The sequence below is a fragment of the Butyrivibrio sp. INlla21 genome, from assembly GCF_900116875.1.
Lineage (GTDB): Bacteria > Bacillota > Clostridia > Lachnospirales > Lachnospiraceae > Butyrivibrio.
This window is the reverse complement of the sequence record NZ_FPCC01000004.1, coordinates 57,672-173,014: the sequence shown is the minus strand read 5'-3', so window position 1 is coordinate 173,014 and position 115,343 is coordinate 57,672. Positions and strand designations below refer to the sequence as shown.

Genomic DNA, 115,343 nt, shown 5'->3' with positions numbered 1-115,343 from the left:
ATGGAATCACACAGATCGTTGATAACGGTTACGGCAACATCGGACTTATCATTCCTTCAACAGGAACATCATTCGAAGTTGGTGCAACAGCAATCTTCAAGGGATGCAAACATCCCAATGCAGCTAAGCTTTGGATCGAGTATGCTCTTAGCCCTGAGTGCGTAGAGCTTGCAGCAGAGAACGGTTCTTATCAGTTCCTTGTACTCGATAACGCTAAGCAGCCTGAAGTAGCAGCTCAGTTCGGTCTTGATCCCGAGAACGTTATGAAGTATGACTTTGACGATGCCAAGGAGAATACTCCTAAGTACATCGAGGAAGTTATGAATGCACTCGGAAGTGCTGCAGACGATCGTTTCCAGACTGAATAATCATTAAATGCTAATGTGGGGCGGGTTTGGCTATAATCCGCCCCACATATATTCTGTAGTATTTTTACAAGGAGGACATAAATAATGGCAAAAAGTCAAAGTGCCAGCCTTGACAGGAAGAAGCTCATGGCGGATCCCATTATGGTGACCACCATTGCGCTTTTGATTGTTTTTTTGACTGTATTTATCTTATATCCGCTCGCAATCTTGCTGGTGGACAGCTTTGTTTCAGAGACAGGCTTTACTCTTGATACATTTAAGCGTGTTCTTGCGCTTCCAAACTTTAGACGAGCTATTACAAATACACTAAAGGTAGGTTTTCTTGTAGGTATAGCATCAGCTCTCATAGGTCTTTTGTTTGCTTATGTTGAGGTGTATGTAAAGCTTCGCACAAGATTCATGGAGGGGCTTTTCAGAGTCGTATCCATGCTTCCTGTTGTATCACCACCATTTGTTCTTTCATTATCGATGATCATGCTTTTTGGTAAAGCCGGTATCATCACTCGTTTCCTTTTGAAAATATATGACAACAGTGTATACGGATTCTGGGGAATTGCTATCGTTCAGACACTTACCTTTTTCCCTGTCTGCTACATGATGCTCAAAGGTCTTCTTAAGAATATCGATCCTTCTTTGGAAGAAGCTGCAAGAGATATGGGAGCGTCAAGATTTAAGGTATTCAATACAGTTACACTCCCCCTTATTCTTCCGGGACTTGGAAATGCTTTTCTTGTAACTTTTATTGAATCCATCGCAGACTTTGCAAACCCCATGATCATCGGTGGATCATACGATACTCTTGCAACAACTATCTATCTTCAGATAACAGGTGCTTATGACAAGCAGGGCGCGGCTGCAATGGCTGTAGTTCTTCTTGGAATCACACTTCTTATGTTTGTTGTTCAGAAGTATTATCTTGAAGCAAAGAGTACAGCAACTCTTTCAGGAAAAGCATCAAGAGAGCGTATGCTCATTACAGATAAGAGTGTTACGATTCCTCTTACTATTCTGTGCAGTGCGCTTGCTATATTTGTTATCCTCATGTACATCTGTGTTCCTTTCGGAGCAATGTTCCGTACCTGGGGCTACGATTTCCATCTTACATTTAAGTGGTTCGGACAGGTATTTAAGAAGTACAAGGGATTTAAGGCGTTTAAGGACAGCTTCATTTTGTCACTTATATCTGCGCCTATTACAGCTCTTTTGTCCATGATAATTTCTTATCTTGTAGTAAAGAGAAAGTTTAAGGCAAAGGGATTTATTGAAGCGGTTTCCATGCTTGCCATGGCGGTTCCCGGAACAGTTCTCGGTATCGGATATATCAGAGGCTTCTCCGGTGGACTTTTTGGAAGCGGAATCCTTCAGGGCTTGTACGGAACAGGAGCAATCCTGGTTATCGTCTTCATTGTTCGAAGCCTTCCAACAGGTACCAGAAGCGGTATCTCAGCTCTTCGTCAGATTGATAAGAGCATCGAGGAATCCGCTTATGATATGGGCGCTGACAGCTTTAAGGTATTTATGACGGTGACACTTCCTCTTATCAAGGACAGCTTCCTTAGTGGCTTTGTTACCTCATTTGTACGTAGTATCACAGCGATCAGTGCAATCATCCTTTTGGTTACACCTTCGTATCTGCTCATTACAGTACAGATCAATGAGTTTGCTGAGAAGGGTGCATACGGAATTGCCTGCGCATTTGCGTCAATTCTTATTCTCATAACCTACGGTGCGGTGCTCATCATGAATCTGCTTATGAAATACTTTGGAACCAGCCGCAGAGTACAGACAAACGATTAACGAAAGAGGTGTAAATAATGGCTAAAGAGAAAAAGGGTGTTCGCCTTGAACACATTTCAAAAATTTATAAAGATCCTAAGACAGGAAAAGATTTTTATGCGGTAAAGGATGCCAATCTTGAGATTGAGCCCGGTAGCTTCGTTACATTGCTCGGTCCTTCCGGATGCGGTAAGACAACAACGCTTCGTATGATCGCGGGCTTTGAGAGTCCCGACGAAGGTGAGATCTATTTGGGAAATGAGCCCATCAATGCTCTTACTCCCAATAAGCGTGATACGGCGATGGTATTCCAGAGCTATGCGCTTCTTCCTCACTACAACATCTTTGATAACGTAGCTTACGGACTTAAGCTTCGCAAGATGGACAAAGAGACTATTAAGCGCAAGGTTACCGATATTCTCGGACTTGTAGGACTTGAGGGCATGGAAAACCGTATGACCAATCAGCTTTCGGGTGGTCAGCAGCAGAGAGTTGCTCTTGCAAGAGCGCTTGTAATCGAGCCCGGAGTTCTTTTGTTCGATGAGCCTTTATCAAACCTTGATGCCAAGCTCAGAGTATCGATGCGTACCGAGATAAGAAGAATCCAGCAGGAAGCAGGAATAACAGCTATCTATGTAACACACGATCAGAGTGAGGCCATGGCGATCTCAGACAAGGTTATCATAATGAACGGCGGTAATGTTGAGCAGATCTCAACTCCTCAGGAAGCATATTATTATCCGAATAATAAGTTCGTTGCGGACTTTATCGGTGAGGCTAATTTCCTAAAGGGTGTTGTAGCGGCTCAGGATAAGGTTGAGATCGCAGGATCACAGATCAGCTGCGCAACAGGTAATTTAACGATAAATTCTGATTGTAATGTTGTACTCAGACCCGAAGGTGCTATACTTGGAGATAGTGGAGTGCTTAAAGGAAGCGTTAAGTATTCATGCTTCATGGGAGCATATCAGGATTACCATATCCTTGTCGGTGATACTCTTCTTAAGATTCAGGAATACAATCCTAAGAATAAGAAGATATACAATGTGGGAGATGAGGTATTCCTTAGCTTTGAGGATAATACTCTCTACGCACTTTAATATTAAGAACGGAGCATTATTATATGAATGCATGGTCACTTATTGAATTTTTGGAAAGCTCCAATGATATTGCGGTTGCAATAAGACTCGTTGTGGCGACATTCTTCGGCAGCCTTATCGGTTGGGAGAGAATTGTCAAAAGACACAGCGCCGGAATCAAGACTTTTGCTCTAGTGAGTTTGGGCTCCGCTGTCGCAACAGCACTTAATGTTTATCTTGCACAGTTGCCGGGACTTAACGCCGATGTGAGCCGTATACCTGCCGGTGTTGTAAGCGGTATAGGCTTTCTCGGAGCAGGAACGATCCTTGTCACCGGAAGACAGCAGATCAAGGGACTTACGACCGCTGCTTCATTGTGGGTTACATCCTGTATGGGAATGGCTATCGGAGGAGGCTATCTGATAATCGGAGTTGTATGCTTTGCTCTCGTTATGATCGCCAATGTCATCCTTCTTCATCTTAGTCATCGAGTAGAGGATAACAGCAAGTACATGAGCGTTTATGTTGAAGTTAATAAAACGAAAGGCGTCAACAAGCTTATCCAAACCTTATCGTCTGAAAATTGCAAGATAAGCAGTATGACCAAGAGCAAAGAAAAGACTCTTCAGTCATCGGACGCAGCTATCATTGTGGATATTGATTTTGACAGAAGACGTTCACATAAGGAAGTATTGGACTTATTAAATGCTCAGGAATTTGTTAATTATGTGGAAGAAATCTGACATTTTGTAAAGAAATCTAAAAATAGACTGATTAAAGAACTGCCAACGAAAAAACCTCGTTGGCAGCTTTTTTTATCTTGACATTTTTTTACAAATATATTAACATTACCAAAGTGACAATTATTTATTATCATGAAAAAAGTTGAAGGGGACAATTAAATGACGATTCTAGCATTTTTGGCAGTTCTTCCTGCCGCAGTTTTATTGTACGTTATCTACAAGGCAGACAATGTTGAGAAAGAGCCTATCGGGCTTATGGCATTGGTGTTTTTCTTGGGAGTTCTTTCCACGATTTCAGCAATGATCTTGGAAACGATCGGTACATATGTACTTGATCTGGCATTTATGAATATGGGTGGACCGAGAAATCTTATTTACACATTTCTTATGACTTTCCTTGTTGTCGGTGTTGCCGAAGAGGGCGGTAAATATTTCGTATTAAAGAAGATGACATGGAAAAATAAGGAATTCAATTTCTCATTTGACGGTATCGTTTATTCGGTGTGTGCATCATTGGGATTTGCAACACTTGAGAATATACTTTATGTTCTTCCCGGCGGTCTTGGTGTCGGAGTTGTAAGAGCTATTTTATCAGTACCCGGACACTGTATCTTCGGTGTGTTCATGGGTGTTTATTACGGACTTGCCAAGGGCAATGAGCTCAGAGGAAATATGGAAGGCATGAAGATGAATCTTCGCAAGGCTTTCTGGATTCCCGTAGCAATCCACGGTTTCTATGATTTCTGTCTTATGGCTGAAATGGAGATCTTGCTTCTTGCATTCTTGGGACTTGAGATATTCATGGTAGTTCGTGCGATTAAGATGATCAAGCTTATGTCCAAGACAGACATGCCTCTTATTCCCGGTGTCACTGCAGAGGAAGCTATCAATATAAGAAACATGCAGGCAATGCAGCAGGCTATGCCTCAGGGAATGGCCTTCCAGCAGGGTATGGGAATGCCCCAGGGAATGGCAATGCAGCAGGGCATGCAGATGACTCAGGGAATGGCTCAGAACATGCAGCAGCCCTATGCTCAGATGAATCAGAATATGGCAGGAAACTTCCGGCAGCCTTACACAAATATGAATCAGAACGTTCAGCAGCCTTACAATCAGATGCAGAACGGTTACGGATATACACCTGTTCAGAACGCACAGCCTATGCAGAATGATGCATTCGCCGCTCAGCCCGTTCAGAATGCACAGCCTGTTCAAAATGAGCAGCCGCTTCAGAATGTTCAGGAGATAGTTAATACAAATACTCAGAACACGGTTAATAATCAGACAGAGGAACTCTTCAACCAGGATCCCGCTATCATGATCCAAAATGAGCCTTTAACTGACGGACTTTCCAATCCGGCTCCCGTGTTTACGGCAGATGAGCTTTCTTGATAAATTATAATTTGATTAAAGACATTAAGATTGTACTAGGATTCTTAAAAATGTCCGATTTTTTCTAACATGGCTATAACCTATAATGACATTGTCGAAAAACGACAATGTCATTTTTTATTTCCAAATTTTATGGGAGGTTATGGTATGAAGAAAAAAATTATCGCAACTATTTTAGCTGCAGCAACTGTTCTTTCTATGACAGCATGCGGCGTTTCAGCTCCTGAAGCTCCTGCGGCACCTGCAGCTACAGATGCAACAGCAGCAGCGGCAGAGACACCTGCGGCAGATGCAACAGCAGCTGAGGCAGTAACACCTGCAGCAGACGCTATCACACTTGTTATGGCAGAGGTTAATAACCTTGATACCATCGTTGGTATGACAGATGCCAAGTTTAAGGAAGAAGTAGAGAAGAGATCAAACGGATCTATCATTATTGATCTTCAGCCCGGCGGAGTTCTCGGTGATGAGGCAGCTGTGCTTGATTCAATGCTTGGTGGCGGCGGAACAATCGATATGTCCAGAATTTCCGCTTTCGCTCTTACACCTTACGGCGGAGAGAAGTCAATGCTTCTTTCACTTCCTTACACATTCGTAAACCGTGAGCATTTCTGGAATTTTGCCAATTCAGATCTTGCACAGGAATTCCTTCTTGAGCCCTCAGAAAAAGGCAGAGGCATCAGAGGTCTTTTCTATGGTGAGGAAGGTTTCCGTCATTTCTTCACAAGAGAGCCAATTACAGGTATCGAGTCATTCAAGGGCATGAAGCTTCGTGTTTCTACAGACCCTGTTATGACAGGTCTTGTTGAGGGTCTTGGCGCATCTGCTACACCTATTGATTTCAACGAGCTTTATCAGTCACTTCAGACAGGTGTTGTTGACGGTGCTGAGCAGCCTATCGCTAACTACAAGTCAAAGGCATTCCCTGAAGTTGCTCCCAACATGATCCTTGACGGACATACACTTGGTGCTATCCAGGTTGTTATCACAGACGATGCTTGGAACAAGCTTACACCTGAGCAGCAGGAAATCATTACAGAGGCAGGTAAGGCAGCTTCTGAGTACAACCGTTCAATCTCTGAAGAGAAGGAGAAAGAGGTACTTGAGCAGCTTAAGGCTGACGGTGTAAACATCGTTGAAGTTGAGGATATTACTCCTTGGCAGGAAGCAGTTAAGCCTGTTATCGAAGAGAATACAAAGGGACAGGAAGATCTTTACAAGAAGATCTGCGATATGAAGTAATCTTTTTTTCAAGATTAAATTACAGTTTTAATTAAGCAATAAATTACAAGGCACAGAGAGTCTTACTTCCTGTGCCTTGTTTAGAAAAGAGGCATTTTATGGAAGGCATTTTTAAACAGATTGATAAGATCAAGCCTTTATACGATATGACATATAAGGTTATGCTTTTTATCTGCAAGCTTCTACTTGTTGCAGATATCCTTATCACTAGCATAGCAGTTGCATGTAGATATATACCTTTTGTTACCGCTCCTGCATGGTGTGAAGAGATAGTGCTTACACTTATGGCGTATATGGCAGTATTATCAGCTGCGCTTGCTATCAGACGCGGTGCACATATCCGTATGACAGCTTTAGACTCATATTTACCCAAGGTTGTAATTAAGGCGCTTGATATACTAAATGATATTTTTGTTTTTGGGCTTGCGCTGGTAATGATCACTGTGGGATGGAAATATGCACTCAAATTAGGAAGCATGGGATCATATACAAGTGTGCCTTTCCTTTCAAGATTTTGGCTTTATTTCCCGATTCCCGTTGCGGGCGTGGCAATGGTGGTCTTCGAAATAGAAGCGTTCTACAACCATATTAAGAGCATAGTTATTAAGGAGGAGAATAAGTAATGGCAATAAACACAACAGCTATTGCAATATTGCTTGTGAGCTTTCTCGTTATGATTTTGCTCAGATTTCAGATTGCGTATGCAGTAGCACTTTCATCTATTTTCTGTTTGTTATATCAGGGATTCCCGCTTACAACAGTTTGTCAGCAGATGGTTAAGGGAATCAGTTCTTTTAGTTTGATGGCGGTACCGTTCTTCATCACCATGGGTTGCATAATGGGTAGCGGAGGAATATCCGAGAAACTCATTGCTCTTGCCAATTCCTGTGTTGGATGGATGACAGGCGGAATGGCGATGGTTAATATCGTTGCTTCATATTTCTTTGGAGGAATTTCCGGATCTGCGGCTGCAGATACAGCATCACTTGGAACAATCCTTATCCCTATGATGGTAGAAGAGGGGTATGATGACGATTTCTCCACAGCCGTTACCATCACATCATCATGTGAGGGACTTCTTGTTCCTCCCAGTCACAACATGGTTATTTATGCCATGAGTGCAGGCGGTATATCTGTAGGAAGTCTTTTCCTTGCAGGATATATTCCGGGAGCACTTCTTGCTATCTCTCTTATGGTTGGATCATATATCATATCCAAGAAGAGACATTATCCCAAGGGAGAAGCATTTAACATAAAGAGTTTTATTAAACAGCTCGGAGTATCTATCTGGGCTCTTGCAGCAATCGTTATTGTTGTAGTGGGAGTTGTAGGCGGTGCATTCACAGCTACAGAGTCTGCAGCTATTGCAGTTATCTATAGCCTTATAGTCAGTGTATTCATTTATAAGGGACTTGACCTTAAGGGAATATGGAAGACTCTTGAGCAGTGTATTGATACACTTGCCATTGTGCTTATTCTTATTTCAACTTCAAGTATCTTTGGCTTTTGCCTGACAACACTTCATGTACCTGATCTTGCTGCAAACGCTATTATCGGACTTACACGTAATCCGATACTTATCGCACTTCTTCTTAACCTGATACTTCTTGTACTCGGATGCATTATGGATATGGCTCCCATCATCCTGATAGCTACACCTATCCTTCTTCCGATAGCACAGTCTATCGGTATCAATCCGATTCAGTTTGGTATCATGATCATCCTTAACTGCGGTATCGGACTTCTTACACCTCCTGTAGGAGCTGTATTATTCATCGGTTCCGCTGTAGGTAAGGTTAAGATGGAGAAAGTGGTAAAGGCAACACTTCCTTTCTATTTATGCATGATCATTGTACTTTTGCTTCTCACATTTATACCTGAGATCAGCATGTTCTTACCTAACCTGTTTGCTAAATAAAAGGATTATTGTATGGAATACAGATATATTTCAGATGTAAAGCCAAAGGATCTTATGTTTATAGCGATGCTCAGAACCTATCGTTCATTCATCGGAGTTATCAATGTTGTGTTTACGGTGGCTATGATAATGCTGACTGTTCATTTTTGGAGTCAGACCGGAGGCTTTATAAGAACCCTCATGCTCATCGGTTGTTTTCTTTTTCCTGTTATTCAACCTCTCGCTATTTACGGAAGAAGTGTAAAGCAGCTCGAGAATCTGCCCGGAAGAGTAGAGCTTATGTTTGATGATAACGGTGTTCATGTTGACAGTGAAGGCAAACACGAGGATATCAAATGGAATAAGATATCCAATGCCATCAAGCAGACCAATATGATCGTTGTTATGTCTGATGCGACCCACGGATATATGCTCACCAACAGGATTCTCGGTGATGAGAAAGAAGAGTTCTACGAATTCTTGTGCAAAAAGATTCGCAAATAAAAAGAAAAATAGAAATTTATCGAAGGCAGCGATATAATACTTTAATAGTAACTATACGCTGCCTTCTTTTAAAAATATGAAAAAATTAAAAGCCTTTTGGAAAAAGATCACCATAAAAAACAAAATAACTCTCTTTACGGGAACTGTTTTTCTTACCATATTGGTCGCCATTGTTTTTGATGCCATATTGATAAGACTTTTTGTTATAGACGTCAATGATATCATGGAAGACAATTCAAAAGGCGGAGAGATAGTTGCGGTTCTTGATAAGGAGAAAGATTGTTTCAATGCATATATAGACAACAATTCTTTGGAGAACAGAGAAGCTCTTTTGAATTCTTTCAGTGAGACGGCTAAGGCAATAAACGAGATCCCGCTTGATTACGACAGACTCGGAGAGAATAGGTATGCTCAGCTCTTTTCTCTAAGAACTTGTTATGATGTGTATTGTTCATCCAGAGATGAGTTAGTTAATGAGGAACTTCAAAGTCATGACTACGTAAGCAGACTTTATTCCGTTTACACAATGCAGGACTACCTTCTTGGCTATGCCCAAAAGTTTGTCGATCTTACTCTAAAAGACGGAAACGCCAAGTACAGAGAACTTATCCCGACCGTTTTTGCCGTTCCTCTTATCGCGGTCACTCTAAGTATCTTGCTTTTCTCGATTGTCCTTGAGATATCCAGGATGATGAACAAAGCGATCACTGAGCCTGTACTTAAGCTTGCGAATGCTTCAAGAAGGATCGCGGCAAACGACTTTTTTATCGATGATGTCCAAGCCGATAACGAGGATGAACTTGGGGAACTCGTAGTTGCTTTTAACAAGATGAAATATGCGACGGGAGAGTATATTGAGGCGCTTGAGCAAAGAAGGGAAGCACTTGACAAACTTCATGCGCAGGAAGTTGAAACTCTTGAAGCCGAGAAGCAGCTTGATGCGATGAATCTCGAGCTTTTAAAGAATCAGATCAATCCACATTTTCTTTTTAATACATTGAACGTTATCGGCGGAATGGCCAATCTAGAGGGTGCATCAACATCCGAGCAGATGATAAAGGCTCTTTCGTCGCTGTTTAGATATAACCTCAAGAACCAGGCTAAGGAGGTTCTTTTGTCACAGGAACTTAAGGTTTCGGAAGACTATATGTATCTTCAGAAGATGAGATTCGGTGACAGAGTTAAGTACGTTGTTAATTGTGAAGTCGATGCGGACAATGTTATGGTTCCGACTTTTACATTACAACCGATAATTGAAAACAGTATCATTCACGGAATATCTCCTAAGGTTGAGGGTGGATGCGTATCTGTCGATGTTTCCAAGGTCGATGATAATCTTGTTATTGTGATCAAGGATACCGGAAAAGGTATGGACAGCGAAACTCTTAAAAAGCTTCATGAATCACTTGAAGGAAAAGAGAATGGCGGTGTCGGAATCGGAATCGGAAATATCTACAGAAGAATTAAGGGCATGTACGCGGAAGGCGATATGAAGATTGACAGCACAGAAGGTGAGGGAACGACTATAACAATTACACTTCCTTATCTTACGGGCGATACTGACTAAATCAAGGAGAGTAGCTGATGTACAGAGTACTTATTGCAGATGATGAGCCTATCGAAAGACAGGTTATTTCAAAAAAAATAAAAGGTTTTTTTCCGGATCAGGTAGAGATTTTTTTGGCGGAAAACGGTGTTGAGGCTGTTGAGGAGTTTAAGAAAAATAAGTGCCGGATAGCACTTCTTGATATTGCGATGCCCGGAAAGAGCGGACTTGAAGCAGCAGAAGAGATAAGAGAGTTTGATCGTGATTGCAGTATCATTTTTCTTACGGCATTTGATGAATTCAGTTATGCGAAAAAAGCTATTGAAGTAAAGGCACTTGATTATCTTCTTAAGCCGGGATCCGATGAGGATCTTATCGGTGCTTTTGAGGAGGCATTCAGCGTTGCCGATAAGAACAGCGAAAAAGATACAATTTGCGACAATGATAAAGATATGGCATCAACGCTTTTTGATTTTGATGAGGGTGATGTTGACAGTAAAAAATCAAGCATAATCGTCAGAGAGGCTAAGAATTATATCGACGAACATTACAAGGAAGATATCTCACTTCAGGATGTGGCCGGAGTTTTGGGATATTCCGATGTTTATTTTTGCAAGCTCTTTAAGCAGAATTTCGGAAAGAGCTTTATCGTATATCTCAATGAATTTAGGATAAGCAAGGCAAAAGAGTTTCTTGCCAATCCCGCGATCAACATTAAAGATATCAGTTCAGAAGCGGGATATCGCGATGCCAATTATTTTACCAGGGTCTTTAAGAGGATGACGGGAAAGACTCCCAGCGAGTACAGAAACGGAGTATTGGGCTCATGAAAAAGAGATGGATAATCGCATCGACCATATTGTTTGCGGCAGCTGTTGCCGTCGTGGGCATTTGGTTTTTCAATAACAGAAAAAAGACTGAGAAAGCTCCCGAGTATGTTTTAATGTATGCCGAAAACCAGTCCGCGAATTATCCCACTACGCTTGGCGGAGAAAAGTTCGCAGATCTTGTTTATGAGCGCACGAACGGAAGGATCAAGATTCAGATAAAATACGGAGCGGAGCTTGGAAGTGAGGCAGAGGCCATCAATCAGATGAAGTACGGCGGAATAGCTTTTGCCAGAGTTTCTGTATCACAGCTTGCCGAGAAAATTCCGGAGATGAATGTACTTCTTTTACCATATCTGTATGATGATTCGGCGCATATGTGGAGAGTTCTTGAAGGTGAGATCGGTGATGAGTTCCTTAAGAAAACAGAGAACTATAACCTGGTAGGTCTTTCCTGGTATGATGCGGGTGCAAGAAATTTCTACAGTGCAGACAAGCCGATCACTTCGGTTGAAGACTGCGCCGGAATGAATATAAGAGTTCAGGAATCCGCGATAATGGCGGACATGATCTCTGCGCTCGGAGCAAATCCGATCAAGGTTGTATATTCTGATGTTTATTCCGCGCTTGAGCAGGGGATAGTTGACGCCGCTGAGAATAACTGGCCTTCATATGAATCGATGAATCATTATAAAGTCGCGAAGTACTATACTATCGATGAGCACGTGAGAGTTCCCGAGATGCAGATCTGTTCGGAGTATGTCTGGAACATGTTTTCTGATTCCGATAAAGAGATAATAACGGAGTGTGCCAAAGAGTCTGCTCAATATGAGAGAAAGCTCTGGATTCAAAGAGAAGAACGCTCCAAGAAAAAAGCTATCGACAGCGGAACACAGGTAACGACGCTGTCGCCTGAAGAAAAGAAAAAATTCAGAGACGCAATGAGCGATGTGTATGTAAAGTATTGCGGTGATGAAATGGATCTTATCAATAAGATAATTGATTATTGATAGGAGTTTTGGGAGGATGCTATGCCTAAGGGGGCCAATCAAAAGCTTAAGTTATATTATTTAGCCAAGATCATGGTAGAAAAGACGGATGATGAACATTTTCTTACCATGCCTGAGATAAGGGAACTGCTTGAAGTCTACGGTGTTACTGCAGACAGAAAGAGTTTGTACGATGATATGGAAGCACTCAGAGTTCTTGGTATTGATGTTATAGGAGAGCAAGAGGGAAGACATTTTTATTATCATGTCGGCTCCAAGCACTTTGAGCTTGCTGAGCTTAAGCTTTTAGTTGATTCGATACAATCTTCCAAATTTATTACAGAAAAGAAATCTTCCGAGCTGATAAAAAAGGTTACGGCTCTCGGCAGTGAGTTTGAGGCTATGCAGCTTAGAAGGCAGGTTGTGGTGCAGGGCAGGATCAAGACCATGAACGAGAGTATCTATTACGTGGTCGATGAGATTCACAATGCTATCGCTCACAACAAGAAGATCAGATTCGAATATCTTCAGTGGAATCTTGAAAAGAAGATGGTTCCAAGGAAAGACGGTATGTATGAGATAAGTCCCTGGGCTCTAACTTTTGACGATGAGAATTATTATCTTATAGGTTATGATTCCGCTGCATCCAAGATAAAGCATTACAGAGTCGATAAGATGAGAAATATAGTTCATCTTGAAGAAAAAAGAGAAGGCAAGGAAGCCTTTAACGCCTTGGATATGGCAGCTTATTCACGCATGAACTTCGGCATGTTCGGAGGCGAAGAGACAGCTGTAAAGCTTATGTTTAAAAATGAGATGGTCGGAATTCTTCTTGATAGATTCGGAAAAGATATAACGATAAGAAAGAGTAAAGAAGATGGTTACAGCGAGACAATCGTTAACGTCGCTTTGAGCGATCAGTTTTTTGGATGGATATTTGCACTTGGTAACGGCGTAAAAATAACTGCGCCAAAAGAAGTGACGCAGAGATTTGCCGATGAACTTAAAGACAGGCTCAAGAACCTGTATATCGATTAAAGATTTTTCCCAGGATTCCGGTTATTGCCGTAAAAGCAAAGGTTACGGCTTCAAGGAAAAGATATGATTTGTTTCCTGAAAAATATAATGCGAGAGCTGTAATTATACTGATACCGATTATTATATAAGATTTAAGCATGAATTTTTTGCTATCCGATTCTTCAACCGGTTTGTTTGGGTGATCTACGGGACCGGTGCTCAGGATAACAAGAACCGATATAGCGTATATTATCAGAGAAACCGGTGGCTGTGCGGTGATTTTTTTTACCAAAAAAAGACATGCTACAAGCAATAAACACGAGAATATATAACACGCTTTAAAGGTTTTAAGATGAAGACCTCCCGTGTATGAGCGCATCATAAGAAAAAAGAAAGAGAAGAAGAGCGCTTGCGGGATTGCATGCATAAAGGCTGCAATGACAAGAACGGATGCAAAGCAAAAAGCTGTTTCGAGTAAAGATTCGAAACCATATTTGTATATCTCGTAGTTTTCTTTTTCTATCACGTTCTTTTTAAGTATATAGTCAGTTAGTTTCTTGGACAGATATTCCATTTTTCTATTGATCCTTGTGATTCGGACAACCCGTACTTTCGAATTTGCTCTGTGCTACCGCGATGTTACACACTTTATCGCGGATTTCTTTTTGCTTTTTCTCACTTATCTTTAATTCGACTTCTTCATTTCCAACGTGCATTATTACATACGAATAGCTGATTCTTTTTACGTACTTATAATTTACGAGGAAAGACTGATGTATTCTGAGGAAAAAGAAGCGATTGCTCTCGATGCTTTTTTCTATGTCATTTATTTTGCCGTAAAATTGCCTAACAGAACCGTCGCTTAAATGGATATGTACGAGTCTGCTTGAGCTTTCAAAATAAACGATGTTTTTGAACGGAACTTTAATAAGCTCTCTTTTATAGATATATTGGAAGAAGCCTTCGTTTTCTTCGAGCTTTCCGAGAGCTTGATTAAAATACAATTTGAATTTTTCCAGATTGACGGGTTTGGACAGAAACCGGAATGGTTCAACTTCAAAGAGTTCTTTTAGGTAATTTTCATAACCCGATATGTAGATAAGGATCACATCCTTACTGAACTTACGTATGTTGCGGGCGGTTGAAATACCATCCATATTTTCCATCTCGATATCAAGGAAGATGATATCGTAGCCTTTTCCTTCTTCAAAACTTTTTACCAGTGGAAGACCATCATAGAAAATATCGATATCGGCGCGTATGCCGCTGTTTAGGCATTCATTGTTAACATGAGATTCCAACCATCCGGCCAGTTTAACGTCGTCGTCGCATATGGCTATTTTTAACATATCCTATCTCCTTCAAGCTGTTATCATTATGTAATGGTTAATTTTGTAGGATGGGTATGTGTTTACAAAAGGCACTTAAACGTTTTCTGTGCCTTCCTTCGTAGTATATCATATTTTGGCAAGCTTTTGAAAACACGTGTTGCATAATGGGGTGAGAAAATGTTTTAATGGAGGTTAGATGGGCTGTATAGAAAATATATAGGTGGTGGGGATATGACAGATCAAATAATGCTAATACCGGAATTTTTTGTTCCATTTCTTTATGCTTATGTCTTTAGTAAGCTGATGACACTGTTTCTTGGAAAAAAGAATAACAGAATCATTGCCGGAAGGATTGGCTGGGGCTGTTTCATCGTATATCAGATATTAACCAATCATTTTATTAATTTTATAAATCCCTGGATAATGATCAGTATCAATATTTTTATTCTTTTCCTGATCGGAATAATTGAAAGGGGCGCTTCCCTTATGCGGAGTGCATTCTTTGCAATTATTGTCTGCGTTATAAATATGCTTATGGAAGTTGCAGGCATATTAATTATGACTTTTATCGGCGTTGATAGTAGTATTACCAATATAACGGGCGGTTATATGGCTTCGGTATTATTGCTTATTATGGATATTGTTTTGAGCAGGACCAAGAGAGAAAAGAGACATAATGACATTCCGTTAAAAATCTATTCTATAATCCTAATTATTCCGATTGTAACCATTATTCTAATGAACTGGCTGTTTATGATCGCATCAATTCAGACAGCTTATGCCAATATAGCTATCATTTCGGGATGTTTTTTTCTGCTTATGAATTACATAATATTTGAGGTTTATGACAGGATCAGCCTTGATGCAGAGCTTAAATCGGAGAACAGGCTATACTGCAAGCAGCTTGAGCTTTGCTCTGCCCAAGCAAGCGATCAGGAAAATTTCTATGCAGAGATCAGAAGAACCAAGCATGATATGAAAAACCATCTTACGGGACTATTTGAGATGATCAAGCAAGGACATAACAAAGAGGCTTGCGAATACATAGAAAGGCTCCTTAAAGACGGTATACATGTCAATGCGGAGGAGATATCACGAAGCGGAAATATTATCATAGATTCTCTTATCAATCATAAATATAAAATAGCAAAGGAAAACGGGATTAAATTTGATGCTACCGTTTTTGTCCCTTCCAAGCTTGAATTTAGAAGCGATCATCTTGTCATCATACTTGGAAATCTTTTGGAAAATGCGTTGGAAGCATGCTATAAGGTGGCTAAGGGGTTAAGATATATCAACGTTGAAGTGTCGTATGAAAAGGGTATTCTTCATATTTGCATAAAAAACAGCTGCATAAGTGAGAAAAGAAGAGGAAGTGACGGGGCTTATTTTACGACCAAAGAAGATAAGGAAAACCACGGAATAGGCTTATCCTCAGTAAGGAAGGCAGTTAAGTATTACGACGGTGAAGTGAAGATAAAAGACAATATTGAAGATTTCACTGTAGTCGCAATTCTATATGGAATTCATTAAAAATTACATAAAAATCCGTATTTTTTACAACATGAAAATATGGCCTCCGAAAACGTTTATAATGGGTTTTAGCTCGAGCGAAGGAGGTACATATGGCGGGTTACAAAGATGTCTTCGAGAGGATCGAGGTCAAGTATCTTTTGGATGACATGCAATATGTAGCGCTGAGAAAACGACTTGAAGGTATGGCGAGGGTAGATAGTTATGGGAAGACTTCAATTCTGAATATCTATTTTGATACTCCGGATTTTACTCTTGTCGAGAATTCTCTTGATAAGCCTATCTACAAGGAAAAGCTCAGATTGCGTTCATATGGCGTGGCCGCAGACGACACCAATGCTTTTATTGAGATCAAGAAAAAGTATAAGGGCGTTGTCTACAAAAGAAGGATCTCAATGCCTTATTCGGAAGCAATTGATTATCTTGTGAAAGGTAAAGAGCTTGAAAATCAATCGCAGATATCTGCTGAGATTGATTATATGAAGAAGCACTATGGGGAATTAGTGCCTGCGATGGCGATCTCTTATGACAGGATCGCAATGGAGGGGATTCATGATCCGGATCTTCGGATCACATTTGATACTAACATCAGATGGAGAACGGACAAATTATCGTTAAAAGAGGGGAATGTGGGCAAGGATATTCTGGAGCCCGGGCAGCATCTTATGGAACTTAAGATCGCTGGAGCGATGTCCGTAGAACTTGCAAGGATTTTGGATGAGCTAAATATTCGAAAGACTTCATTTTCTAAGTATGGAAGAGGTTATATCGATTACATGAGCGGCAACGAGCCCAGATTTGTGGCTATGAGCACCGCCGTATAAAAACTGAATATCGGCAATACTATAATAAAAGACAGAAGGTAAAAAACAATGACAGCAGACTATATATTTGGGTCCATTATGACAAACGGGATGGTTACGGGGGTTACCTTCCTGGTTTCTACTTTTGCATCACTTGCTATCGGTATTTTTATAGCATTTATGTATACACTAAGAAACAGCTATTCAAAGAGCTTTTTTGTTACGTTATCGCTGATACCTGCGATCGTGCAGATCATTATCATGCTTGTTAACGGTAACCTTGGAGTCGGAGTGGCTGTGGCCGGAGCATTCTCTCTGGTTAAGTTTCGTTCGGCACCGGGAGCCGGCAAAGAGATAACAAGTATTTTCCTTGCTATGGCATCGGGCCTTGCGACAGGTATGGGATACATTGGTATTGCCGTTATCTTTGTTGTGATACTTTCACTTGTGAGTGTGATTCTCAACAGTCTCCATATTGGAGAGAACGAGAAGCTGCTTAAAATCACAATTCCGGAAGGATTGGATTTTGAAGGTATTTTTGATGATATACTTGCAAAGTACACAACCAAGTCTGAATTACAGGAGGTTCGTACCTACGGAATGGGAAGTTTATATAGACTGAGCTACAAGATCATCATGCAGTCAGGTGCATCAACCAAGAGCATGATAGATGAGATGCGCGTAAGAAACGGCAATCTCGAGATCAGCTGTTCCCGTACCGTGGCTATTAAAACCGAGGAACTGTAATAGTAGGAGGTGATCTTGCAATGAGGAAAAAGAAAGTATTGGCTAAGGGGCTGGAGAGACTATCCAGGCTGGCAGTTAGAAAAACTGTGGAAACTCGGTGCATGATGTATGGCCATCAGCCACTTGTACCTAAAGGAATGAAAAGTTTCCTATCATCAAAATAATAACAATGAACAATAAACATATACGTTTCGGCGCCTTGCCATATGCAGGGCGCCGAAATGCTTTTTTATAACAAAAAAGAATGTCGTAAGACATTCCTTGGACATTCCTTAGACATTCTTTTTTAGATTGCTTTTTCTTTTTTCTTTTCTTTTTTTTCTTCGTTAATCTTTTCTATAAGTCTATCAATTTCAGCCTGTGAAAGCCTAACGTAGTCATTATTAACTTCTGACATTAGAATACCTCCTATTACAAGACACCCCTTTAAAAACATTTATACCATATTTCGGTTCAAATTTATATAAAATTTATAAAATCCATAAAAAGTTCATAATTAATTATTGTAAACGCTTACATTCCTTGATATAACTATTAATGAGCTTAATATCCATGGCATCTGGATGTAAATATTTACATTTTATGGAGGTTCGATATATGGAACAATTAAAATACGATATTTTGGAAAAGTCGGGTTATAAAGGATATGTTTTAAAAGATGCGCCGATCAAGGTGCTTCAGTTTGGCGAAGGCAATTTTCTGAGGGCTTTTGTGGACTGGTTCTTTGACATAAGTAATGAAAAAGCGGGCTTTAACGGTAAAGTTATGCTTGTTCAGCCTATAGCACAGGGGCTTACAGATATAATAAATAAGCAAGAAGGGCTCTATACCTTATATCTCAGAGGAAGTGAGAATGGCAAGAAGATAGACAATAAGCGCGTTATTTCCGCTGTGAAATCCTGCGTCAATCCGTACGATCCCAAGGATTTTCAGAAGATGCTTGATGTTGCGACCGGCGATGACCTTGATATTATCGTTTCAAATACCACCGAAGCCGGTATTTCTTTTGACCCTTCATGTAAACTTGATGACATTCCCGCAAACAGTTTTCCGGGAAAGCTCACTCAGGTTCTTTATGCTCGTTTTAAGGCCGCTAAGAAAGGTGTTGTCGTTCTGTCCTGCGAGCTTATAGATAATAACGGAAAAGAGCTTTTGAAGTGTGTCAACGAATATATTGATCTTTGGGGACTTAGTGATGATTTCAAGAAATGGGTGAATGAGAGCAATATCTTTTGCTCAACTCTTGTCGACAGGATTGTTCCCGGCAGGATCAGGGATGAAGCGGAGATTGCAAGGCTTGAAGATGAAAACGGATATCACGATGAGCTTATCGATGTCGGCGAGATATTCGGTGTTTGGATAATTGAGGGGCCCAAAGAGCTTGAGGACAGGCTTCCGTTTAAGAGAGCGGGGGTTAATGTACATGTTGTTCCCGATGTTATGCCATATAAGCATCGCAAGGTAAGGATACTTAACGGGGCACATACAGGCTTTGTTCTTGGTGCTTATCTTGCCGGAGAAGACATTGTCAGAGATTGCATGAACAACAAGATAATCGCAGGGTTTATGAACAAGATGCTTGAAGAAGAGGTAATACCGACGCTGACGGATCATCTTGATGAGAAGGATCTTAATGAATTTGCGGCTGCGGTAAAAGATAGGTTTAACAATCCTTTTGTTAACCATGAGCTTATGTCCATTTCACTTAATTCGACAAGTAAGTGGAAGGCAAGAAATATGCCGTCGTTTCTCGGCTTTATAGAAAAGAACGGTAAGCTTCCTGTTTGTCTTACTATGTCGCTTGCTGCTTACATTGCTTTTTATTCAAGTAATATCAAGGGGCTTAATGACAAGGGACTTGTCTGCGAAAGACCATCCGGAAATGAGTATGTTGTAAGCGATGACAGGTGGGTTCTTGAGTTTTATAATGACAAAAAAGATGCATCGGAAGAGGAACTTGTAAGAGCTGTCCTTGGGAATACAAGGATGTGGGACATGGATTTAAATGAGATAGACGGACTTACGGATTTAGTTGTTGATAATCTCAAAACCATAAAAAGAGAAGGCGCTTTAAAAGCCTATGAATCCTGCCTTTGAGTAAGTTGTGAAATATTATTGAACAATGTGCACCTTTTGTTGCAAAACGAAATAAAAGATATTATCATTCGTCTTAGACATATATGTTATTGCATATTAGGGAGGGAATATTATGAAAAAAAAGATCATGGCAGCTATTATGATAGCTACAATGACATTAGGACTTGCGGCATGCGGTTCATCCAAAGAGAACGCGCAGAGCACATCAAGTAATGCTGATCAGACGGGGGCTGAGACAGCCGATGCCGGAGCTTCTGCCGGCGATAATGCTTCAGAAGAGAAGGCACAGATTTCAACAGTAACACCGGGTAAGCTTACAGTAGCTACATCACCCGATTTTGCACCTTATGAATTTTATGCGATCAACGAAGATGGCACACCCGAGCTTGCCGGATTCGATATTGCACTTGCAGGTTATATCGCAGATTATCTCGGACTTGAGCTTGAGATTGTTCCCGTTGAGTTTGACGGAGTTCTTATGGAGGTTCAGACCAAGTCGGTTGATATCGGAATCTCAGGGCTTTCACCCGATCCCAAGCGTGAAGCCATCATGGACTTCTCAGAGCTTTATTATATGGGAGGTCAGTCTTTTGTAACGACAAAGGCCAATAAAGATAAATTTAAGAAGCTTGACGATACCAATAAATCCAATCTTGAGATCGGAGCACAGACAGGTTCCATTCAGGTTGATCTTGCCAATATTTACAGCTCATCTGCTGACATTGTTCAGCTTTCAAAGGTGACGGATATAATTGCGGAGCTTATAGCAGGTAAGCTTGACGGAGCATATATAGAGACTCCCGTTGCAGAGAGTTATGCCAAGAACTATCCCGATCTTTGCATCGCACTTGAGGTTCCTTATGAAGGAGCGGAGGGCGCAGCTGTAGGAGTTGTCAAAGGTAATGAAGAACTCCTTAAGGGTGTCAACGAAGCTATTGCAAAAGCACTTAAAGACGGTACAATGGATGAGTTTGTCGCAACAGCAAACGAGAAGGCTTCAGGCGAGATTCATGAAGGACTTCTTGATAACTGATCTTTCTTAAAACAATAAGAAGCTTACATGTAAATAAGTGTTTTTAATTCATAAAGTAAGAGCATTGGAGGGCTTTGTATACTCCAATGCTCTTTTATGCCGTAATTGACGATGTGTATCGGCGATGGATATAATGGAAATAACGTTAATTAAGCAATAGTTGGAGATTATTACTTATGGATAATTTTGTACAGATTGAGAATTTCGGAAGGATAGCTCCTTACTCGCAGCTCTTTGTTCAGGGCGTGATAGTAACGGTTATGCTCTCTGTTTTTACCGTGGCGATCGGATTTGTTTTGGCTATAATCTTATCAGCCATGAGAATGTCTAATTTCTGTCCTTTCGCTTTTTTGGGACTTGATAAGGAAGGACATCAAAAAGAAAGGGGATTCGGAGTTGCTTTGAGTAAATTCAATCCTTTATCTTTTATAGCAACAGCCTATGTTGAGATCTTAAGATCGACTCCTGTAATCGTGCAGGTTGCCATAATCTATTACGGTGTATTCGGAGCCCTTATTGAGCTTCCGAGTTTTACTTTCTTTGGATTTATCAAATTTGAAAGATTTTTCCCCGGCGTGGTGGCTCTCGGAATGAACTCCGGAGCATATCTTTGCGAGATCATGAGATCGGGAATCCAGTCTATAGACGGCGGACAGACTGAGGCGGCAAGGAGCCTTGGAATGAGCTGGTTACAGAATATGAGATATATCATAATGCCTCAGGCAATAAAGAATATCTTGCCTGCGATCGCCAATGAGTTCGTTGTTATCATAAAAGAGTCGGCTATTACTTATACAATAGGTGTTCAGGACATTATGTCGGCTGTTAACGCGGTTCGAGGAGCGACATTTATAATTATCGAGCCTTTGCTTGTGGCTACGGCGATCTATTTCTGCTTATGTTTCCCTACAAGCAAACTTATAGCACACTTTGAGAGGAGGATGAGCCGTGGAGACAAGAGATAAGATCATTCAGGTTACTGATTTGGAAAAACACTACAATTTCGGCGCCATCAAGGCTCTCGACGGTGTGACTGCCGAGATAGACAAGGGAGACGTTGTGGTTGTCATCGGTCCTTCGGGAAGCGGTAAGTCTACATTTCTTAGGTCTCTCAATCTTCTTGAGGAGCCTACGGGCGGTGCTATCATTTTCAATGACGTTGATATTACCAAGAAGAAATATAGGGACGAAAGCGGCAAGTGGGTCAAGGTCAACATGGATATTCACAGGCAGAAGATGGGAATGGTTTTCCAGCATTTCAATCTTTTCCCTCACAAGACCATCATGGACAACATGATACTTGCTCCCGTTAAGGTCAAAAAAGTTCCGGTAGAGGAAGCAAAAACCAAGGCTCTTGCCCTTCTTAAGAGAGTGGGTCTTGAGGACAGAGCGGATGCGTATCCCATTCAGCTCTCAGGCGGTCAGAAGCAGCGTATTGCGATCGTGCGCGCTCTTATGATGGAACCTGAGGTTATGCTTTTTGATGAGCCCACATCGGCTCTGGATCCCGAGATGGTAGGCGAGGTTCTTGATGTTATGAAACAGCTCGCTACAGAAGGCATGACAATGGTTGTTGTCACTCATGAGATGGGCTTTGCCCGCGAGGTCGGCAATAAGATCCTGTTTATGGCGGACGGTAAGCTTCTTGAACAGGGAACTCCGGAAGAAATCTTCGGTGCTCCCAAGCATCCGAGATTACAGGAGTTTTTGAGTAAGGTATTGTAAGAAAAACGCGCATTTTCGGGGCAATTGACATTGACCGAAATATTGCGATATATTATAATGACTTGTGTATTACTATGCCCAAAAATAAGGGAGGGTACCTACTTATGGTATGCAGTATGACTGGTTTTGGCAGGAGTGAAGTCACAGAAGGTCAGCGAAAGTATATTGTTGAGCTTAAATCTGTAAATAATCGTTATCTTGATATTAATATCAAGATGCCCAAGAAGTTCAATGCATTTGAGTCTGCAATACGTTCAGAATTAAAAGGATATATGAAACGCGGAAAGGTTGATGTGTTCATCAGCTATGAGGATTTTTCGGAGTCCGATTCCAGGGTTAAATATAACAAGGCGATTGCGGAAGAATATTATACTTATCTTAAAGAGATGGCTTCCGATTTCGGGCTTGATCAGGATATTAAGATATCCTTTTTATCCAAGTTCCCCGAGGTGTTCACAATGGAGGAAGAGGAACTCGATGAGGAAGAGGTTTGGTGCGGTCTTAAGAAGGCTCTTAACGAGGCCGGACAGAAGTTCCTTGATTCCAGAGTAAGAGAAGGTGAGTTCCTTTGCAAGGACCTTACAGCCAAGCTCGACGGAATGCGTGAGAATGTGGAATACATTGCGGAGCGTTCACCCGAGATCATCAAGGAATATAAGAGCAAGCTCAGAGAGAAGATCAGCGATCTTCTTGAAGATAAGCAGATAGATGAGAACAGGCTTGCCATGGAAGTTACGATATTCGCCGACAAGGTGTGTGTAGATGAAGAGATAACAAGACTTCGCAGCCATATCGGTGCTACCAAGGATACTCTTTTAAGCGGTGATGACAAGGATGGAATCGGAAGAAAACTGGATTTCCTTGCACAGGAGATGAACAGAGAAGCCAATACTATTCTTTCCAAATCCACAGATCTTAAAATCTCGGACAGAGGAATCGCGCTTAAGACCGATATAGAAAAGGTAAGGGAGCAGATTCAGAACATTGAGTAAACTCATCCATGTAGGCTTTGGCAATATAGTCAACGCCGATAAGATTATCAGTATAGTCAGTCCTGATGCGGCCCCTGTAAAAAGGATGGTCCAGAAGGCTAAGGAAGACGGGACAAGTGTTGATGCAACACAGGGCCGTAAGACCAAGGCTGTCATAGTCATGGAAAACGGTATGCTTGTTTTGTCGGCTCTTTTGCCCGAAACAATCAGCGGCAGGACACAGATGGAGAGTGAGAGTATTGCAGATGAATCGTAAAGGTATTATAATCGTTGTCTCGGGTTTTTCGGGAGCAGGTAAGGGAACTATCATGAAGGCGCTTACAGCCAAGTATGATCAGTATGCATTATCTGTTTCGGCAACTACAAGATCACCCAGAGAAGGCGAAGTTAACGGTAGAGAGTATTTCTTTATTACCAATGAAGAGTTTGAGAAGCTTATTGAGGAAGACGGACTTATAGAACATGCCAAGTATGTAAATCATTACTACGGCACGCCCACGAAGTATGTTGAAGACAAGCTTGCACAGGGAATAGACGTCATCCTTGAGATAGAGATACAGGGTGCGCTTCAGATCAAGAAGCAGTATCCGGATGCGGTATTATTGTTTGTTATGCCACCTTCCGCACAAGAGCTTGAAAAGAGACTTCGCGGCAGAGGAACGGAGACCGATGATGTTATCAGGCAGCGCCTTAACAGAGCGGTTGAAGAGTCGGTTGGCATAGAGAATTATGATTATATAGTCATCAATGATAAGCTTGAGGACAGTGTAGAAAATGTGCATAAGATCATAAATGCGGCACATTTAAGTCCCGGCAGGAATCTTGATTTTATAGAAACTATCAGAGAGCAGCTTAAGAAATTATAATATAAATAATCGGCTGTTTATTGCGGAAGAGTCCGCAGGAAAGGAATTATTATGATACATCCTTCATATGTAGATCTCATGAAAGTTGTTAACAAGGGCGTTGAAGAAGGTGAGGAGCCTGTTATCAGCTCAAGATATTCTGTAGTTATGGCTACAGCCAAGAGAGCAAGACAGATCATCGCAGGTGATGAGCCTATGGTTAGAGTTAAGGCTAAGCAGAAACCTCTCTCAATCGCTGTTGATGAGATGAACGAGGATACACTCAGAATTCTTACGGATGAGGAAAAGGCAGCACTTGCAAATGCTGCGGAAGTTACGGAAGAAGTAGCTAAGGAAGCAGAGAATACTGAAGAAAACTGATATGAAGATAATATTTGTGTCGCTTGGATGCGACAAGAACAGAGTCGATACCGAGGTTATGCTTGGAATACTTCGAAGCAGAGGCTATGACTTTACGGACGATGAGAACGAAGCGGAAGCAGCAGTTGTTAACACCTGCTGCTTTATCAATGATGCCAAACAGGAGAGCATAGACACAATCCTGGAACTTGCAGATATGCGAAAATCCGGCAAGCTTAAGGCGCTTATTGTTACGGGTTGCCTTGCACAGAGATACAAAGAGGAGATCCAAAAGGAAATCCCCGAGGTGGATGAGATTCTCGGAGTTACGGCAACAGATAAGATCATTGATGCAATCGATGAAACTCTTTCCAGAAACAAGTTATTTTCTCACAAGAACTATTTCTATGATATCAACAAGAAACCCGTTGGTGGTTTGGACAGAGTTATCACTACGGGAGGTCTTTTTAACTATCTGAAGATAGCGGAAGGTTGTGACAAGCGTTGCACCTACTGCATTATACCCAAGGTTAGAGGCGGATACAGAAGTGTTCCCATGGAACAGCTTATTGAAGATGCCCGGAAACTTGCAGAAGCCGGAATCACCGAGCTTTTGGTTGTTGCTCAGGAGACAACTTTATACGGAGTAGACCTTTACGGTGAAAAGAAATTACCCGAGCTTCTTCATAAGCTGTGTAAGATAAAAGGATTTAAGTGGATCAGGATACTGTATTGTTATCCTGAGGAGATAAATGAAGAGCTTATACAGACGATAAAGAGCGAGCCAAAGATATGTAATTATCTTGATATTCCAATACAGTCGGGTTCTGATAATATCCTTAAGAAGATGGGAAGGCGCACGAACAACGCGCAGATACGAAGCCTTGTTAAAAGACTTCGCGATGAGATACCCGATATCTGTATAAGGACTACACTTATAAGCGGGTTCCCGGGAGAGACGGCAAAAGATCACAATGAGACAATGGCTCTTGTCAGGGATCTTAGGTTTGACAGACTTGGTGTGTTTACGTATTCACAGGAGGAGGACACACCTGCTGCAACAATGCCGGATCAGATTACGGAGAGGGTTAAGAATACCCGTAGAAATAAGCTTATGCGTCTTCAGCAGGAGATTGCATTTGAGGAAGCTGAGAATATGGTCGGAAGAACACTTGATGCGGTTGTGGAGGGGCGTATCGGTGATATTGAGGATGACGGCACATATTCCTACGTTGCAAGGACGTACAAAGATGCGCCCGATATTGACGGCTATTTGTTTGTTACCGGCGTAAGACGTGAACTCATGACCGGAGATTTTATAAAAGTTAGGATCACGGGATCCAATGAATACGACCTGATAGGGGAGGAAGTACGATGAATTTACCTAATAAATTAACTGTAGCAAGAGTGGTTTTGATTCCTTTTTTTGTTTTCTTTCTTTTGAGCGATCCCTACAATGATATTTTAAAGTGGGCAGCGCTTGCGACATTTATAATCGCATCACTTACAGATCTTTTGGACGGAAGGATTGCCAGAAAGTACAATCTTGTAACTGACTTTGGAAAGTTTATGGATCCTCTTGCCGATAAGCTGTTGGTATGTTCTGCAATGATCGGACTTGTAGAACTCGGAAGAATCCCTGCCGTTGTTGTTATTACTATTATTGCAAGAGAATTTATAATCAGCGGTTTCAGACTTATAGCCGCAGATAACGGAAGAGTTATTGCCGCAAGCTACTGGGGCAAATTTAAGACTACTTTCCAGATGCTTATGGTAGTTCTTATGATCGCCAATATAGGTGGCCCTGTCATGCCTACGATTACCACAGTTATTATGTGGATAGCTCTTGCGCTCACAATTGTTTCACTGATTGATTATCTGGTGAAGAATAAGGATGTTTTGAATGGAAGTAAGTAAGAAAAAAGAAGAAGTAAGGGTCAGATACGATGAATCCGGCCTTGATGAAAGAATTATCCGCGCTGTAAGCGAGATGGGTTTTGAATATATGTCTCCCATACAGAATGCGGCGATTCCCGTTATGATGGGAGGTAAGGATATTATCGGCCAGGCTCAGACGGGAACCGGAAAGACAGCAGCTTTCGGTATACCTCTTTTGGAAAAGGTAGACCCTGAGAATAAGCATTTACAGGCGGTTGTTCTGTGTCCTACAAGAGAACTTGCGATGCAGGCAGCTGACGATATCAGAGATTTTGCGAAATATATGCACGGGATCAAAGTCCTTGCCGTATACGGCGGACAGGACATTTCCAGACAGATCAGAGCTCTTTCTGCAGGAGTTCAGATTGTTGTCGGTACTCCCGGCAGAGTTATGGACCATATGCGCAGACATACCATGAAGATGAAGAGCGTAAGAGTTCTTGTACTTGATGAGGCGGATGAGATGCTCGACATGGGCTTTAGAGAGGATATAGAGACTATCCTTGACGGAATGCCGGAAGAGAGGCAGACAGCTCTTTTCTCAGCTACCATGCCTGAACCGATCCTTCAGATAACAAGAAAGTATCAGAAGGATGCAGAGTACATTAAGATGACTCCCAAGGAGATCACGGTTGCCGCTATTGAGCAGGCATATTACAGAGTTCCTCAGAAGATGAAAGAGGAAGTTCTTGTAAGACTCCTTGACTATTATAATCCGGGAAGAACTCTTATTTTCTGTAACACCAAGAAAATGGTAGATCAGCTTGCCGAGAGCCTTAAAGGAAAAGGCTATCTTGCAGACGGGCTTCACGGAGATCTTTCTCAGAATCAGAGAGACACCGTTATGAATCTTTTCAGAAAAGGAAGGATCAATATTCTTATCGCTACTGATGTTGCGGCAAGAGGAATTGATGTAAGCGGTGTTGAGGCTGTATTTAACTTTGATATCCCCGAGGATATCGAATATTACGTTCACAGGATCGGAAGAACGGGGCGTGCCGGAAAGAGCGGAAGATCGTTTACTCTTGTCGGCGGACGTGAGATGTACAAGCTTCGCGAGATTGAGAAGGTATGTCATACTCGTATCGAAGAAAGACGCGTTCCTTCTGCAAAAGAGATCACGAGGGCGAAATCTCAGAAGGTATTTGCCGAGGTTATTGATATTATTGAGAATTCCGATATTTCATCGGTTCTTGAGTTTGTTAATCAGAAGATTGAAGAGGGCGAATATACAGCCGAGCAGCTTGCTGCAGGCTTTATGAAGCTTAAGATGGGCGCCGATCTGGAAGATCTTGTCCTTTTTGAAAAGAGAAGTGACAGAAGAGACGGCTACGGAAGAAGAGGCAGAGGCGATTCCCGCGGCTCATATTCAAGATCTCGTGACGGTAAGTCTTCTGACAGAAGGCGCAGTTATAAGGGCGAGCGTAAGTTTGACGATAGAAAGCCCGGAGACAGAAAGACTCGCGGCAAGAAGTCGGACGACAGATCCCGCGATGAGAGAAAGCGCGGTGTTCGCGGTGAGAACGGCTCTCGAAGCCGCAAATCCGATGAAGGTTTGCGCAGTGAAGTTAAGCGCGAGAGAAAACCAAGAAAACCCGCTTCCGAAGGTTTTGAGAACGTAGGACGTATCAACATAAAGGGCGAAGGCTCAACAAAAGCCTGGTATCTTGGCGCTGATGACAACAAGCGCTCTGCTAAAAAGAACGAAGATACCAATACAATGAACGTATCCAAATCAGACAAGAAGAAAATAAAGTCTGAAAACAAGAAAAGAAGCCTCGACTATCTTCAGGACGTAAACGATCTTGTAATGGAGAGCTTCGGTAAACGCAAGAAAGATAAATAATCAAACAATTGAATACAGGAGGGATAATGAGTAAAAGCGAGAACATTAAGAGCAGAAGAATAAGAGCTAAGCTTTTTAATATGGTCAGCGTGGGCGTTGTTGATGAGCCCATAAACAGACTGTATGATGTGATCAGCATTATTGCGCTGTTTTTGAATCTTTTCTCGGCGTTTGCCATTACTTTTGATTATATGGAGCGGAACTATGGGTCGCTCCTTCTTGCTATAGAGGCAGTCACAACGTTTTTCTTTGCTATAGACTATGTGCTTAGATTATTTACGGCGCCGGAGCTTTATCCCAAGGAATCCGAGAAATATGCACCTGTTAAATATGCGGCATCTTTTACAGGACTTATCGATCTTATATCGTTCCTGCCGTATTACATGCCGTTCTTCTTTCCCAGAGGAACCGCAGTGTTCAAGCTCTTTAGAGTGGCGAGGATATTAAGACTTTTCAGGATCAATTCTTATTACGATCAGCTCAATGTCATTACCGAAGTTATCAGCCGTAAAAAGCAACAGCTCATGGCATCGGTATTTATTATATTGATACTTATGATGTCCGCGAGTCTTTGTATGTATAGCGTTGAGCATGAGATGCAGCCGGAAGTTTTCAAGAATGCCTTTTCAGGAATCTGGTGGTCTGCGTCGACTCTTTTGACTATAGGCTACGGTGACATTTATCCAAGGACCGTTGCCGGTAAGATACTTGGAATAGTTATAGCTTTCCTCGGCGTCGGAATGGTCGCTATCCCCACGGGTATTATTTCCGCCGGCTTTGTCGAGCAGTATCAGAGACTTAAGACAATAGGTGAATACACGGAAGAAGAGAATATTCACTTTATCAGAATAAGGCTCGGAGCGCCGGATAAGTGGTGTAACAAGAAGATAAATGAGATCGGACTTCCGAAAGATGTGATGGTTGTAGCTCTTCAGCGCGGAAATGATACCATCATTCCAAGGGGCGATACCGTTCTTATGAAGAACGATCTGGTTGTAATGTGTGCCGAGAAGACCAAGGATCTTCAGCCTATCGATCTTAAAGAAATCGTTATAAATGAAGGCCATTCCTGGAACGGAACGGCGATAAGAGATATAGATATTTCAAGACAGAGCTTTATCTTCATGATAAGAAGAAACGGGAAAGCACTTATTCCCAAGGGAAGTCTGTCTCTTAAAGCGGGCGATACCGTGCTGATTTACGGTAAGCATGTCCAAAATGAAAATGTTTAGGCGGTAGTTTTTTATGATGTTTGATCTTGATACGAAGAAAGAAATCCTAGATAAAACGGAGCTTTTCGTCCTTGATATGGACGGCACGTTTTATCTTGAAAATGATATTTTAGACGGTGCTTTGGACTTTTTGGAAGCGGTCAAAAGAGCCGGTAAAAGATATATCTTTTTCACCAATAATTCATCGACATCGGCTGAGCTCTATATAGAAAAGCTCGCCAAGATGAATTGCCATATAACAAGAGATATGATCATGACTTCGGGCGATGTTATGACGGCATATCTTAATACCAATTATAAAGGTAAATCCGTATATCTTCTTGGCACAAAGCCTTTGGAAGACAGCTTTAAAGCTGCGGGAATCAATCTTTTTAATCTTGAAAATGAAGATGCTCTCGCAAATATGGACAAAAGACCTGACATTGTGGTTGTGGGCTTTGATAAGACACTTACATTTGAAAAGCTCTCCAATGCCTGCACATATATAAGGGAAGGTGCGCTTTTTCTTGCAACCCACCTCGATATCAATTGTCCGATGAAGGGCGGATTTATCCCTGATTGCGGAGCTATTTGTAAGGCTATAGAGCTCTCTACCGGTAAGCAACCGGGGTTTGTCGGTAAGCCATTTAAAGAGACTGTAGATATGGTTGTCGGTGCGACAGGTGTTTCCAAAGAGAAGATTGCGTTTGTCGGTGACAGGATTTATACTGACGTGGCGACCGGAGTTAATAACGGCGCAATCGGAGTTTTGGTGCTTTCCGGAGAGACCAAACTTGAGGACATGGATAAGTTTGATTGCAGTCCCGATGCCGTATTTGAGTCTATAAAAGAGATGGGAGAGCTTTTACGTTGAGTTACTATGATAGAAGAAGGCCTGTAAACAGAGGCAGAAATTCATACAGAGGCAGAAGAAGACGCAGAAAGAGATTTGATTTTAGAAAGGCGGGAATCATAGCTCTTTCTTTTGTTGCGGTATTTATAGCAGGGCTTTTGATATATACGCATCTTCCGAAAGTTAAGGTAAAAAAAGCGATAGCTGCAGGCAATGAATATTCTAAAAACGCCGATTACGACGCAGCGATAGATTCCTATAACAAAGCGATAAGTATAGATTCCAAATCTGTTGTTGCCTATTCCAATATGGCAGGAGCTTATCTAAGCATAGACGATTCCGAATCGGCCAAGAAGATCTTATATGACGGATGGAAGAACACCGAGAATGAAGATCTCCTTGATAATTATCATGCCGTTGTCTTAAATGAAGCGGTTGATAAAATGAATCATAACGCTACCGACATAAGTGTGGTTGAATCCATAGTGAACGTTCTTGAAGAGGATAATGACAACAAGGATGCGATAGAGCTTATTGACGCGGCATATCTAAGATGCTTTGAGGATTCCTACGGAAGCGATATCAATGCTCTTTTCAGACCGGAATTTGTAAAAGGTGAAAAAGAATCCGATTGCTCTTTTGAAAAGTATGAGAGCGTCGTTGACAGGATGATAAACGTCTGCAATGCCAATCCGTCGGATGAGCTTAAATCTGTTATCAGAGAATACCTGATACCTAACGAAAAATCTTTTACGTTGAATATTTCCGATATTTCCGGATACAAAGAACTGATCGGAAGAGCTGTTAACGTAATAGGAAGTGATGATAATATAAAGTCTTTTGAAGCCTGTCTCGACGACAGTCTTAGAGTACAGGCTATATTTGCGGATGTTTTTACTCAGCTTGATGTCGGTAATGTGGATGAGCTAAGAAGCTTTGTTGTATCCGATGAGTATCTGGCGCTTAGGGATGTATTTTTGAATAAAGAAAAGACTCCTTTGGAGAATACAGTCTATGTACCTATCAGCAGAGAGGCAGTGATCTTAAATCAAAAGAACGATGAGTGGAGCTATAGATTTTTAAGCTTTGAAGAGAATCCGTCTACTTCCGGTGTTATAACTCTTTGGGCCAATTATTTTGAAGATGACGGCGTTCAGAGAAATTCGATCTCATACGAACCGGCTTCTATAGAAGACAATATGTATCCACACACCAAGTATTCGGTTACTTATCTTTACAGCTACATTACTTCAGGTAATTCAACAAGGGTAGCCAAAATGAATTACAGGTTGGATACAACCATCGAACTGCGTGACGGCACTGTCGAGGAAACGATCGTCGGTGACTGGGGCGGAGAAAATGAATGGGAAATGGATATAGACACTATTGAATCAAGGATTAAAGCCTGATCCGGCATAGGGAGATATAAGACATGAGAGAACCAAGATGCGTTATTATTTCTGCCGGGAGTTTTACTCCTATAGAAATTCCTCTTGAAGAAGGGGATTATTGTATTGCATGCGATGCGGGATTTATGTATGCCAGAGACCTTGGGATATTGCCGGACTTGATCGTCGGAGACTTCGATTCTCTTAACGAGCTTGGCCCCGATGCCGAAAGAACGCTTGAAGAGATAAGAGAGAGCGACCCTGACAGGATAATGCAGCTTGAAGTCAGAAAAGATGATACTGACACGATGAAGGCTGTTAAGATAGCTCTTTTAAAAGGTTATAAAAAGATCTTTTTATATGGGGCTTTGGGCGGACGAAGGTTTGATCACAGCTTTGCCAATGTACAGACTTTATTGTATATTAAACATAACGGCGGAACGGGATACATCATGGATCATGACAAAATGCTCATGATAGCTGAGAATGAGACCGTCAAGTTTAACAGAGGAAATACCGGGTATATTTCTGTATTTTCTTTATCGGAAAAAGCGGAGGGTGTGACGATCAAGGGACTTAGCTATACTCTTGATAACGGCGAGCTTTCATCCGATTTTCCGCTTGGAGTCAGTAATGAATTTATCATTGATGAGGAGGCTGAGCTGACGGTAGAGAGGGGAACGCTTCTTATCTGCGTGGAGTTTGCTGATTAGAGTTTTGTGCGTTTGACCGCGGCTTGTACAACTTATGATATCTTTTCTTGCAACCTTTTTTATAAAGGATCACAATAACACGGATGATCTTGAAGTAAGGAATAAGTACGGGATTCTCAGTGGAATAGTGGGCATTTGCCTTAATTTCATTTTATTTGCAACCAAACTTTTTGCGGGTATTATAAGCAGCTCCATTTCTATAACGGGCGATGCGTTCAATAATTTATCAGATGCCGCATCCAGCATAGTTACGCTTGTCGGCTTTAAGCTTTCCGGGCAGGAGGCTGACGAGGAGCATCCGTTCGGACACGGAAGACTTGAGTATATTGCGGGGCTTATTGTAGCTCTTTTTATCATCATTATGGCCGTTGAACTGATGCATTCATCTGTCGAAAAGATCTTTCATCCGAAGGAGACTTTGTTTAACGGCGTTATAGCCGGTATTCTTATTTTTTCCATAATTATCAAGTTAATAATGTTTAGGGGAAATCTTGAGGCTTCAAAAAAGATAGAGAGTGCGGCACTTAAGAATACCGCTATGGACAGTATTTCCGATGTTGTCACAACGGGTATTGTTTTGTTGTCGTCATTTATTTCGCATAAGACGGGAATAATTCTTGACGGATATATAGGTATTCTTGCATGCGTTTTTATTGTAAAGACAGGCTGCGAAGCCGCACGTGATACGATAAGTCCGCTTCTGGGTGAACCTCCGAGCAAAGAACTGGTAAAAGAAATAAATGAATTTGTTCTTGGTTTTGACGGAGTTCTGGGTGTACATGACCTTATAATACATAATTACGGCCCCGGAAGAAATTTTGTATCTCTTCACGTTGAAGTTCCCGGAGATAAAGATATCGTTACGGTCCATGATCAAATTGATGATATTGAGAATGAGATCAGAAACAAGTACGGATGTATGATCGTCATACATATGGATCCCGTAGTTACGGATGATGAATTTTCAGAGGCGCTTAAGAGGAAGGTAAAGCACATCGTTGCTGAGCTTGACCCCAATCTTAGCTTTCATGATTTTAGGGTTATTCATGCAAAAGGTGATTGCAGAAGAGTGGCTTTTGATTTGACTGTTCCGTATAAATATGATATCAAGGATGATAACATAATTTCATATTTGGATGAGCATATAAAAGGAATCCAGCCCGATATCGTATGTGATATCACAATCGATAAGGCTGATCTTACTGAGTAAATTATTCGTTTTAGGAGGAAAGAGATGTTAGGACTTAAAAAAATAAAAGATGCATTTTTAATGATTTTGAGGGAACACTCGATATCAACTTCGAGTGTTTTTTAATCAATGCTGCTGTATGCGATCACGGCCGATGGTTTTGATAAATATGAATCGGCAGAAAAAGTGATCAATCTGATAGCGACCTTCTTAGTGGTGTTTGCTGTCGGAGCACTGGTATGTGAAACCTATCGCTTATACAAAAAGACAAATGACGGGGATTATGATTTTAAGAATAAAAAGTACATTGTCGCAAATGCCTCGGTAATGGCTGTTTCAGCGGTACTGGGATTTTTTTCCGGAGTTTCTTTGGCTTATGACAGTAAAGATGTTTCAAAGGTAATCGGACTTAACGAGCTGTCTGTAAGGCTTATTTATGAGTATGCGATAAGGATTACTTTTTGCTTTATGGTTGCAGCAATCTGCGCAACTTTATATTTTTTCTATAAAAAGAGTAAATGTTCATTCGAGATCTATACCGCTAAGGCTTTTTGCGGCCTTTTGAAGGCCGAGCTTGTTTATGCTGTTATTACGATCGGCTTGTTTCTTATAGTGGCGGCGTTCAATGCGCTTTTGTTTGAACTTGACTATAGCGTATATGAGAGACTTTGGATATTTCTTCTTGGACTTGTGCAGTTTCCTTGTATTCTTGTCGGACTTTCCAAGACCGAGGGCGAGATCAGCAAATTCGGAAAAATTATGCTGACTATTGTGCTTCCGGGGCTTCTTGCTATTGCTTTTTTGATCGTCTATATCTATATCATCAAGATCATAGTTACGCTTAAGTTTCCTTCAAATCAGGTGTTTGGTATTCTTACGGCGATGTTCGCTTTCGGCGTGTTTATCTGGACAATGGCACAGGGAATCTGCGAAGAGAATACGAAGAAGATATATAGGATAATGCCGCTTATATTTATTCCGTTTATCATCTTGCAGATCATTTCAATGTCGATACGTATTTCAGGTTACGGACTGACTCTTGCAAGATATGCGGGAATAGCGGTAGTTGCATTTGAGATAGGATATTTTGTTTTGTATTTTATCGGTATCGCCAAAAAGAAAGAAGTAATTTATTTAGCGCTTCCTTTGATTGCAGTTATAGTAGCGATCTCTTATTTGGCGCCCGGGATCAATGCTTATTCTTCCGTTATAGCATCGCAAAAGGGCAGAATCGTAAGGTACTTCAACAATAAAGACAAAGCGGGTAAAAGAACTGTAAAGGAAGCATCTGAAGCATATTCGACCCTAAAGTATTTTTGCGGAGCTACCGGTGAGATCTATATCAAAAATCATTACAGTGATGAACAGTTAAGAGAGCTGGAAAAGGCTGCGAGAGTTATTGAAGAAAGTGAGAATACTTTAAAATATATAGTAGTACAGAGAGATGAAGATGCTCATTATACTTTCAGCGTACCATATACCGATTTTTACAATGTACAAATCCGTTATGATAGAGAGGATGATGGTATTGATCTTAAGACTCTGGAACTTGAAATAGTTTGTAATGAAGACGAAGTTGTCGATACGATCAATATTAATGATATTGTCAGTGATATTATGGCCTTGTATAAAGCCGGAGCTGACGATGATGAACTTAATCGGGTACTTGATAAGAATATACAACTTAAGAACGGCGGTGAACTTGTAATACACTGGCTCAGTATTGACCTAAGTGATGACGGTAAGACAATAGTTGATATATATGCAGACGGATATGTGTTTAAATAAGGCATAGAAGAACATCTCTTGCAAATAATTAACAAATCTGTTATAATTTGAAATAATATTTAATAGTTTGTTTTTTATTTGGAGGAAAGAGATGTTTAGATTAAATGGGGCATATAAGGAGATTATTAGGGAACATTGGTTTTCTGTGGCATGTTTTTTGGTTGCAACATTTTTTGCAAGTATTACCATGAGTTTTATGCCTACATATCATTCAATGAGCGATAAGGCGTTTAGTTGTCTTTCGGGTATTTTTTTTGGAATTACATTTGCAATATTGCCTTTTGAAGCTTATCGCGCATGGAAAAAGAATGTATCCTTAGATAACAGCGGAAAGAAAGGCGGATTTATCGCAGCGCTTATTGCGGCAACGGCAATAGGGATTATTTTAGGTATCGCAAACGGTATTTTTTCATCGACGACAACGGAAGGATTGGCGAGAAGCTTAGAGAGTTTCGGGTTTACGGAAAAAACTGTTTTAACCATGGCCAATACTGAGTTTGTGATCAATCTTATCTTTGTGCTTATCACTTATATTTTTGCTTTGTATTATTTTTATAAAGCAAGTGGCCTGCCGGCAGGAATGTATATTCTGAAAGTAATGGTTGCGGGACTTATATCGCTTATATGGCTTGGAGTATCCGCTGCGATATATATAGCGATCGGACAAGCTGCTGCAGGTCTTGTTGCGTATTTTTATCAGATATATATACTGATCTTCCTGTTGTACATAGGTTTGGTGCTGTATCCGTTCAGTCTTATACTGTTGTCCAAAACAAAATTAAACCCATCTTGTCATAAAGCCATTATTTGAGATATACTATGCAGTGGTAAAAATATAATTTTATTAGTTTTTTAATCGCTATATGCGTAGAAGATGGAGGATATATAAATGAGAGGTTCAAAGCCAACAGTTCTTTTGATCCTTGACGGATACGGAATCAACCCCAATCCTGAGGGAAATGCCATTGCTATGGCAAAGACTCCCGTTATGGATTCACTTATGAAGGAGTATCCTTTCGTACAGGGACTTGCAAGCGGACTTGCAGTAGGTCTTCCCGACGGACAGATGGGTAACTCAGAGGTCGGACACATGAACATGGGTGCCGGCAGAATTGTTTACCAGGAGCTCACAAGAATCACAAAGTCAATCGAGGACGGTGATTTCTTTACTAACGAAGGACTTATGGCAGCGATCAATAATTGCAAAGCCAATGATTCTGCACTTCATATGTACGGACTTGTTTCCGACGGCGGTGTACACAGCCATATCACTCATATTTACGGACTTCTTGAACTTGCTAAGAAGAACGGACTTAGCAAAGTTTATGTTCATTGCTTCCTCGACGGAAGAGACACACCTCCGGAGAGCGGAATTGACTTTGTACAGCAGCTTGAGGACAAGATGAAAGAGCTTGGTGTTGGCCAGATCGCTTCTATCTCAGGTCGTTACTATGCTATGGACAGAGATAACAACTATGACCGTGTTGAGGTTGCTTACAACGCAATTACAAAGGGCGAGGGCAACAAGGCTGACAGCGCTCACGAGTGCATGGTTCAGACATACAAGGACGGTAAGACAGACGAGTTCGTTATCCCTACTGTTATTATGAAGAACGGAGCACCCGTTGCTACAGTTAAGGATAAGGATTCGATCATCTTCTTTAACTTCCGTCCCGACAGAGCAAGAGAGATCACACATTGCTTCTGTGATGATGATTTTGATAAGTTTAACAGAGGTAAGAGACTTGATGTAACCTACGTTTGCTTCACAGACTACGATCCTCTTATTCCTAATAAAGAAGTTGCATTTAAGAAGGTTCTTCTTACAAATACATTCGGTGAGTGGCTTGCCGCTAAGGGACTTAAGCAGGCTCGTATCGCTGAGACAGAGAAGTATGCACACGTTACATTCTTCTTTAACGGCGGTGTTGAGAAGCCCAACGACGGTGAGGACAGAGTGCTTGTAAACAGCCCTAAGGATGTTCCCACATACGATCTTAAGCCTCAGATGAGCGCACCCGAAGTATGCGAGAAGATTCTTGATGCCATTAACTCTCAGAAGTACGATGTTGTGGTTGCCAACTTCGCTAACCCCGACATGGTAGGACATACAGGTGTTATCCCTGCAGCGGTTTCCGCTATAGAGACTGTAGATGAGTGCGTTGGAAAGATCGTTGAGGCTATAAAGGCTGTTAACGGAACAATGTTCATCTGCGCAGACCACGGTAATGCCGACATGATGATCGACTATGAGACAGGTGAGCCTTGGACAGCTCATACAACAAACCCTGTTCCTTTCATCTTGGTTAACTATGATCCCGCATATACTCTTAAAGAGGGCGGTTGCCTTGCTGATATCATTCCTACACTTATCGAGTGCATGGGAGAAGAGCAGCCTGCAGAGATGACAGGAAAGTCTTTGTTGATTAAAAAGTGATAATATGATAAAGTAGTTTGTACGCGACATTTAGCGCATGATTCTATAATATGCAGAATATGTACCGGGAGGAATGTATTTCGTGAGTACTTTAAGTTATGTAGTAGGAATTATTTTTATATTGGTTTGCCTTGCACTTGTTGTGCTTGTTCTTGCTCAGGAAGGTAAGAATCAGGGACTTGGTGCTATTCAGGGAACAGTTGAGAATACATATTGGGGCAAGAACAGAGGCCGTTCAAGAGAGGGAGTTCTCAAGACTATAACGGTTGTTTTATCTGTGTTGTTTATAGTACTCAGTATACTTCTTAACATGAAACTGTTCTGATAGAACTGTTATTGTAAGATTATCGCAAGGCACTCTATAATAAAATAGAGTGCCTTGATTATTTTATGAGGGAATATGAGTAAAGGAAGAAGACTTAAAAGAGTAGAAGAAAGCTTATTCGGTAATAGCAAGAAATATGCTGACAACCATGTGGTAGGTCAGTTTATTTCTAATGCAAGAGGATTTGGCTTTGTGACTGTAGAAGGGGAAGATGAGGATATTTTTATTCCCGAAGATTACGTTCACGGAGCTTTTCATACAGACACGGTGGAAGTAGAGATTCTTCCCGTTCAGAGTGGCAAACGTAAAGAGGGACGTATCAGAAACATCCTTGTAAGAGGTATTCAGGAGATTGTAGGAACTTATCAGGCCGAGAAGAACTTCGGTTTTGTCATTCCCGACAGCGATAAGTTTACAAGCGATATCTTTATTCCGATTGAATTTCACGGAAGCGCCGTTACGGGAGATAAAGTTGTAGTCACCATAACGGATTACGGCGATGCCAAGAAGAGACAGAAGCCCGAGGGTAAGGTAAAAGAGGTTATCGGAAACATCAACGATCCGGGTGTCGATATCTTATCTATTGTAAAGAACTACGATATCCCGACGGAGTTCCCCGAGAAAGTTATAAATCAGGCCAATAAATGTCCCGATGTCATAAGTGAAGCGGATATGCTTGGCAGAATGGACCTCAGAGGCGTTACTATGGTCACAATAGACGGAGAGGATGCAAAAGACCTTGACGATGCAGTAAGTCTTTCTATTGACGATGAAGGTCTTTACCATCTCGGAGTTCATATTGCGGATGTAACCAATTATGTTCAGGAAAAGTCGGCTCTCGACAGAGAAGCATTAAAGCGCGGAACCAGTGTTTATCTTGTGGATAGGGTTATACCGATGCTCCCTCACAGGCTTTCAAACGGTATCTGCTCGCTTAATCACGGCGAGGACAGACTTGCTCTTTCCTGCCTTATGACAATTGATAAGAACGGCGGCGTTATCGATCATGAGATCTCTGAGACTGTTATAAATGTCAACGAGAGAATGTCATATACTTCCGTTGCCAAGATACTTGAGGATGAGGACGAAGAAGAGATCGCAAGATACGAAGAACTTGTGCCCATGTTCAAAGATATGGCCAAGCTTTCATCCATTCTTAGGAAAAAGAGAGAGAAGAAGGGCGCAATAGATTTTGATTTCCCCGAGACCAAGATTATACTTGATAAGGACGGAAATCCCATAGATATTGTTCCTCATGAGAGAAACACGGCAACGAAGCTTATCGAAGACTTCATGCTTGCGGCGAACCAGACGGTTGCCGAGCACTTTTATTTCCTTCAGAGCCCTTTCGTATATCGTATACATGAGCAGCCCGATCCCGAGAAGATCGCTACGCTCTCTGCTTTTGTAAATAGCTTCGGACTTCATATAAAGACAAGACGCGATGAGGGAGTTAAGCCAAAAGAGCTGCAAAAGCTCCTTAAGAATATAGAGGGAAGCAAGGAAGAGGCTGTTATCAGCAGGATGACTCTTCGCAGTATGATGCAAGCTAAGTACAGCACGGAATGCACAGGACACTTCGGACTTGCATTTGACTACTATTGCCATTTTACCTCTCCCATCAGAAGATATCCCGATCTTCAGATCCACAGAATAATCAAAGATCATTTAAGAGGCAGGATGAATGAAGCCAAGATGCTTCATTACAGTGAGATCCTTGATGAAGTTGCCAAGCATTCTTCGGAGACGGAAAGAAGAGCTGAGGAAGCAGAACGTGAGACCGATAAGCTTAAGAAAGCTCAGTACATGGAAAATCATGTCGGAGAAGTTTTTGAGGGCGTTGTATCAGGTGTGACCGCTTGGGGGCTTTTTGTTGAGCTTGAGAATTCCTGCGAAGGAATGGTCGCTGCCGCATCTATGGCCGATGATTTCTACGTATATGACGAAGCTCAGATGAAGCTTGTCGGCGAAAGATATCACAAGGAATACACTCTTGGTCAGAAGGTTAAGATCAAGGTTGTAGGAGCAGACAGAATCTCAAAGACAATCGACTTCAGGCTTGTCGATGAGGACTTTGATGAGAATGAAGATGAATTGTATTATGAAGAAGAGTATGTCCCCAAGGCTCGTAAGCTTGCGGGCGATAAAGCCAAAAAGATAAGAACTCTTAGCAAAAAAGCCAAGGAAGAGGCCGATAATGCGCAGATTTCCGAAGAAGTAGACAGGCTTTTGAAAAAGGCCAAGAAGGAATTATCAAAGACTTCCAAAGGAAAAGCTTCTAAAAAATCTGATAGGAAATCCGATAAGAAATCCGATAAGAACGCGGATAAGAAGTCTAAGTCCACAAGGAAGGTCTATAAGGTCCACAAGTACAAGAAATCTGCGACAAGCAAGGCTGCAAGAAGTGCGCAGGGTAAGGGCAGAAAGAAGAAAAGATAAAGAGAACAGGTAAGTAACATGGCAGAAGATAACAAGGCTAGAAAGCTTGTAGCTAACAACAAAAAAGCATATCACGATTATTTTATCGAGGAGAAGTACGAAGCGGGTATTGAGCTTTTCGGAACCGAGGTAAAATCAATCCGTCAGGGCAAGTGCAGTATAAAAGAAGCATGGATCAGCATTGATAAGGGCGAAGCTTTTATTATGGGCATGAATATAACCCCGTATGAGAAGGGCAACATCTTTAATAAGGATCCCTTAAGGGTTAAGAAGCTTCTTTTGCACAAAGCCGAGATAAGAAAGCTCGACCAGCAGAGAATGGTTCAGGGTTATACACTTGTACCTCTCGAGGTTTACTTTAAGAACGGCAAGGTTAAGGTTGAGATCGGTCTTGCCAAAGGTAAGAAGCTCTATGATAAGAGAGCCGATATGGCCAAAAAGGATCAGCAAAGAGAAATTGAAAAAGAGTTTAAGATGAAGTTCAAGTAAGTTTTCATTCATTAAACTATAGGTATATTGATTTTAGCTTTATTTGTCGATATACTTATGGAAGCGTAAGCTTCATATATAAGGGTTAGTAAAGGTTTCGACAGGGATTTTGAAGCTGGAGAAGCTATCCGCAGGATGGTGCGTTAAACCTCAAATTAAAATTAAACGCTAACACAGAATTAGCAGCTGCCTAAATGCAGCACGTCGACCCGGGTGCACCTACACATTCGGTAATCGGCGTCAAACTTTGTAGGAAACGACATGGCCTAAGCTTTGCGGTCATGGTCGTATCATGAAGCTACCGATTGTTTGCAGTTGTCAATTACCGCGAGCATGAGGGAACAGGGATGCAGAATCCCGAAATAATTGACTATGATAGTAGAAGAACAGGGGATGAATTTTTGGACACGGGTTCGACTCCCGTCTAATCCACTCTTAAAAGCGCTTGGTTAAGCGCTTTTTTCTTTAGCGTTATAATTATCTGATAAGAGGGAGAGTTTATGAGGAGAATCACATCGTTATTATTATCATGTATATTGGGAATAGGTATGTTTGGCCGGAACACTGTCTTTGTACAAGCTAAAGAAACCGCTGATTCCGTTGTCGCGTCAATGACGATAGAGCAGAAGCTTGCGCAGATGATAATGCCGTCGCTGAGGACATGGAACGATCAGGATCTTACGGCTATAAACGGTGAACTTTCATCTGCTCTGGCAAAGTATGATTTCGGCGGGGTGATATTGTTTTCACAGAATACGAAGGATGCGGCGCAGACTACCGAGCTTATAAACGGCATTCAAAAAGCACACCTAAGCGGCGGATTTAAATCCAAGCTGTTTGTTGCGATAGATCAGGAAGGCGGCAGAGTTACTAGGCTGCAGACAGGTACTAAGATGCCCGGTAATATGGCTCTTGCTGCAACGGGGAATGCCACCAATGCTTTTAAGGCCGCAAATGTGATCGGAAGAGAACTTGCCGTTCAAGGATTTAATCTTGATTTTGCACCTGTTGTCGATGTAAATAATAATCCTGAGAATCCTGTGATAGGAGTCAGGTCTTTTTCGGATGATCCTGCTGTTGTGGCTCGTTTCGGTGCACAATTTGTAAAGGGACTTCACAGCCAAAAAGTGATGGCATGCCTTAAGCATTTTCCGGGACACGGGGATACGAATGTCGACAGTCATACGGGACTTCCCGTGATCAACAAAACCTACGAGGAATTAGAAAAAAATGAGCTTGTTCCGTATGTTTCTTTGGTTTCCAATGCGGATTTCATAATGACGGCTCATATTCAATATCCTCAGATTGAGAAAGATACATATGTTTCCAAAGCAAACGGGCAAAAGATAAATTTGCCTGCAACACTTTCAAAAAAGATTTTGACCGGAATCCTTAGAGAAAATCTGGGATATAAGGGACTTATAATTACCGACTCCATGGAAATGAAAGCTATTTCCGACAATTTTGACAAGGTAGATGCATCCGCAATGGCTATAAATGCAGGAGCGGATATGATCTTGATGCCGGTACAGCTATCTTCGGACAGGGCTCTGAAGGAGCTTGACGCATATATGGACGGTCTTTTGACCAAGGTAAAGAGCGGAGAGATATCCGAAGACAGAATAAATGAATCTTTAAAAAGAATCATAGAGACCAAGATTAAATACGGGCTTTTAAATACAAGCGTTGAAGCTTCTTCAAAAAAGGCTTCCGATGTTGTGGGCTCAAGGCAGAACAAGGCCGTTGAATGGGAGATTGCCAAGGCCGGAGTTACTGCCGTTAAGAATGACGGAGTATGTCCTATTGAAAAAGATAAAAAGGTAGTTGTTTTCTATCCCCAAGCCGATCAGCTCGGATCCATACAGAACGGGATAGATATGGCAGGAGCTTCTGCGGCCTCACTTATATGCTATGGAAAAGGTCTTGATGCTTCGGCAGATTCCGCGATACAAAACGCAGATGTAGTGGTGTGCTTATCGACCTGCGCCACGGGGGAAGAGTTACATAAAAATACTGAGGTAAAGACGCTTGTTGAAAAGACTAAACTCGCAGATAAAAAGATTGTGGTTTTAAGCACAAATCTGCCGTATGATCTTAGGGAACTTGAAAACGCAGATGCACTTGTTGCATGCTACGGTCCGGGAATAAATGTTACTGCCGCAATATACAAGTTGTTTTAAGGCATTATTTTTCCGCTTTTTATCTATAATTTAGAGAAGAAATAGCGAAAAACAGATACTGTTAAACAATGTCGCAGTGTGGTATATTATTTGCATATGGTGGCGTTTTTTCTTGAAAATAAGGGAATTGAAGCGTCGGGGGATGGTATATGTCAGAGAATAAACGCAGAGTTTGCATGATCGTGCAACAGCGTGATGTCAAAGGCGGTATCGCCGCGGTTGTTTCCGGATATTATGGAAGCAGACTGGAAGATGACTATGACATCAGGTATGTTGAATCGTATTGTGACGGAAGCAAATTCCAAAAGCTTATAAAAGCAGTGAAAGGCTTAATGGAGTATCGCAAGGTGCTCAGAACCTTTAAGCCCGAGCTTGTTCATATTCATTCTTCTTTCGGTCCGAGCTTTTACAGGATGCAACCTTTTTTGTATTTGGCCAAAAGAAAGAAAATCCCCGTTATAGATCACCTTCACGGCGCTGATTTTAAGACATTTTACGAGGAAGCTTCGGATAAAAAGAAGAAGCTCATCAAGAAGGTTTATAACGATTTTTCTAAGATAATAGTTCTTTCCAAAGAGTGGGAAGAGACTATGTCACATATTGTCCCAACAGAAAAGCTTACAGTTATCGAGAATTATTGCAGACCCCAAGACAAAAGCACTGTAGAGAGCTTCTTTGACGACAGGTTTGATAAAAAGCAGATTCTTTTCCTAGGAGAACTCGGGAAAAGAAAAGGCGGTTATGATTTTGCGCCTATAGTAAAAAAGACGCTGGCCAAGGTTCCGAACGCATCCTTTGTTTTTTGCGGAAGCGGAGATGAGGCCGATGTTGAAGAGATAACGTATGATGTATACAGCGTGACCACTAAGGAGAAAGCTCTTTTTCCCGGTTGGGTCAGAGGAGAAGAGAAGGATAAGTTCCTTAGAGAATCCTCAATATATCTTCTTCCGTCTTATGATGAAGGACTTCCGATGTCGATTCTTGATGCGATGGCTTACGGACTACCCGTTGTTTCGACCAATGTAGGCGGAATTCCCAAGATCGTACGAGGCGGAGTAAACGGCTTTATATCAGGGCCCGGTGACGTCGACAGTATAAGCGACGGGATCGCTAAGTTGTTATCTGACAAGGATGTATATATCCGTGCTTCAAAGGGAAGCTATGAAATAGCTGACAAAGAGTACAATTTTGATACACATATTTCCAAGCTTGAAAAGGTATATGATACTTTCCTTTAAATAAAAAACGGAGGAAAAAATGAGATCACCCTTTCTGTATTTTAAAAATTTCATAGGAATCGGATGTAGGAAACTTCGCTTTTTATCTGCTTTTTCTGCGGGAGCGATCCAGACTTTCGATAAGCTTCATGTAGAAATATATAAAAAAGGTAAGATCAAACTCGGAAGCTACAATCAGAACAGAGGTAATCTCTATCTTGTAGCGGACGGCGGAGAGCTTAAGATAGGTGATCATTGTTTTTTTAACACGGGAACATGTATTACCGCAGCCAAATCCGTAACCATCGGAAATAACTGCAAATTCGGCAACAACGTTGTTATCGTGGATCACGATCATGATTTCAGAAATAAGACGGACAGTGAGTTCATCAGTGCCGACGTCGTTATTGAAGATAACGTGTGGGTCGGCGCGGGAGCGGTGATTCTCCGCGGAACTCATATCGGTAAGGGCGCTGTAATAGGTGCCGGTAGCATAATAAAAGGAAAAATTGATCCAAACGCTATAATAATTCAGAAGAGATCGACCGATATATAATGAAATGTCATATTGGCCGGATTGATAATAAACATTATAAGAGAGTGTAAGAAGACATGGCAGTCAGTAAAAAAAGAATTGTTGTTAAGGTGGGAACATCCACTATCACTAACGAGAGCGGTAATGTAGATATTCGTTCTCTCGATCATTTATGCAGAGCTCTTTCGGGAGTTGAGAATCTTGGTTATGACCTGGTGCTTGTATCATCGGGTGCCATCGCTGTAGGCGCCGGAAAGATGAGGCTTGCTCAGAAACCAAAGGAACTCAAGATGAAGCAGGCGGCTGCAGCCGTAGGTCAGACAGAGCTTATGCATCTTTATGACAAGTTCTTTGGTGAATACAACAGAATGGTAGGCCAGATACTTCTGGATAATGCGGATTTCAGCAATCCTGTCAGAAGTGAGAATCTAAAGAACACATTTGATGCTCTTTTGGAAAATCATATTATTCCAATAGTTAATGAAAACGACTCCGTAAGCCATACGGAGATCGAATCGGAAAAGAAGCTGTTCTCCGATAACGACATGTTATCGGCTCTTGTTGCGGTATTCTGCAATGCAAGTAAGCTTATCATCTTTTCCGATATAGACGGACTTTACGACGGTAATCCCAAGACGGATCCCAATGCCAAGGTGATCAGCAGAGTCGAGGAGATTACAGACGAGCTTAGGAAAGTTGCTTCGGGATCAGGCTCTAATAGGGGGACGGGCGGAATGATCACCAAATTGGAAGCGGCTGAGCTTGCTACTTCTCACGGAATCGATGTTCTTGTTACAAACGGCAAGAATCCCGAGAAGCTCTATGACATCATAGAGAAAAAGAAGGTCGGAACATTGTTCGTCGCAAAAGAGTGACGCAAGTCGCGTGCACCTAATCATAGGGGAGACGTCCCCTGTGGTGTATAAAAAATCAAATATGGAGGCCAGTGTATGAAAAGCAAAAAGAAAAAAGGGGTAAAATGGTATCATTCAATTTTATTTCAGGTTATCGCCGTTAACGTTGCGATGTTGGTCGTATTCGGAGCGGTAATGTTCCTCACAATGGACTCACTCGATAACACTGTCAACAATTCTAACGCTTTGATCAATTATGTTGCTGAAGCCAACATGTATGAAGGGAAAGTTTCAACACAAATATATGATATTTATGCTCAGCCGTTTGTTTATATTTACGCGAGCAGAGATCAGAAACCCGAGATTGATACAACGGTAAGGGCAGATCTTGAAGAACTTAAGGCATCAATGAATTCACTTATAGGAGTTTTTTCCAAGAATGACGACAAGTATTCCGTCAATGCTCTCAAGATCGCGAAGGAACTCAGCGTACGTGTCGATACGTATATTTCTTCCGTTACAAACGCCATGGATCTTGCCAAATCCGGAGCAGGTGCTCAGTGTACCGTTGTCATGGAGGGCGAGGTTAAAGAACTTATGAAAAATATCGACCGTCGTTTGGCAGAGCTTGACGCAGCGGTTGACGCTCTTTCATACGGTTCGATAAACAACATGATAGATTCAAGGAATCAGGCAGTACTTAAGTCTGTTATCGGACTTGCTATATTCCTTATCTGTCTTGCATTAACATTTGCGCTTAATTACTTTGTTATCGTTAAGAAGATCAGATCTATCTCCAATGAAGTTAATGCGATCATAGATGATATTGATAACGGCAAAGGAGATCTTACGACAAGGATCAATACCAAGACTAATTCCGAGCTTATTTTCTTTAAGAACGGTTTCAACAGATTTATTGAGAATCTTCAGAACGTTATGCGTGAAGTTAAGAACGGAACGGTTGTACTTACAACATCGGAGGAAGAGGTTTCCGAGAAGATACAGAAAGCCAACGACAATGTTACCAATACTTCGGCAGCTCTTCAGGAGCTCTCTGCAAGCATGGACACTGTATCGGCTACAGCTACAACAATGACTGAGAAACTTGTTGATGTTAAGAGCGCTACAGACAGCATCAATGCAGAAGTTGCGGAAGGAAAAGAGACAGCTGAGCACATCAAGATTGAGGCTGAATCCGTTCAGGAAGAAGTTAACCAGAAGAAGAGCAACACGGGAAGTAAGATGGAAGAGCTCAGTGCCGTTCTTGAGCAGTCAGTTCAGGATTCCGAGCAGGTTAATCAGATTGGTGAGCTTACCAATGTAATTCTTGATATCGCATCACAGACCAATCTTCTTGCTCTTAACGCCAGCATTGAAGCTGCAAGAGCAGGTGAAGCCGGAAGAGGCTTTGCGGTTGTTGCTGAGGAGATCAGCTCACTTGCCGAGAACAGCAGACAGACAGCTGGTAATATCCAGAAGATCAGTCAGGATGTTACGGATGCGGTTAAGTCTCTTTCAGATAATGCCATGCAGGTGCTTGAATTTATCAATACCACAGTTCTTTCCGATTACGATGCATTTGTAGAGGTTGGAGAGAAGTATGAGAATACAGCGGCAATAATTGATGATATGCTTAATAAGTTCAGTGAAAAAGCTGAGAATCTCGGCGTTATCATGGAGCAGATGTCAGAGCATGTTACATCGATCAACCAGTCGGTACAGGAGAGTACGGTTGCGATCAATACTTCAGCTACAAACTCAACAGAGATTGTAGGACAGATGCAGGGCATCGGAGAAGCTATGGACAACAACAACAGAGTTACCAGTCAGCTTTCAGACAGCACCAAGCAGTTCGTTACTGTTTAATACCAATCAGTATTATCCGGTAGTAAAAAAGACAAAAATATTGGCATCGTCTTGAGGGTTCAAGGCGATGCCGTTTTTAATTGGATCATATAAACTGTCTTATATAGTATTATCAGATATTCTCATGATACTTGTCATAGATCTCTGTAAGATATGACTTGACTATCTGAATATTTGTCATCTTTCGAAGATCGGAATTGCCCATCATTACGGCAATTTCATCTGCTAGAAGAAGCATATTGTAGATTTTGAGCTTGAACTGATCTCTGTCGAGCTCGTCAATGTTAACCTGCATAAGAGGTGAACCGAGCTTGAGTGTAACATTGTCATCTGCGATACCTGTAAGCATCATACGTGTCGTGGGATCGAAGTTGACATAGAGTATAAGTTTTTCTTTTTCATGCTTCTTAAGTGTGTTCTCATCCTGATGAGAAGTCTCAAGCCACTCGTAAAGATCTGCTTCATCAGGGTTTAAGAGGAACTTTGTAAGCTCATCCTTGTGCTTTTCTACATACTGCATATATTTGCTGGCGCTGGGTCCTGTATAAGCAAGTTCAACTCTTACTCCCGAATCCGAGCGTACAAGCCTGCATTTCTCGGCAACCTCTTTAATTTTTAATGTTGTTTCGTTTGATCCGATCATCTTAAAGGTGCCGGTTTCTAATTCCTGCTTGAATTCCATTGTGATCTCCTTTTTTTCTAAATCTACAGTAACGTAAGTATAGCATAAGGGTGCTAAAAATGGTATACTAATAGAGATTTTGTAAAGAAATAAGGGGATAACATGTCACAGAGTAACAAGGGGAGAAAACAGACAAGAAAATCATCCAACAGCTCGTCATCAAGGAGCGGTTCAAGGACCACTCAGCGTCATATTAGTGAGGAAGTTGACTATTCCTTAAGAAGCGAGCTTATTGTCATTGCAATGGTAGCTCTTACCATTTTCCTTTTTTTGTGTAATTTCGGTATCTGCGGAAGCATAGGAAACACCATAAGCGGAGTATTGTTCGGCTTATTCGGTTTCACGGCTTATCTTGCGCCTTTACTTGCGCTGTTTTGCGTGGTTATAGGCGTTGCCAACTTCGGATCCAGCGCTTCTACAAGAAAGATAGTTTCCGGGATCGTTCTTTTTATCATTTTAGGTATGATATTGGAGCTTTTCACCGGAAGACCGCAGGGAACCGAGTCTTACAGCATTTCATATGTTTTCAACGAAGCAAGAAGAGCGCACAACGGAGGAGGATTCTTCGCAGGCTCACTTGCATATCTTTCATATAAGTATTTATCGCTTGCCGGAACGGCTCTTTTGCTGCTTTTGATCGGTATAGCAAGCGTTGTTATCTTTACCGAGCAGTCTTTTGTGGGCGGTATCAAGAAGGGTGGTCGCAAGATCATCGAAAAGACCAAGGAAGACGCCGCCAACTACAGAGAATACTCAAGAGAGCGCAGAGAGAGGATTGAACAAAGACGTGCTCAGATTGAGGAAGACAGACGTCTTGCCATTGAGCAAAAAGAGGATGAGAAGATCCTTCGCATGGAAAAGAATGTGCGCGGTGTTATGATCGATACGCAGCTTTCCAAGGAAGATGAAGAAGCGGATGATATGAGTGAGATCCGTATTCATGGCGCCGACACGGATGATAAGAAGAATATCTTTATTCCCGATGAAGATGAGTTCCACGATGACATACATGAGATCGTACTTAAGAAACATGAGATAGAGACTGATGTTGAGCCCGACGGACAAAGAGCCTTTAAAACAGGCATCAAGATCCACGGAATGGGTTATGACGACTACGAGCCCGAAGACGAAGCACGTGATGAAATACATGATATTAAGCCTTCGACTAAAGGTAAGCTTGTTGCCACAGCGGCTAAGGAAGCTCCCATGGAAGATGATATTCTTCCGGATGTTCCTATTCATGCGGAGAACCTTGGAAACGGAATGAACGGCGAATATGCAATACATGCTCAGGATCATATATCAAGAAGCCCCGGTGCTTCTTCTAAGATAACGTCATCGGCTTCAATGCCTACAAGCACCCATGTGCCTGACGGCCCGGGTCCTCATACGGTTAATGTCGGTATGGAAAAAGAGATTGAGCAGCACAAGAAGGCTATGCCCAAGAAGTATGTATTTCCGCCGCTTTCTCTTTTGGAAAAGGGTACAAGAAACAAGAATTCGGATTCTGCAAGGCAGCTTAAAGAGACTGCGCTTAAATTGCAGGAGACTCTCAAGACCTTTGGAGTTAACGTTACCGTTACCGATATAAGCCAGGGACCTTCTGTCACAAGATTTGAGCTTCAGCCTGAGGCAGGTGTAAGAGTTAATAAGATTGTCGGACTTGCGGATGATATTAAGATGAATCTGGCCGCAAGAGATATCAGAATAGAAGCTCCCATTCCGGGCAAGGCAGCTGTGGGAATCGAGGTTCCTAACAGAGAAAATCAAGCCGTTGCCTTAAGAGATCTCTTTGAATCAAGAGAGTTTAAGGACTTTTCATCCAAGCTTGCTTTTGCGGTTGGTAAAGATATCGCAGGTAAGACGGTTGTTACCGATATAGCCAAGATGCCACACCTTCTTATTGCGGGCGCTACCGGATCGGGTAAATCGGTATGTATAAATACGATCATCATGAGCCTTATTTACAAGGCTAAGCCTGAAGAAGTGCAGATGATCATGATCGATCCCAAGATCGTTGAGCTTAGTGTTTACAACGGAATCCCGCACCTTATGATCCCCGTTGTGACGGATCCCAAGAAAGCCGCTGCAGCTCTTAACTGGGCGGTTGCGGAGATGACTAACAGATATAAGAAGTTTGCCGATGCGGGTGTTCGTGACCTCAAGGGATATAATAAGCTTGCTGAGAAGAGCAGCGATCCCGAAATGAGCGTTATGCCTCAGATCGTGGTTATTGTAGATGAGCTTGCAGACCTTATGATGGTATCCGCCAACGAGGTTGAGGATGCTATCTGTAGACTTACACAGCTTGCGAGAGCTGCGGGTATTCATCTTATTATTGCTACTCAGAGACCTTCCGTCGATGTCATCACGGGTCTTATCAAGGCGAACATGCCCAGCCGAGTTGCGTTTGCGGTATCGAGCGGTGTTGATTCGAGAACTATTCTCGATATCAACGGTGCCGAGAAGCTCCTTGGTAAAGGAGATATGTTATTCTATCCTCAGGGCTATACGAAACCTGCCAGAATTCAAGGAGCGTTTGTTTCCGACAAGGAAGTTCAGGCGGTTACGGATTTCATAAGAAATCAGGATATACAATCAAGCTACGGCGAAGGTGTTGAAGAACAGCTTGCAAATTACCAGAGTCAGTCCGGCGGAAGTAGCGGTGCTTCCACAGGTGGAGATTCGGACAGAGATGAGTATTTTGTACAAGCCGGAGAGATTATCATAGAAAAAGAAAAAGCGTCCATAGGAATGCTCCAGAGAGTATTCAAGATCGGCTTTAACAGAGCCGCAAGGATTATGGATCAGTTATGTGAAGCCGGGGTGGTCGGCGATGAAGAAGGTACTAAACCCAGAAAGGTACTAATGACCAAAGCTGAGTTTGATAGGTATGTAGGAGGAGAATAAATGGCTTTTAAAAGTGACATTGAAATCGCACAGGAAGCAAAGATGCTACACATCAGAGATGTAGCGGAAGGAATCGGGATTGAAGAGGACGATCTTGAATTCTACGGTAAGCACAAGGCTAAGCTTACAGAGGAGTATCTTAGAAAGGTACAAAGTAACAAGGAAGGAAAACTTATCCTTGTAACAGCCATCAATCCTACTCCCGCGGGAGAAGGAAAGACAACCACAAGTGTTGGACTCGGAGATGCACTCAGAAGACTTGGATACAAGACAGTTATAGCTCTTAGAGAGCCTTCACTCGGACCTTGCTTCGGAATAAAGGGCGGAGCGGCCGGCGGCGGATACGCACAGGTAGTTCCGATGGAAGATCTCAACCTTCATTTTACAGGTGATTTCCATGCCATTACATCCGCAAACAACCTGCTTGCGGCTATTTTGGACAATCATATCCAGCAGGGTAATGAACTGCAGATCGATACAAGACAGATCATATGGAAAAGAGCCGAGGATATGAATGACAGAGCTCTTCGAAATATCGTTGTAGGTCTTGGAGCCAAGACTGACGGTGTTCCCAGAGAAGATCACTTTGTTATTACGGTTGCTTCCGAGATAATGGCAATTCTTTGTCTCGCAAGCGATCTTAACGATCTTAAGGACAGACTTTCCAGGATCATTGTTGCATATAACTTTGCGGGAGAACCCGTTACCGCAGGTGACCTTCAGGCAGTCGGCGCTATGGCCGCACTTCTTAAGGATGCTCTTAAACCCAATCTTGTGCAGACACTTGAGCACACACCTGTAATCGTACATGGTGGTCCTTTTGCAAATATCGCTCACGGATGTAACTCCGTAAGAGCTACAAAGACAGCACTTAAGATAGCAGATTATACTGTAACGGAGGCAGGCTTCGGTGCCGATCTCGGTGCAGAGAAGTTCCTTGATATCAAGTGCAGGATCGCGGGACTTAAGCCTGATGCGGTTGTTCTTGTTGCAACTATCAGAGCGCTTAAGTATAACGGCGGAATCCCCAAGGCTGAGCTTGGAACAGAGAATCTTGAAGCTCTTAAGAAGGGAATAGTTAATCTTGAGAAACACATAGAGAACATCCAGAAATACGGAGTTCCCGTTGTTGTAACTCTTAACTCATTCCTTACTGATACAGAAGCAGAGACAGAGTTCGTCAAGAAGTTCTGCGAGGAGAGAGGTTGTAACTTCGCTCTTTCAGAGGTTTGGGAAAAAGGCGGAGAAGGCGGACAGGATCTTGCAATGAAAGTTGTCGAGAGCATCAAGAACAAGCCTTCTAACTATGCACCTATCTATAAGGATGAGCTTTCACTTAAGGATAAGATCAATACTATCTCTACCGAGATTTACGGCGCTGATGGCGTTACATATACACCTGCTGCGTCCAAGCAGCTTGCCAAGATTGAGGAGATGGGATTCGGAAATCTTCCTGTATGCATGGCAAAAACACAGTATTCTCTTTCGGATGATCCCGCAATGCTCGGTAGACCTACAGGTTATAACATCACAGTAAGAGAAGCTTATGTTTCAGCCGGAGCAGGCTTTGTCGTTGCACTTACAGGTGCGATCATGACAATGCCCGGACTTCCCAAGCATCCTGCAGCTTACGACATTGATGTCGATGAGACGGGCAAGATCACAGGATTGTTCTAAGAGTTAATGCGGATTTCGCATATAATATTTACAAAAATCTTTCTACAAAACAGGAGACACGATGAGCGCACAGATTATTGACGGAAAAGCAATTTCACAGAATATTAAGGACGAACTTAAGGAAAAGACAGCTCTTTTAAAGGAAAAGGGTATAGAGGTAACTCTTGCCGTTATCCTTGTCGGAGAGGATCCCGCTTCGCAGGTTTATGTAAGGAATAAAAAGAAAGCTTGCGAGTATATCGGATATAAGTCTTTATCCTATGAGCTTCCGGCAGATACAACTCAGGAAGAGCTCCTTAAGCTCATCTATGAGCTTAATAACAGAAAGGATGTAGACGGTATTCTTGTGCAGATGCCGCTTCCTAAGCAGATTGATGAAAAGACTGTTATTGATGCGATATCTCCCGATAAGGACGTAGACGGATTCCATCCGATGAATGTCGGGGCTCTTTGCATCGGTGAGCAGGGCTTTGTATCATGTACACCCGCAGGAGTTATCCAGCTTCTTAAAAGAGGTTGCGACGGAAAAATAGATATCGCCGGTAAAGAGTGCGTTATCGTCGGAAGATCCAATATTGTAGGTAAGCCTATGGCTCTTTTGATGCTCAGAGAAAATGCGACAGTTACGATCGCACATTCAAGAACCAAAGATCTTAAGGATGTTTGCAAGAGAGCGGATATTCTTATAGCGGCTGTAGGAAAAGCCGGCATGATCACTGCAGAGCATGTCAAAGAGGGCGCGGTTGTTATTGATGTCGGAATTAACAGAGGCGCAGACGGAAAGCTCTGCGGCGATGTCCTTTACGATGAAGTTTCACAGATTGCAAGTGCGATCACTCCGGTACCCGGCGGTGTAGGTCCCATGACCATCGCGATGCTTATGAACAATTGTTATGAAGCGGCACTTATGCATAATTCTATTTGAGGTTGATCTTAATGATATGTCCCGTTTGCGGTAAAGAAATTCCCGAAGGGCACATGTATTGTGACGAATGCGGCAAAGAGATCAATTTCGTTCCGGATTTCGATCCGGAGGTTGAAAATGAGATAAATGCCACACTTTCGGGAGTTGCCGATGAACTGAATAAGGAAGCTAAGCTAAAAGCCTTGCGTATTCAAAAGCGAAAGGAATTTTTTAGCGCGTTAAAGAAAAAAAGCACGACAATTTTATTATTTTCTGCTACTATTATCATCATAGTGATTGTTGTGACATTATTATTGGCTTTTCACAACAAAACGCCTCTTTATTATCTTAGTATCGCAGAGTCTTCAAGAAATTCGGGAGATCTTGATAAGGCTATCGAGTATCTGGTTGAGGGTAATAAAGATAATCCCGAGAGCACCGAGATCATATTCAGACTTTCAGATTATTATCTGGAAGCGGGTGATCCCGATAAGGCAGCCGAGACACTTTGTCTTATAACAAACTCAGATCGTTTTTCCGATGAGAAGGTAACCAATGCATATGAAGGCATTATCTCTATATATAAGGAAAACGGCGATTACGACAAGATAGTTGAGCTTTTGAGTAACGATGAGAATGAAATAGCCAAGGGGCTTAAGGAGAAATATATTCCTCCGACGCCCGTTATGAGTCCCGAAGGGGATACATATGAGGACAGTATCACAGTAACTGTTTCCAAGGGAGCGCCTGATGATGAAGTTAAGGTATACTACACTGTAAACGGTGATAATCCCGACAACAGCGGTATCCCTTATGAAAAAGAGATCGTGCTTGACGCAGAAGGCGAATATAAGATAAAGGCGGTTTCCGTAAACAAATATGGATTCTTAAGTGCAGTTGCCGAAAATACTTATACCATTGAGGCAGGAACTCCCGATGAGCCCATTATAATGGAGGCAAGCGGAGAGTATAGCCAGAACACTATGATTGTTGCCGTTACCGAACCCGGAACTTCGATTTTTTATACGACGGACGGATCGGACCCGACAATGGATTCCAAGCAGTATATTTCACCGATATCGATGCCGGTTGGTACTTCGCACTTTAAGTTTATTGCCTATAACAACGAAGGTCTTTGCAGCGAGATAGTGGAAAGAGACTATCACCTTGTTTTTGCCAGACTTGTGACCAAGGAGCAGGCTGTAAACAGTGTGGTAAGTACACTTGTAAGACTTAATTATCTTCTCGACGAAACGGGTAAGGAAATAGGTGTACCCGGACACAATGAGTATGTGTATCGCTCCGAGATTGAAGTGGAAGGCGCCGGTGAGTATTATGTCATCGATGAGATACGTGTCGGTAATGACGGTTCCAGAAATCCTTCGGGAAGAATATATGCAGTCAACACACATGACGGCACCGTAAACAGACTGGGATATGATTCCGGCGGTAAATATATACTTATAACTATTTCCAATCGATAAGAAGCTATTTGGCTTTAAAATATTTATTTTTATATCTAGTAGGAGGATGACTATGTTCAAGATTTTAGAGGCTAATGAGCTTACTACGAACATTTTTCAGATGATCGTTGAAGCTCCGCGTGTAGCAGACGCGTGTTTACCCGGACAGTTTCTTATTATCCGTGTAGATGAAGAGGGGGAAAGAATACCGCTGACAATTTGTGATTACGACAGAGAAAAGGGAACTGTCGAGATAGTTGTTCAGGCTATCGGAGCTGAAACATTTAAACTTTCCAAGCTTAAGGCAGGCGATTCTCTTGCCGATGTTGTCGGACCTCTCGGTAAGCCTTCAGATCTTTGCGAAGAGAGCATTGATGAGCTTAAGAAAAAGAAGATCGTATTTATCGCAGGAGGTGTAGGAACAGCTCCCGTATATCCCCAGGCTAAATGGCTCAAGGAGCAGGGCGTTGACTGCGACGTTATCATCGGTGCCAAGACAAAAGATCTTGTTATTCTTGAAGATAGATTCAAGAAGGTTTGTAACCTTCATATCACAACAGATGACGGTTCTTACGGAAGAAGCGGAATGGTTACAAAGGCACTTCAGGATCTTTGGGATGAGGGCAACAAGTACGATCACTGCGTTGCCATCGGTCCTATGATCATGATGAAATTTGTTTGTAAGCTTACAGAAGAGCTCGGAATTCCTACAATTGTCAGCATGAATCCTATCATGGTTGACGGAACGGGAATGTGCGGCGCTTGCCGTCTTACAGTAGACGGTCAGGTTAAGTTTGCTTGTGTTGACGGACCTGAGTTCGACGGACACAAGGTTGACTTTGACCAGGCTATGAACCGTATGAAGCTGTATAAGACTGAGGAGGGAAGACTTTTCCTCAAGGCTCAGGAAGGTGATACACACCACGGCGGCTGCGGCAATTGTAACTAAGAAAATACCATGTTTCGTGATTACTATATAGGAGATTAAATAAATGGATGGATTTGTAAGAGTTCCGGTCCGCGAACAGGACGCCAAGGAACGTGCTACCAATTTTAAAGAAGTTTGTCTTGGATATAACAAGGAAGAGGCAGAAAAAGAGGCATTAAGATGTCTTAACTGTCCCAATCCCAAATGTGTACAGGGATGTCCCGTATCTATCAACATTCCCGCTTTTATCGAGCAGGTTAAGAAGGGAAATGTTGAGGGTGCTTATCAGGAGATCAGCAAAGCAAGTGCTCTTCCCGCTGTCTGCGGACGTGTATGTCCTCAGGAAAGCCAGTGCGAAGGCCAGTGCGTAAGAGGAATCAAGGGCGATGCCGTTTCAATCGGTAAGCTTGAGAGATATGTTGCAGATACTGCAAGAGAGATGGGCATCAAGCCCGAAGGAGCTAAGGAGAAGAAAGGCAAGAAAGTTGCCGTTATCGGATCAGGCCCTTCAGGTCTTACATGCGCAGGCGACCTTGCCAAGATGGGTTACGATGTAACTATTTTCGAGGCTCTTCATGAGGCCGGCGGAGTACTTGTATACGGTATTCCCGAGTTCCGTCTTCCCAAGGACGCTGTAGTTAAGAAAGAAGTTGAGAACGTTAAGGCTCTCGGCGTTAAGATCGAGACTGACGTTGTTATCGGTAAGTCAGTTACAGTTGACGAGCTTATGGAAAAAGAAGGCTTTGAGGCTGTATTCGTAGGATCAGGTGCAGGTCTTCCCAGATTCATGAATATCCCCGGCGAGCAGGCTATGGGTGTATTCTCAGCTAACGAGTTCCTTACAAGAAGCAATCTTATGAAAGCTTTTGACGAGAATTCAAGAACACCTATCATGAAACCCAGGAAGTGCGTAGTAGTAGGTGGCGGTAACGTTGCTATGGACGCTGCAAGAACTGCTCTTCGTCTCGGTGCTGAGGTTCACGTTGTATATCGTCGTGGTGAGGAAGAGCTTCCCGCACGTAAGGAAGAAGTTGGACATGCTAAGGAAGAGGGAATCATTTTCGATCTTCTTTGCAATCCCGTTGAGATCCACGCTGATGAGAACGGATGGGTTAAGAGCATCACATGTATCAGAATGGAGCTTGGTGAGCCCGATGAGTCAGGAAGAAGAAGTCCTGTAGAGGTTCCCGGTTCTGAGTTTGAGATTGAGTGTGACGCTGTTATCATGTCACTCGGTACATCACCCAATCCTCTTATCACTTCAACAACAAAGGGTCTTGAAGTAAACAGAAGAAAATGTATCGTTGCTGAAGAAGCTACAGGTCAGACATCTAAGCCCGGCGTATTTGCAGGCGGTGATGCCGTTACCGGTGCAGCAACCGTTATCCTTGCTATGGGTGCCGGTAAGGCAGCTGCAAAGGGAATCGACGAGTATCTTCAGAATAAATAATTTATAGTATAATCATATTAACTAAATAGCACCGGGCTAAGTCAAATTAGCCCGGCGCTTTGACTTACAGGGGGATAATTACGTGATAGCATATGTAAACGGAATACTTGAAAACCTCGAAGAGGGTAATGCTGTCATAGACGTTAACGGTTTTGGCGTCAATGTTAATATCTCGGGTTCAACTATGGACAGAATGCCCGGTATCGGTGAGATGGTCAAGCTCTATACTTACACCAACGTCAAAGAGGATGCTTTTTCTTTATTTGGTTTTCTTTCAAGGGATGAGCTTAATCTTTTTAAGATGCTGATAACCGTAAATGGAATAGGACCAAAGGGCGGACTTGCCGTTTTATCGGTTCTTTCTCCCGATGACCTTAGATTTGCCATCATTTCAGGTGACAGTGCGTCTATAGCCAAGGCACCCGGTGTCGGCAAGAAAACTGCCGAGAGGATCACTCTTGAGCTTAGAGATAAGATCAAGGTTACCGAGGATGATCTTTTATCACCTTCGGGAGCTGTTTCCGGCGACGATCTTACGGGCGAAGCCGCAATGGCAAAAGACGAAGCAGTCGCAGCGCTTGTCGCACTTGGATACAATTCTTCGGATGCCGTCAAGGCTGTCAGAAAGGTGTTAAAAGAAAACGATGCGCAGCTTGATGCAGAAGTTCTTTTAAAGCTTGCTCTTAAGGAGATGTTCTAAAAGCATGGAAAAAAGAAAAATCGTTACTTCCGCAAGAGGCATTGATGCCAATGTAAATGTGGAAGATGAGAAGATTGAAGGCTCATTAAGACCACGAAGCCTTGATAAGTACATAGGACAAAAGAAGATAAAGGAAAGCCTTAAGATCTATATTGAGGCGGCTAAGAAAAGAGGAGAATGCCTCGATCACCTTCTTTTTTACGGACCACCCGGTCTTGGAAAGACAACACTAGCAGGAATCATTGCTTCGGAAATGGGTGTAAATATCAAGATCACCAGCGGACCGGCGATCGAAAAGCCCGGTGATATGGCTGCGATACTCAATAATCTTCAGGAAAACGATGTTCTTTTTGTTGATGAGATACACAGATTGAACAGACAGGTTGAAGAGGTTCTTTATCCCGCAATGGAAGACTACGCCATTGATATCATGATCGGAAAAGGCCCGACAGCCAGATCTATAAGACTTGATCTTCCTCATTTTACCCTTATCGGTGCAACAACAAGAGCGGGAATGCTATCCGCACCCTTAAGAGACAGATTCGGAATGATCCATAAGATGGAATTCTATGAGCCTGACGAGCTGTGCGAGATAATCATGCAATCGGCCAAGGTTCTTGATGTTGAGGTTGATCCAAACGGCGCCGCCGAGATGGCAAGACGCAGCAGAGGAACACCAAGACTTGCAAACAGAATACTTAAGAGAGTAAGAGATTACGCTCAGGTCAAGCATAACGGCGTTATAACCAAGGATGTTGCCGTTACAGCCCTTGATCTTATGGATGTTGATAAGATGGGCCTTGATCATACCGACAGAAATATATTATTTACAATGATAAATAAATTCGGAGGCGGCCCGGTGGGACTTGATACGCTTGCCGCCGCGATCGGAGAGGACTCGGGAACCATAGAGGACGTCTATGAGCCTTATCTGATCAAAAACGGATTCATTAATAGGACTCCGAGGGGCAGAGTTGTGACGGATACGGCCTATACCCATTTGGGGCTTGAAAACAGAGCTTCCTCAGAGATATAATTAAAAAGCAACCAAGCTAAAAAGAATTAAAAGCAGGGGTGGATTTATGGCATCTAAAACAGATACCGAGGTAATTATCGGGGGAAAGGTATTTACCTTAAGCGGATACGAAAGTGAAGAATATTTACAGAAGGTGGCGTCTTATATAAACAATAAGATTGGTGAGTACAACAAGATCGACAGTTTTAAGAGACAGCCGATAGATACTCAGAATGTTCTTCTTCAGTTAAATATTGCAGATGACTATTTCAAGTCTAAGAAGCAGATTGAGCTTATGGAAGAGCAACTTGCCGAGAAGGAGAAGGAGCTCTACGATCTTAAACATGAGCTTATTGCTACGCAGATAAAGCTCGAGAATACCGAGAAGAACGGTAAGAGCCTTCAGACCAAGCTTGATGAGTCATCAAAGAAGATCATTCAGCTTGAAACTCAGGTCAAAGGTACCGGAACAAAGAAATGATTGCATTTAAAAGGCTGTCTAATTAATGACAGCCTTTTCTTTTTTAAGGATTATGAACAAGGTAGAATTACTTGCCCCCGCAGGGGGTTATGAAACAATGGTAGGCGCTTTCAATGCAGGCGCCGATGCCGTTTATCTCGGAGGTTCCAAATTTGGCGCCAGAGCCTATGCCGATAACTTTGACAGGGATCAGGTTCTTGACGCTGTTTCTTATGCCCATTTGCATGGGAAAAAGATATATCTTACTGTAAATACCCTTGTTAAAGAAAGAGAATTCGGAGAACTCTATGAGTTTATGCTTCCGTATGCCGAAAAGAAACTGGACGGCGTGATCGTTCAGGATCTCGGAGTCATGCGCTTTATAAGAGATGAATTCCCGGGGATCGAGCTTCATGCAAGCACTCAGCAGACCGTTACGGGTATTTACGGAGCAAAGCTTTTAAAAGAGCTTGGATGCTGCCGTGTTGTTCCCGCAAGAGAACTAAGTCTGTCTGAGATGAAGGCTATCAGGGAAAAGGCTGATATTGAGGTTGAAGCTTTTATTCACGGAGCGATGTGTTATTGTTATTCGGGAGCTTGCTTATTCAGCAGTATGGTCGGAACAAGGAGCGGAAACAGGGGAAGATGTGCCCAGCCCTGCAGACTTCCGTATACTTCCGATTTATCTCGAGATAAAGGTGAGCAATATCCGCTTAGCCTTAAGGATATGTGCACGATCGATATGATTCCTGAGCTTATTGAGGCGGGAATTGATTCTTTCAAGATAGAGGGCCGTATGAAGAAGCCTGAATATGCTGCGGGAGTTACGTCGCTTTACAGGAAATATATTGATCTTTATTATGCGGAACCTGATAAAAAGCATGAAGTATCCAAAGATGATATGGAGATCCTTAAGTCTTTATATCTTCGAACAGGTATCAGTTCGGGCTATTATCATAAGCATAACGGAAAAGAGATGGTGACAGTTGTTTCACCTGCTTATAACGGAACCAAAGACGAAGTCCTTAAGAAAGTCAGAGAGGATTATCTTGGCCGCGAGCTTAAGATCAAATGCGATATTTACTGCAAGCTAAAGCTCGGTGAAAAAGCTGAGATTATCATGAATGTAGATAATAACGGTGATTTTGTATCTAAGACCGTATACGGAAACGAAGTTCAGGCGGCGTCAAAGAGACCGATGGACGAAGAAAGCGTAAGAAAACAGCTTGAGCGTCTCGGTAATACATCTTTTGAGGCTGATTCCATCGAAATCTCAATTGATGACAATAATACCGGCAACGGAATCTTTATTCCTGTAAGTGAGCTAAATGAGCTTAGAAGAAAGTTATGTGAAGATATGGAAGCAGAGCTTCTAAACGCGGGAAGTTCCGATAGCCATGGTGAGAATACATCTAAGCATTCATCAACGGGAAGTGTTGCCGGAAAAGAAGGAAGTGTTGCCGCCGAGAAAGACAACGGATCCGTGCGTAAGGATACTGATGTTCATGTTCTGGTTAACACAAAAGATCAGCTTGAAGCCTTGAAGGATTTTCTTTTGGTTGTTCGTAAAGGCGATAATGCGGAAAATAAAGCACATGCTGTCACAAGGTTATATCTTGATAGCGAGCTTTTGCTTAATGACAAATATTCTTTTGCAACGAAAGAGTTATTGGATAATCCTGCTTTTTCGCATACAGAGATCATAGCGGCTCTTCCTTACGTGACAAGAGAAGAGTCTTTTGACGGAACAAGTGATATCAAGGCTTTGAGTGAAATGCCCGGTAGTTCTGTATCCGGAGTTCTTGTAAGGAATCTTGAACAGCTTGGATATCTTAAGGAAAAAGATTATAAGGGAAAGATCATACTTGATTATGGCGTGTATGTATGGAATGCCGAAAGTTCTAAGCTTTTGTCGGAAATAAAAGGCGCCGCCGGCAGTTCTTTTGTCTCTGAGATATCGGTCCCTTACGAGCTTACGATACATGAGACCCTTGAGGCTGTAAAAAGTATTGCGAAAGAAGTCGGCATACCGATTTCGTATAATATATACGGACATGTGCCCATGATGATAAGCGCGGGCTGCATCAAAAAGACACTTGATAAATGCAGCGGTAAGCTAAATACGTACAATCGTGAGGTGCTTGCAATTACGGACAGGATGGGGAACAGAATGCCTGTAACAACTAATTGCAGGAATTGTTATAACATAATATGGAATACGAATCCGACGGCTTTGTATAATAAAATGGATGCGCTTTATGAAAAGCATGTTTTCGATCACTTTAGGATCGATCTTACCGTTGAAGATAAGGATATGGCCCAAAAAGTACTTAAAGCCGGCATATGCAAAGAAGATAAAGAATTCAGAGATTCTTTTTTGCAGGAAATCAAATCTACTAATGGACATTATAAACGCGAGGTAGAATAAAGGAATGGAGTTATATGTAACAGAAATATCTAAATATGTCATTGCGATAATGCTGCTTTTGTATACCGCCACGGCATTTATGGCGTTTAGACTTAGGAGCAGAGAAGCAAGGACTAAAATATACGTAGCACAGATCATGCTGATATTCATGATCCAGATTGCTTGTTTTATCCAGATAATTGCAAGGACCGGAAAGGTACTCTATCTGTTTTTCTTTGCATTTCAGATAGTTGTTTTTTCCGCCGTGCTTATGCTGTTTTATTTCATTTATCCGGACGGAAACAGGCTTATCATAAACAACTGTTGTCTGCTTCTGATGATAGGAGTGGTGATCTTGACGAGGCTTTCGTATGAGAAGGCGGTCAAGCAGTTTGTTATCGTGGCAATATCTTTTTTGATAGGATTTTTTATTCCCGAGATGATCTTCAGGTTTAACTTCCTAAAGCGTTTTACCTGGATCTATGCCGCGGTCGGAATCGCAGCGATAGGAGCGGTTTTGGTGCTTGGTGTTGCGATCAACGGATCAAAGCTTAATTATTCGATAATGGGAATAGCTTTCCAGCCTTCGGAAGTTGTAAAGGTATTGTTCCTGTTCTTTATGGCGGGAGCGCTGTATAAGGCGGAAGGAATAGTGGATATTCTGATAGCATCGGCTGTCGCGGCCGTTCATGTTATCATACTTGTTCTGTCAAAAGACCTTGGAAGTGCACTGATCTTTTTTATGTTGTATCTTGCACTTATTTACATATCGACGGAGAATATCGGATTATTCATTATGGGACTTGCCTTTGTGACGTTTGCAAGTGCCGTATCTTATAGGTTGTTTGCACATATTCGAGTAAGAGTACATGCGTGGCTCGATCCGTTCAGTGATATAACAAACACGGGCTATCAGCTTTCGCAGTCTCTTTTTGGTATAAGCAGCGGCGGAATGTTCGGCCTTGGATTATACGGCGGGTCGCCGAAGACAATACCGTTTGTTGAATCGGATTTTATTTTTTCAGCAATTGCAGAGGAGATGGGAATTCTTTTTTCCATACTGATGGTACTTGTATGCTTAAGCACTTTCCTTCTTATCATGCAGGAAGGCTATTACATTCATGATAAGTTTTACAGGATGATCATATGTGGTATCGGCATATCATATATCTTCCAGACTTTTCTTACGATCGGCGGAGGATGTAAGTTTATTCCGCTTACGGGTGTTACTCTTCCTCTTTTAAGTTACGGTGGATCGTCCGTTCTGGTCACCATTGTTATGATTATGATTGTTGAAGGCATCTGTATGATCGGTTCGGATGAAAGGTATGAGGAATACCTGGAAGAAAGACGCTATTACGAGAGGAAAAGAAACAGATATGAAAGATACGAGGACGAAGAGTACTAACAGACGAAGAAGAGTAAGATCTTATCCGATAATCGTTCTGACAAGCATATATGTTCTTTTGTTTGTCGGTATGATCGGATATATCGCTCATTATTCGCTTACTCATAAACAGGAATTTATAAATAACGACCATAATACAAGGCAAAAGATACTTCTTAAGCAGAATCAGCGTGGTAAGATCCTTTCAAGAGACGGAGATATTCTTGCTTATTCGGAAAAGAACGAAAACGGAAAAGAAGTAAGAGTATATCCGTATAGTAATGAGTTTTCACATATAGTGGGTTATGTATCAAAAGGAAAAGCCGGAATAGAAGGTTTTTCAAACTATTACCTGATAAACACTAATATCGATCTTTCAAAGAAGGTCGCTTATGATACAAAGGGAATGAAGTACCCTGCTGACAACGTGACAACAACGCTCGATGTTCATCTTCAGGAGATTGCATATTCAGCGCTTTCTTCAAGAAAGGGTGCGGTTGTTGTTTCTGATCCTAAGACGGGTGAGATCCTAGCAATGGTCTCAAAGCCTGATTTTGACCCTAATACTCTGGAACAAGAGTGGGACCGGCTTATTCAGGATAAATCACCGGATGCTAAGCTCCTTAACAGAGCAACGCAGGGAAAATATCCTCCGGGATCGACTTTTAAGATAGTGACGGCACTTTCTTATTTGAAGGAGCATTCGACCGATTACATGAATTACAGTTTTAGCTGTGGCGGAAGATTCGACTATGAAGGAAACACGATTTCTTGTTATCATGGCGAAAAACACGGAACTCTCGATCTTGAGACCTCTTTTGCCAAGTCATGTAATTCATCGTTTGCCAATATAGGTGTGGGCTTAAAAGGAGAGACTGTTGACGCGGTACTTGACGACCTTATGTTTAATCAGGATCTACCTCTTGATTTTTGCAGATTTGCGGTGAGTTCTTCGTCTTATCCCAAGAATCACGATCCCAATGCGGTGATGCAGTTGTCCATCGGACAGGGTAAAACTTCAATTTCGCCCGAACACCTCAACATGATCACATGTGCGATCGCAAACGACGGTATGCTTATGAAACCTTATGTTGTGAGCAATGTAAAGAGTGAGGACGGCAAGGAAATAAAGACATATTCTCCTGAGGAATACAAGAGGTTTATGAGCAGTGAGGAAGCAAGGATACTTCGTTCAATGATGGAACAGGTTGTTCAAAGGGGTACTGCGAGCAAATTAAAAGGCCTTTCCTACACTGCGGCAGGAAAGACCGGTTCTGCTGAATTTAATGATGTCAAAGATTCTCATGCTTGGTTTACAGGCTATGCCCCCGCTGAAGATCCGCAGATCTGCGTGACCATAATAGTTGAAGAAGCGGGAAGCGGCGGAAGCTATGCCGTTCCGATAGCAAAGAGAATATTCGATGCATATTTCGAAGCGGAATAAAGAGCTTAAAAGACCTGAGTGATCCTGATGTTTCTTTCTTTGGAGAGGTCTATAAGCGTATTATCTTCGTTTAATTTGATGAGAGGGCGTGAGAGCGCCTTCTCATTTATTAATATTACGGTTCCGAGTCTCTCATTGCTGAGCTGAACATTAAAGCCAAGCTGTGAAGCTGCGATATGAGAAAGAATGGATTTAAGGGCCTGAACATCATATCTTTCAAAGCCTTCGTTTTCATAGTTGGCAATGATCTGGAACGGATGAAGCTTATTTCTGTAGGTTCTCGGTGATGTCATGGCTTCGTATGTGTCGATGATCGCGATGTATTTGGCGAATTTATCGATCTCAGAGGATGTCAATGAAGCCGGATAGCCTGTTCCGTTACATCTTTCATGGTGCTGAAGTGTTGCTCTTAATATGTGATGGTTAAAAGAACCGACCTGTCTTAAGAAATCATAGCCTATCTGTGTGTGCTTCTGAACAAGAGCATACTCTTCGGGAGTGAGTCTCTGCGGTTTCCATAGTATCTGATAAGGAATGCTGAATTTACCAATATCATATAAAAACGCACACTCGATAAGAAGAGTGCTGTCTTTGTTTGAAAGACCGAGCCATGTGGCAAACACACCCGCAATAAGTGCGGAGTTAAGACAGTGGCAAAGTGTCATATCATTTTCATCCGGAATAAGATTGTACAGATAGTCAAGAAGCTGTTCTCCGCTCTTAACACCGGCGATTATACTCTTATAGATCTCCATTAACTGTGAGAGGTTGATCTGCTGGCTTTTATCTACCGCACCCAGCATGCATGTTTTGAAAACAGGGAAATATATGTTGTAGATTGATTCAAAGTTCTTGAATCCGTCTGTCATTCGCACTTTTTCAAAGTGAGTGGTGGAATAATCGATCTCTTCCTTGATGGGAACGGCGATAATGGACTGTCTTGCAAGCTTTTTGAGGATATTGTCTGTGACTTTTGTACCGGCCATAACAATGATCTCGTTTTTATAATTGAGAATGTCTTCTGCGATTACCATTCCCGACTTTAATTCAATACGTGCAACCACCTTCATGTTAAGGACCTCCCAATTTGCGTCCCGTCGCAATTCCATAAACTTTTTTCATGTGTTAAAATGTTTGTTGAAGAAGTTTTGTATAACCCCTATATATCCTACTATACATAAACAGGAGCATGTAGGTCAATTCGATAATTGGGGAGAATTGTATTTTTATGAAAAAAAATGGATTCTGCACATTTTATAAGAATCTGTACTTTGGAAAATCAGTAAAAAGACATTCTCTTGTTAAGTGGAAGTTATACCATGGGAGCGGGCAGTTCACCATTTTTTGCCTTGTCAGGGCGATGAATGAGAATGATCAGCTTGAGATCATTCATTCCGCATTCCTTAAGCAAGCGTATTATAGAGAACATCCTGCATATATATACGGAATTGCGGGAAGCTATGAAGAAGCGCTCGATATGGTCGTTGATATTTCCAACAGAGCTTGCGAGGCCGGAATGGAAGGTCAGCTCATTGAATATCTCGATAAGAATGCGTGATAAAGACTTAACTTGGGAGTATATATGTTGGCAGTGATTTTATTGGTACTTAAAATAGTTGGGATCACGATACTTGTTATTCTTGCCGTACTTCTTTTTCTCATCTTGCTATTGTTGTTTGTACCCATCAGATACAAGATTGACGGTGATGTTCCGACAATGAGATTCGGAGAAGATTTCGACAGCGACAGAATAGAGTTTGCGATCAGATTCCACTGGCTATTACATATCCTTAGCGGCAAATATATTCATCATAAAGATGACACGTTTGTCGTAAGAATTTTTGGTATTAAGGTCTTTCCGAGAAAAGAAAAACCTGAAAAAAAGAAAAACAAAGATCGAAAGAAAGATGAAGAGCCAAATTTCGAAGCATCGGAAGCAAAAATAGAAGATAAAGACGATCTTTCTTTTGAAATTAAAGAAAAAAAAGAGGACAAAAAGAGATCCGAGGAAGAAAATGACACAAGTGTCGCGGAAATCTCTTATTCGGAAGTAGTAGATGAAGAAAAAACAATCTTCGACATAGTGGAAGACGTTATTTCTTTTATCATAAAGCTTATAAAAACGCCACAAAATGTGTTCCGAAAAATAAAATATACAATATCTAGAGTTTGTGGTAAGATAAATATGATTAAGTCCACACTTGAGAGTGAAATTTTCAAGAGGGCTTACAGCCTGGTTAAAGGCAAGCTTATAAGGCTTCTTAAGATGATAATGCCGGATAAAAGTAATTCAAGACTTTATCTCGGAGTCGGAGATCCCGCGTGGGAAGCCGATATCATGGCCGCATACGGAATGATGTATTCGTTTTTTCAGAATAAGCTTGTGTTTGTCCCTGATTTTAATGAAAAGATAATCGAAGCCGATATACATCTAAAGGGACATATAACATTATTTACTGTTTTATATTGTGTTTGCGTTTGCTATTTCAACAAGGATGTCAAAAAGGTTATTGCCAGATTTAAGAAGATATCCGAAAGATAGATTTAATCTTGGAGGTTTTTATGGGAGAGAGTAATTTTAACAGCGTAGTTGAGTCTTTACTTCATGGTATGAATTCAATCCTTGCTACCAAGACAGTTGTCGGAGAACCTACCAAAATAGAAGATACCATAGTGTTACCGCTTGTTGATGTATCATTTGGTGTCGGTGCAGGTTCCAACGACAGTGATAAAAAGAATGGCGGAGCAGGCGGATTCGGTGCCAAGATGTCACCGAGCGCTGTTCTTGTTATAAAGAATGGTTCTACCAAACTAGTTAATATCAAGAATCAGGATGTTGTAAACAAGGTTCTTGATCTCGTGCCCGATATTATGGACCGTTTTTCAGCCAAAAAAGAAAATTTTATGGATGATGACGATGCAGTAGAGATTGCTTTTCCCGATGAGGGTGAGGAGAAGTAAGTCGTCCAGAAGGTGAGGGGCCCAATGGAAGAAAAGAGAAACCTTGAAGAAATTATCTTAAACGGTACCGAGGATGAACTTAACGAGCTGAGGTTATGGCTCTTTAAGGAGAGTGTGAGACTCGAGAACCAGGAGAGTGCTCTTTCAGAGCGTTACGCCAAACTTGAAGCCGATGAGAGATCCTTTAAGGACCGTGTTGACGAAGCCGAGAAGAAGCTTGATACCGAGAGTAGAAAGCTTAATAACGACAAGGCTTTGTTTGATCAAAGACTCAAGATTCTCAACAACGGATTTGATCAGCTCAACAGCGACAAGAAAAAGCTCGAAGGAGAATATGTCAGACTGGAGCGTGAGAAAGCATATCAGAGAGAAAATGAGTATGATGCTCTGGATCTTCTGTTTAGAGGGGTGAACAGCGCACTGACGCTTAAGAAACGCTATAAGGATCTTATGAAGATGTTCCATCCGGACAATGTCAGCGGTGATGCGGAGATGGTTCAGCTTATCAACGCCGAATATAGCTCTCTTTGCAGAGTGTATGACGTTACGATGATCAATTGATGAGATTTCGTCTTAAGAAAATCTTAAGTTGTTTATTTAAAACATATATGATAAGGTTATCAAGTCATTGTTCTTCATGAGCAATGACTTGTATGTTATCGGGGCGATTCTTACGGCGTTTCAGCCGAAGTTTCATTTATTTGTAAATTTATAAAAAAATATGTTGACATAATCGAACGTTTGTTTTAGTATAATTTATATACAGAACGGATGTTCTAAGAAGGAGATGTGTATGGAAAGAGAAGATAAGCAGAAAGCACTCGATGCGGCACTCGGACAGATTGAGAAGCAGTTTGGTAAGGGAGCCGTTATGAAGCTCGGTGATTCTACCGACACAATGAATATAGAGACTATCCCTACAGGTTCACTCAGCCTTGATATTGCTCTCGGCCTCGGTGGTATTCCCAAGGGAAGAATTATTGAGATATACGGACCCGAGTCCAGCGGTAAGACAACCGTTACTCTTCATATGATCGCAGAAGTTCAGAAGAGAGGCGGAATTGCAGGATTCATTGATGCAGAGCATGCTCTTGATCCCGTATATGCCAAGAATATCGGTGTAGATATTGATAACCTTTATATTTCACAGCCCGACAGCGGTGAGCAGGCCCTTGAGATCACTGAGACAATGGTTCGCTCCGGCGCTATCGATATAGTAGTCGTTGACTCTGTTGCAGCTCTTGTTCCCAAGGCTGAGATTGACGGAGACATGGGAGATTCTCATGTTGGTCTTCAGGCAAGACTTATGTCACAGGCTCTTCGTAAACTTACAGCAGTTATCAGTAAGTCTAATTGTACGGTTGTATTTATCAACCAGCTCCGTGAGAAGGTTGGAATTATGTTCGGTAATCCCGAGACAACCACAGGCGGACGTGCACTTAAATTCTATTCATCGGTTCGTATGGATGTTCGTCGTATTGAGGCTATCAAGCAGAACGGCGAGAACATTGGTAACAGAACAAGAGTTAAGGTCGTTAAGAACAAGATCGCTCCTCCTTTCAAAGAGGCAGAGTTTGATATCATGTTCGGTAAAGGAATCTCTTCAACAGGTGATATTCTCGATCTTGCTGCCAATGTTGATATCGTTAACAAGAGCGGTGCTTGGTATCAGTATGAAAACGAGAAGATCGGACAGGGTAGAGAGAATGCTAAGTTGTATCTTGAGAACAATCCTCAGATCAAGGATGAGATCGAGGCTAAGGTAAGAGCACACTACGGACTTCAGTCAGACGTTAAGACCACTGCTTCCAAAGCAGATGACGCGGAGACACCTAAGAAAACGAAGGCTTCAAAGTGATAATATCAAGTATTGTAGAATTCGATAAAAAGAGAAATAAAATATTTATTGACGGTGAGTTCGCCTTTGTATTATACAAGGGCGAACTTCGTAGTTTTGGGATTAAAGAAGGTGAGGAAATTTCGGAAGAAACATACAATGAAATTACCGGATCTCTTTTACCCAAAAGGGCCACCAAGAGAGCTATGGAACTTCTTGTAAAGAAGGACTATACGGAGAAGAAGCTTAGGGATAAGCTTGCTGATGGCCTGTATTCCGATGATATCATTGATGCTGCGATAGAATACGTTAAGTCATACAAATATCTTGATGATGAGAGATATGCGCGTGACTATGTTGCTTATAATATAGAGCTTCGCAGCAGAAATAGGATCAAACAGGATCTTATTTCGAGAGGAGTGGCCAAAGACATTATTCAAACTGTTCTTGAAGAGTTTACGGATGAAGAGGGCCGTGAAGCTGAGTTGGATCAGATTAAGAAGCTTCTCGTTAAGAAACATTATGACCCATCCATGGATTATAAAGATAAACAGAAGATAATAGCATTTTTGTTAAGGAAAGGCTATCCCATGGATGCCATCAGAAGTGTTATTAATAGCGACGATATTTATTTTGAATAAGAATGTTGTTACGATTTGCGGAAAGAATCGTTACGTGTTATAATACCGTAAGTTAACATGTTATTGTTTTTGGGGAAGGACAATAGGTTGATTTACATTACTTACGGCCAATGAATAATAATTCGGAAAAAAGTATGGGGCTTGTATATGCATATCCCATGCCTTTTTATATAACGCTTTATAAATGAAAGGAGAAATTTAAAAATGAAGAGAAGAGGAGTACAGATCGCTACAGGTCTAATTTTTGCAGGTATGCTTGCAATGACAGGATGTGGTAGCACACAGTCAACAGGAGATAATACAGCTCCCGATACAGTGGGGACTGAGACAGTTCAGGAAGTAGAAGTTCCTATGGAACAGAATGATTCATCTTTGTCTGATAGCGATTACAATGGAGAAATTGGTTATGTTTCTAATTATAAAAGTCTTGAGGAGGTAAGAAAGGCTTACAAAGATAACGGCTTTACTCATTCTACATATGTTAATGTTCAGGGATGTAATATTATGGTTCTGGCAATAGCAATGGATGGAATCGCTAAAGATGGAAATGGTGGTTTTACAGCTGAAGATGTGCGATTCTACACTCAGAAAGAGGATAGTGATAAGGTGTATCTTGCCGGCACACTTGATGCACATAATCCAATAGCTATAACAAGTAATGGTGTTATTGTTGCTAATTCTCAGCAGTTCACTTTTGAGACATATTTCTTATCACAGGATGGAACAATGCTTGAGCACAAGGACTATATCGAGGTTGATAACGGACAGGGCGGTAAAGTAATCCATTCTTACAGAAGAAATTCTAACAAGGAACAAAGAGAGTATTATGATGGTACTCAGGAGGATTTACAGAATTATTATAATAATACCCGCGCTAAGGACATAATTTTTAAATAATGATCAAGTAAAGGCGGAAAAATGCTATGAGAAAGAGACTTTTAACGGCAGGACTTACATGTGTTATATTGATCGCCGGCTGTTCATCTAATGATGGGGGAAATAGTAGTACACTTTCTTCTGATGATTCTATGTATGAGATTACGGAGGAAAGTTCGAATGATTCTACAAGTGAGTCTGACTTTGTATCTGCATTCGAAACTTCAGAATATAGCAGTGATGCTATGAGCGCATCAGCTTCCGATTCAAGTACAGAATCAAATAACACGACTAAAGATGATTCTGCTAAAAATGAGAAAAAAGTTGACCTGTCAGATTTTGAAGGTGAGAATTCAAGATTTTATGGTGGAAATCTTGAGGAGAGCTTGTCCAAGGTACTTAATTCATCATTTACCTTAAGTGATGACAATTATGATTATTATATAGCTGATGGTGCTATTGATATCAGGGACTCTGTTGTACGAGATGGTTTCTCTGTTTTTATGAAGCAGAAGGTCGATGATTTCTCCATATATGGTGTATATGTTGGAATGACTTCTGATGAGGCGGTTAAAGCGCTTGCAGATCGAGGACTTGTAGAAGAGTCGGATGAGTATTCTACTATATATGCAATTGATAAGCATGATTTTTATATTACTTTGCAGACAGACAATGGTGTTGTCAGTGAAGTGAGTTATTCAAAGTGTATTCCGAATAATGGTTGATTATTATTAAACGAAAAAAGCTGTAACTGCTGTTTTTTCTGAGTAACATCGAAAAGAGGCAGTTGCAGTTTTTTCGTTTTAAAAAAATCGCGACGTTAACCGATTTATTTTACATGGTTACGGACTTAAAGGTTCAGATGGTTAGGCGTTTGACCTTGACACTGTAATTTATAAAATGTAAAATTTAAGTGTTGTAAAATTGTATATTAGTGCGAGTTTTTTATACCCACTATACAAAATATTGTACAATGAAAATTGAATAAGGAGGTGCTCCTGTAATGACCTATGTTGTTATTACTGCAGTAGTGACTCTTGTTCTTTCAGCTATTTTAACTTGGTTTTTGGCAACCGGTTATCACAAAAAGGTTACTGAGGGGAAGATCGGTAGCGCTGAAGAAAGGGCAAGAAAAATTATTGACGAAGCACTCAAAACTGCCGAAGAAACGAAGCGTGAGAAACTTCTTGAAGTAAAGGAAGAGGCACTGAAAACACGTAATGATCTCGAAAAGGAAGTCAGGGACCGAAGAAATGAGGTTCAGCGTACTGAGAGACGTATTCAGCAGAAAGAGGAAAACGTCGAGAAAAGGTCCGAAGCGATCGAAAGGAAAGAGCAAAGCTTAAACGCCCGCGAAGAGGCTTTGAGTAAGAAGAACGAAGAGGTTACGAAGCTTAACGAACAGATGATACAGGAACTTGAAAAAATCTCTGGCTTAACCTCCGAGCAAGCAAAAGAGTATCTTTTAAAGATTGTAGAAGATGATGTAAAGCATGAATCAGCTGTCATGATCAAGACTATGGAAGCTGAGGCTAAGGAAGAAGCAGATAAGAGAGCTAAGGAAATTGTTGTAAACGCTATTCAGCGTTGCTCAGCAGATCATGTTTCCGAGACTACCATTTCTGTTGTTCAGTTGCCCAATGATGAGATGAAGGGCAGAATCATCGGTAGAGAGGGTAGAAATATCAGAACTCTCGAGACTATGACCGGTGTAGATCTTATTATTGATGATACACCTGAAGCTGTAGTTATTTCAGGATTTGATCCTATTCGTCGTGAAGTTGCACGTATAGCTCTTGAGAAGCTTATCGTGGACGGACGTATCCATCCCGCAAGAATTGAGGAGATGGTTGAGAAGGCACAGAAAGAAGTTGCTGCCAAGATCAAAGAAGAAGGTGAGAATGCCGCTATCGAGGCGGGAGTTCACGGCCTTCATCCCGAAGTTATCAAGATTCTTGGACGTATGAAGTTCAGAACCAGCTATGGACAGAACTGCCTTAAGCATTCTGTTGAAGTAGCACAGCTCTGCGGACTGTTGGCATCCGAGCTTGGACTCGATGTCAGAGTTGCAAAGAGAGCAGGACTTTTGCATGATATCGGTAAAGCTGTCGATCATGAGCTTGAAGGCTCACATATCCAGCTTGGTGTTGATATCTGTAAGAAGTATAAAGAATCTCAGGTTGTTATCAACGCCGTTGAGGCTCACCACGGTGACGTAGAACCGCAGTCACTTATCGCTGTACTTGTACAGGCTGCTGATACTATTTCTTCAGCAAGACCCGGTGCAAGAAGAGAAACATTAGAGACTTACACATCAAGACTTAAAGAACTCGAAGACATAACCAATAGCTTTAAGGGTGTTGATCACTCATTTGCTATTCAGGCAGGTAGAGAAGTCAGAGTAATGGTTGTTCCTGAGCAGGTTTCAGATTCAGACATGGTGCTCATGGCTCGTGATATCGCCAAGAAGATCGAGGACGAGATGGAATATCCCGGACAGATCAAAGTTAATATCATAAGAGAGAGCAGAGCAACAGACTTTGCTAAATAATAATGCTTAGCATTATATTTGGCCACCAATTTTGAAAATGTAGTGGAGAGGCCACTTTGCGATAAGCAAAGTGGCCTCTTTTGGAAAGGGTTAACAATATGCATGAATCCGGTGAAGATTATATCGAGACAATATACATTTTGAAGAAACGTAACGGCACAGTACGTTCCATAGATGTTGCCAATGAGCTTAACTATTCAAGGCCAAGCGTATCCAGAGCTGTCGGAATACTCAAGGATAACGGTCTTATTACAGTAGAAAACGATGGTGAGCTTGTTCTTACCGAAGAAGGTATGAAGACTGCAAAGGCTGTCTACGAGAAGCATACGAATCTAACCAAGTTTCTTATGCTTACAGCCGGTGTTGATGCTGAGACTGCCGAGACAGATGCTTGTAGGATTGAGCATATAATCAGTCCCGAGACTTTTAAGGGGATCAAGAAATATATTAAAGAGCACAAATAATAATGATATACGGGCTGCCTTTTTACGGGCAGCTTTTTATCTTTTTGGAAATAAGCTTATTATTCTTTGGAGGTTGTTTATTGTTACCTGATAAGTTTAAAGAGAGGATGAAACAGTTCCTTGGTGAAGAAGAATATAATGCCTTTATTACGGCTTTTGAAGAGGATAGAAGATATTATGCGTTAAGAGCCAATACTCTTAAGTGCGATGTTTCTTTTATTAAGAACCTGCCCTATATAACAGGAAATATCCCGTGGGAAGAGACGGGATTTTATTATGCCGAGAATGCGACTCCCGGTAAGCATCCATATCATGAAGCAGGGCTTTATTATATTCAGGAACCGAGTGCAATGGCACCCGTAAGCTATCTGAATGTACAGCCCGGAGATAAGATACTTGATCTGTGTGCTGCTCCGGGAGGAAAGACCACGCAGATAGCTTGCAAGCTAAAAGGGCAAGGCCTTCTTGTGACAAATGAGATAAATAAAGACAGAGCCAAGATATTATCTCTTAATATCGAAAGGCTTGGCATCGCAAATGCTATGGTGCTTAATGAGACACCGCAGCATTTGTCCGAAGTGTTTGAAGGATATTTTGATAAGATCCTTATAGATGCTCCTTGCTCCGGCGAAGGAATGTTCAGAAAGAACGATAATGCCGCAGATGAATGGAGCGTTGACAATGTTCTTGCCTGTGCTAAAAGACAGGCAGAGATTTTGGATCTTGCATCCAAAATGCTTCTTCCGGGAGGGCGCATCGTTTATTCGACCTGCACTTTTTCAAAGGAAGAGAACGAAGATAATATATATGCTTTTGTAAACAGGCATCCGGATTTCAAGGAAGTGGACAGAAGGAGATTGTGGCCTCACAAGGATCATGGGGAAGGACATTTCCTGTGTGTGCTTGAAAGAGACGGAGAGCTTGTAAACGACGGAAACAGATATATCCCCGGTGGAAAGAATGTTCCGGTAAAAAAAGATGTCTTAAAGCCTTTTTATGCTTTTTGCGATGAGACACTTAAAAAAGGTGCTTTGGAAAAGCTCATGGAATCCAAGAATATAATCATGTTTGGTAAACAGCTATTTCTTGCACCGACGTTTATGCCATCAGTAAACGGCCTTAAGGTATTAAGACCGGGCCTTCATTTGGGAGAGATAATAAAAGACAGGTTTGAGCCCAATCATGCGCTGGCTCTTTTTCTAAGACCTGAGGACGTTAATGCGAGCTTCGACTTACCTTCCGATTCTGCAGATATCAAGGCTTATTTAAACGGTCAGACACTTCGTATAACCGAAGATATCAAGAAAGGCTGGTGCCTTGTTACTACGGACGGTTACAGTATCGGATGGGGTAAAGCTTCGGGAGGGATGATCAAAAATCATTATCCTAAGGGACTTAGAATAAATTATTGATTTGGGGTGGAAAAGTGAAGAAACTTCTTGTTTATTTAAAGGATTATAAAAAAGAGACTATCCTCGGACCTCTTTTTAAACTTCTCGAAGCATCGTTTGAGCTTCTTGTTCCGCTTGTTATCGCTTCAATGATAGACAACGGAATTGCAAACGGTGACAGAGGATATGTCATTAAGATGTGTGCGATCCTCATTGTGCTTTGTGTTATCGGCTTTATAACTGCGATAACAGCGCAGTATTTTGCGGCAAAAGCCGCTGCGGGATTTGCCAGGAAGGTTAAGAGAGCTCTTTTTTCCAATATACAAAGTCTTTCGTTTTCCGATATGGACAGAGTCGGAACTTCCGCAATGATCACGCGTATGACAAGCGATGTTAATCAGGTTCAGCAGGGAGTCAATCTGACGATAAGACTTCTTTTAAGATCTCCTTTTGTTGTTTTTGGTGCCATGATAATGGCGTTTACCATCGACTTTAGGCAGGCACTTATCTTTGTTGTTACGATCATACTTTTGTTTGCCGTTGTCGGAGCGATAATGGCGTGGAGCATTCCCGGATACGGGAAGATACAGAACGGTCTGGATACTCTTCTTAGGCTTACGCGTGAGAACCACACTGGTGTAAGAGTTATCAGAGCCTTTGGCCTTGAGAAAAGAGAAAAAGACGGATTTAATAAGAGTAACAACGAGCTGATGTCTCTTCAGGAGCATGTGGGCGGCGTAAGTGCGCTTATGAATCCTCTGACCTTTACGATACTAAATCTAGCGATCGCATATCTGATATATAAAAGTGCTAAGCTTGTAAATATCGGTGAGCTTTCACGAGGTCAGGTTGTTGCGCTTTATAACTATATGTCCCAGATTCTTATCGAGCTTATTAAGCTTGCCAATCTGATCCTTACAATAACCAAGGCAATTGCATCGGGTAACAGAGTGCAGGAGCTTCTCGAGCTTAAGCCCTCAATGAAGGATGGCGAGTTGGATGTTTTTGATAAGACAGAGACTCATATCGTATTTAATGATGCATGTATGCGCTACGTCGGAGATAGCGAGGATTCGCTTGAGCATGTGAGCTTTGAGGTTAAAAGAGGTGAGAAGATTGGCGTCATCGGTGGAACCGGTAGCGGTAAATCGACGCTTATTAATTTAATCCCAAGATTTTATGATGTAAGAGAAGGAAGCGTTGTAATTGACGGAAAAGACGTCAAAGAATATAAGCTTGAGGCACTTCGCGAGAGGATAGGTATTGTTCCGCAGAAGGCAGTTCTTTTCCACGGTACGATCAGGGACAATATGCGCTGGGGTAACGCCGGGGCTACGGATGAAGACATTTATTACGCACTTAAGATAGCACAGGCGGAAGAAATAGTTCGCGGCAAAGAAAGCGGGCTTGATCATATGGTCTCACAGGGAGGTAAAAACTTCTCCGGAGGTCAGAAACAGAGACTTACGATAGCGCGTGCGCTTTTAAAAAAACCGGAAATACTTATTCTTGACGACAGTGCGTCTGCGCTTGATTTTCTTACGGATAAAAATTTAAGACATGCGATCTCAAATATGGAGAACGCTCCGACGACATTTATTGTTTCTCAGAGAACATCTTCCGTTCATGACTGCGACAAGATAATAGTCCTTGATAACGGCGTTGTCGCAGGAATGGGAACGCATGATGAGCTCCTTACTTCTTGCGAGCTTTATAAGGAAATTTATGATTCTCAGTTTAAGCAGGAGGGAGCGGTATGAAAAAGAAGACACTTAAAAAAGTACTGCGACATGCCGGAAAATACCGCGGGCTCATTCTTTTATCAATGATATTGGCTGTACTTACGGCTACACTTTCTTTGTATGTTCCGATACTTGCAGGTAATGCGGTTGATTGTATTGTCGGAAAAGATAATGTTGATTTTGAGGGAGTATCTTTTATTCTTCTCAAGATGCTGATAGTTATCGGAATTGTAGCTGCTTCGCAGTGGATAATGAATAAAGCCAATAACGCTATCACTTTTAAAGTGGTGAGAGATGTAAGAGCGGAAGCTTTTGATAAGCTTCAGATTTTGCCTTTTGAATATCTTGATAAGGTTAAGACAGGCGATATTGTGAGCAGGATCATAGCTGACGTTGATCTTTTTGCCGACGGACTTTTAATGGGATTCACACAGCTGTTTACCGGAATAGTCACCATTGTCGGAACTTTAGTATTTATGTTTTATCTTAATTTCAGGATCGCGATAGTGGTAGTTGCGTTAACGCCGCTTTCACTTTTGCTTGCAAGATTTATTGCAAATAAGTCTTTTGAATTATTCAAAAGACAAAGTGAGGCGAGATCGGAGCAGACGGGCTTTATCGATGAAATGATCGGGAATCTTCCCGTGGTTAAGGCATTTGCGCATGAAGATGAAAACATGGAAGTCTTCGATGACGTTAATGACAAGCTTTTCGACGCTTCCGTCAAAGCTGTATTTGTTTCAGCCATCACTAATCCGGGAACCAGGTTTATCAACAATATAGTTTATGCCGCTGTAGCTCTTTTCGGAGCATTTGCTTGTATTACGGGAAGGATGACTGTCGGTGGCCTTACTATCTTTTTAAGTTATGCAACACAGTATACCAAGCCGTTTAATGAAATCTCCGGTGTTGTTACCGAGCTTCAAAATGCGCTCGCCTGCGCTGAAAGAGTGTTTGCTCTTATCGAAGAAAAACCCGAGATTCCGGATTCTTCCAATGCTCCGAAGGTGTTTGAACCTAAGGGAGATATAGTTATCGAGGATGCTGCCTTTTCTTATGATAAGAATAAGAGTCTTATAGAAGACCTTGATCTTGATATCAAAAAGGGACAGAGAGTAGCAATCGTAGGTCCGACCGGAAGCGGAAAGACAACGCTTATCAATCTTCTTATGAGATTTTATGACGTTGATAAGGGAAAAATCTGTATAGACGGAACGGATATAAGGGATATAAAGAGAGCGGATCTTAGAAATAACTTCGGTATGGTTCTTCAGGAAACTTGGCTTAGAAGCGGTACGATTAAAGATAATATCACGCTTGGAAGAGACGGCTTTACCGATGAGGAGATTATAGAAGCTGCCAAGGCTTCACATGCGCATAGCTTTATAAAAAGGCTTCCAGATGGTTATAATACCGTTATTTCCGAGAACGGAGGTAATCTTTCTCAGGGACAAAAACAGCTCCTATGCATTACCAGAGTTATGCTCAATATCCCGCCTATGTTGATCCTTGATGAGGCGACATCTTCAATCGATACCAACACAGAGATGAGGATCCAGAAAGCGTTTAACAAGATGATGAGCGGTAGAACAAGCTTTATCGTTGCTCATAGGCTTTCGACGATCCGTGAAGCGGATGTTATTCTTGTAATGAAGGACGGACATATCATAGAGCAGGGCAATCACAAAGAACTGTTGGCAAAGGAAGGCTTTTATTACGAGCTGTATAACAGTCAATTCGCTTGATGAGCATTTGATGGAAGGTGATCTTAATATCACCTTCTTTTTTTTATTATAAAAATAACAAAATTAACATTTACTTCACAAAAAAGTGTCATGTTATACTTTGAAACAAGAAATATATTATTGTTGAGGGAGTAAAAACAAATGAATAATCAGAATAATCCGCAGCAGGATACTGAAATGAGCCTTGAGGCTCTTGAAAAGAAGTATTCACAGATGAATGCGCAGCAGCGTATGCAGAACAATCCTTATGCGCAGTACATTCCTAATATGCAGAATAATGCGAATGTGCAGGTTCCGCAGACTATGGGCGGAATTAACAAGAAATGGTTATATATCGGCGGAGCCGTTGTGGCGGCGCTTCTTCTTATTACGCTTGCCAATTACAAGATGACTCATTCACAGCCGGAAGATCCCACTATAGGTGTTTCTACAACTGAATATGCTTCACAGGATACTTCAACTGTTGTTGAAGGGAAAACTGAAGAAGTAGAAAAGGAAGATAGCGAAGTAGCTGAGGAAGTTTCCGATAAGTCCGGTGAGGAAGCAAGTGATTCAGATGAAAAAGAATCGGTTAAAGGTGATCAGAGCGCTTTGGAAAATCACCCTTACGAAGCGTTTATAATGGAAGGTGATACATTTAAAAGCAATACGCTTGGAATCGCGTTTACCAAACCATCCAATTTAATATATATGTCTGAAAAAGAACTCAGTGAGAATAAGTGTGATTCTGCTGAGAGTTACGCTCAATTTGTTAAACAAGAAGTTGAAGACGGGAAATTTGCATCAGAAATGATAGCTACAACAAGTGATCGTTTAAATATGGTTGAAGTAAAAGTTATGCGTAATCTCGGTGTGAGAATCTTGAAGTATTCGGGAAAGAGCGACGAAGAGATAGTTGATTATTATGTAGATGAGATAATAGATGATGAAAAACTCGAAGAACTGAAAGAAGACTACAAAACAGGCTTTGGTGCCAACGGGGTTGAAATGACTATAACCAAAGAATTCCTTGCCGGAAAACCCTGTGTATGTAAACTCATGTTTTTTGACATGGGTGGTAAAGTGAAGCCTTGTATGAAAGAGTATATGTTCTTCAAGAACGAGTATGCGGGTTATGTTACCATCTTGGATTTCAGCGAAGAAGCATGTGATAAATACAAGTCCTGCTTTACAAGTATAAACTGATAAATAATATTATAATGAGTTAAATATCTACAAAAACTATAGAAAATGTAACCATAAATGCGTTAATATTGTATATGACAGTATTAACGCATTTTTGCGTTTTCACTTTTAGGAGATCATGTATGGAAAAGCAGAATAGACCTGTAATTGTCATAGGACACAAGAATCCCGACACGGATTCGATATGTGCGGCAATAACTTACGCTAATCTCAAAAGTAAGATAACAGGGGATGAGTATATAGCGTGCAGAGCAGGACACCTCAATGAAGAGACGCAGTTTGTTCTGTCTCATTTCGATGTTGAAGTACCGGCCTACATCAAGGATGTCAGGACGCAGGTGCGCGACATGGAGATAAGGATGCTTGAGGGAGTCGGCTCCGATCTTTCTCTTAAGAAAGCCTGGGCAAAAATGAGAGACGCCGAGGTTGTGACCTTGTGCGTTACTGAGAACGACGAACTTAGCGGTATCGTTACTACCAATGATATCGTAGAAACATATATGGATGTTATAGATCCGGGTATTCTTTCACAGGCGCACACTTCATATAAGAATATTGTTGAGACTATCGATGGTGAGCTCATTGTCGGAGATATAAGCGATAACCTTACAAAAGGAAAAGTTGTTATTGCGGCAGCAAGCCCCGAGATCATGGAAAATCTTATAAATGAGGGCGATGTAGTTATTCTTGGAAACCGCTACGAGACTCAGCTTTGTGCCATTGAGATGAATGCGGGATGTATCATAGTCTGTGAAGGCGCCGAAGTTGCAAAGACCATTCAGACACAGGCAAAAGAGCATGGAACCAAGATAATAACAACGCCGCACGATACATTTATCGTCGCAAGGCTTATAAATCAGAGTATTCCGATTGAACATGTCATGAAAAAAGACAGCACCGTTCATTTCCACATGGACGATTACATCGAGGATATTCAGGATGTTATGGCGCAGACCCGTCACAGATACTTCCCGATCCTTGATAAGAGTAATCATTACATCGGAATGATCAGTAGACGTAACTTCTTGGGAGCTAAAAAGAAACAGCTCATCTTAGTTGATCATAATGAAAAGAATCAGGCAGTAAACGGCGCCGATTCAGCTGAAATATTAGAGATTGTTGATCACCACAGACTTCGTACGATCGAGACTGCAGGCCCTGTTTTTTTTAGAAATCAGCCGCTTGGATCAACATGCTCGATCATCTATCTTATGTACAAGGAAAACGGTGTTGAGATAGATAAGACGACAGCGGGACTTTTACTTGCTGCGATCCTATCCGATACGCTTATGTTCAGATCTCCTACATGCACTCTTATAGATAAGAACGCAGGAGAGGAGCTTGCTAAGATAGCGGGAGTCGATTTTGAGGAGTTCGCAAAAGAGATGTTCCATGCCGGATCTAATCTCAGCGGAAAGTCCGCCGGTGAGATACTTCATCAGGACTTCAAGAAGTTTACTGTAGACGACCTTACTATCGGAATCGGTCAGATCAATTCAATGAGCGCAGAAGAGCTTGTTGAGATCAAAAAGAAACTTGAACCCGAGCTTGCCAATGTAGCAAAGGAAGACGGCCTTGATATGCTGTTCTTTATGCTTACCAATATCATAGAGGAGTCCTCGGAGATTATCTTTGAAGGCGCCAAGGCTCAGCACACCTTGAACAATGCTTTCGGAATCAATGTAACTGGAGATACGGCTAAATTACCCGGAGTTGTTTCCCGTAAGAAGCAGCTTCTTCCCGCAATTGTAGAGACTATTCAGCAGTAATACGAAAGGCACGCGTATGGACGAACTTAGAAAGCTATTACTTCATGAAATAATCGGAATATATGGCCCGACAGTCGGCCAGGGAATTGGCTCAGTGATCATTCCTGCATTTATCGGGGATTTTAAGAAGATGCTCGAAGATTCCAAGGATAACAAGACCGTCTCCGAAGAATACATGACGGAAGATAAAAAAGTCCACCTTATCCTCAAGGGAAAAAAAGCCCTCGGAGCAAGCGGAATGGACTACTTAGTTACCGGCTGTGTACTAAATGACAAAGATATATTTACATATGGCGACGACGTGGACATTGTGCAGATATAATAACGATGAAAAATCAATACTTGGAGATGGATTTTTTATGAAAGGATATCTGATAGCAGCAAAAATAAAAAGATCCTCTACCATGTAAATGGTAGAGGTTTTTTACTGCCGGCAGTGGGACTTGAACCCACACGTGGTTACCCACAACAGATTTTGAGTCTGCATCGTCTGCCATTCCGACATGCCGGCTTTTATATAAAAAAAGATGCGAATGCATCGGCGCTGCCGATTGCAGCACGCCTACATAATATATCACACGGGAAGCCTATTATCAAGGCTTATTTATTATTTCAATTGCACCTTTCTTTATAAAGATAATATGCAAGTACATGGAGAGCCTGCTTGAAATCGCCGCCGTTTATTCTTCTCATAAGCTCTTTTTCATCAAGTAGCAGGACGTCGAGGAATTCGGAGTCGTCAAGCTCCTGGGAAGCGACATGCTTGCAGTTTGCTGCAGCATAAATATGCACATTGCTGTTGGAGATGGTGGCATTGGAAGGGAGCGTCAGAAGATGAGTCCATTCATCTGATGTATAGCCGGTTTCTTCAATGAGCTCTCTTTTTGCTGCGGCGAAGGCGTCATCTTCGGTCGCGATTATGTTTTCCTTGGTTATATAAGGAACATCGCTCTTTTCCTTGTATTCAATTCCGCCTGCGGGGAACTCTGTGCAGATTTCATCGATGCCGTGTCTGTACTGGCGAACGCAGATAAACTTGCCGTTTTCATCCGTAGCGACGATGAGAGAGAAGCTGTGCTTAGAAAAGTTGTAGACAGGACCTATCTCTTCGCTATTTGGAAGTTCATAGATATTCTTTCTGAAATCGATCCATTCATCCTGGATCACATGCTGTTCATCTTTTAATTTCCATCTGAGACAATCATCTTTTGTTGACATTTTTTCATATCCTTTTATACTTATTTGCAGCTGTTACACCGCAAAACTATCATATTTTGCTACATTTATTGCGAATATTATCATTTTATCACAAAAAATAAAAAATGCTGATATAATGATTCTATATCTCTTTTAACTAGGTGGAATATTAAAATGAAACTGATATCAGTAGACAATCTTGAGCCGGGGCTTGTTGCTTCCGAAAACATTTATACAATTGACGACAGGCTTGTGCTTCCCAAGGGAACCGTGCTTGATGAGAACGACATTCAGAGGATCAAATCACATTCTCTTTATAACATCTTTGTAGAAGATGAGAAACAGGAAGTTCCCGACAAGACAGAAGGGCAGACACAGCCACAGAAGCCTGATTATTCCTATGCGGAGAAGATCAGAAATTCAGAGCAGTTCATTAAGTTCAAGCAGGATATTGAGAACAATGCGCGCCAGCTCGAGGAATCTTTTAAGCTGATCGCCAATGACAAGATGGCTCTTGATATAGAGAAGCTTACTGAGCCCGTTTATCATCTGTTTGTTGAGGCAGGCGGTACTGCCGGTGTATTTGATATGCTTCATAACTTAAGGGACAACAGCGATGCAGTGTATATGCACAGTCTTAATGTTTCTCTTATCTGCAACACGATTGCGACATGGATGAAGCTTCCAAAGGAAAAGATACAGCTTGCTACGGCCGGAGGTCTTTTACATGACATCGGTAAGGTTCTTATGCCACCCGATCTTCTTAATAAGAAGGAAGCATACACCGAGTATGAAGAGAGATTTATGAGAGACCACGTAGTTAAGGGATATGAGCTGGTTAAGGACAAGGATATCGATCCTCGCATCAAGAATTGTATCCTTATGCATCATGAGTACAGAGACGGCTCGGGTTATCCTTTCCACTTAAAGGGAGAGCAGATTGATGAGATAGCATCCATTGTTACGGTTGCCAACATCTATGAGGCAATGACCGCCAAGAAGACGTACAGAGCGCCTATCTGCCCGTTCACCGTAATCTCAAGATTTGAGGAAGAGGGCATCAACAAGTTTGATCCCAATGTTATCATGACCTTCCTTAGCAATATAGTTAATACATTTATCGCCAACAGGGTTATGCTCAGTACCGGCCAGACCGGTGAGATCGTGTTCGTTAATCCCGATCACCTCTCAAGACCCGTTATCAGATGCGGTGAGAATTTCGTTGACCTCTCTTCCAGAAGAGAAGTTTCTATCGTTGCCGTGATCTGATCCGGCAGTATTTACAATGCTCGGAATTATTGTAAATAACACTCTTTTGTAGTATTCTAGATGTTGTAGAGACAGATTGCAGCTGCACGTTCTGCCATACAACATGTTGAATGGTTAGTAATTTGACGTGCGGAGCTTTATATGACTTGTAAAGATGCTGAAAAGTTAATTCCATTATTTCTGGATGACGATCTCGACAATCGCGATCTTTCCGATTTTCTCAGTCATATGGAGAACTGCGCGGAATGCAAAGAGGAACTCACTATTCAGTTTCTTGTAAAAGTCGGCATGAAGAGACTTGAGGATGGTAATACCTTCAATCTTAAGAGAGAGCTCGACGGACTTTTATCTGAGGCGGGAAGAAGACTTAAAGTAAGACGTTCTCTGGTTCTTTTTAGCTATGTCCTCGAGGGCTGTGTTGTAGTCCTTGCTGCGACGGCATTTGTTCTTAATCTGTTTCTATAATCCATATTTGCCGGGGAATAGATTCTTTGGATATCCTAACGATTAACGCATTTAATTTAATACATGACGCATATAACGCTATGCCTGCTTTTACGGACGCTGACGGACAATTCGTCAGCGGTATTTACGGTGCACTTTTTAAGCTTAAGAGCATTGTAAGATCCGGAGAACACAAGAGGCTTGGCGTTTTATTTGATTCTGATGGTAGGGGAAAAGAGCCTTCGCCTGCCGTTGCATCTCAGACAGCAAGGTTAAAAGAAATATTGGAAACCTATACCGACAGTGCTTTGCTTGGCGCCGATGGCTGCGAATGCAACGATGCTCTGGCTGATTTCTTGGAAAAAGAGATCGCACAGGTATCTCCTCTTGGAAAAGCTGCCGCTGCACCTGTATTTGAAGTTAAGACAGGTATGACATCTGATCTTTCCGAGGTTGAAGACCTCTTTAATAAAGCCGCCAAAGTAAGCACGGACTCATATGTGGGCTTTTATCCGATAATAGATACCGTTGACACAAACGGAAGCATCAAGAAGAAAGATATCATCGGAATTTCTCTTTGCTTTGAAGATGAGACATCGGTTTATATCCCCATCCAGGGTTTTATCACGAGCGATTACCTCGGAGGTAAGCTTGCCGAGCTCAGTAAGAACTGTAATCTTGCGACGTTTGATATCAAGAGCTCGTACAATCTTTTCACTCCGTATGAAATAGAAAAAAGAGACTACGGCTACACTGAAGATGATACTTACAGCAAAGAGCCACGGTGCTTTGATACTTTGATCGGTGCGTATCTTAACGATCCAAATAAGAACGATTACATGATAGAAGATATTTCCAAGGAATATCTGGGAATCAATTTTGAGAAAAGAGCAGATCTCTTCGGAAAAGAGCTTTTATCAAACGCCGACAGTAACGTGCTTTCGGCTTATGCAAGTAAGGCTGCTTTCATATGCAGAAAGGCTGCGCCTCTTATAAGGAAAAAGCTTGAAAAAGGCGGAATGGAAGCTCTGTTTTACAACATTGAGATGCCTCTTTCATACATTCTTTTCTCTATGGAAAAAGAGGGTATCATCGCCAAGAGAGAACAGCTTAAGATATACGGAGATGAGCTCAAGGTTCGTATAGATGAGCTTGAAAAATCAATATATGACGCTGCGGGAGTTACATTTAACATCAATTCTCCCAAGCAGCTCGGAGAAGTCCTTTTTGAAAAGCTTGGACTTCCCGCAGAAAAGAAGACCAAATCCGGCTATTCTACCGCAGCGGACGTACTTGAAAAGCTTGCGGGCGAACACAAGATAGTATCGGATATTCTCGAATACAGGGGACTTGCCAAATTAAAGTCCACCTATGCAGACGGACTGGCCGCATTTATAGAAGATGACGACAGGATTCACACAAGCTTTAATCAGACGATAACGGCAACCGGAAGAATCAGCTCCACAGAGCCCAATCTTCAGAATATTCCGATGAGGACTGAGCTTGGAAGACTGATAAGAAAAGTCTTTGTTCCAAAAGAAGGTTATGTGTTTGCGGATGCCGATTATTCACAGATTGAGCTTCGTATACTTGCTCACATGTCAGGCGATGAAGGTCTTATAAAGGCTTATCATGACGGTGAGGATATACATGCAAGTACCGCATCCAAGGTATTTCACGTTCCTTTTTCGGAAGTTACTTCCGAGCAGCGAAGAAGCGCCAAAGCCGTTAACTTCGGTATCGTCTACGGAATCAGTGCGTACGGACTTTCAAGAGACCTTTCCATATCGCCTAAGGAAGCCAAAGAGTACATGGATAAATACTTTGAGGCCTACCCAAGAGTTAAGGAATATCAGGAAAGAGTCGTCAAGGAGGCCAAGGATAGCGGCGGAAGTATCACTCTTTTCGGAAGAAAGAGACCCATTCCGGAACTTAGAGCAAGTAATTTCAATATCAAGCAGTTTGGCGAGCGAGTTGCCATGAATGCTCCCATACAGGGAACTGCTGCTGATATTATGAAGATAGCAATGATAAATGTCTTTTTCAGACTTAAGAAGGATAATCTGAAGTCGAAACTTATCCTGCAGATTCACGATGAACTTGTCATTGAGACTGCCCGGGATGAGACGGACATTGTAAAAGAATTACTTACTAAAGAGATGGAGAGTGCTGTGACACTGGTTGTTCCCATGGAAGCAACCTGCCACACCGGAAACGACTGGTATGAAGCAAAATAAACTGCAAAAAGGAAAGACCAACATCATAGGAATAACGGGCGGCATCGGAGCCGGAAAGACCACGGTCCTTGAATACATTAAGAAGAACTATAATTGCAAGGTGGTGTATTCTGATGACGTTGCCAACGAGATCAAGATGAAGGGTTATCCCGCTTATGATGAGCTGGTACATCTCTTGGGAAAAGAAATCCTGGGAGAAGACGGCGAGATAGACAGAGCCAAGATGGCCAAGGCTATTTTCGGAGATGAAAAAAAGCTCCGGGCAGTCAACAATATTTTGCATCCTGCAGTTAATACGTATATTATTAATATTATAGATGAAGAAAGGCTTAGAAATAGGCTGGACTTTGTTTTTGTGGAGGCAGCTCTTTTGATAGAAAACGGCTATGAAGATATAGTCGATGAGCTGTGGTATGTATATGCTTCCGAAGACGTCAGAAGACAGAGGCTTAAGGATTCACGCGGATATTCCGATGAGAAGGTCACGGATATCTTTAAAAAGCAGTTATCTGACGATGACTTCAGAGAGCATTGCGATTTTGTTTTGGACAACAGTGGGGATCTTGATACTGTTGCGGATATTATCGGAAAGAAACTATTGGATTGGAGAAGATGATGGCAAGTTTAGAGCAATCGGATCAGAAGGTGGTATTTGGACTTGATATCGGAACAAGGAGCGTTGTAGGTACTGTCGGCTATATGAATGAAGGACAGTTCAATGTCATTGCTCAGAGTATCGAAAAACACCAGACAAGAGCTATGCTTGACGGACAGATTCACGATATCGGAAAAGTCGGCGCCACCATCAAGGTAGTAAAAGAAAATCTTGAACAGCAGACAGACATTCATCTTACCGATGTTTGTATTGCTGCCGCAGGTCGTGTTCTTAGAACGGTCAGAACCACATATGAATATGAGTATCCGGAATCTCATGATATAACGGATGAAGATATATATAATCTTAATTCCGCAGCCGTTGAGCAGGCTTATTCGGAATTCCTTAAGAATAATACATCCGACCTTAAGTTCTATTTGGTTGGATATTCTGTGATGCATTATTATTTGGACGGTTATCAGATTGCCAATCTTGAGGGACATAATGCCGGCAAGGTGAGTGTTGAGCTTATTGCGACCTTCCTTCCCGATGACTGCGTTGACGGTCTTTACAAGGCATGCGAGAGAGCGGAGCTTAATGTTGCCAATCTTACACTCGAGCCTATCGCTGCTATGATGGTAGCTATTCCCGACAGATTCAGAATGCTCAATCTTGCACTTATAGATGTCGGTGCGGGAACATCCGATATCTGTGTGACCGATGACGGATCTATCACGGCTTACGGTATGCTTCCTATAGCCGGTGACGATATTACCGAGATAATCGCACATCACTGTCTTGTTGACTTTAACCAGGCGGATGAGATCAAGATCGCGGCAAGTCACAACGACAGAGTTGAATATATTGATATTATGGGGCTTCGTAAGACTATCACTGCCAAAGAGATAGCACGTATTATCAAGCCTCAGGTAGATATGATGGCACAAAAAGCCGTAGAAGAGATCAAGAAGCTAAACGGCGACAAACCGGTCAGCGCTGTATTTGTAGTCGGCGGTGGCGGCTGCGTGCCCGGTTATACCAAGGCTATAGCAAAAGAAATGGATATTCCCGAAGAACGTGTCGCTCTAAGAGGCGAGGAAGTAATGAAGAACATTACTTTCCTTAATAACGACGGAATCGAGAGAGATTCTCTTCTCGTTACACCGCTTGGTATCTGCATAAGCTATTATGAGGAAGCCAATAACTTTATCTTTGTTTCCTTTAACGGTATTCAGACCAAGATTTATGACAACGGTAAGCTTCAGATTGTTGATGCCGCTATGCAGGCTGCATTTCCGAATGAAGATCTTTTCCCTAAGAGAGGAGAAGAGCTTAGATATACTGTCAACGGCAAAGAGAGAGCATCTAGAGGTGAACCCGGCGAGCCGGCAGTCATCTCACTTAACGGTAAGCCCGCGGATATTCACACCAAGATTCACGCCAATGACATTATCGAGGTTGTTCCTTCAACGGCAGGAGCTCCGGGAGAAGCCGTTATCGAGAGTATCCCTGAGTTTAAGACCAAGTTCAATGTCAATGTAAACGGCAAGAACGTTGAGGCTTCAAGATTTGCAACAGTTAACGGCGAGCCTCAGACTGCGCTTTACAGCATTAACCCCGGCGATGAAGTCAAGGTGCTCGATTACAATACAGCCGAGCAGATCGCTGCTCTTATGGACATTGAGATCAATGAAGATACAGTGATCATCGTTAACAACGAGCGCGGAGATAAGGACACACCTGTCTATGAGAACTTCAAGATCGAGTTCAAGGCTCAGGAAGAAGCTATCATGGATTATTACAGAGACTTCCCGAGCGCCGATGAAGTTGCGATCTCACAGGCCAATCAGGAGTCTTATGCAAACTCTGATGACGTCAAGATAATTGAGGGTAAGGACGGACAGCTTTCGTTCGACGATCTTCCCGATGATGACGGTGAGTATAAGAAAAACAGCAGCGAGCAAGAGCCTGTAAAGAATATTCTTGCTCACGACTTACATATATTTGTAAATAATGACGCCGTGACTCTTCACGGAAAGGCTGATTATATCTTTGTAGATATCTTCGATGCCATAGATTTTGATCTTTCCAAACCCAACGGAAGAAGCATTGTAACAACGCTTAACGGTGCGACTCCCGATTATATGCAGGCCATTCATGAGGGCGATAAGATAGAAGTATATTGGAAGTAAGAGGTTTTTATTTATATGCGTTTTACCAGTATTGCCAGCGGCAGTAGCGGCAATTGTACCTACATAGGCTCCGACAACACACATATATTGATTGATGCCGGGACCAGTAAAAAGAGAATAGAAGAAGGCCTTAAGGGACTCGATCTTTCTTTTGACGATCTCGATGCGATCTTCGTGACACATGAGCACGTGGATCATATAGCGGCGCTTCACACCATTCTTAAAAAGCATGACATTCCGATATACGGAACCGCAGGAACGATAGACGGTATCATTAAGAGCGATAAAAAAGGCGAGATGGTAAATGCCTCTTTTAACAAGCTTCTTACAGATACATGCATCTGTGTCGGCGACATGACGATCAATCCCATGAAAATATCGCATGATGCCGCAGAGCCATGCGGATACAGAGTGTATATAGGCGATAAGAAAATAGGCGTTGCCACGGACCTTGGCTGCTACGATGATTATACTGTCAGTTGCTTATCGGGCTGCGACGCGTTATTATTAGAAGCAAATCATGATATAAGGATGCTCCAGACGGGACCTTATCCTTATATGTTAAAGACCAGAATAATGGGTGACAGAGGGCATTTATCCAATGAAAAGAGCGGAGAGCTCCTCTGCAAGCTCCTTAATGACAAGATAAAAGGAGTGTTCCTTGGGCATCTGTCCAAAGAGAACAATCTGCCGGAGCTTGCTTATGAGACGGTCAGACTTGAAGTTGATATGGGCGACAATCCGTACAGTTCATCGGATTTTCCCATTATGGTTGCAAAGAGAGCAGAGCTATCGCCTGTTATCGAGATATAATTATTTATCGGAGGACTTATGAAAAAGACTATCATTACAGTTGTTGGCAAGGACACAGTCGGAATTATCGCAAAGGTTTGCACCTATCTTGCAGATTCAAGCATCAATATTCTTGATATTTCACAGACCATCGTAGGCGGATATTTTAATATGATGATGATCGTTGATATGGCAGGCACTACCAAGGACTTTAACAGCGTTGCTGACGACCTTGAAGAGCTTGGTAAGAATATCGGCGTTGTAATTAAGTGCCAGAAGGAAGAAATCTTTGATTCCATGCATAGAATCTAATTGGTTTTTGGGAGAAAAATATAATGATCAATACTAAAGAGGTCCTTGAGACCAATGAAATGATAGAGAAGGAGAACCTTGACGTAAGAACAATTACGCTGGGCATCAGCCTTCTCGACTGCATCAGCTCAGATCTTGAGCAGCTTAAAAAGAATATCTACAACAAAATCTACGATTCGGCCAAAGATCTGGTTAAGACCGGAGATCAGATTTCAAGAGAATTCGGTATTCCCATTGTAAATAAAAGAATATCCGTAACACCCATAGCTCTTGTCGGCGGCGCTGCCTGCAAGACAAAAGAAGACTTTGCTGAGATAGCAAAAACACTTGATGAAGTTGCAAAGAAAGTCGGCGTTAACTTTATCGGAGGATACTCAGCACTTGTAAGTAAGGGTATGACCAGTGCAGACAGACTTCTTATTGAGTCGATCCCTCTTGCGCTTTCTACAACCGATGTTGTTTGTTCTTCTATTAATGTAGGCTCTACCAAGACAGGTATCAACATGGACGCAGTAAGACTGATGGGATCCATCGTCAAGGCTACCGCAGAGGCTACCAAGGAAAGCGATTCACTTGGCTGTGCCAAGCTTGTTATTTTCTGTAACGCTCCCGATGACAACCCGTTTATGGCAGGTGCATTCCACGGAGTGACAGAGGCTGATAAGATCATAAATGTCGGTGTCAGCGGACCCGGCGTTGTTAAGACAGCTCTTGAAAAAGTAAGAGGAGAGAATTTTGAGATTCTCTGCGAGACAATCAAGAAGACAGCGTTCAAGGTTACAAGAGTCGGACAGCTTGTTGCAAAAGAAGCTTCCGCAAGACTCGGTGTTCCTTTCGGAATAATCGATCTTTCGCTTGCACCCACACCCGCTATCGGTGACAGCGTTGCCGATATCCTTCACGAGATCGGTGTTGAGCATGCAGGTGCACCCGGAACGACTGCAGCACTTGCGCTTCTTAACGATCAGGTTAAAAAAGGCGGTGTAATGGCTTCTTCTTATGTAGGAGGACTTTCAGGAGCATTTATCCCTGTATCCGAGGATCAGGGAATGATCAATGCCGTTGAAGCAGGCTGCCTTACACTTGAAAAGCTTGAGGCCATGACTTGTGTTTGCTCTGTGGGACTTGATATGATCGCGGTTCCCGGAGATACCAAGGACACAACAATTGCAGGTATAATAGCCGATGAAATGGCAATCGGTATGATCAATCAGAAGACTACAGCGGTAAGACTTATTCCCGTTATCGGAAAGACTGTCGGTGACACGGTTGAGTTCGGCGGACTCCTTGGATATGCGCCAATCATGCCGGTCAATAAGTTTTCCTGTGATGACTTTGTAAACAGGGGCGGAAGAATACCTGCACCGGTTCACAGTTTCAAGAATTAAAATAAATTTAATTTGGGGTATTTACTTTTTACAGTATATATCATACAATACAAGTGTACTAGTAAACATAGTACACTTGTTTTTTGTTACATATTGTTCATTTTTATTAATGAGTGGGAGCGCTATGAAGATTATTGATTACCAAGATAGCAGACCAATCTATGAACAAATAGCAGAGAGTTTCAAGATGCAGATTCTTAAGGGAATCCTGCAGGCCGACGACCAGATGCCGTCGGTGAGAAGTCTTGCTATGGAATTGTCGACCAATCCCAATACTGTACAGAAAGCCTACACAGAGCTTGAACGTGAGGGCTTTATCTATACCGTTAAGGGTAGGGGCAATTTTGTTAAAGGAGACGCACTCCTTAAGGACAACAAGAAAGTTGAACTTATAGAGGAGATTGCAGGTCTGTTCAAAGAAGCAGAAGAGATAGGTATAACTTTTGACGAGATCATTAATGAAGTAAAGATGTACCTTTCCGGAATGATCAAAGGAGGAGGAACGACATGATCGAATTAATTGATCTTGAAAAATCTTTTGATGAAATCAAAGCCGTTAATCGTGTTTCACTGAGTATTAAAGATGGGGAAGTTTTTGGACTCGTTGGAACAAACGGTGCAGGAAAGAGTACAATCTTAAGAACTATTTCGGGAGTTATAAGACCGGATCAGGGAGTCGTACTGGTTGATAAGAGACCTGTTTTCGACAATCCCGATGTCAAGAAGGATTTATTCTACATCTCGGATGAGCAGTATTTCCTTCCGAACAGCACACCCGAAGAGATGGCTGATTACTATGAAGGAGTCTATGCAAACTTTGATAAATTGCGATTCTTCAAATTAGCCCAGGGGTTCGGACTTGATGTAAAGAGAAAGATAGTCAATTTTTCAAAAGGTATGAAAAAGCAGGTTTCCATTTTACTTGGAATCTGTGCGGGGACTAAATATCTTTTGTGCGATGAGACATTTGACGGTCTTGATCCTGTTGTAAGACAAGGCGTTAAGAGTCTATTTGCTGCCGAGATGGCAGACAGAGGACTTACTCCTATCATAGCTTCTCATAATTTAAGAGAGCTTGAGGATATATGTGATCATGTAGGACTCCTTCATTTGGGCGGAGTGATACTTTCTGAGGACATCGCCGATATGAAGGTTGGCATGCAGAAGGTTCAATGCGTATTTGAGTCTGAAGACAATGAGAGAAATGCTCTTGAAGGACTCGATGTAATGCTTCATGAGAAACGCGGACGCCTTCATACACTCACTATAAGAGGTGAGAGAGAAGAAATCGAGAATGCATTTAAGAGAGGAAATCCGATTTTCTTTGAAATACTGGCACTTACATTGGAAGAGATCTTTATTAGTGAGACGGAGGTAGTTGGATATGACATCCGTAAATTTATCCTTGAGTGATAGGATCAAGAACAGAAAGAATTACATAAACAGAACTCTGTGGACGTCACTTATCGCATTACCGCTCATGGCAATTTACTATATTTTCGGTATGGTCTTGACTATCACAAGGACCATTAACTATGCCGAAGTATCCGGACAGAGTGCGGAGAAGTTTTATAACTCCAAGCTGGATGCGGTCATTGTGGTTATGGGCTTTAAGCAGATAGGATGGCTTCTTGCAATGTTTGTTGCCATTATGTTTGCATATCAGGGATTTTCATATCTCTTTTCACAGAGTAAGCTTGATTTTTATTTAAGTCAGCCAACGACAAGGCATCAGAGAATAAGAAAGAACTTTGCCAATGCAATCGGTACATTTACACTTATGTACATTGCGGTAGAGGTTATTGGACTTATTGTTGCCGCATGCTTTGGCGCGGTAAACGGACCGGTGCTCCTTAATGTGTTGGTTGAAACAATCCGCACGATAATAACGTTTGTTGTAGTTTATTCGGTTACTGTACTTGCTATGTTTCTTAGCGGTAATTTCCCGACTGCGATCCTACTTACGGGATTCTTTGCATTCCTTCCTGGTATTATCAGCTTAGAGCTTGTTCAGTTAAAGCAGATGTTTTTCGCGACCTTCTCGAGTGAATCCGAGACCAATGTATATCTGTCACCTTTGGCCGACAGGGTATTCTCTACGAGTGCAGCTCATGATTATATTGAGAAGCTCAATTACAATCAAAACTGCAAAGCGGTATTTGAGTTTTTGAAAAGCAACATGATTCGCGATCTGGATACTATTTTGGTCGGTATTATAGCGATCGTTTTACTCATATTTGTCAGCAAGGTAAGAAAAGCCGAAGATACCGGAAAGAGTATTATTTTCAGACCGTTCAGATGGTTTGTAAAGATCTCTATATGTGTGGTATCAGGACTGTTCGCTATATCCTTAATGACTACCATTGCCTTTTCCAAGCAAAATACAAGAACATATTTGCTTATGTGCGTAATCATGGTAATAACCGCTGTTATAGTAGGATGTATTGTTGAAGTTTTGTTTGATAACAATAACATCAAGAGCTTTAACAAGGGAATTGCTCAGACACTTATGGCTGTTGCCGTTTTATTCCTTATATTTATGATCCACAAGGGTGATCTGTGCGGCTTTGACAGCTATATACCCAATACAGATTCAATTGAAAGTTGTGCATTCCTTGACGGTCCGATCACATATGAGTACTACGAAAATAATGGAAATATCTATTCGGACTATGCCGAAGAAAATATGCGCATTACCGATGTAGATCTATTTGTTGATATCGCTAAGATCGGAATGGCAACAATTAAGAACACCAAGCAGGAAATGAATGAATCCGGAAGGTATCGAGACAACGGATGGAACAGAACAATTCTGTTCAGATTGAAGAACGGAAAGAAAGTATACAGGGAGATAACAATCCCTTACGATATCAATCCTGAGCTCATGGACAGAATGGTTTCCGGAGAAGAGTTTATAAAGGGCGAGTTCCCTTGCTTTAATGACGATCGTTTCAGAGCTCTTGATAAGGAAAAGGATAATCGCACCGTTGAATATACCAATGGATTGGAAGCAGCATCTACTACCAAGCTTAGTTATGAGGAAATAAGCGATGCTTACAGAAAAGATCTGCTTGAGAATTACAGCTTTACACTGTGCAAAGAAGAGCTTCCAATCGGACAGATCGTATTTTCTTCCACAAGCAAGAACTTTTTTGCCGATGCGCGCTTTGATGTGTATTCGGGCTTTACCAATACAATAGAAGCTTTGAAGAAGTATGAAGTTTTTGTTCCTGCAGAATATGATATTTCCAAGATCGATTCCGTTACGGTATACAACTATTATTCGGGATATGACGTTGAAAGTATGACTCAGGAAGAAAGAGACAAACTTATCGCCAACGCCAATCAGGTAAAGGTTACATATACGGATAAGAAACAGATACAGCAGATATTGGATTCAATGTTTAATTATTCATTCCCCGGTGAGTGGTATAACCATGGAACATATTTTTCACCGCAGTATTCGATTGATATAAATAGCGGAAGGACAGTATACGGCGGTTACGGAAACGGATTTTTCAGTTTTAAACCCGGCGAAGTACCGGAATTTGTAGTTAAGGACACCAATAAGTGAAGTTAGGCAGCATTTTTAAGAAACAGAATATAGTCAAAAGAGATGTTTTTAAAAAGAAAAAACTGACGGCAAATGATAGGAAAAGCCTTATTTCCTGGCTTTTCCTGATGCCTTCGCTACTGGGCGTACTTTTATTCTTTGTTGCTCCGTTCTGCGTGGTTATATATTATTCCTTTATCAATAACCCGATCCAAAAAGTTTTTGTTGGTTTTAGCAACTACGCAAATGTATGGAACAATGAGGCGTTTGGCGCCGCAGCAATGAACACCCTTAAGTTTTCATTTACAGCCGTCCCGTTGGCAGTTGTTTTTTCACTGTTTCTGGCGGCTGTAATGGAATCGAGGATTCCTTTTAAAAGTTATTTCAGATCTTTTTTCCTGAGCCCTCTTATGGTACCGACGGCTTCCATAGTACTTATTTGGCAGGTAATGTTTAATTACAACGGTATTGTCAATAAGTTCCTTATGGTATTCGGAAACAATAAGATTGATTGGCTTAAGTCGGATCAGGCACATATAGTTATAGTACTTCTTTTTCTTTGGAAGAATCTCGGATATAACATGATTCTTTTTATGTCTGCACTTGCAAGCATTCCAAAGGACCTGTTGGAAGTTGCTGCCCTGGAGAATGCCAATAAGTTACAGATATTCTGGTATATCAAGATCAGATATATGTCTTCGACAATTCTCTTTGTAGCGATCATGTCGCTAATCAATTCCTTTAAGGTTTTCAGGGAAGTGTATTTGATGACGGGAGATTACCCATATCGTTCAATGTATATGCTCCAGCATTTTATGAACAATACATTTGCTTCGCTTGATTATCAAAAGCTGTCATCGGCGGCAATCATAATGTTTATTGTAGTGAGTATACTTGTCTACTTCATGTACAAACTAGAGGATAGATACGGCAAGGACATTGAAGGTTAGTAATATGGAAAACGTCATTCAGAAGAAATATTTTGAAAAACTTCATAAGAGACGGGAAATGTCGGATAGGACAAAAACAATTTTGGTTACTGTCTGTGCGATCGCGTTTGCATTTATATTTTTGCTTCCGATCATATTGACCGTCAGCAATTCCTTTATGGAGCCGACGGAGATCAAAGCCAATTACGGAAGCATATTTGAGACTTCGGAAAAAGGCGGAAAGACCTTTGTTTCCAAGACGGTAAACCTTAAGCTCATTCCGGATATGGTTACATTTTCACAGTACTATATAGTACTTTTCAAGAGTCCGGAATACTTACTTAAATTTTGGAATTCGGTTATATATACAGTTCCGATAGTTGTTATCCAGCTACTTATAGCGACACTTGCTTCTTACGGATTTGCGCGGTATGACAACAAAATAAAATCGGCTCTGTTTTTTGGATATATTACATTGATGTTGATGCCTTATCAGGTAACACTTGTCCCGAACTTTTTGGTATCCAAATGGCTCGGAACCTATGACACAATGTGGGCTATATTGCTTCCGGGATTCTTTTCCCCGTTTGCGGTATTTCTTTTGACCAAGTTCATGAAAAGGATACCCAAGGAAGTAATTGAAGCCGCGGCTATAGACGGAGCGGGAGAATGGGAAGTGTTTTCCAAGATCTGTACGCCGCTCTGTAAAGGTGGAATAGCGTCGATCGCGATCCTGTTGTTTTTCGATTACTGGAACATGGTTGAACAACCGCTGATCCTGTTAACGAATACGGATATGCATCCGCTGTCGGTGTTTTTGTCAAAGATCAACGAAGGTGAGATAAGCCTTGCCTTTGCTGTTGCAGTTATATATCTTGTTCCTCCGTTACTAATATTTTTATACGGAGAGGACTATTTGGTTGAAGGAATATCATACCAAGGAGGAATTAAGGGATGAACGAAGTTATCGAGAATCAGAATAAAGAAAAAGCATCCAGAAAAGACATTATCAAGAACGTTGCAATTGGCTTCTTGTCCGTAATGCTTGTTCTTACATTCTTTTCCAATACGATCATGAATTATTCGCTTCCGCAGGTCGCATCACAGCAGATCTCAAGCGGACCTGTATCACCGCAGGTAAGAGGAACGGGCGATGTTAACGCCGAGGATCCTTACAATGTCACGGTAAAAGAGACCAGAAAGATCTCCGGTGTTGCCGTAAAGGAAGGCGATCACGTCGAAGAGGGCGATGTTATCTATTATCTTGAGGATAAGGAATCGACTGAGCTTGCAGAAGCAAAGACACAGCTTGACGAATTCGAGCTTACTTATGAACAGGCTCTTTTTTCGGGAGATATTCCCGACGAGGTTATCTCAAGTGTCAGAAACGGAAAGAAATCCAGCTATGATTCATTTCAGGCTGAGCTCAAAGCTGTAAAAGATACATATGAGGCAGCGCTTGATGCCGATGAAGAAGCTCAGGCTGTTGTAGATTATCTTACACAGAAAAAAGCTTATGATGGCGCAGGAACGGCTTATAATGCGGCCACACCGAATTATGAGCTTGCACAGGCACAGGCCGATCAGGCGGGAGTTGATCCTGAAGATGAGGATCGTTCCGAGGATCTTGAGAAAAAGATTGCAGAGCTTGAAAAGAATGCAGCTCAGCTCGGAACATACGGAGATCAGCTTTCATTTAGCTACGATCAAAAGCTTGCCATGGCACAGGATAACAAGAATAAGACAGCCCAGGCACTTAAGGACGCCGAGAAGGATAAAGATGAGCTATTAAAGAGTATCAATACAGAGATCAGCTTAAGTTCACTTCGCGACAAGATCGCAACTCAGAAGGAAAAAGTAGATAAGCTTGAATCAGACTCCGTAGGTGCTTCGGTTAAAGCTCCTGTTGCCGGCGTTATTTCATCACTTGCCAAAGCTTCCGGAGAGTCAACCGCAGCCGATGAAACAATTGCAGTCATCCAGGTTGACGGCAAGGATATGACAACAAGCTTTTCTGTTCCCAACAATCAGGCTCAGAAGCTTAAGGTCGGAGATGCGGCTAAGCCTCAGAATCAGTGGCAGTTCGGTGATGACTTCAAGGCAACACTTACTTCAATTAAGAATGACAAGACTGATCCTGCAGGTAAAAAGGTGCTTACTTTCAAGATTGAAAGTCCCGAGGTTCAGCCCGGTCAGAGTATAGCACTTACTATCGGAGAAAGATCTAAGGACTACGATATGATCGTTCCAAAGAGTGCGATCAAGTCTGACTCAAACGGTAAGTTCGTCCTTGCCGTTGTGGGTAAATCAAGTCCTCTCGGAAACAGATATATTGCAACCAGAATTGATGTTAACGTAGAAGCTGAGGATGATAAAAACGCTGCCATCACAGGTTCACTTGAGGGAAACGAATATGTCATCACAACAGCAACCAAACCGGTTAAAGCAGGAGAACAGGTAAGACTGGCAGACGAGTAATAGTAATGAAAACCGATAAAATATTAGCGTTTATAAACAGAATAAAGGAAAAAGCATTAAAGTCAAAAAAGATCGTGCTTCTGGTTATTCTTTTGCTACTTGTGGATATTATTTTGGGACTTATCTCAAGGTATCTTACGGGGCTTTTACCGGAGCAGCACGAAGCCGAAAGATGGTCCGAAGACAGAAGAATGGCTCAGGTGTCAGTCTTTTTTACGGAGGATCAGCTGATAGATCAGGACTTCATCAAAAAGATGGAATTTAACTTTGGTCAGATGCTCGTTAACGACGGAATAGTATCCGAAGAAGATGCGGCAAGCGGAAAGTCTGCCAAGCCTCAGATCGTTGAGACAATAGATGTTTCCAAAACAGGCGAAGATAATGCTTCCTCAGGGGAAGGAGCTTCTAAGAATGAGGCGCGACTTTTTACAAGTTGCTATTCGGCGCAGGGAATTACAACAATGTCTTTTGAAAAGAAGACTGCGGAGAATGTTACGACTATAGGAGTCGGCGGAGATTTTTTTCTCTTTCACCCTCTTGAACTGGTGAGCGGTCAGTTTTTTGGAGCAAATGACCTTATGCAGGACGGCGTTGTTATAGACGAGGATCTTGCATGGCAGCTTTTTGGTTCCAATGATGTTGCGGGACAGATGATCACCATAAATGAAGTTCCGCATTATGTCACCGGAGTTGTCAAAAGACAAGAGGGAAAGATGAGTGAGGCTTCAGGCCTTAATGCATCTATGGCATATATTTCATATGACAGCTTGTGCAAGTACGGAACGATCCTGAGCGGAAGAACTAAAAATGTTCAGCTTTCCGAGGATGGCAAGTCTGCCAATTTCGGCGGGATCAATTGCTATGAGATAGTTTCACCCAATCCAGTAGACGGACTTGTTAAAAAAGATATTACCGAGAGCACGGGACTCGATCAAAGATATATTTCCGTAATTGATAATACGGACAGATTTACTTTTTTTTCACTTATAAATGTAATTTCAACTTTTATAACAAGAAGTATGTGGAACAAAGCTATCTTTTATCCATACTGGGAGAATGCTGCCAGAGGGTATGAAGATATATTGGCTCTGATTCTTTTGATCAGACTTATCTGCAGAGCCACGCTCATATTGATGGCCGTGATCTTTATTGTCAATCTCTACAGACATAAGACATGGACTGTATCGGGGGTAGTAAGCTATCTTTCTGATAAAAAATATGATTACGAAGTAAGACGCAAAGAAAAGAAAGAAAACAAACGAAAGGAAAAAGAAGAGGAATGAGATTATGAAAATGAAGGGGATCTTGAAAAAGTCTGTTACGGTAGCTCTTATTACCGTAATGACTGTAGCAGCTGTTACAGGCTGCGGAAAAGGAAAGAAGAAAAACGATGACAGTATCCTGAATGAGGCCGTTAACGGTTCTAAGGATTATGTTTATAAGGTTGAGGATATCGATATCGGCGATAAAAAGATCAATGGATATCCTACCGGAATTGATGTTATCGGTGACAAGGTATATATTGCTACCGGAAACTATGATGAAAACAACACTCAGATCATTACCTTTAATACTGACGGAAGCAATGTGGAGTTTATTGATATTCCGACCAATAAAGGTGAGTATTATTCAAGTTTTGCATTTCTTCCCGATGGAAGCTTTTATGCATGTCTTTCAATCTCATCATATGATGAGGAGGAAGGACAGCCTCAGACTTTAGAGGGCGGTGAGGCTTCATCTGAGGCATCCGTTGATGAGGCAGCCGAAGAAAGTTCCAAGGATGCTTCAAAAGATGATGCAGCTGCCAAGGATGCATCTAAAGAGGATGAAAAGACAGATTCCAAGAAGGCTCCTGCGGACGCAGCATCAGAAGCTTCTTCCAAGGATAAGGACAATGCTGCCAAAGATTCATCAAAGGACGATGCAGCCAAAGATACATCTAAGGAAGATGCGTCAGATGAGGCTTCATCTGCAGGCTCTTCTGAGGATGGCTCCGAGGTTCATGAAGAAGGAATGGGCTTCTACGAAGGCGGAGAAGAGCAGATGTTCCTTGTTAAGTTTGATAACAAAGGAAATGTACTTGATAAAGTTGATATAACTTCAAAGGGTGGCGATGACGGATATTTCAACGTAAGATCTTTGCTCGTATTGGATGACGGAAAGCTCCTTATTTCATCAACCAAGGGTATTGAGACATATTCAGACGGAGGAGAATTTAAGTCGCTTGTGTCTGTCGATAACGGCAACGATCCTTATATGGATTCATATGCTCTTTATAAAGGAGCTAACGGCCAGATTTATGCCCAGAATTATGGAGATACCGGCGTCAATATTCGAAAGTTTGATCCGGAAAACGGTGAATTTTCAGATCCTATTGAAGGCTTTACCAAAGATTATGGTTATGCATCAAATCTTTTTGGCGGAAACGGATACGATATCTATCTGGCAACCGAGAATGCTTTTTGCGGATATGACGCAAGCAAAAATGAGATTGTTAAGCTTATGGATTACATCGACTCCGATATTGAAACCGATTACACTATTCCTGCAGCTTACGCTATAAGCGATAAAGAATTCATATCTGTTATACCCGGATTTGAAGACGATTATAAGCTTGTAAGACTTACCAAGATTCCCGCAGATCAGGTTAAAGATAAAAAAGTGATCACGATCGGCGGCGTATATATTGATTACAAGTTCAGAGAGAAGGCGGTTAAGTTCAATCAGGCAAGCGATGAGTATAAGATTAAGCTTGTTGATTATTCCAAGTTCAATAGTGATGAAAATTGGAATGCCGGATATCAACAGTTTGATATGGATATCGTATCGGGAAATGTACCTGATATAATTGCTCTTTCTGCGGATCTGCCTATTGAAAAGTATCGTAATAAAGGTGTGTTCATGGATCTTAAGCCTTTATTTGATAAGGATGAAGATCTAAAAGGAATTGAGATTCTTCCCAATATCCTTAAGGCAATGACTACCGGAGATAAGATGTATACGGTTATTCCCGAATTTATGGTAGGAACTATGATAACCAGAGCCAGATTCGCTGAGGGAAAGAACAGCCTTACATTTCAGGACTGCGAAGATATCATGAAGCAGAATAATGTAACTTATCAAACCGCATATGGCCTTACCGATAAGAAGACTGCCCTTGGAATGGGCATTATCTTTGCCGGTGATAAGTATATGGATACTCCCAATAAGAAGTGTTCATTTGAATCGGATGGATTTATAAAGCTCCTTGAGTTTGCAAATAACTTCCCTAACGAAATTGATTATGAAAAATACGATGAATATGAGGGCTACTATAAAACCAACCAGGCTCTTTTCGCATTTGCCGATTTTTCACATTTCGGAGATTATAAGAGATATAAGCAGGTAATCTTCGGAGATGATATAGCATTAGTGGGACTTCCCAACGATGAAGGAGTTAACGAGGCAGCTATTTATCCTACAGGAATGTATGCGATCAGTGCGCAGACTAAGTATCCTGAAATTGCCTGGGATTTCGTAAAATCATTCTTTACGGATGAGTACCAGAATAACATAGAATATTTCTTCCCTGTAACTAAGTCAGCTTTTGAAGAGGCCAAGAAAAAATCATTGGATAGACCTTACAAAATGGTTGACGGTAAGAAAGAGTATGAAGATGACATTTATTATATAGACGGTAAAGAAGTAACTCTTTCACCTCTCACACAGGAAGAAGCGGATATCGTAGCGGATTATGTTCTTTCCATAGATAAGTTCTATGACTATAACACGGATGTCCATAATATCATAACCGAAGAAGCCGAAGCATATTTTAGCGGTCAGAAGAGTGCCGAGGAAGTGGCTAAGATCATTCAGAGTAGAATCAATATTTACATCAATGAGAATAGCTGATCCCGACTGATATTAATACAAATGTCATGGGGGACGCCCCATGACATTTGTGATTTATAGATGCGTTTGTAAGAGGAAAAGAGGTGTGTATATATGAAGATAAAAGGTATCTTAAAAAGAGGCCTTAGCTTTGCTATGGTCTTTTCTATGGCAGCATCGGTACTTGTCGGCTGCGGTAATTCCAAAAAGAAAAACGAAGAGAGCGTTCTTCAAAAAGAAAGCTCCGGTTCAAAAGAATATGTTTATAAGACAGAAGACATTAATCTTGACGGTATAGACTTTGAAGGGGCGAATATTTGCGGCCTTAAATCTGTAGGGGATAAGATTGAGCTGGTCGCCACTTACAAAGACGGTAATGCAAAAGTTGTCACTTTTAATCCTGACGGTACAGACGTCCAAAGCAGCGATTTCTCTATAAACAAAGATGAGGAACTGTCATACGTGACTATAGATAATGACGGCGGCTTCTATGCTTTAAGAGAGGCCCCCAAAGGAGGCGATGCTTCATCCGATGATGAGTCAAAAGACTCTGCTGCGGAAGCCTCATCAGAGGATGCATCAACAGATTCCTCGGCGGATGCTGCATCTGAATCTTCTGCTTCAACGGATGAGGATCTACCTACGGCATCGGATAAGTTTTCGGTTGAAAACAAGGATCTTTTTATAGAGCAGTATGATGCTTCGGGAAAGGTTGTAAACAGTTTCGCTTGTCCCGATGAGTCTGCCGGCGGATATAATTTCAATGTTTTTAATCTTGCAATTTCCGGTGACGGTAAGCTATATGTTGCCGATACAGAAGGAATTCAGGAGGTTTCTTTTGACGGAGGCTTAAAGACCGTTATTGATACTCAGAAATCCGACAGCCCTTATAAAGAAAGTTATTTTAGGATATATGACGGAAAAGACAATCAGATCTATGCATATGATTTCGGCGGTACAGACAACGTGTTTAAGTTTGATCCCGCCAAAGGAGAGCTTTCGGAGCCTCTCGAAGAATTGAATGAAGTAACGGATTTCGGTATTTCTTTCTTCGGAGGAGCAGGCTATGACCTTTATATTTCGACAGGCGAAGCGATTTACGGTTATAGCGCCGAAAAGAAAGAAGCAGTTAAGCTTATCAATTATATAGACTCAGCGATAGAGCTTGATTCCGGTATTTCTACAATGACAGCTGTCGGTGACGGTGAGATTGTTGGAGCCATTCCGGGATTTGATTATAAATACAGTCTGGTTAGACTATCCAAGGTTCCTGCTGATCATGTAAAAGATAAAAAGATAATTACCTTGGGAGGTATCGCTATTGACTGGAGAGTAAGTCAGGAAGCCATTAAGTTTAATCGTACCAATGATGAATACCAGATAAAAATCGTTGATTATTCAAACGGTGAAAACACTGTTGACGGTTCGCACGATGAAGCTATCCAGAAATTTGATATGGATATCGTATCGGGAAATGTTCCCGATATCATGGTGTTCTTTGATGAACAGCCATACAAAAAATATCAGAATAAAGGTCTTTTCTATGATCTAAAACCTTTGTTTGACAAGGACGAAGACCTTAAGGGGATAAAGTTCCTTCCTAACATGGAAAAGGCAATGATGACCGATGACGGTAAGTTATATTCGATGTTTAATGAGTTCCTTATAGGAACAGTTCTCGCAGGTCAGAAAAATACCGGCGACAAGAAGACTTTATCATACAAAGACTGCGATGACATTATTTCTCAGACGGGTAATAAGTACGATCTTGCTTTCGGACCGATGGATCAGAACACCGCACTTGAATACGGAATATTCTATGCGGGTGATAAGTTTGTTGATGTAGATAATAAGAAATGTGCTTTTGACAGTGATGAATTCAAGAAGCTTCTTGAATTTGCGGCTAAGTTCCCTGCGGAAATAGATTATGAAAAACTTGGGGAGGATTCATATAGCAATTACGGAAGCGGACAGTCGCTGTTCATGTATAAACAGCTTTACGGATACACCGATTACAGAACGCTTAAACGTGCTATTTTAGGAGATGAGATTTCATATATCGGTTGTCCCAATGATGAAGGCGTTAATGAATCGGTTATCATTCCCAATTGGAGATATGCGATCAGTGCCCAGTGTGAGTGTCCTGAAGTGGCATGGGATTTCCTCAAGAGATTTTGGTATGATGATTTCTATGCAAAAAGAAATTATGAATACGGTTTTCCTGTTACGGAAAGCGGACTAAAATTTGTTGCGGATAACTCTATGGATAATCCTTATACTATAAATGAAAGCGGAGAGAAAGAATACTACACTGATTCTTATCCTATAGGCGGTACGGATGTTAAGATCACACCTCTCAAACAGGAAGAAGTTGATTACCTTACCGACTTTATTCTTTCGGTAGATAAGGTTGATGGCAATGATCCCGAGATAAAGAAGATAGTTACGGAAGAAGCTGCGGCTTTCTTTAGCGGTCAAAAGAGCGCTGATGAAGTTGCAAAGATTATTCAGAACAGAGCTTCAATATATGTAAATGAAAGCAATTGATAGGGGAACCGATTGCCGATAAAAAAATGTTTATAAAAGAAAGAGAGAAAACAACAATCAATATGAAGGGGATTTTTAAAAGAGGCATAAGCCTTATTATTACAGCGACAATGATAATGTCTGTTCTTACAGGCTGTGGAAAAGGAGGAGCAGCTAAGGGCTCTTCCGATTCCAAGGATTCCAAGGATGAAAACATTCTTCAAGAGGCAAGCACTCAGAAGAAAGACTATGTATTTAAGAGTGAAGACCTTGTTGTTGAAGGTCTTGAGCTTAGTCCGGAAGATTTTGTATCTAATATATCATACATTGGTGACAGGATTTATTGTTCGATAATATCCGGACATTCAAGTTATAAATATGTATCTTTTGATACTGACGGCGGTAATCTCACGAGCTTTACGCTTCCTACCGAAAATGCCGATTTCTATAAATATGAAAGTTTTATTTCTGACGGTAGCGGTGTGGCTTGCTATTATCAGAAGCAAAATGAAAATGATACTGCAAAGCAATCGATCGTCAGCTTTGACAATAAAGGAAACATAACTCAGACATATGATTGTTCTAAAATGCTGGAAGAGGATGATTCCTTTTTTGTAAATTCCTTGATCGAATTGGAGAACGGAACCATTTTGGCTATATCCGACAGAGGTCTTGAGACCTTTTCTTTTGATGAGGGATTTAAGAACGTAATAGAGATCGGAAAGCCGGGAGTTGAATATTTAAGTGATTATTCTCAGCTTCTTAAATCTGCGACAGATTGCGCTTTTGTTTGTTCTCAGGTAGATAATAAATTCTATGTTCAGATTTATGATATCGAGAAAGGAGAACTATCTCCCAATGATACTGCCGAATTACCGGGCGTTGAACCCGGAACATTGTTATTTGCGGGAGCGGGACATGATTTTTATTTAAGTTCAGAGGATGCAATATCATGTTATGACCGTGAGCCTAACAAAACCGTTAAGCTTTTGGATTATTTGGATTCAGATCTGGGAATTAAAAATGCTCTTGATGCGGTATGTGCACTTAGCTATGATGAATTTATTGCAGCCATCCCCGATAGTGCCGGCGGTGTTTCGATCAAGCGACTTACCAAGGTTCCTGCGGATCAGGTCAAAGAAAAGAAAATACTTACACTTGCAAGCACTGCGGTTGATAATACGATCAGTAGTGCAGTGACCAAATTCAATCAAGAAAATGATGAATATAAGATCAATCTCGTAGAGTACGTAGAGATGACCGATGAAGACTGGAGCGTCGGAATGCAGAAGCTGGATAAGGATATAGTTTCCGGTAATATTCCCGACATTATGGCATTTGGCACACAGCCGATCGAAAAATACAGTGATAAAGGACTTTTCGTCGATCTAAAGCCTTATTATGAAAAAGATAAAGATAAGATTGAGCTTCTTCCCAATGTTCTTAAGGCAATGACAACCGGAGATAAGATGTATGCTCTTATTCCTGATTTCACGGTGGGAACCGTCGTTACAAAGAAGAAATTTACAGACGGAAAAGATGTTTTGACTTTAAAAGACTGCGACGATCTGATCAAGGCTAAGAATACTTCTTATGAGATCGCATTCGGTTTTGCCACTCCGGAAGATATTCTGGGACTTGGAATTACTTGTGCTACGACTAATTATATTGACCTTGAAAATAAGAAATGTAATTTTGATTCCGATAATTTTATTGAACTTCTTGAGTTTGCAAACAGATTCCCGAAGGAATTAAATTATCAGAAGTATGACAGTGAATCTGAAAAGTGGTTCAGACCGGATGTAGCTTTGTTCGAACCTCTTACTATTTCCGGATTTGATTATTTTAGGGCACATAAACAGGCGATTTTTGGTGAAGATATTGCATTCATTGGTTTTCCCAATGATGAAGGACAGAATGAGTCTCTTATCTATCCCGCTTCAAGGATCGCTATCAGTGCAAAATCACCATATCCCGATGCTGCATGGGAGTTTTTGAAAATACTACTTGATGATGAATTCCAAAACAATAAATATTTTTCATTCCCTTCAACAAAGGCAGGATTTGAAGCAGATGCCAAAAGTATGCTTGAACAGCCATATGATGATTATACCGGTGAAAAATTGACTTGGACTGTCGGCGATGTGACGACAGAGATCAAACCTCTTACACAGGAGGAAATTGATGAGCTTACCGATTATATATTATCTGTGGACAGAACGACGATCTATGATGGGGAAATTGGAACAATAATCCTGGAAGAAGCTGCGGCTTACTTCGCGGGTCAAAAGAGTGCCGAAGAAGTCGCCAAGATAATACAAAGCAGAGTTCAGATCTATGTCAGCGAGAATGGTTGATTATTTTAGCTAAAATGGGCTAAATTGTATTTACAACTCTTTTATTTTAACTGAGATGTGCTATAATTTTGTTTGTAACTGAAACCGCGAAGTATTGTGGAATGGGAGATTGAAGGTATGAAAGACAAAATTAGCAACGTAGCAGGTAAAGGAAAGGGTTTGGCAGCCGAATTCAGAGAGTTTATCATGCGCGGCAATGTTCTGGATATGGCAGTCGGTGTTATCATCGGTGGCGCTTTCCAGAAGATCATTTCATCACTGGTTGACGACATCATTATGCCTTTTATCAGTATTATCACAGGTGGAATCGACTTCAACAACATGTTCTTTACACTGGATGGTGGAACATATGCTACACTTGAGGCAGCTAAGGAAGCCGGTGCCGTAACCGTTAATTACGGAACATTTATTACCGTAGTTATCGACTTCTTACTTATGGCTCTTGTTATTTTTGCTCTTGTTAAGTGCATGAACAACGTATCCAATAAGTTCAAGAAGGAGCAGGAAGAGGCACCTGCAACAACAAAGATATGCCCTCGCTGCAAATCAGAGATTGCTATCGACGCTACAAGATGTCCTCATTGTACATCAGAGCTTACAGAGTAATATGGACTATATAGAAAGGCAGCATGAAAGTGCTGCCTTTTCTTTTTAAGGAGCAACAATGGCAAAAGTTATAATGGTTCAAGGTACCATGTCGGGTGCGGGAAAAAGCTTAATAGTTGCCGGCCTTCTCAGGATATTTAAGAAGGACGGCTATTCCTGTGCGCCTTTTAAGTCGCAGAATATGGCTCTTAATTCATTTATTACCAAAGAAGGCCTTGAAATGGGTAGAGCCCAGGTGATGCAGGCCGAATGCGCGGGAATCGAACCCCTTGTGTGCATGAATCCGATTCTTTTAAAACCTACAAGTGATGTGGGTTCGCAGGTCATTGTAAACGGTGAGGTCATAGGAAACATGACCGCAAGAGAGTACTTTGATTATAAGAAAAAACTTTTGCCCGATATAAAGAAGGCTTTTAAAACTCTTGCAAAACAGGTTGATATCATAGTTATCGAGGGCGCCGGAAGTCCTGCGGAGATTAATCTTAAAGACAACGATATCGTTAATATGGGGATGGCGGAGCTTGTCGATGCTCCGGTCTTACTTGTCGGAGATATAGACAGAGGCGGTGTCTTTGCTCAGCTCTACGGAACGACCATGCTTCTTGAGGAAAAAGAGAAAGCAAGGATAAAGGGCTTTGTCATCAATAAGTTCAGGGGAGACGTTACGCTTCTTGATTCCGGTATTGATATGATCACGGAAAAAACAGGCATCAGAACAGCAGGTGTTGTTCCGTATATGAATATCAAAGTTGATGATGAAGATTCACTTACCGAGAAATTTGAAAATAAGAAATTCGGATCTGCAAACGGACTTGATATAGCTGTTATAAGATATCCCAGAATCTCCAATTTTACAGATCTCGGAGCTTTTGATATGCAGGAAGGAGTTAATGTCAGATACGTTGACAGCGTCTATGAGCTTGACGATCCCGATATGATAATCCTTCCCGGAAGCAAGAATACCATTATGGATATGAAATGGCTTCGCGAGAGCGGCTTGGAAGCTAAGATAAAGCGTTTTGTGCTCGATAAGCCGGTGTTTGGAATTTGCGGCGGATTTCAGATGCTCGGAAAGAAGATATGTGACGCCGCAAATATAGAATCCACGGTTAATGAGATCACAGGTCTCGGACTTCTTGATATTGAAACTGAGATAGGTGATGACAAGATAAGAAAACAGGTGTCAGGCACAACCACTTTTCCCAAGGGTATTTTCGAGAGCATAAAAGATAAGGAATACAGAGGCTATGAGATACACATGGGCATCACCACAGGAGAGAGCGATAATGTCTACGGCGATGTGATACTCAGTGATGGCGGAAATGTCTACGGAAGCTATGTTCACGGCCTCTTTGACGAGGGCGGTATTGCAGCAGCTATCACAGCTTATTTTGGCAAAAATGTAAGTTCCGGTCTTTCATATGCACAGTTTAAGGAAAGTCAGTATGATATCCTTGAAAGTACTTTGAGAGCGCACATGGATATGGATTATATTTATTCGTGCTTGTCAAAAGCAAAGGTTTGAGATTATCATAGATTGACCGCATAACTCATATGCGGAATATGCCGTGATACGGAGAACGAAATGAGTAATAACAAGAAAGCTCTTATTGCAATGAGCGGAGGCGTCGACAGCTCAGTCGCAGCCTTTGAAGTTGTAAAAAGAGGTTACGAGTGCATGGGATGTACCATGCGCCTTTATGAAAACGACATAGTGGGGATGGACCTTTTGGGAACGTGCTGTAGCATAAATGATACAAACGATGCGAGAGCAGTCTGCGACAAGATAGGCATTCCTTATAACATATATCACTACGAAGCTGAGTTTAGGCAGAAGGTAATAGAGCCTTTCATTCACAGCTACGAGGTTGGAGAGACACCAAATCCCTGTATCAGATGCAACAGATATCTTAAGTTCGACAGCCTTTACAATAAGGGCAGAGAGCTTGGCTATGATTATATCGTTACGGGGCACTACGCAAGGATAGAAGAGAGGGACGGTCATTTTTATCTCCTTAAGGCAAAAGATCTTAATAAGGATCAGAGCTACGTTCTTTACGATCTAACCGAAGAGCAGCTTTCACACACTCTTTTCCCGCTTGGCGAGTACACCAAAGACGAAGTTCGTAAGATTGCGGAAGGAAACGAATTTGTGACATCGCACAAAAGCGAGAGCCAGGATATCTGCTTTGTCCCCGATGGAGACTACGCCGGCATGATAAAGAGATATACAGGTAAGACTTATCCCAAGGGAAAGATCGTGGATACCAAGGGTAATGTTCTTGGTGAGCACGACGGACTTATCAATTATACGATCGGTCAAAGAAGAGGACTTGGCGTTCCCGCAGACAGAAGACTTTACGTTAGTAAGATTGATGTTAAGAACAATCAAGTTGTCTTATCGGATAATGAAGAACTATTTGAAAAAGAGCTGCTTATACGTGATTTTCACTGGATCACAGGCGAAATGCCGACTACAGAAATAAGATGCAGTGCCAAGATCCGCTACAGACATAAAGAGCAGCCTGCAACACTTTATCCTCCCGAGAAAGAGAACGGCGTAGCAAGGCTTGTTTTCGATGAGGGTCAAAGAGCCATAACTCCCGGACAATCTGCAGTATTGTATGACGGAGATGTTGTTCTCGGCGGAGGAATAATAAGTAACAGTTGATGGATGCTGCTACGACAGATTGTGGTTACAAAAGATAAAGGTATCCGGGATTAAACCCGGATACCTTTTAAAATTTCGTGGAACCTCTTTTTATAAGTTCACCTGAGAATATCGTCTTTTGCGGCATTTCGCTTCCGCTAAGTGTTCCTGTTAGTGTTTTTACTAGTTGAATGCACATATCTTCAAGGCGATTGTCTACGGAAGATATGTTGGGCTCCGAACAATGTGCAAGGATTGAATTGTTGTAGCCGATTATCTGAAGTTCATCGGGAACCTTGATCTTATTTGCTTTGGCAAAGTTCATGGCACCGACGGCGAGGAAGTCTTCGCTTGTAATGATGCCGTCAAAACGAATTCCCTTATCATATAGCTTTTGAACAAAATCTTTTACCCCGTCTATATCTTCACGACTTCCGTTAAAGCATTGGATAAGCTCTTTTCTAAGAGGTATGTTACCTGTAAGAAGAGCGTTCTGAAAGCCTGCGAGCTTCTTTTGTCCGCTGTATGATTTGCTGTTGTATAAATACAGGATGTCTTTTACTCCGGATTCGATCATCTTCTCGGTTACATCCGATGTTGCCTTGTAGTCATCGCACAGAGTGCAGTATACGTTTGGGCAATCAAAGTCTGCATTAAGCAGCATGATCGGAACGGAAGCTGCCGCATCAATGATGTAGCGATTATCTTCCTGTTTATTCATCAAAAAGTTGGAACCGACCATTATGACACTGTCTACGTGCTGTGAGAGCAGAAGATTAAGCGAATTCTTACGTGATTCAATCTCATAGCCGGTACAGCACAGGATCGAATTATATCCGCTTTCTCTTAAATTCCTCTCGATAAAATAAATGGCCTTGGCAAGGTAAAGGTCCGATGCATCGGCGCAAAGCAGGCCGACGGTCTTCATGGAATTAAGGCCAAGTCCTCTTGCAAAAGCATTGGGTTTGTAGCCGCATTCCTCGATAACGTCCATTACCTTCTTACGGGTTTTGGCCTTAACATTGGAACTTCCGTTAAGTACACGTGATACGGTGGCTATTGAAACACCTGCTTTTTTGGAAATGTCGTAAATGGTCATTTTACTCATTCTTATCTCGTTTCTAAAGGAAATTTGAAATACCTTACAGCATTATTGTATGAAATATCTTTTACAATCTCACCGAGAATATCCATATCTTCCTCAGGGTATTCGCCGTTATCAACGAGTGAACCAAGATAGTTGCAGAGGATTCTGCGGAAGTAATCATGTCTTGTGTAGGAAGTAAAGCTTCTTGAATCTGTGAGCATTCCTACGAAACCTGACAGGTTACTTGACTCGGCAACAGCCTTTAAGTGCTGTTCCATACCAAGCTTGGTATCGTTGAACCACCATGCGCTTCCCTGCTGGATCTTGGCAACATTGGGCGCCTCGTTGAAGCAGTTTAGCATAGTGTTGATGATCATAAGATCATTGGGGTTGAGACTGTAAAGTATAGTCTTGGGAAGGACATTCTTCTGTGCAAGAGCATCAAGGTAATCGGCAAGCTCGCCCATAGGGTAGTAAGCATCGATCGCATCGTATCCTGTATCGGGACCGATCTTGTTAAACATTACTGTATTGTTATTGCGCTTGCAACCAAAGTGAAGCTGCATTACCCAGTCTCTTTTACCGATCTCTTCACCTTCAAAGAGAAGGAAAGCTGTCTGATACTGAAGCTCTTCTTCTGAAGTAAGCTCTTCACCGCGCATTCTTTTAGCAAAGATCTCTTCAATCTTATCGTCGGAAGCGGGGTGGTACATTACGTATGAAGGCGCATGGTCAGTGACATTGCAGCCCTTTGAAGCAAAGTAATCAAGTCTGATCTTGAGAGCTTCCTTAAGTGACTTGAAGGAATCAATCTTGATACCGCTTACATCGGAAAGTGTCTGCATATAAGTGACGAACTCGGGCTTAGTGATGTTCATAGCCTTGTCGGGACGCCAAGCGGGTAGTACTTTAACATCAAAAGAAGCATCTTCTCTGATCTTGTCGTGCCATTCAAGTGAATCAACCGGGTCGTCTGTAGTACAGATGAGGGTTACATTTGACATCTTAACGAGCTTACGGGCACTCATATCGGGATCCTGAAGCACTTTGTTGCAGATATCATATACTTCCTCAGCTGTCTTCTCATTCAGGATTCCATTATAACCAAAATATTTCTTTAGTTCCAGATGTGCCCAGTGGTAAATGGGGTGTCCGACTGCTTTTCCCATACATTTGGCAAACATGAGGAATTTATCTTTGTCGGATGCATCACCTGTTATGTACTTCTCATCAATGCCGAAAGATCTCATGAGACGCCATTTGTAGTGGTCTCCGCCGAGCCAAACCTGAGTTATGTTCTCAAAGTGACGATCCTCGGCTATCTCTTTGGGACTGATGTGACAGTGGTAATCGAGAATAGGCATGTTTTCTGCATAATCGTGATACAGAGTCTTAGCAGCCTCGCTCTGTAAGAGGAAATCTTTGTCCATAAATTTCTTCATTTAGTAATAACCCTCCGCTTTTAATTATAGTGTTTTTTATAAAATTATGTAAGCCTTTACATTAATTATCAGGAATATTATACAAGTGGTATTTATTTAAAACCATTGCAAAACTTGTTGACGATGTAGGCGCGAAAATATAATATAAAAATGTAAATGCTTACATTTCTGTATGAAGGGGATTTATATGGCTAAAACATTACATATTCATTCTGCCGACAACGTTGTTGTTTGTCTTGAATCTATAGTAAAGGGCGAGGTCGTTCTTGTTGAGGGAGTTGGCGAGATAACAGCTCTTGATAAGATCGAACCCGGTCACAAGATTGCGATAAAAGATATTAATAAAGGCGAAGACGTAATAAAATACGGTTATCCGATAGGACATGCGACCGAGGATATCAAAGCCGGAAGATGGGTTCATACGCATAATCTTGCTACTAATCTGGAGGGAATCCTTGATTATAAATACAGTCCGGAAAAGGCCGATATCGAAGAAAAGCTTTCAAAGATGTCTTCAAAAAGAGCTACCTTCAACGGCTATGTCAGAAAAAACGGCAAAGTAGGCATTAGGAATGAAATCTGGATAATACCTACAGTCGGATGTGTCAATAATATTGCGACCAAGCTCGCCAAGATAGCCGGCAATTATATTAAAGGCAGCATAGACGAAGTAGTCGCTTTTACTCATAATTACGGTTGTTCTCAGACCGGCGACG

General features: G+C 41.7%; 101 protein-coding genes, 1 tRNA gene and 1 other RNA gene (2 of these 103 cut by a window edge). 95 read left to right on the top strand and 8 right to left on the bottom strand.

The window, feature by feature from the left end; translation table 11 throughout:
• The 13 genes from BM377_RS03390 to BM377_RS03330 all read left to right on the top strand — a co-directional run.
• A protein-coding gene (locus BM377_RS03390; RefSeq protein ID WP_092243706.1) for an ABC transporter substrate-binding protein crosses the window boundary here: on the top strand, window positions 1-368 show its 3' end. 814 nt of this gene lie to the left of the window's left edge; 368 of the gene's 1,182 nt are visible here — the last part of the coding sequence; its start codon lies beyond the left edge, outside the window; its stop codon occupies window positions 366-368.
• A gap of 84 nt (window positions 369-452) precedes the next feature.
• Window positions 453-2,165 carry an ABC transporter permease gene (locus BM377_RS03385; protein ID WP_092243703.1) on the top strand — a complete coding sequence of 571 codons (1,713 nt, stop codon included), beginning with the start codon at window positions 453-455 and terminating at the stop codon, window positions 2,163-2,165.
• Window positions 2,166-2,182: 17 nt separating this feature from the next.
• The gene (locus tag BM377_RS03380; protein WP_092243700.1) at window positions 2,183-3,244 is read left to right on the top strand and encodes an ABC transporter ATP-binding protein; all 1,062 of its coding nucleotides are present in this window, start codon (window positions 2,183-2,185) and stop codon (window positions 3,242-3,244) included.
• 23 nt (window positions 3,245-3,267) lie between these two features.
• Window positions 3,268-3,966: an MgtC/SapB family protein gene (locus BM377_RS03375; protein ID WP_092243697.1), complete on the top strand. Its 699-nt coding sequence runs from the start codon at window positions 3,268-3,270 to the stop codon at window positions 3,964-3,966.
• Window positions 3,967-4,125: 159 nt separating this feature from the next.
• Window positions 4,126-5,358: a PrsW family intramembrane metalloprotease gene (locus tag BM377_RS03370; RefSeq protein WP_092243694.1), complete on the top strand. Its 1,233-nt coding sequence runs from the start codon at window positions 4,126-4,128 to the stop codon at window positions 5,356-5,358.
• 147 nt (window positions 5,359-5,505) lie between these two features.
• A complete protein-coding gene (locus BM377_RS03365; protein WP_092243691.1) occupies window positions 5,506-6,600 on the top strand; it encodes a TRAP transporter substrate-binding protein in 1,095 nt (364 codons plus the stop codon).
• 98 nt (window positions 6,601-6,698) lie between these two features.
• Window positions 6,699-7,223: a TRAP transporter small permease gene (locus BM377_RS03360; protein WP_092243689.1), complete on the top strand. Its 525-nt coding sequence runs from the start codon at window positions 6,699-6,701 to the stop codon at window positions 7,221-7,223.
• Complete coding sequence (locus tag BM377_RS03355; protein ID WP_092243686.1) at window positions 7,223-8,518, top strand: TRAP transporter large permease; 1,296 nt, start codon at window positions 7,223-7,225, stop codon at window positions 8,516-8,518. Before BM377_RS03360 ends, BM377_RS03355 begins: the two co-directional genes overlap by 1 nt.
• Before the next feature lie 12 nt (window positions 8,519-8,530).
• Window positions 8,531-9,001, top strand: a complete 471-nt coding sequence (locus BM377_RS03350; RefSeq protein ID WP_092243683.1) for a YcxB family protein — start codon at window positions 8,531-8,533, stop codon at window positions 8,999-9,001.
• Between the two features lie 187 nt (window positions 9,002-9,188).
• Window positions 9,189-10,568 carry a sensor histidine kinase gene (locus BM377_RS03345; protein ID WP_242948079.1) on the top strand — a complete coding sequence of 460 codons (1,380 nt, stop codon included), beginning with the start codon at window positions 9,189-9,191 and terminating at the stop codon, window positions 10,566-10,568.
• A gap of 17 nt (window positions 10,569-10,585) precedes the next feature.
• Complete coding sequence (locus BM377_RS03340) at window positions 10,586-11,377, top strand: response regulator transcription factor (protein WP_242948078.1); 792 nt, start codon at window positions 10,586-10,588, stop codon at window positions 11,375-11,377.
• Window positions 11,374-12,384: a TRAP transporter substrate-binding protein gene (locus tag BM377_RS03335; RefSeq protein WP_092243672.1), complete on the top strand. Its 1,011-nt coding sequence runs from the start codon at window positions 11,374-11,376 to the stop codon at window positions 12,382-12,384. The genes BM377_RS03340 and BM377_RS03335 overlap by 4 nt, the downstream gene beginning before the upstream one ends.
• A 21-nt stretch (window positions 12,385-12,405) precedes the next feature.
• Entirely contained in the window at window positions 12,406-13,401 is a 996-nt protein-coding gene (locus BM377_RS03330; protein ID WP_092243668.1) for a helix-turn-helix transcriptional regulator, read from the top strand.
• Here BM377_RS03330 and BM377_RS03325 read toward each other — a convergent pair.
• Together BM377_RS03325 and BM377_RS03320 are read right to left on the bottom strand one after the other, a co-directional pair.
• Window positions 13,379-13,954, bottom strand: coding sequence for an accessory gene regulator B family protein (locus BM377_RS03325; RefSeq protein WP_092243665.1), 576 nt, complete (start codon window positions 13,952-13,954; stop codon window positions 13,379-13,381). The two genes, BM377_RS03330 and BM377_RS03325, sit on opposite strands and share 23 nt — an antisense overlap.
• Window positions 13,955-13,958: 4 nt before the next feature.
• Window positions 13,959-14,729: a LytR/AlgR family response regulator transcription factor gene (locus BM377_RS03320; RefSeq protein ID WP_092243662.1), complete on the bottom strand. Its 771-nt coding sequence runs from the start codon at window positions 14,727-14,729 to the stop codon at window positions 13,959-13,961.
• A 213-nt stretch (window positions 14,730-14,942) separates the two neighbouring features.
• Here BM377_RS03320 and BM377_RS03315 point away from each other — a divergent pair, with 213 nt between their 5' ends.
• The 32 genes from BM377_RS03315 (at window position 14,943) to BM377_RS03160 (ending at window position 48,114) form a co-directional block, all read left to right on the top strand.
• Window positions 14,943-16,244 carry a sensor histidine kinase gene (locus BM377_RS03315; RefSeq protein WP_092243659.1) on the top strand — a complete coding sequence of 434 codons (1,302 nt, stop codon included), beginning with the start codon at window positions 14,943-14,945 and terminating at the stop codon, window positions 16,242-16,244.
• Between the two features lie 92 nt (window positions 16,245-16,336).
• Complete coding sequence (locus tag BM377_RS03310) at window positions 16,337-17,068, top strand: polyphosphate polymerase domain-containing protein (RefSeq protein ID WP_092243656.1); 732 nt, start codon at window positions 16,337-16,339, stop codon at window positions 17,066-17,068.
• A 48-nt stretch (window positions 17,069-17,116) separates the two neighbouring features.
• Window positions 17,117-17,794, top strand: a complete 678-nt coding sequence (locus tag BM377_RS03305) for a DUF4956 domain-containing protein (RefSeq protein ID WP_092243653.1) — start codon at window positions 17,117-17,119, stop codon at window positions 17,792-17,794.
• Between the two features lie 20 nt (window positions 17,795-17,814).
• On the top strand, window positions 17,815-17,958 hold the full coding sequence (locus BM377_RS03300) for a cyclic lactone autoinducer peptide (protein WP_092243650.1): 144 nt from the start codon (window positions 17,815-17,817) through the stop codon (window positions 17,956-17,958).
• Window positions 17,959-18,391: 433 nt separating this feature from the next.
• The gene (locus BM377_RS03295; RefSeq protein WP_092243647.1) at window positions 18,392-19,891 is read left to right on the top strand and encodes a tagaturonate reductase; all 1,500 of its coding nucleotides are present in this window, start codon (window positions 18,392-18,394) and stop codon (window positions 19,889-19,891) included.
• A 112-nt stretch (window positions 19,892-20,003) separates the two neighbouring features.
• Entirely contained in the window at window positions 20,004-20,924 is a 921-nt protein-coding gene (locus BM377_RS03290) for a transporter substrate-binding domain-containing protein (protein WP_242948077.1), read from the top strand.
• A gap of 176 nt (window positions 20,925-21,100) precedes the next feature.
• The gene (locus BM377_RS03285; RefSeq protein WP_092243644.1) at window positions 21,101-21,889 is read left to right on the top strand and encodes an amino acid ABC transporter permease; all 789 of its coding nucleotides are present in this window, start codon (window positions 21,101-21,103) and stop codon (window positions 21,887-21,889) included.
• Complete coding sequence (locus BM377_RS03280) at window positions 21,873-22,649, top strand: amino acid ABC transporter ATP-binding protein (RefSeq protein WP_092243641.1); 777 nt, start codon at window positions 21,873-21,875, stop codon at window positions 22,647-22,649. Before BM377_RS03285 ends, BM377_RS03280 begins: the two co-directional genes overlap by 17 nt.
• A 104-nt stretch (window positions 22,650-22,753) precedes the next feature.
• Window positions 22,754-23,641 carry a YicC/YloC family endoribonuclease gene (locus tag BM377_RS03275; protein ID WP_092243638.1) on the top strand — a complete coding sequence of 296 codons (888 nt, stop codon included), beginning with the start codon at window positions 22,754-22,756 and terminating at the stop codon, window positions 23,639-23,641.
• Window positions 23,634-23,897, top strand: coding sequence for a DUF370 domain-containing protein (locus BM377_RS03270; protein ID WP_092243635.1), 264 nt, complete (start codon window positions 23,634-23,636; stop codon window positions 23,895-23,897). Before BM377_RS03275 ends, BM377_RS03270 begins: the two co-directional genes overlap by 8 nt.
• The gene (gene gmk / locus BM377_RS03265; RefSeq protein ID WP_092243632.1) at window positions 23,887-24,507 is read left to right on the top strand and encodes a guanylate kinase; all 621 of its coding nucleotides are present in this window, start codon (window positions 23,887-23,889) and stop codon (window positions 24,505-24,507) included. The genes BM377_RS03270 and gmk overlap by 11 nt, the downstream gene beginning before the upstream one ends.
• A 51-nt stretch (window positions 24,508-24,558) precedes the next feature.
• Complete coding sequence (rpoZ, locus tag BM377_RS03260) at window positions 24,559-24,867, top strand: DNA-directed RNA polymerase subunit omega (protein WP_092243629.1); 309 nt, start codon at window positions 24,559-24,561, stop codon at window positions 24,865-24,867.
• Between the two features lies 1 nt (window position 24,868).
• Window positions 24,869-26,224: a 30S ribosomal protein S12 methylthiotransferase RimO gene (gene rimO, locus BM377_RS03255; RefSeq protein WP_092243625.1), complete on the top strand. Its 1,356-nt coding sequence runs from the start codon at window positions 24,869-24,871 to the stop codon at window positions 26,222-26,224.
• A complete protein-coding gene (gene pgsA / locus BM377_RS03250) occupies window positions 26,221-26,763 on the top strand; it encodes a CDP-diacylglycerol--glycerol-3-phosphate 3-phosphatidyltransferase (RefSeq protein WP_092243622.1) in 543 nt (180 codons plus the stop codon). Before rimO ends, pgsA begins: the two co-directional genes overlap by 4 nt.
• On the top strand, window positions 26,750-28,630 hold the full coding sequence (locus BM377_RS03245) for a DEAD/DEAH box helicase (protein ID WP_092243617.1): 1,881 nt from the start codon (window positions 26,750-26,752) through the stop codon (window positions 28,628-28,630). The genes pgsA and BM377_RS03245 overlap by 14 nt, the downstream gene beginning before the upstream one ends.
• Window positions 28,631-28,656: 26 nt before the next feature.
• Window positions 28,657-29,862 (top strand): ion transporter, encoded by a 1,206-nt coding sequence (locus BM377_RS03240; RefSeq protein ID WP_092243614.1) that lies wholly within the window; start codon window positions 28,657-28,659, stop codon window positions 29,860-29,862.
• 13 nt (window positions 29,863-29,875) lie between these two features.
• Entirely contained in the window at window positions 29,876-30,715 is an 840-nt protein-coding gene (locus BM377_RS03235) for an HAD-IIA family hydrolase (protein WP_242948076.1), read from the top strand.
• A complete protein-coding gene (locus tag BM377_RS03230; RefSeq protein ID WP_092243610.1) occupies window positions 30,712-32,103 on the top strand; it encodes a tetratricopeptide repeat protein in 1,392 nt (463 codons plus the stop codon). The genes BM377_RS03235 and BM377_RS03230 overlap by 4 nt, the downstream gene beginning before the upstream one ends.
• Window positions 32,104-32,126: 23 nt before the next feature.
• Window positions 32,127-32,795 (top strand): thiamine diphosphokinase, encoded by a 669-nt coding sequence (locus BM377_RS03225; protein ID WP_092243607.1) that lies wholly within the window; start codon window positions 32,127-32,129, stop codon window positions 32,793-32,795.
• 34 nt (window positions 32,796-32,829) lie between these two features.
• On the top strand, window positions 32,830-34,005 hold the full coding sequence (locus tag BM377_RS03220; protein ID WP_092243603.1) for a cation diffusion facilitator family transporter: 1,176 nt from the start codon (window positions 32,830-32,832) through the stop codon (window positions 34,003-34,005).
• 108 nt (window positions 34,006-34,113) lie between these two features.
• Window positions 34,114-35,772, top strand: a complete 1,659-nt coding sequence (locus BM377_RS03215; protein WP_092243599.1) for a DUF4153 domain-containing protein — start codon at window positions 34,114-34,116, stop codon at window positions 35,770-35,772.
• A gap of 91 nt (window positions 35,773-35,863) precedes the next feature.
• On the top strand, window positions 35,864-36,583 hold the full coding sequence (locus BM377_RS03210) for a hypothetical protein (RefSeq protein ID WP_092243592.1): 720 nt from the start codon (window positions 35,864-35,866) through the stop codon (window positions 36,581-36,583).
• Between the two features lie 78 nt (window positions 36,584-36,661).
• The gene (gene gpmI, locus BM377_RS03205) at window positions 36,662-38,209 is read left to right on the top strand and encodes a 2,3-bisphosphoglycerate-independent phosphoglycerate mutase (RefSeq protein WP_092243586.1); all 1,548 of its coding nucleotides are present in this window, start codon (window positions 36,662-36,664) and stop codon (window positions 38,207-38,209) included.
• 82 nt (window positions 38,210-38,291) lie between these two features.
• Window positions 38,292-38,534, top strand: a complete 243-nt coding sequence (gene secG, locus BM377_RS03200; RefSeq protein ID WP_177223780.1) for a preprotein translocase subunit SecG — start codon at window positions 38,292-38,294, stop codon at window positions 38,532-38,534.
• 75 nt (window positions 38,535-38,609) lie between these two features.
• Complete coding sequence (gene rnr, locus BM377_RS03195; RefSeq protein WP_092243581.1) at window positions 38,610-40,973, top strand: ribonuclease R; 2,364 nt, start codon at window positions 38,610-38,612, stop codon at window positions 40,971-40,973.
• A gap of 18 nt (window positions 40,974-40,991) precedes the next feature.
• Window positions 40,992-41,462 (top strand): SsrA-binding protein SmpB, encoded by a 471-nt coding sequence (gene smpB / locus BM377_RS03190; protein WP_092243578.1) that lies wholly within the window; start codon window positions 40,992-40,994, stop codon window positions 41,460-41,462.
• Window positions 41,463-41,544: 82 nt separating this feature from the next.
• Window positions 41,545-41,897: a transfer-messenger RNA gene (gene ssrA / locus BM377_RS03185) on the top strand.
• Window positions 41,898-41,962: 65 nt separating this feature from the next.
• Window positions 41,963-43,642 (top strand): glycoside hydrolase family 3 protein, encoded by a 1,680-nt coding sequence (locus BM377_RS03180; RefSeq protein WP_092243575.1) that lies wholly within the window; start codon window positions 41,963-41,965, stop codon window positions 43,640-43,642.
• A 149-nt stretch (window positions 43,643-43,791) separates the two neighbouring features.
• Window positions 43,792-44,880 carry a glycosyltransferase family 4 protein gene (locus BM377_RS03175; RefSeq protein WP_092243574.1) on the top strand — a complete coding sequence of 363 codons (1,089 nt, stop codon included), beginning with the start codon at window positions 43,792-43,794 and terminating at the stop codon, window positions 44,878-44,880.
• A gap of 19 nt (window positions 44,881-44,899) precedes the next feature.
• The gene (locus tag BM377_RS16120; protein ID WP_143104452.1) at window positions 44,900-45,415 is read left to right on the top strand and encodes an acyltransferase; all 516 of its coding nucleotides are present in this window, start codon (window positions 44,900-44,902) and stop codon (window positions 45,413-45,415) included.
• A 56-nt stretch (window positions 45,416-45,471) separates the two neighbouring features.
• Window positions 45,472-46,269 carry a glutamate 5-kinase gene (gene proB / locus BM377_RS03165; protein ID WP_092243573.1) on the top strand — a complete coding sequence of 266 codons (798 nt, stop codon included), beginning with the start codon at window positions 45,472-45,474 and terminating at the stop codon, window positions 46,267-46,269.
• 75 nt (window positions 46,270-46,344) lie between these two features.
• Entirely contained in the window at window positions 46,345-48,114 is a 1,770-nt protein-coding gene (locus BM377_RS03160) for a methyl-accepting chemotaxis protein (RefSeq protein WP_092243571.1), read from the top strand.
• A gap of 112 nt (window positions 48,115-48,226) precedes the next feature.
• On the opposite strand, the gene BM377_RS03155 is transcribed toward BM377_RS03160, so the two are convergent.
• Window positions 48,227-48,796 carry a hypothetical protein gene (locus tag BM377_RS03155; RefSeq protein WP_092243568.1) on the bottom strand — a complete coding sequence of 190 codons (570 nt, stop codon included), beginning with the start codon at window positions 48,794-48,796 and terminating at the stop codon, window positions 48,227-48,229.
• A gap of 102 nt (window positions 48,797-48,898) precedes the next feature.
• Here BM377_RS03155 and BM377_RS03150 point away from each other — a divergent pair, with 102 nt between their 5' ends.
• The 12 genes from BM377_RS03150 to BM377_RS03095 all read left to right on the top strand — a co-directional run bounded on the left by BM377_RS03150 (window position 48,899) and on the right by BM377_RS03095 (window position 65,541).
• Complete coding sequence (locus tag BM377_RS03150; protein ID WP_092243565.1) at window positions 48,899-51,706, top strand: FtsK/SpoIIIE family DNA translocase; 2,808 nt, start codon at window positions 48,899-48,901, stop codon at window positions 51,704-51,706.
• Window positions 51,707-53,383: a formate--tetrahydrofolate ligase gene (locus BM377_RS03145; RefSeq protein WP_092243562.1), complete on the top strand. Its 1,677-nt coding sequence runs from the start codon at window positions 51,707-51,709 to the stop codon at window positions 53,381-53,383.
• Between the two features lie 61 nt (window positions 53,384-53,444).
• Window positions 53,445-54,308: a bifunctional methylenetetrahydrofolate dehydrogenase/methenyltetrahydrofolate cyclohydrolase FolD gene (folD, locus tag BM377_RS03140; protein ID WP_092243559.1), complete on the top strand. Its 864-nt coding sequence runs from the start codon at window positions 53,445-53,447 to the stop codon at window positions 54,306-54,308.
• Between the two features lie 11 nt (window positions 54,309-54,319).
• A complete protein-coding gene (locus BM377_RS03135; protein ID WP_092243556.1) occupies window positions 54,320-55,771 on the top strand; it encodes a chitobiase/beta-hexosaminidase C-terminal domain-containing protein in 1,452 nt (483 codons plus the stop codon).
• A gap of 52 nt (window positions 55,772-55,823) precedes the next feature.
• Complete coding sequence (locus tag BM377_RS03130) at window positions 55,824-56,699, top strand: sulfide/dihydroorotate dehydrogenase-like FAD/NAD-binding protein (RefSeq protein WP_092243553.1); 876 nt, start codon at window positions 55,824-55,826, stop codon at window positions 56,697-56,699.
• A gap of 43 nt (window positions 56,700-56,742) precedes the next feature.
• Window positions 56,743-58,128: an NADPH-dependent glutamate synthase gene (gltA, locus tag BM377_RS03125; protein ID WP_092243550.1), complete on the top strand. Its 1,386-nt coding sequence runs from the start codon at window positions 56,743-56,745 to the stop codon at window positions 58,126-58,128.
• An 82-nt stretch (window positions 58,129-58,210) separates the two neighbouring features.
• On the top strand, window positions 58,211-58,828 hold the full coding sequence (ruvA, locus tag BM377_RS03120) for a Holliday junction branch migration protein RuvA (protein WP_092243547.1): 618 nt from the start codon (window positions 58,211-58,213) through the stop codon (window positions 58,826-58,828).
• A 4-nt stretch (window positions 58,829-58,832) separates the two neighbouring features.
• Window positions 58,833-59,864 (top strand): Holliday junction branch migration DNA helicase RuvB, encoded by a 1,032-nt coding sequence (gene ruvB / locus BM377_RS03115; protein WP_092243544.1) that lies wholly within the window; start codon window positions 58,833-58,835, stop codon window positions 59,862-59,864.
• A gap of 46 nt (window positions 59,865-59,910) precedes the next feature.
• On the top strand, window positions 59,911-60,324 hold the full coding sequence (zapA, locus tag BM377_RS03110; RefSeq protein ID WP_092243541.1) for a cell division protein ZapA: 414 nt from the start codon (window positions 59,911-59,913) through the stop codon (window positions 60,322-60,324).
• 97 nt (window positions 60,325-60,421) lie between these two features.
• A complete protein-coding gene (locus BM377_RS03105; RefSeq protein ID WP_177223779.1) occupies window positions 60,422-62,731 on the top strand; it encodes a peptidase U32 family protein in 2,310 nt (769 codons plus the stop codon).
• A 4-nt stretch (window positions 62,732-62,735) separates the two neighbouring features.
• Window positions 62,736-64,118, top strand: coding sequence for an FtsW/RodA/SpoVE family cell cycle protein (locus tag BM377_RS03100; protein WP_092243536.1), 1,383 nt, complete (start codon window positions 62,736-62,738; stop codon window positions 64,116-64,118).
• The gene (locus BM377_RS03095; RefSeq protein ID WP_242948075.1) at window positions 64,039-65,541 is read left to right on the top strand and encodes a peptidoglycan D,D-transpeptidase FtsI family protein; all 1,503 of its coding nucleotides are present in this window, start codon (window positions 64,039-64,041) and stop codon (window positions 65,539-65,541) included. Before BM377_RS03100 ends, BM377_RS03095 begins: the two co-directional genes overlap by 80 nt.
• A 5-nt stretch (window positions 65,542-65,546) precedes the next feature.
• Here the strand turns inward: BM377_RS03095 and BM377_RS03090 are convergent, their stop codons facing one another.
• Window positions 65,547-66,611, bottom strand: coding sequence for an HD-GYP domain-containing protein (locus BM377_RS03090; RefSeq protein ID WP_177223778.1), 1,065 nt, complete (start codon window positions 66,609-66,611; stop codon window positions 65,547-65,549).
• Between the two features lie 158 nt (window positions 66,612-66,769).
• Here BM377_RS03090 and BM377_RS03085 point away from each other — a divergent pair, with 158 nt between their 5' ends.
• The 16 genes from BM377_RS03085 (at window position 66,770) to BM377_RS03010 (ending at window position 83,025) form a co-directional block, all read left to right on the top strand.
• The gene (locus BM377_RS03085) at window positions 66,770-67,099 is read left to right on the top strand and encodes a hypothetical protein (protein ID WP_092243529.1); all 330 of its coding nucleotides are present in this window, start codon (window positions 66,770-66,772) and stop codon (window positions 67,097-67,099) included.
• A 24-nt stretch (window positions 67,100-67,123) separates the two neighbouring features.
• A complete protein-coding gene (locus tag BM377_RS03080; RefSeq protein ID WP_092243527.1) occupies window positions 67,124-68,083 on the top strand; it encodes a hypothetical protein in 960 nt (319 codons plus the stop codon).
• Between the two features lie 20 nt (window positions 68,084-68,103).
• Window positions 68,104-68,502: a GerW family sporulation protein gene (locus BM377_RS03075; protein ID WP_092243525.1), complete on the top strand. Its 399-nt coding sequence runs from the start codon at window positions 68,104-68,106 to the stop codon at window positions 68,500-68,502.
• Window positions 68,503-68,526: 24 nt separating this feature from the next.
• Window positions 68,527-69,063, top strand: coding sequence for a hypothetical protein (locus BM377_RS03070; protein ID WP_092243523.1), 537 nt, complete (start codon window positions 68,527-68,529; stop codon window positions 69,061-69,063).
• Between the two features lie 232 nt (window positions 69,064-69,295).
• Window positions 69,296-70,360 (top strand): recombinase RecA, encoded by a 1,065-nt coding sequence (gene recA, locus BM377_RS03065; protein WP_092243521.1) that lies wholly within the window; start codon window positions 69,296-69,298, stop codon window positions 70,358-70,360.
• Window positions 70,357-70,980 carry a regulatory protein RecX gene (locus tag BM377_RS03060; RefSeq protein ID WP_092243519.1) on the top strand — a complete coding sequence of 208 codons (624 nt, stop codon included), beginning with the start codon at window positions 70,357-70,359 and terminating at the stop codon, window positions 70,978-70,980. The genes recA and BM377_RS03060 overlap by 4 nt, the downstream gene beginning before the upstream one ends.
• 204 nt (window positions 70,981-71,184) lie before the next feature.
• Window positions 71,185-71,877: a hypothetical protein gene (locus tag BM377_RS03055; RefSeq protein ID WP_092243517.1), complete on the top strand. Its 693-nt coding sequence runs from the start codon at window positions 71,185-71,187 to the stop codon at window positions 71,875-71,877.
• Window positions 71,878-71,903: 26 nt separating this feature from the next.
• Window positions 71,904-72,581, top strand: a complete 678-nt coding sequence (locus BM377_RS03050; protein ID WP_092243515.1) for a hypothetical protein — start codon at window positions 71,904-71,906, stop codon at window positions 72,579-72,581.
• Between the two features lie 278 nt (window positions 72,582-72,859).
• Window positions 72,860-74,407 (top strand): ribonuclease Y, encoded by a 1,548-nt coding sequence (gene rny / locus BM377_RS03045; RefSeq protein ID WP_092243512.1) that lies wholly within the window; start codon window positions 72,860-72,862, stop codon window positions 74,405-74,407.
• Window positions 74,408-74,487: 80 nt separating this feature from the next.
• The gene (locus BM377_RS03040) at window positions 74,488-74,871 is read left to right on the top strand and encodes a metal-dependent transcriptional regulator (RefSeq protein WP_330392936.1); all 384 of its coding nucleotides are present in this window, start codon (window positions 74,488-74,490) and stop codon (window positions 74,869-74,871) included.
• 80 nt (window positions 74,872-74,951) lie between these two features.
• On the top strand, window positions 74,952-76,283 hold the full coding sequence (locus tag BM377_RS03035) for an RsmF rRNA methyltransferase first C-terminal domain-containing protein (RefSeq protein WP_242948074.1): 1,332 nt from the start codon (window positions 74,952-74,954) through the stop codon (window positions 76,281-76,283).
• Window positions 76,284-76,297: 14 nt separating this feature from the next.
• Window positions 76,298-78,022 carry an ABC transporter ATP-binding protein gene (locus BM377_RS03030; RefSeq protein WP_092243505.1) on the top strand — a complete coding sequence of 575 codons (1,725 nt, stop codon included), beginning with the start codon at window positions 76,298-76,300 and terminating at the stop codon, window positions 78,020-78,022.
• A complete protein-coding gene (locus BM377_RS03025) occupies window positions 78,019-79,749 on the top strand; it encodes an ABC transporter ATP-binding protein (RefSeq protein WP_092243502.1) in 1,731 nt (576 codons plus the stop codon). The genes BM377_RS03030 and BM377_RS03025 overlap by 4 nt, the downstream gene beginning before the upstream one ends.
• Window positions 79,750-79,890: 141 nt before the next feature.
• Window positions 79,891-80,934, top strand: a complete 1,044-nt coding sequence (locus BM377_RS03020) for a hypothetical protein (protein ID WP_092243499.1) — start codon at window positions 79,891-79,893, stop codon at window positions 80,932-80,934.
• 122 nt (window positions 80,935-81,056) lie between these two features.
• Complete coding sequence (locus BM377_RS03015) at window positions 81,057-82,703, top strand: putative manganese-dependent inorganic diphosphatase (RefSeq protein WP_092243496.1); 1,647 nt, start codon at window positions 81,057-81,059, stop codon at window positions 82,701-82,703.
• Between the two features lie 16 nt (window positions 82,704-82,719).
• Window positions 82,720-83,025: a hypothetical protein gene (locus BM377_RS03010; RefSeq protein WP_092243490.1), complete on the top strand. Its 306-nt coding sequence runs from the start codon at window positions 82,720-82,722 to the stop codon at window positions 83,023-83,025.
• A 106-nt stretch (window positions 83,026-83,131) separates the two neighbouring features.
• On the opposite strand, the gene BM377_RS03005 is transcribed toward BM377_RS03010, so the two are convergent.
• Window positions 83,132-83,214: transfer RNA gene (locus tag BM377_RS03005), tRNA-Leu, on the bottom strand.
• A gap of 101 nt (window positions 83,215-83,315) precedes the next feature.
• Window positions 83,316-83,921 (bottom strand): NUDIX hydrolase, encoded by a 606-nt coding sequence (locus BM377_RS03000; RefSeq protein WP_242948073.1) that lies wholly within the window; start codon window positions 83,919-83,921, stop codon window positions 83,316-83,318.
• A gap of 153 nt (window positions 83,922-84,074) precedes the next feature.
• Between BM377_RS03000 and BM377_RS02995 the strand changes: the two genes are divergently transcribed.
• From BM377_RS02995 to mnmA, 21 genes are all read left to right on the top strand, one after another.
• Entirely contained in the window at window positions 84,075-85,169 is a 1,095-nt protein-coding gene (locus BM377_RS02995) for an HD-GYP domain-containing protein (RefSeq protein ID WP_092243484.1), read from the top strand.
• Between the two features lie 141 nt (window positions 85,170-85,310).
• Complete coding sequence (locus BM377_RS02990; protein WP_092243479.1) at window positions 85,311-85,634, top strand: zf-HC2 domain-containing protein; 324 nt, start codon at window positions 85,311-85,313, stop codon at window positions 85,632-85,634.
• A gap of 26 nt (window positions 85,635-85,660) precedes the next feature.
• Window positions 85,661-87,850, top strand: a complete 2,190-nt coding sequence (gene polA, locus BM377_RS02985) for a DNA polymerase I (protein WP_242948072.1) — start codon at window positions 85,661-85,663, stop codon at window positions 87,848-87,850.
• On the top strand, window positions 87,837-88,466 hold the full coding sequence (gene coaE / locus BM377_RS02980; RefSeq protein WP_092243476.1) for a dephospho-CoA kinase: 630 nt from the start codon (window positions 87,837-87,839) through the stop codon (window positions 88,464-88,466). The genes polA and coaE overlap by 14 nt, the downstream gene beginning before the upstream one ends.
• Window positions 88,466-90,637, top strand: coding sequence for a cell division protein FtsA (locus tag BM377_RS02975; RefSeq protein WP_092243473.1), 2,172 nt, complete (start codon window positions 88,466-88,468; stop codon window positions 90,635-90,637). The genes coaE and BM377_RS02975 overlap by 1 nt, the downstream gene beginning before the upstream one ends.
• A gap of 15 nt (window positions 90,638-90,652) precedes the next feature.
• Entirely contained in the window at window positions 90,653-91,450 is a 798-nt protein-coding gene (locus tag BM377_RS02970) for an MBL fold metallo-hydrolase (RefSeq protein WP_092243470.1), read from the top strand.
• Window positions 91,451-91,468: 18 nt separating this feature from the next.
• Window positions 91,469-91,741 (top strand): ACT domain-containing protein, encoded by a 273-nt coding sequence (locus tag BM377_RS02965; RefSeq protein WP_092243467.1) that lies wholly within the window; start codon window positions 91,469-91,471, stop codon window positions 91,739-91,741.
• Window positions 91,742-91,764: 23 nt separating this feature from the next.
• Complete coding sequence (locus BM377_RS02960) at window positions 91,765-93,129, top strand: PFL family protein (protein WP_092243464.1); 1,365 nt, start codon at window positions 91,765-91,767, stop codon at window positions 93,127-93,129.
• 124 nt (window positions 93,130-93,253) lie between these two features.
• Window positions 93,254-93,640 (top strand): GntR family transcriptional regulator, encoded by a 387-nt coding sequence (locus tag BM377_RS02955; RefSeq protein ID WP_092243460.1) that lies wholly within the window; start codon window positions 93,254-93,256, stop codon window positions 93,638-93,640.
• Window positions 93,637-94,542, top strand: coding sequence for an ABC transporter ATP-binding protein (locus BM377_RS02950; RefSeq protein WP_092243457.1), 906 nt, complete (start codon window positions 93,637-93,639; stop codon window positions 94,540-94,542). Before BM377_RS02955 ends, BM377_RS02950 begins: the two co-directional genes overlap by 4 nt.
• Window positions 94,514-96,703 (top strand): DUF6449 domain-containing protein, encoded by a 2,190-nt coding sequence (locus BM377_RS02945; RefSeq protein WP_092243455.1) that lies wholly within the window; start codon window positions 94,514-94,516, stop codon window positions 96,701-96,703. Before BM377_RS02950 ends, BM377_RS02945 begins: the two co-directional genes overlap by 29 nt.
• Window positions 96,700-97,632 (top strand): carbohydrate ABC transporter permease, encoded by a 933-nt coding sequence (locus tag BM377_RS02940; RefSeq protein WP_242948071.1) that lies wholly within the window; start codon window positions 96,700-96,702, stop codon window positions 97,630-97,632. Before BM377_RS02945 ends, BM377_RS02940 begins: the two co-directional genes overlap by 4 nt.
• A gap of 4 nt (window positions 97,633-97,636) precedes the next feature.
• Window positions 97,637-98,569, top strand: a complete 933-nt coding sequence (locus BM377_RS02935; protein WP_242948070.1) for a carbohydrate ABC transporter permease — start codon at window positions 97,637-97,639, stop codon at window positions 98,567-98,569.
• The gene (locus BM377_RS02930) at window positions 98,566-100,089 is read left to right on the top strand and encodes an efflux RND transporter periplasmic adaptor subunit (RefSeq protein WP_092243452.1); all 1,524 of its coding nucleotides are present in this window, start codon (window positions 98,566-98,568) and stop codon (window positions 100,087-100,089) included. The genes BM377_RS02935 and BM377_RS02930 overlap by 4 nt, the downstream gene beginning before the upstream one ends.
• Window positions 100,090-100,094: 5 nt before the next feature.
• On the top strand, window positions 100,095-101,372 hold the full coding sequence (locus BM377_RS02925) for an ABC transporter permease (RefSeq protein ID WP_092243449.1): 1,278 nt from the start codon (window positions 100,095-100,097) through the stop codon (window positions 101,370-101,372).
• Between the two features lie 4 nt (window positions 101,373-101,376).
• A complete protein-coding gene (locus BM377_RS02920; RefSeq protein ID WP_092243446.1) occupies window positions 101,377-103,980 on the top strand; it encodes an extracellular solute-binding protein in 2,604 nt (867 codons plus the stop codon).
• A gap of 93 nt (window positions 103,981-104,073) precedes the next feature.
• The gene (locus BM377_RS02915) at window positions 104,074-106,506 is read left to right on the top strand and encodes a hypothetical protein (RefSeq protein WP_092243443.1); all 2,433 of its coding nucleotides are present in this window, start codon (window positions 104,074-104,076) and stop codon (window positions 106,504-106,506) included.
• Window positions 106,507-106,568: 62 nt separating this feature from the next.
• Window positions 106,569-108,842, top strand: a complete 2,274-nt coding sequence (locus BM377_RS02910) for an ABC transporter substrate-binding protein (protein ID WP_177223777.1) — start codon at window positions 106,569-106,571, stop codon at window positions 108,840-108,842.
• Window positions 108,843-108,959: 117 nt separating this feature from the next.
• The gene (gene mscL, locus BM377_RS02905; RefSeq protein WP_092243439.1) at window positions 108,960-109,448 is read left to right on the top strand and encodes a large conductance mechanosensitive channel protein MscL; all 489 of its coding nucleotides are present in this window, start codon (window positions 108,960-108,962) and stop codon (window positions 109,446-109,448) included.
• A gap of 58 nt (window positions 109,449-109,506) precedes the next feature.
• Complete coding sequence (locus BM377_RS02900; protein ID WP_092243437.1) at window positions 109,507-110,973, top strand: cobyric acid synthase; 1,467 nt, start codon at window positions 109,507-109,509, stop codon at window positions 110,971-110,973.
• Between the two features lie 60 nt (window positions 110,974-111,033).
• Entirely contained in the window at window positions 111,034-112,119 is a 1,086-nt protein-coding gene (gene mnmA / locus BM377_RS02895) for a tRNA 2-thiouridine(34) synthase MnmA (RefSeq protein ID WP_092243430.1), read from the top strand.
• A 67-nt stretch (window positions 112,120-112,186) separates the two neighbouring features.
• On the opposite strand, the gene BM377_RS02890 is transcribed toward mnmA, so the two are convergent.
• Both BM377_RS02890 and uxaC read right to left on the bottom strand, forming a co-directional pair.
• Window positions 112,187-113,206 (bottom strand): LacI family DNA-binding transcriptional regulator, encoded by a 1,020-nt coding sequence (locus BM377_RS02890; protein ID WP_330392935.1) that lies wholly within the window; start codon window positions 113,204-113,206, stop codon window positions 112,187-112,189.
• A 2-nt stretch (window positions 113,207-113,208) separates the two neighbouring features.
• Complete coding sequence (uxaC, locus tag BM377_RS02885) at window positions 113,209-114,627, bottom strand: glucuronate isomerase (protein ID WP_092243425.1); 1,419 nt, start codon at window positions 114,625-114,627, stop codon at window positions 113,209-113,211.
• Window positions 114,628-114,814: 187 nt separating this feature from the next.
• Between uxaC and BM377_RS02880 the strand changes: the two genes are divergently transcribed.
• Window positions 114,815-115,343, top strand: the 5' end (the start) of a protein-coding gene (locus BM377_RS02880) for a UxaA family hydrolase (RefSeq protein ID WP_092243422.1). It continues 974 nt past the right edge of the window; 529 of the gene's 1,503 nt are visible here — the first part of the coding sequence; it begins with the start codon at window positions 114,815-114,817; its stop codon lies off the right edge, out of view.

What these genes read in the sequence shown, in the direction of transcription:
- BM377_RS03070 (WP_092243523.1), top strand. Translation starts at nt 68,527, where the DNA reads ATGGAAGAAAAGAGAAACCTTGAAGAAATTATCTTAAACGGTACCGAG.
- BM377_RS02970 (WP_092243470.1), top strand. Translation starts at nt 90,653, where the DNA reads ATGCGTTTTACCAGTATTGCCAGCGGCAGTAGCGGCAATTGTACCTAC.
- rpoZ (WP_092243629.1), top strand. Translation starts at nt 24,559, where the DNA reads ATGATACATCCTTCATATGTAGATCTCATGAAAGTTGTTAACAAGGGC.
- gltA (WP_092243550.1), top strand. Translation starts at nt 56,743, where the DNA reads ATGGATGGATTTGTAAGAGTTCCGGTCCGCGAACAGGACGCCAAGGAA.
- zapA (WP_092243541.1), top strand. Translation starts at nt 59,911, where the DNA reads ATGGCATCTAAAACAGATACCGAGGTAATTATCGGGGGAAAGGTATTT.
- BM377_RS03100 (WP_092243536.1), top strand. Translation starts at nt 62,736, where the DNA reads ATGGAGTTATATGTAACAGAAATATCTAAATATGTCATTGCGATAATG.
- BM377_RS03180 (WP_092243575.1), top strand. Translation starts at nt 41,963, where the DNA reads ATGAGGAGAATCACATCGTTATTATTATCATGTATATTGGGAATAGGT.
- BM377_RS03050 (WP_092243515.1), top strand. Translation starts at nt 71,904, where the DNA reads ATGAGAAAGAGACTTTTAACGGCAGGACTTACATGTGTTATATTGATC.
- BM377_RS03020 (WP_092243499.1), top strand. Translation starts at nt 79,891, where the DNA reads ATGAATAATCAGAATAATCCGCAGCAGGATACTGAAATGAGCCTTGAG.
- BM377_RS03370 (WP_092243694.1), top strand. Translation starts at nt 4,126, where the DNA reads ATGACGATTCTAGCATTTTTGGCAGTTCTTCCTGCCGCAGTTTTATTG.
- BM377_RS03380 (WP_092243700.1), top strand. Translation starts at nt 2,183, where the DNA reads ATGGCTAAAGAGAAAAAGGGTGTTCGCCTTGAACACATTTCAAAAATT.
- BM377_RS03335 (WP_092243672.1), top strand. Translation starts at nt 11,374, where the DNA reads ATGAAAAAGAGATGGATAATCGCATCGACCATATTGTTTGCGGCAGCT.
- BM377_RS16120 (WP_143104452.1), top strand. Translation starts at nt 44,900, where the DNA reads ATGAGATCACCCTTTCTGTATTTTAAAAATTTCATAGGAATCGGATGT.
- BM377_RS03235 (WP_242948076.1), top strand. Translation starts at nt 29,876, where the DNA reads ATGATGTTTGATCTTGATACGAAGAAAGAAATCCTAGATAAAACGGAG.
- BM377_RS03240 (WP_092243614.1), top strand. Translation starts at nt 28,657, where the DNA reads ATGAGTAAAAGCGAGAACATTAAGAGCAGAAGAATAAGAGCTAAGCTT.
- BM377_RS03075 (WP_092243525.1), top strand. Translation starts at nt 68,104, where the DNA reads ATGGGAGAGAGTAATTTTAACAGCGTAGTTGAGTCTTTACTTCATGGT.
- BM377_RS03000 (WP_242948073.1), bottom strand. Translation starts at nt 83,921, where the DNA reads ATGTCAACAAAAGATGATTGTCTCAGATGGAAATTAAAAGATGAACAG.
- BM377_RS03340 (WP_242948078.1), top strand. Translation starts at nt 10,586, where the DNA reads ATGTACAGAGTACTTATTGCAGATGATGAGCCTATCGAAAGACAGGTT.
- gmk (WP_092243632.1), top strand. Translation starts at nt 23,887, where the DNA reads ATGAATCGTAAAGGTATTATAATCGTTGTCTCGGGTTTTTCGGGAGCA.
- uxaC (WP_092243425.1), bottom strand. Translation starts at nt 114,627, where the DNA reads ATGAAGAAATTTATGGACAAAGATTTCCTCTTACAGAGCGAGGCTGCT.
- BM377_RS02995 (WP_092243484.1), top strand. Translation starts at nt 84,075, where the DNA reads ATGAAACTGATATCAGTAGACAATCTTGAGCCGGGGCTTGTTGCTTCC.
- BM377_RS03155 (WP_092243568.1), bottom strand. Translation starts at nt 48,796, where the DNA reads ATGGAATTCAAGCAGGAATTAGAAACCGGCACCTTTAAGATGATCGGA.
- BM377_RS03385 (WP_092243703.1), top strand. Translation starts at nt 453, where the DNA reads ATGGCAAAAAGTCAAAGTGCCAGCCTTGACAGGAAGAAGCTCATGGCG.
- BM377_RS03055 (WP_092243517.1), top strand. Translation starts at nt 71,185, where the DNA reads ATGAAGAGAAGAGGAGTACAGATCGCTACAGGTCTAATTTTTGCAGGT.
- ruvB (WP_092243544.1), top strand. Translation starts at nt 58,833, where the DNA reads ATGGAAAAAAGAAAAATCGTTACTTCCGCAAGAGGCATTGATGCCAAT.
- BM377_RS03355 (WP_092243686.1), top strand. Translation starts at nt 7,223, where the DNA reads ATGGCAATAAACACAACAGCTATTGCAATATTGCTTGTGAGCTTTCTC.
- BM377_RS03310 (WP_092243656.1), top strand. Translation starts at nt 16,337, where the DNA reads ATGGCGGGTTACAAAGATGTCTTCGAGAGGATCGAGGTCAAGTATCTT.
- BM377_RS03025 (WP_092243502.1), top strand. Translation starts at nt 78,019, where the DNA reads ATGAAAAAGAAGACACTTAAAAAAGTACTGCGACATGCCGGAAAATAC.
- rny (WP_092243512.1), top strand. Translation starts at nt 72,860, where the DNA reads ATGACCTATGTTGTTATTACTGCAGTAGTGACTCTTGTTCTTTCAGCT.
- BM377_RS02900 (WP_092243437.1), top strand. Translation starts at nt 109,507, where the DNA reads ATGGCAAAAGTTATAATGGTTCAAGGTACCATGTCGGGTGCGGGAAAA.
- BM377_RS02945 (WP_092243455.1), top strand. Translation starts at nt 94,514, where the DNA reads ATGACATCCGTAAATTTATCCTTGAGTGATAGGATCAAGAACAGAAAG.
- BM377_RS03105 (WP_177223779.1), top strand. Translation starts at nt 60,422, where the DNA reads ATGGTAGGCGCTTTCAATGCAGGCGCCGATGCCGTTTATCTCGGAGGT.
- BM377_RS03160 (WP_092243571.1), top strand. Translation starts at nt 46,345, where the DNA reads ATGAAAAGCAAAAAGAAAAAAGGGGTAAAATGGTATCATTCAATTTTA.
- BM377_RS03095 (WP_242948075.1), top strand. Translation starts at nt 64,039, where the DNA reads ATGAGGAATACCTGGAAGAAAGACGCTATTACGAGAGGAAAAGAAACA.
- mnmA (WP_092243430.1), top strand. Translation starts at nt 111,034, where the DNA reads ATGAGTAATAACAAGAAAGCTCTTATTGCAATGAGCGGAGGCGTCGAC.
- proB (WP_092243573.1), top strand. Translation starts at nt 45,472, where the DNA reads ATGGCAGTCAGTAAAAAAAGAATTGTTGTTAAGGTGGGAACATCCACT.
- BM377_RS03360 (WP_092243689.1), top strand. Translation starts at nt 6,699, where the DNA reads ATGGAAGGCATTTTTAAACAGATTGATAAGATCAAGCCTTTATACGAT.
- BM377_RS03350 (WP_092243683.1), top strand. Translation starts at nt 8,531, where the DNA reads ATGGAATACAGATATATTTCAGATGTAAAGCCAAAGGATCTTATGTTT.
- BM377_RS03220 (WP_092243603.1), top strand. Translation starts at nt 32,830, where the DNA reads ATGATATCTTTTCTTGCAACCTTTTTTATAAAGGATCACAATAACACG.
- BM377_RS03175 (WP_092243574.1), top strand. Translation starts at nt 43,792, where the DNA reads ATGTCAGAGAATAAACGCAGAGTTTGCATGATCGTGCAACAGCGTGAT.
- BM377_RS03080 (WP_092243527.1), top strand. Translation starts at nt 67,124, where the DNA reads ATGTTGGCAGTGATTTTATTGGTACTTAAAATAGTTGGGATCACGATA.
- pgsA (WP_092243622.1), top strand. Translation starts at nt 26,221, where the DNA reads ATGAATTTACCTAATAAATTAACTGTAGCAAGAGTGGTTTTGATTCCT.
- BM377_RS02925 (WP_092243449.1), top strand. Translation starts at nt 100,095, where the DNA reads ATGAAAACCGATAAAATATTAGCGTTTATAAACAGAATAAAGGAAAAA.
- BM377_RS03295 (WP_092243647.1), top strand. Translation starts at nt 18,392, where the DNA reads ATGGAACAATTAAAATACGATATTTTGGAAAAGTCGGGTTATAAAGGA.
- BM377_RS03300 (WP_092243650.1), top strand. Translation starts at nt 17,815, where the DNA reads ATGAGGAAAAAGAAAGTATTGGCTAAGGGGCTGGAGAGACTATCCAGG.
- BM377_RS02935 (WP_242948070.1), top strand. Translation starts at nt 97,637, where the DNA reads ATGGAAAACGTCATTCAGAAGAAATATTTTGAAAAACTTCATAAGAGA.
- recA (WP_092243521.1), top strand. Translation starts at nt 69,296, where the DNA reads ATGGAAAGAGAAGATAAGCAGAAAGCACTCGATGCGGCACTCGGACAG.
- BM377_RS03215 (WP_092243599.1), top strand. Translation starts at nt 34,114, where the DNA reads ATGCTGCTGTATGCGATCACGGCCGATGGTTTTGATAAATATGAATCG.
- BM377_RS03245 (WP_092243617.1), top strand. Translation starts at nt 26,750, where the DNA reads ATGGAAGTAAGTAAGAAAAAAGAAGAAGTAAGGGTCAGATACGATGAA.
- BM377_RS02975 (WP_092243473.1), top strand. Translation starts at nt 88,466, where the DNA reads ATGGCAAGTTTAGAGCAATCGGATCAGAAGGTGGTATTTGGACTTGAT.
- BM377_RS03015 (WP_092243496.1), top strand. Translation starts at nt 81,057, where the DNA reads ATGGAAAAGCAGAATAGACCTGTAATTGTCATAGGACACAAGAATCCC.
- BM377_RS03275 (WP_092243638.1), top strand. Translation starts at nt 22,754, where the DNA reads ATGGTATGCAGTATGACTGGTTTTGGCAGGAGTGAAGTCACAGAAGGT.
- BM377_RS03325 (WP_092243665.1), bottom strand. Translation starts at nt 13,954, where the DNA reads ATGGAATATCTGTCCAAGAAACTAACTGACTATATACTTAAAAAGAAC.
- BM377_RS02950 (WP_092243457.1), top strand. Translation starts at nt 93,637, where the DNA reads ATGATCGAATTAATTGATCTTGAAAAATCTTTTGATGAAATCAAAGCC.
- smpB (WP_092243578.1), top strand. Translation starts at nt 40,992, where the DNA reads ATGGCAGAAGATAACAAGGCTAGAAAGCTTGTAGCTAACAACAAAAAA.
- BM377_RS03330 (WP_092243668.1), top strand. Translation starts at nt 12,406, where the DNA reads ATGCCTAAGGGGGCCAATCAAAAGCTTAAGTTATATTATTTAGCCAAG.
- mscL (WP_092243439.1), top strand. Translation starts at nt 108,960, where the DNA reads ATGAAAGACAAAATTAGCAACGTAGCAGGTAAAGGAAAGGGTTTGGCA.
- BM377_RS03085 (WP_092243529.1), top strand. Translation starts at nt 66,770, where the DNA reads ATGAAAAAAAATGGATTCTGCACATTTTATAAGAATCTGTACTTTGGA.
- BM377_RS02960 (WP_092243464.1), top strand. Translation starts at nt 91,765, where the DNA reads ATGATCAATACTAAAGAGGTCCTTGAGACCAATGAAATGATAGAGAAG.
- rimO (WP_092243625.1), top strand. Translation starts at nt 24,869, where the DNA reads ATGAAGATAATATTTGTGTCGCTTGGATGCGACAAGAACAGAGTCGAT.
- BM377_RS03010 (WP_092243490.1), top strand. Translation starts at nt 82,720, where the DNA reads ATGGACGAACTTAGAAAGCTATTACTTCATGAAATAATCGGAATATAT.
- BM377_RS03150 (WP_092243565.1), top strand. Translation starts at nt 48,899, where the DNA reads ATGTCACAGAGTAACAAGGGGAGAAAACAGACAAGAAAATCATCCAAC.
- BM377_RS03130 (WP_092243553.1), top strand. Translation starts at nt 55,824, where the DNA reads ATGTTCAAGATTTTAGAGGCTAATGAGCTTACTACGAACATTTTTCAG.
- BM377_RS03305 (WP_092243653.1), top strand. Translation starts at nt 17,117, where the DNA reads ATGACAGCAGACTATATATTTGGGTCCATTATGACAAACGGGATGGTT.
- BM377_RS02955 (WP_092243460.1), top strand. Translation starts at nt 93,254, where the DNA reads ATGAAGATTATTGATTACCAAGATAGCAGACCAATCTATGAACAAATA.
- BM377_RS03315 (WP_092243659.1), top strand. Translation starts at nt 14,943, where the DNA reads ATGACAGATCAAATAATGCTAATACCGGAATTTTTTGTTCCATTTCTT.
- BM377_RS03375 (WP_092243697.1), top strand. Translation starts at nt 3,268, where the DNA reads ATGAATGCATGGTCACTTATTGAATTTTTGGAAAGCTCCAATGATATT.
- BM377_RS02910 (WP_177223777.1), top strand. Translation starts at nt 106,569, where the DNA reads ATGAAGGGGATTTTTAAAAGAGGCATAAGCCTTATTATTACAGCGACA.
- BM377_RS03320 (WP_092243662.1), bottom strand. Translation starts at nt 14,729, where the DNA reads ATGTTAAAAATAGCCATATGCGACGACGACGTTAAACTGGCCGGATGG.
- BM377_RS02990 (WP_092243479.1), top strand. Translation starts at nt 85,311, where the DNA reads ATGACTTGTAAAGATGCTGAAAAGTTAATTCCATTATTTCTGGATGAC.
- BM377_RS02920 (WP_092243446.1), top strand. Translation starts at nt 101,377, where the DNA reads ATGAAAATGAAGGGGATCTTGAAAAAGTCTGTTACGGTAGCTCTTATT.
- BM377_RS03145 (WP_092243562.1), top strand. Translation starts at nt 51,707, where the DNA reads ATGGCTTTTAAAAGTGACATTGAAATCGCACAGGAAGCAAAGATGCTA.
- BM377_RS02890 (WP_330392935.1), bottom strand. Translation starts at nt 113,206, where the DNA reads ATGAGTAAAATGACCATTTACGACATTTCCAAAAAAGCAGGTGTTTCA.
- BM377_RS03210 (WP_092243592.1), top strand. Translation starts at nt 35,864, where the DNA reads ATGTTTAGATTAAATGGGGCATATAAGGAGATTATTAGGGAACATTGG.
- rnr (WP_092243581.1), top strand. Translation starts at nt 38,610, where the DNA reads ATGAGTAAAGGAAGAAGACTTAAAAGAGTAGAAGAAAGCTTATTCGGT.
- coaE (WP_092243476.1), top strand. Translation starts at nt 87,837, where the DNA reads ATGAAGCAAAATAAACTGCAAAAAGGAAAGACCAACATCATAGGAATA.
- gpmI (WP_092243586.1), top strand. Translation starts at nt 36,662, where the DNA reads ATGAGAGGTTCAAAGCCAACAGTTCTTTTGATCCTTGACGGATACGGA.
- BM377_RS03285 (WP_092243644.1), top strand. Translation starts at nt 21,101, where the DNA reads ATGGATAATTTTGTACAGATTGAGAATTTCGGAAGGATAGCTCCTTAC.
- BM377_RS03135 (WP_092243556.1), top strand. Translation starts at nt 54,320, where the DNA reads ATGATATGTCCCGTTTGCGGTAAAGAAATTCCCGAAGGGCACATGTAT.
- BM377_RS03365 (WP_092243691.1), top strand. Translation starts at nt 5,506, where the DNA reads ATGAAGAAAAAAATTATCGCAACTATTTTAGCTGCAGCAACTGTTCTT.
- BM377_RS03225 (WP_092243607.1), top strand. Translation starts at nt 32,127, where the DNA reads ATGAGAGAACCAAGATGCGTTATTATTTCTGCCGGGAGTTTTACTCCT.
- BM377_RS02915 (WP_092243443.1), top strand. Translation starts at nt 104,074, where the DNA reads ATGAAGATAAAAGGTATCTTAAAAAGAGGCCTTAGCTTTGCTATGGTC.
- BM377_RS03090 (WP_177223778.1), bottom strand. Translation starts at nt 66,611, where the DNA reads ATGAAGGTGGTTGCACGTATTGAATTAAAGTCGGGAATGGTAATCGCA.
- folD (WP_092243559.1), top strand. Translation starts at nt 53,445, where the DNA reads ATGAGCGCACAGATTATTGACGGAAAAGCAATTTCACAGAATATTAAG.
- BM377_RS03290 (WP_242948077.1), top strand. Translation starts at nt 20,004, where the DNA reads ATGAAAAAAAAGATCATGGCAGCTATTATGATAGCTACAATGACATTA.
- BM377_RS02965 (WP_092243467.1), top strand. Translation starts at nt 91,469, where the DNA reads ATGAAAAAGACTATCATTACAGTTGTTGGCAAGGACACAGTCGGAATT.
- BM377_RS02930 (WP_092243452.1), top strand. Translation starts at nt 98,566, where the DNA reads ATGAACGAAGTTATCGAGAATCAGAATAAAGAAAAAGCATCCAGAAAA.